Source organism: Herpetosiphon gulosus (assembly GCF_039545135.1).
GTDB classification, from domain to species: Bacteria; Chloroflexota; Chloroflexia; order Chloroflexales; family Herpetosiphonaceae; genus Herpetosiphon; species Herpetosiphon gulosus.
Genome location: NZ_BAABRU010000015.1, coordinates 1 through 115,343 on the forward strand (window position 1 = coordinate 1; position 115,343 = coordinate 115,343).

Here is a 115,343-nt window from a genome sequence, read left to right on the forward strand (position 1 = left end):
TGCTGCGGACGCAGCACCCATCAGTTGGAAAGGTGCGATTTTGGCGATAAAAAATCCGCCGCTGCGATTGAAGCAGGAAAGCGGAGCATTTTCGTCAAATGTGTGATGTTGAGCAAACATCGTGCTGCGAAATGTTTGAGTTCGTTTCGACAGCTCGCGCAGTATAGCAGCATTCACGACCTTTGTCAAATTGCACGAACCTGATCCACGAAGGCCACGTTTTTAGCCACGAATTACACGAATTCTGCTACTGTGCTAAATAGCTGAATCTTGACAACTGGCCGCTGAACCCTGACCGCTGGCCTCTCGCCGTCCTCTGCGCTTCGGCATTAAAACCTAATCGCTTGTCACGATTAGCCACGCCACCATTCAGTTAAATCTTTGGGATGGCTAGGCTCAACTGGTTGGCCTAGTTGCGGGGTCAAAATAGTGATTGAGCTAGTTTGGGCAGCTTTCAGCAAACGCTCAATTGGCTCGTCCCAAGCATGCAGCGAAAGGCAGTATGCGCCCCAATGCACAGGCAACATGGTGCGAGCTTGCAACATTTCGGCGGCTTGTAAAGCCTCTTCGGGTTGCATATGCACGCCCGGCCAAGCAACATCGTATTGAGCCATTTCGAGCGTCGCCAGCTCAAACGGGCCATAACGTTGACCAATATCCTGAAATCCTGCGAACATGCCACTATCGCAGCCCACATAAATCCGTGAATTTTGGCTCATCACTACCCACGAAGCCCAAAGCGTGCTATTGCGCTTAAGGCCACGCCCCGAGAAATGTTGGGCTGGCACGGCGGCAATCGTCAAACCAAATTCGGCCAAATGCAGTTCTTCCCACCAATCGAGTTCGTGGATACGGCTGCTCGTAATGCCCCAGCGTTCGAGATGGTCGCCAACACCCAAGGCGGTAACGAAGGGCATCGACCCACGCGCTAGCCAGCGAATCGTTTGCTTATCGAGATGATCGTAATGGTCGTGCGAAAGTAACACTAAATCGATTGTTGGCAGTTGCTCCAGCGCAATCGGTGCAGTTTGAAAGCGCTGCGGCCCGATGCCCTGCACTGGCGATAAATGCTTAGCCCACACCGGATCTGTCAAGATCGTGATCCCAGCAAACTCGATCAATAAGGTTGAATGGCCAAGCCAAGTAACGCGTAAACCCGAGGCTGGTGGCGTTTGGTGGAAGCTTTGACCAGGCCAGGCACTTGGCAAAGGCTTGCTTGGCCGACGTTGTTCCTTGCCAAACAATTGGCGGCGCAAGGTCGAGACCATTGAATTGGCTTGGAGCATGGCGGTTGGATGCAAATTTTGAAATTGGTTATTGCGATAGTAGGGTGATGCAAGAATGCGTTGTTGGCGGCTGCGCATGGGCGTTCCTCATACAGAGAATTTGTTGCTGAAATCAGCATAGCACGTTGTAGAAACAAGAATTTCGCGGAATGATGAATAAGTTGTGATCAAGCGTTAACGCCCAGCCTTTGGGGTACAATAAAGCTAGATTTGTGTTGTGAGGATGCTTGATTATGCCTATTTTTGAACCCATTGGCCTAGCCTATATTGAGCTAGCGTTTCGAATAAGCCAGCATATTGATGGGTATGTTGATGCCTATTGTGGCCCAAATTATCTGCGTGACCAAGTTTTAGATAGTGCGATTTGGCCAACCAACCAGCTGGTGCAGGCGGCTGAACAATTGCTAGAGCACATTGAAACCAGCGATTTGCCAATTCGTCGCCGCACTTATTTACGCAAACAGGTCACTGGCATGGCGACCACCTGTCGTCAGTTGGCGGGCGAACGTTTTGATTATCGTGAGGAAGTGCGACGCTGCTTTGATATTGAGCCAGCCATGATTGACGAAGCCTTGTTTGATGAGGCAATCGATGAACTCGATAGTTTATTGCCAGGCCAAGGCGATGTGCTTGAACGTACTCAAATCTGGCGACGGCAATTTGAGATCAACGGCGAGCAGGCTCAACCCTTGTTACAATTGATCGAATCGGAATTACGCACCCGCACGTTGGGGTTGTATCCCTTGCCTGCTAGCGAAAAAGTTGATTTCCGCTTGGTCAATAATCAGCCTTGGAGCGGCTATAACTGGTATTATGGCAATTATCATTCAGCCGTTGATATCAATACCGATTTGCCGATTGCCCTCAATAGCCTGACAAACTTAGTTGCTCACGAGGCCTATCCAGGCCATCACACTGAGCATTGCATCAAAGAACGTGATTTATATGCTGGTCGGGGCTGGGCTGAGCATTCGATTTTTTTGCTAAACACGCCTGAGTGTGTGATGGCTGAAGGCATCGCCAATAGTGCGGTGGGTGTCTTGTTCAGCCCTCAAGAGTTGGTCGAGTGGCAAGCCCAAACCCTCTATCCCAAAGTCGGTATCACTGGCAACCCTGCCCAAGAACTGCGAATTAACACGGCTCTCAAGGCTTTGGCGGGTGTGGCAGGCAATGCCGCTTTGCTGTTGCACGCCGAAGGTCGGCCTGCTGACGAGGTTGTTGATTACTTGGTGCGCTATGGGTTGACCAGCGAAGAACGAGCACAACAACGATTGCGCTTTATCAGCTCACCGTTGTGGCGAGCCTATATTTTCAGCTATTTCTATGGCGAACAATTAATTAGCCGTTGGTTTGAGCGCGGCGATAAAATCGAGCGATTTGGCACATTGCTAAGTGAGCAAATTTATCCATCACTGCTTGAGCAATGGGTGATCGAGCAAGCCAATCAATGTTATAAAGGCTAGTTCCAGATTGCTCAATTGTGGTGGGCATCGGCAAGCATGTCCAGGTGGCGGCACGACTGCTAACGGTGGCCGTGCCGCCGACCAACGCCGTCGGCGGCTGTGGGAGACGGCACAATGGTCGGCTAGTCAGGTAGTGTTGGCGATGTGGACGATCCTCGTGAGCACCGCCCATTTGGCGCAGGATAATTGATTTTTTGCCTAACAGCGCTATACTGTTGCTAGCAATTGATTTGATCAATAACGAGGAGCCATAATGCAAGATTTTTGGCAACGAGTGCAAGCCTTGGCTGGCCAAACTTTGGCTACTACAGCCCAACATCGCTTATTTACAATTTTGAGTGTCGATGCCGATGAGCTTTGGTTGGAGCCGCATAGTACGCGCAAAAAACGTTGGTTGCGGCGCAACGATTTTGAGGTCTTGTTGCAAAGTGAGGTTAATCTTAAGCACTTAACGCGGGCCAATATTGCTGAATATATGCCTAATGCGCGTTTCAATACTGCTTATGTCTACACAATTTTGGCCCATTTGGGGATTATTGACGATTAATGGGCATCACGACAAGCTTGTGATGCAAAGGGATGCCCATGCCAAACTCAACTGATGTTACGAGGCATCGCTGCTGCAATAAAAGCGGCCAACGCTAGCGACGCTTGCGACGCTACTATCGAGAACATTGCCAATCCTTCCAATTACAGCTATCGACACGAACGATCTACTAGAACGAATTAATTAGAGCTTTGATAGATTTAGGATTCGCTACTGTCACAGTACAGGTAGCCATAATCTACTGATTTGCGTAAACCATTGCTATCAGTAACCGTAAGCTTAACGAGGAATGATGTATAAGGATCGCAATAACCAACTATTGAGTCCCCTCCCGTTGTATCAATCGAAGCATTACGAACTGACCAGCTATAATTGTAGAGACCGGTTCCACCACTCACATAGGCACTGCAGGAGAATGATCCTTGATTATAATCTATGCCATGGTGTGCACAACCGACGAATACACTCAAGGGCTTGGGTGCGGCGGCGGTGGGAGTCAACGGGGCCAAGGCTAAAGCACAGGTCGCTACCAACAAACCAATTGCCCGGCATGAAGTGTTAAACATTGCCAATCCTTCCAAAATACAGCTATACGTACTAACTATGTACATAGACTTCTATTGTGTTGACTATATTGGCTTTGTCAAAAGATAATCTATTAAATGTATATTAATAAATATTAACTTTATTAACATAAGCGTTAGACTAACAAGCGCTTTAAAGAGCATTTGTAGCTCGAATTGGCAATATTTTGGAGGTTGTTGGGGCAAAAAACTGGGCATCGCGCGGCAGATCGCGAAGAGGAAGGGATGCCCATGACCAATTAGCCGATTTTACGAGGCGACTTTGCGGCAGAGCACCCGCCCAATTTTGCTAATGCTGGCACCGCTGCTATCAGTAACCACAACATTAACCCGAGCAGTTTGATTGATAGCACAGCTCCCGTAAATATAGCTACCCCAGTTGTCCAGAATCGTAGCATTTTGCACCGCCGACCAGTTGTAACTATAATCGCCAGTTCCACCGCTTGCAAAAGCATCGCACGAGAATGAGCCTTGGTTATACCGCATCCCCAGATTTTCGCAAAAAACACTGACCTCCAAGGCGTTAGGCGCTGCTGCTGCTGGAACTAGGGGAGCCAAAGCCAAAGCACAGGTTGCCGCCAACAAACCGAGCATCCGTCGCGAAGCTTTAATCATCGTCGATCCTTTCGATTACAACACTACGCAGCAAATGGCTACGTAGAACACGATTGTGCTTGATTTGACGGTTGGGATCAATAAGAGTTGCATGAAAAATTGCTGCTATCCACATTAAACTGAATTGTGACGGCAACAACCCTAACGCAAGCGCTGGGCTAATAGCCCTTTAACAAGGCCTAAAATCACAAATGAAATCACTAGGAGCAGCATAGCCAAAATTAATGCCACATTTAAATCTTGCTCAAACCCTTGGTAAATTGCCAAGGGCATGGTTTGGGTGCGACCCACGAAATTGCCAGCAAAAATGATCGTGGCTCCAAATTCGCCCAAAGCGCGTGCCCAAGTCATGACTGCGCCGCTTACCACACCCGTCCAAGCCAGCGGAATGCTGATAAACCAAAAGATTTGGCGTGAATTCGCGCCATCAAGCGCCGCTGCATCCTCAAGATCATGATCGATCGTGGCAAAAGCTGCTGCTGCGGCTTTAATGTAAAAGGGCGAGGCTACAAAAACTTGGGCTAAAACTACCGCCGCTGTGGTAAAGGGTAATTCGATCGCGATTAAACGCAGATACTGGCCAAGCAAACCTCGCCGCCCAAACGCCATCAACAGGGCAATCCCCGCGACCGAGGGCGGCAAAATCATCGGCAGATCGATCAAGGTATCGAGCAATGCTTGGCCGCGAAAGCGTGGACGCGCCAAAAGAATTGCCATTGGTGTGCCAAATACAAGCGTAATCAGCATACTACTGCTCGTGGTCAGAATGCTCAGACTGAGCGCTTCGCGCACGGCTGGTTTGGCAAATGTGCTCGCTAACGCTTCAACTGGCACCCGCAAGGCTAAAGCAATTAACGGTATCAATAAAAAGCCGAGCAATGGCAAACTACTCAGCATCAGCCAAAACGAGCGACGAAAACGATTATTTCCCATTCAGCACCCATAAAAATAGGATAGGCTTGAACCTATCCTGATCGGTCTGTGCCAAGTATCAACCTATTTTACTGTGATTTTGACGATGTTTTTGAGCTGGCTGGCAGTTGGGTTGCTCGGAATAATGCTGGTAAAACTGCCATCGGCTTCGACGGCAATAATTGCTCGTGGGTCGGCGGTTAGGTCGGCAATTGCCAGCACGGTTTGGCTGCCATCGCTGCTGAGCAAATTAAAGGTTCGGGCATCGCCTTTAGGTTGAATTTGGATCAACAATTGACCAAAGCCCAAACCTCGATAGCTTTGGCCATTGAATTCAACTTGTTGTTGTTCATAGTTCTTGATCAATTCGTCAGTTAGCGTCAGCGGCGTAGTTAAATTGCCAGAAATTAACAGTTGGTAAGGAGATAAAACTGAAGGATCGGCAACAGTTATAAAGCCATAACGCGTTAAAATCTGTTGGCCTTCGGAAGCCAAAACAAAATCGATGAAGGCTTGGGCAAGTTGCAAATTGGCACTATTTTGGGTGATTGCAATCGGATAAGTGGCGATCGTATTCAGTTGATCGGGAATTGCCAATGTGCCAATGCTGCCATCAGTAACCGAAGCTGCATCGGTAGTATAAACAATGCCTGCATCGGCCTCGCCCAGCGAAACTTTGCTCAAAACAGCTTTAACGTTATTTTCATACGAAACCACATTCGACAAAACTGTTGGGCTATAGCTTGCGCCAAATTCGGGCAAGGCTGAAGCTTTTGCCAAAAAATCTAGGGCATAATTGCCAACTGGAACGCTAGCACTGGCCAACACTAATTTCAGCTTGGGTTTGGCTAAATCTTGCAGGCTTTGAATTTGGGCAGGATTGTCTTGGGGATAAATCACAATTAAGCGGTTACGCGCAAATGGTTGACGCATTGAACCATCAATTGCCCCAGCATCAACGACAATCTGCATCTGCTTGGAATTGGCTGAAGCAAAAACATCAGCAGGTGCGCCTTGAGTGATCTGGGTTGCCAGTTGATCCGAGCCAGCAAAATTGAAGTTAAGCTTGGTATTGTGATGACTGGCTTGAAATGCGTTACCAATGTCAGTGAATGCGCCTGTCAATGAGGCCGCAGCAAATACATTGATCTCGCCATTGAGGGTTGGCGTAGAGTTGGCGGCGCTGGTTGGGTTGGCTGGAGTAGTTGGTACATTAACAGTTGTAGCTCCACAAGCCAATAAACTTAGGCTCAACACAATTAATCCGATTCGGCGAATCTGCTTCATACTGATAATCCTTTATCCACACCAAACACTGTTTGGCTCGTTTTCCAGCGCCTAGCATACCACCTTAATTAAGGGATGAAGGATGAATTATGAGGGATGAAAACCAAAAGACTGAGGGCAAAATCAACGTAGATCAAGTTTTAATGCAGCGGCGCAAAGTGGATTTAGGGGTCAGGGTCTAGCGATCAGGAGTCAGGATTGACGCTTGGGCGAGCTAATTCAAAGCTGACCCCTCGCCCCTGAATCCTGACCCCTAAATCCTACTCACCAAGCCGATGTTGCTGCATAAATTCCCAAGCAGCGTCGGCAGCATAAAAATCGCGATTATGCGGGTTCTGGCGTTCTTTCAAGCGTGATGGCTGGTCGAGGCTGGGCCAACTATGCCCACCGCCATCAATCCGATAGAAGCGAACAAGGTTATCTTGGTAGGTACTGACGGTCACCGTGCTATTATCATCAGGGTTGATATCAGCCAAATGGCTAATGCTCGGTGGGTTGGTAATGCTCAACATATCGAGCCACATTTGGATGGTCGCCTCGGCAGAAAGCACCTGGCCTTGCTGGCTATCGCCTGGAATATCAATTAAACCACCAGCATAGGGCATAATGGGGTCGGCTGTACCTGCCAATAGCATCAACGGGGCGGGCGTGCCAAGTGCTTTACACTGGCTATTTTGGGCCATATACCCCGCACTACCAACCACCGCCGCAATCCGATCGGGCAATTCGAGCGCCAAGCGCAGCGACATCATTGAGCCATTCGAGTGGCCTGTAGCATAGACGCGAGTCTGATCAATAGGATAGCTTTGAGCAAAATGATCAATCAGTTTACTGATAAATTGCCCATCATCGCTGGTTGAAGGGTTATCCCAATCGCTGCGGCAATCATTCCAGCGCCGATTCATGCCATCGGGATAGGCCACGATAAAACCATGTTGGTCGGCGAGAGTGTTCCAGCGTTCTTGAGTCGTTAATGTCATGGCCGAATTGCCAAGCCCACCGCCGCCATGCAACATAAAAACCAATGGCGCTCCAGCAGGATCGAGCTTGGCTGGCAGATAATAGATAAAACTACGGGTTTCGTCAGCGACCAACAATTCAGCTTCGTGTAGCGTGCCTTTGGGCAGGCCAAGGCTATTTGGCTCAACAACTTGGCTGGTTGGGTTCGGTGAAACGGCGGCGGCTTGGCGATTGGCTCGGCTGCAACTAAGTAGGCTAAGAGTTAATCCAAGCAAGCCTAGAAAATACAATAAGCGCTGCATGTGCATTGATGACCTCCTAGTTAAAAGAACGAGCTTGATCGTAGCAAAGGCAGCGCTATTTCAGCATCACCCAATTAGGCGATTGGCGATCATCCTTGGTTGTTAATGCTCTAAAATTTATGCTTGACAAACTTGAAACTCAATATACAATATATCTAGTATAAATTATTGATGAGTGTTATGAGCTATTCACTGGCGTTTTCACAGGCAATTGCCATCAGCCTCTACATCACCTATAAAATCGAGGAACAAGTCTACGATTTTGTGCCAACCCATGAAATCGCCGATTTTTTAGGCATTGCTAAGCCCAGTGTGGTCAAGGTTGTGCAATCGCTGACCAATGCAGGCCTGATTGAAACCCGTGAGGGAGCCAAAGGCGGTGTGCGCTTAACTCGTAACAGTCAAGCAATTAATCTCTTGGATATTTTTAATGCAATCGAGCAAGCTAAACCTTTGTTTCGACTGAATATTCACCCAACCGAGCCAAAAATCGAGGCTCTAGCCGCTCGCCAACGCATGGTCGCTAGCCTGCAACGCGCCGAAACAGCTATGAAACAAGAGTTGCAAGCAGTCACCTTGGCAAATCTTTATAGTGGTTGATTTTTTTAATCTAAACTCTATATTCTTAGTATGTAGTTTATATTATTTTATTGACCTCTTTTTTTATCTAAAACTAAATAAACTATTTATTTAGTTTATCCTGAAAGGAATAATAACAATGAGCAAGCGAGTATTAGTTACTGGAGCGAATGGCCATTTAGGGTCGGTGTTGGCTCAAATGTTAGTTGAACGTGGGGTTGAGGTGCGGGCTAGCGTGCGCAATCGCAGCCAAATCAAGCCGAAGCTGGCCTATGAGCAAGTTTATGCCGATTTGATGGATGTTGATTCGCTGCAACAAGCCTTGGTTGGGATTGATACTCTGTATCAAGTTGCGGCGGTATTCAAGCATTGGTCGCCCAATCCGCAACACGAGATTATTCAACCAAATGTTGAGGGTACACGCAATATTCTGCGGGCAGCGGCGCAGGCTGGAGTCAAACGGGTGGTGTATGTTAGCTCAATCGCGGCAGTTGATAAAAATAATCCTCAGCGCCAAACCCCAGCCGATGAAACAACTTGGAATCAATACACCTATGGCAATCCTTATTATCAATCGAAAATTGCCTCGGAACAATTAGCTTGGAAGTTGACCAAGGAATATGGACTGGAGATGGTAGCGGGCTTGCCAGGCACGATCATCGGCGATCCCAATGGCCGGACTACGCCATCGTTGGGGATTTTGGAGTTGGTGTTGAGCAATAAAATGCCACTGGATATCAATATGGATTTTAATTTTGTTGATGTAGCTGATGTTGCCGAAGGGCTGATTGCCGCTGAACGTCAAGGTCGTGCAGGCGAACGCTATATTTTGGCGAATGATCAATCGTTACCATTACGACGAATCTTTGAAATCGCCCAAGAATTCAACCCCAAAATCAAAGTGCCAATGCGCGTTGCTAAGGGTATTACCAAGGCTGTCGCTGGTATGATGGAGTTGGTAGCGAATGTCACAGGCCGCGAACCAATGATTTTGCGTAGCCAAGTTGGGTTGTATTGTGGCGTAGAACAACGTTTGTCGATTGCCAAAGCCAAACGTGAGTTAGGCTATAATCCGCTACCTGCAGTCGATGCAGTGCGCAAAACCTTTCAGATTCTGGCTCAGCAAGCACCGAAGCAGGTTGCCTTGGGCCAAGCCTAGCCTACAATCAGCGTGATGGCAGTCCAAACAACTGCCACCACGCATCGATATAATTAGCTATCGCGATCAACAATGGTGTTGCGTAAGATGCCGATGCGTTCGATTTCTAGTTCGACCACATCACCGACCTCAAGCCATGGCCCTTCGCCGTGGGTCGTTTCAAGCAAACAGCCAGTGCCAACCGTGCCCGAGCCAATAATTTCACCAGGCAACAAGGTAACATCGCGCGAAGCGTGGGCAATCAATTCGCCGAGCGTATAGTAAATATCGGCAAACGAAGCCCGACCACGCTCTTCACCATTGACCCGCACGACCATTGCCAAATCGTAGCGCCCATCGCCCAGCGCCTTATCCTCAATTTCATCAAGCGTGATCATGGCTGGCCCAAATGAGGTGGCAAAATCTTTACCCTTGGCTGGCCCTAAGCCAACGCTCATCTCGCGAGCTTGAATATCGCGAGCCGACCAATCGTTCATCACCATCAAGCCAGCAATATAATATTCAGCTTCAGCTGGCTCAATATCACGGCATGGTCTGCCGATCACTGCTGCAATTTCTAGTTCGTAATCAAGTTGGCTGGTGCGCGGCATCACCAAATCGCTATCTGGTCCAAGCACCGTGGTAGGGTTACCAAAGTAAAACACTGGCATATCGTACCAAGTGCTGGGTACAGAGCGGCCATGCTGGGCGCGAATTTCACGCACATGCTGCTCGAAGGCGTAAAAATCGCGAATGGTTGGTGGCTGAGGAATTGGCGCTAACAAACGCACGCTATCAGGTGGATAAATCACGGTTTCGCCGCCCAATGAAAGCATGCTATTGATCGCATCGGGATCATCCCACTCGATGCCATCGCCGCCACCACCGAGCAAATCAACCACTGCTGAAACAATCTGGATTGCAGCATCAATCCCATAACCATCGGATTCGTGTTGCAGCATACTCATCAGCGACCAATCATGGGGCAGATCTTCGAAAACTAAGCCTGCTGCTGCTTGCAGATCAATGATACCCATGGGCAACCAAGCCCCAGCCCGTGCCTCGGAACCTTCACCATACCGCCGAAATGAAACAAATTTCATAAATCCTACCTCTATCAAAAAATCAAAGACCCTGATCCATTTCTGTAAAAGCAGGGCTAAGGATGAAAGGTTATACTCGTTAGTTGTTAAATTGAGCTAGCCGCAATAGCCGCTGATAGATCATTCCACAAATCGTCAACATTCTCGATTCCAACGCTCAAACGTAGCAAAGCTGGTGGTAAATGCTCCTGACCAGGAATTGCCGCTCGCCGTTCCATGGTCGATTCTACTGCCCCAAGGCTCGTGGCATGATGAATCAATTTAACTTGCTGACAAACCTGATCAGCAGCCACTGCTCCGCCCAACACATCAAATGAAATAATTGTGCCAAAACCCTTGAGCACCCGTTGAGCGACCGCATGGGTTGGGTGCGATGATAGCCCAGGATAGCGCACACGCATAATCTGCGGATGAGCTTCAAGTCGCTCAGCCAGAAGCATGGCTGTTTGTTGTGCCCGTTGCAAACGTACTGCCAAGGTGCGTACCCCACGTACCGCTAAATAGGTTTCGAGTGTGCCTGGCGTTGCCCCAGTTAACTCACGCGATTTCTTGAGCGCATGCCAAAGCGCTGGATCGTTGGTCGTCGCTACGCCAGCCAACAAATCGGAGTGGCCACCAATAAATTTAGTCGCCGATTGGATCGCGACGGTTGCGCCAAACGCCAGTGGTTGCTGATTTAACGGCGTGGCAAAGGTATTATCAACCCCCACAATCGCGCTCGGTTTACGCGGCGCAGCACAAATCAGCTCAAGATCGGCCACGGTCAGCAGCGGATTCGATGGCGATTCAAGCCAAATGAGGTCGGCATCGGCACAAGCTCGCACCCAAGCTTCAGTATCATCGACCGCTATGCGCTGGACTGACCAACGCCCACGCTGTTCGCCAGCAGCGGCAAGGCCAGCAACGCCTTGATAACAGTCATCGGGCAAGACAACCAGCGAGCCAACCGCCAGTTGATCAAAAACCGCGGCAATTGCGGCCATGCCTGAGGCAAAGGCCAAAGCCTTGCCACCCTCTAAGCCACCAACCACCGCCTCAAGTGCTTCCCAAGTTGGGGTTCCATCATCACGCGAATATTCACGGCCACTGCCAATAATAAAATTCGATGCAGGAACCAAGGGCACATTCAACGGATCGCCTGGCTGCGAACCGCGCCCCGCTGAAACCAACCATGATTCTGGTTTGATGTTGGCTGAATCGTGGCCCATTGTGCAATACCTCTCAAACTACGAAAATCCTGAAGCCCTAGCATGATCATAGCAAATCAGCGCAAGCACTTCAAATTACAAGACTTGACAATCGCTCAATTCATATTACTATTAGATATATAACGTAAGGATATATTATGGAATATGTGATTCTAGGGTTGTTGATGCTCAGGCAGCGCAGCATCTACGAGATCAAGAAAATCCTTGAAGAGACGATCTCGTTGTTCTATAGTGCCAGCTTTGGCAGCATCAACAGCGCAATTGAAAAACTGGTGGCAAAGCAAGCAGTGACGGTGCAGGAGCAAGTCGAAGGTGGGCGATTTAAGAAAATCTACAGCATCACGCCAATCGGCCAAACGCTGTTTGAGCAATGGCTAACGAGTGCAATTCCCCAAGAGAAGGTCAAAGATCCTGCTTTGACTCGTTTGTTCTTTATGGGTTTTCTCAAGCCAAGTGAGCAAATTCGGCTGCTGAGTGAGCATCTTGGAAGCGTGCAAATGGTGCATGCCCAACTCAGCAGCTTGCTGCGTGAGCGTGAGCAAATGAGTGTAGCGACTGAACAACAAGCGCTTGCCGATTTTCAATGGTTAACCTTGGAATATGGCGTAGCCTACTACAGTTTCAATATTAATTGGTATCAACAACTGCTAAGCAAACTTGAGGAATCAGGCAATGAGTAACGAATTAACCGCTAAAACAATTAGTTTACACGATTTTGATTTGCACTACTCCACCGCTGGTAACATAAATAACCCAGCCTTGATCTTAATTCATCCAGCATTTGGCGATCATCAATGCTTTGTCCAGCAGATTGATAGCTTCTCTCAAAAATATTATGTCATCTTAATCGATTTACCTGGCCATGGGCGTTCGCAACCAAACAATACCTTAATTGGTATCGAACACACACCTGAATATTTGGCCGCCATCTTGCAAAACGAAAACCAAGCTCAAGCTCATGTTTTAGGGGTTTCGCTTGGCTCGTTGATCGCCCAAGAATTTGCCTATCGTTATCCGCATTTGGTGGCTAGCGTGACGGTCGTTGGCGGCTATAGTATTTTTGGCGATCAACGGGCAGTGCTGCGGGCACAGCGTAAAGAAATGTTCAAATGGATGTTCATGGTGCTGTTTTCGATTGAGCGTTTTCGGCGTTATGTCGCTCGGATCAGTGTGTTTTATCCGGCTGGCCAAGAATTATTTTATCAGCGGATGCAATATTTTTCGCGCTCATCATTTCGCTTAATGAGCAAATTAAACCAAATTATGCACCCAAACGAAGCAGCATCGAAGCAACAGCTATTGATTTTGGTTGGCGAACACGATCAGCCAATTGCCTTGCAAGCAGCCCGCGAATGGCAACAACAGCAGCCCACTATCGGCTACCATGTGCTGCCAAACGCTGGGCATTGCGCCAATATGGATAATCCAACGCTTTTCAATCAATTGGTACTCGATTTTCTGCTCTAAGCAGTTAATCAGCGCGTCGCCCACGGCAAATAAATCCGAAACTGATGGATTGAGGTCGTCGTGGGCAAGGCAGTCTCAGTTGGTATAGCCGTATTGGTATTCGTTGCAGTCGGTGTAGCGGTCAATGTTGCCGTTGCCGTTGCTGTATTCGTTGCCGTTGGATTTTCCGTCGGCGTTGCTGTATTGGTCGCCGTTGGAATTTCAGTTGGCGTATCTGTTGAGGTCTCGGTTGGCGTATCTGTGGGCATGACCGTGGCCGTATTCGTCGCCGTTTCAGTTGGCATGACTGTATTGGTCGCTGTATTCGTCGCTGTTGGAATGTCGGTCGACGTTGCAGTTACCGTTGGAATATCGGTTGGCGTGGCCGTATTCGTCGCTGTCGCCGTTTCAGTTGCTGTCGCAGTTGGCGTTTCAGTCGGAGTTGCCGTATTTGTCGGCGTTTCGGTTGACGTGGACATATTGGTCGCCGTTGGAATTTCAGTTACTATTTCGGTTGGCGTGGCGGTTGCGGGAATTTGGGGCGCAACCGAGCCTGGATTATAGACCTCGAAAATTCGCGATTGGCTGCTACTGGCTTGGGTTCCGCCAGCAGGAACATAGATGCGCCCACCAACCAAGATTGGGACATGACCTTGACGAGCAGTTGGCATCGGGGCAACGCTGCGCCACGTTTTGGTCAGCGGATTATACACATCAACTCGATTGCTCACACCTGCCTGATCGGCCCCGCCCATCAGATAAAACTCACCTTTATACCAAATTGCTTGGCCCATATCGGCGCGAGCTTGGGGTAATGGCGGAAGCGTTGGGTCGCTGGCGCTGCTCGTCCATGTTTGTGTCAGTGGATCATAGATTTGCAAATCGCTGCTGGCAGCACCAGTAGTACCACTCGCCCGCCCGCCAAACAAATAGAAAAAGCGGCCATCTGTACCACCAGCAGCACCATTGCGGGCCAAAGCCATGCTTGGCAAATTGGCCCAAGTGTTGGTAGTTGGATCATAGGCGGCATGATAATTTGTGGTATTGCCGCTGACAATTCCGCCTGCAACATAGATTTTGCCATCAATTAATGCAGAGCTAGCGGCCATTGTGGCAAATGGCATGGCTGTGCCTTGCGACCAACTATTGCTTGAAGGTTGGTAAATTTGCACTTTGCCTGCGCTTGTGCCAGTCCCGCCAAACAAATAGAGTCGTTGATTCCAGACTTGGGCGCTGTGACTATGGGTTTTATAGGGGCGTTGAGCCAAGCCAGCATTCCACGAATTCGCCCCAAGATCAAAGGCTGCGGTCGCACCATTACTCTCACCAACTAGATACAGTTTATTGCCGATAACCCCGCCAGAGGCCTCGCCCAGCGAGATCGGCAGAGTTCGGGCTAATTCCCAGTGATTTTCAAGCTGGCCGATCCACATTTCGGGATTGGGCACATAGCCGCCAGTCGTTACCAAAATTTTATTGCCATATGCTGTTGCAACCGGAGTTTTGCGCACCCCAGGAATCGAGGTTAATTTCATCCACACATCATCATTGGGGTCATACAGCATCACATCGGCGGAAGCCAAGCCATAATCGCCACCATTAACTGAGCCGCCCACAACCATAATTCGGCCATCAACCTCAAATACCGACGAGGTGATATGCCCCCGGCCTTTGGGCAAATCGGCGACTCGCATCCAAGTATCAGTGTTAGGGTCATAGCGATTTACTTCAACTTGAGCCGCCGTTGATTCGGCAGCTAAATATTGGCCGCCAATCGCATACACATAACCATTCAGCGTCGCCGCCCCAAGGTGGTTACGAGCATTGGGCATGGGTGCAGCAGTCCGCCAAACTTGAGTATCCAAATTCAGCACAAAATGTTTGTTGCTATCCCATTCTTCGAGATGTAAATTACGCCGATGCGCTCCACCAAAAAAGTGAATTTCACGGCCAAGCTTGGTTGCCCCAGCAGCCCCGCGATCTTCGGGCAAATCGGGGCCACGACTCCAAGCATTGGTCAATGTGTTATAGACCCACACATGCTCAGTGCTACCACCAGGTGAATTGCCAATATAGCCACCCAACACATAAATCAAATGGCCATCGGCAACCACGGGAGCATGAGTCATCGCTTCAGGAATATTGGCGCAGATTCGCCATTGATTGGTCGTGATGTTATAGGCAAAAACTGTATCGGTAGCCTCAACTTGGTTGGTATAAAAACCACCAATCACATACAAACTATCGCCAACAATCGCCCCGCCAGCCTCAAATCGCGCCAACGGAATCGGCTGAAACGTATTCCAATTAAACATATTAGTGGTTGTAGTAATAGCAGGAATGGGGGATTGAAGTGGAATTTGGGCTTGGGTTGGTTTCAAGCAGGCTAGAGCGAACAAACTAAGCACGACCAACAACATCGACCAACGAACCGCAGTCAAACGCATACATTCCCTATTGCAAGCAGCAGCTATCGGCAGCAATTACAGCCAATACACAAACTGGATATAGCCAAAACGTCCGGCGCAGGCTATTATACAGACACCGTCAAGAGCAAAAGAGCCAACAATTTTCACATTCATTCACAGTGCTGCAACAACTGTGAAACCTTTGTCGTCCAACCCATGCCAAAACCATAGGAGGAAGTTATGCAACCATATACCGAGCATGATACCGAACGCGCTCGCCAAATTGAGGCCGCTCAAGCCAACTATCCAATCTATCCAACCAATCAACAAACACCAAGCAATAAACTGTTACAACACCTCACTGCCCAGCGTGATTCACGTGGGATCGCCGCGATTGCCCTGATTGTCTTTGGGGTTTTATGGTTTTTAGCTCGGGCAATGGGTGGCGATAGCATTGCCCTTGATTTTGGGATCGATACCGACGCATTTATCCCAAGCATGATTTTATTTACGATCGCCAGCTGTTTCTTCTTCTTTGCCTTCGCTAAGCGGCTGTTTGGGCTATTCATCCCCGCTAGCATCCTAACTGGGCTGGCCGTGGGAATTCCCTTCGCCAACCTGACCAATGGTATGTCAGTGGTTTGGGGCTTGGCCTTGGGCTTTGGGGCAATTGGCTTGCTGGGTAAGCCAATGTTTGGCACGAATGGCTTTTGGGGCTTTATTCCAGCTTCAATTTTGTTTGTGGTCGGAGCGATCATCGGAATCGCGAGCTTGCCAGGTCTGCTAAGTGTTGGTATGGTATGGGTGCCGATAATGCTAATCGGGGCAGGTCTATACCTTGGGTGGGGCCGCAACCGGATCTAGTCAGACTCGGCAGTATTGAACAACCACGGAGCCAATTCCTCGGCTCCGTGGTTTTTTGTGGCCTTAAGCCTGCTATAGTAGCCCACTAACTGGCTTAATGGAGTTCAATCGTATGCAACAATCACCAACCAAGCCCCATTGGCAACCTGATATTTCTAAAACGACGTTCAATGGCTTACGAGCATTGCTGATATCAAGTGCCGCCACGCTTGGATTAATTGCAATCTTTTGGTGGCTGACCAGCTTGATCAACCCTGAAATTAGCCAATTTGATCGGGCTGGCTTGGCTGGTGGTTTTTGGTTACGCACGCAGTTGCCCTATCTCAACCCAATTTTTCAGCTTGCAACATGGATCGGCACACTCTACGGCTTAGCCTTGCAAACATTAATTGTGGGCTATTGGCTGTATCGGCGCAAGCCACCAGCATGGCTCAGTCGCTTGAGCTTAATCGTATTAGCCCTGCTTGGAGCGGCCATTTGGATGACCTTGCTCAAACATGGCTTTGCCCGCCCACGCCCTAGCATCTTCGAGCCAGCCTACCAGCTGAGCACCTACAGTTTCCCCAGTGGTCATGCCATGGCCGCCGCAGCCTGGTATGGCAGTATGACCATAGCCCTTAGTTATGGTCATCCGCAATCACGGCGTTGGGGGATTATTATTGGATTGGCCGCCATGGCAGCGCTAATTGGCACCTCGCGGGTTGTGTTCGCGGTGCATTATCCGACCGATATTAGCGCAGGCTGGATTGGCGGAATCGCTTGGTTGGCCTGTTTGCGGGCAGTTTGGCATGGCATTAGTTGGCAACGCCAGCGCCGCCAAGCGAGTTAGCCTAAAAGCTGTTTCGCCACGATATAGCCAGAACCGCCATTAATCCCATGGCCTGGCCACGTTGCTGCCCCAAGCATAAAAATATTCGGAACCAGCGTTCGATGGCTGGGTTGGGCGGGCAAAGGACTCAACAGATAACTTTGGGCTAAATCGTGCGCCCCGCCGTAGGGATCGCCAGGCCCAAGATTCGGGCTGAATTGGGCTAAACTGGTCGGCGTAATCGTGTGCAAGCCCACAACGCTCGATGGAATATTGGGAATATGCCGTTCAACAATGGCCAAAATCCGTTCAACAAAGCGTTGGGTCAAATCGCCTGTCCACGTCCCATCACCTACTGCGATCTGCCCTGCGGCATCGCCAATCGGGCGGCATGGCACTTCAAGTACTTGCACCCGCATAATTGCTTTGCCTGCTGGTGCCCGGGTTGGGTCGAGGTTGGTTGGACAATCGACAGTAAACGTTGGATTGATTGGCAACAAACCTGCCATTGCTTGGGCCACCGCCAAAGTACATTGATTGAGACCATCGGTTAAATGCGGCTGGCCAATCCGATTAAAACGCGCATCAGGCCAACGCGGCGGTTCGCTGAGCGCCAAATGAATTTGAACACAACCTCGCCCATAGCGAAATTCTTTGGCTTGTTGTAGCACATGTTCCGGCTGCGGCGAATCGTTCAACAACCGCAAATACAATTGATCAGGATTAACCGAGGCGATCACATGTTCGCGCACCTTGAAGGCCTCACCAGTGTTGGTATGCACTTCGCTGGCTTTACCATTACTCAACACAATCCGCGTCGCCGCTGTTTGCGTGCGAATTACCCCACCATGATCGCTGATCAAACTACCCAAAGCGCGGGCTAATTGCTCGCTGCCACCTTCGGGCGTTGCCATGCCCGCGCCCATCGTCGCCAACACAATCAGATAGACCCATAGGCCACTGCCAATTTCGTCGGGAGTGCGGCCAAGATGCATCACCCAGGGCGCAAGCATGGCCTGCATCACTGGCGATTGAAATGGGCTGACCACATTTCGCGCCGTTTCAAACAACAATTTACTAAATGGCGAATAGCCAGTTTCGCTCCGTAGTAAACGTTGAATCATCGTTTGAGCCGTTGGCGATTGCAAATCCATCGAAAACAAGCCAAAAACATCTTCAACATAGGGGTTGAATGAGGCCAACATTTGGCTAAGCACCGCGCCATCGCCCGTGGCTAAACGCTCAGCCTCGGCCAGCGCAGCCTCGAAGGCTTGGGGCAAAATCGCCGTGCGCCCATCACTAAACGAAACCCCAGTTGGAATATCGGTGTTGATATAGCGCAAACCACGCGCCGTCAAATCTGCGCCAAGGTCGGCATAGGCTTGGCTGGTGGTAAAGAGTGGGTGAGCCGAGGAATAGACATCATGTTTGAAGCCAGGTAAGGTCAATTCTTCCGTTCGCACCAAGCCGCCAATCCGATCATTGTTTTCGAGCACCAACACCGATTTGCCTGCCCGCGCCAAGTAGGCTGCCGCGATCAGGGCATTGTGCCCACTGCCAATCACCACAACATCATAGCTGTCCATAACGTTCCTTTCACACCACACATACACGGCAAAAAGGTCTTTGTATATAGCTATTCAAACAGCAGTGTCAAGTAGTCAGCGCAATTTTGTAGCTGTTTTTGTAGCACCTGTGGCATTGCAGTAACAACTCTTAATATGTTTTAATACTCTCACTGGAATAAGTCCAGTCTTTTCACCAAAGGAGCGACAACGATGTTCTCGAATGTACGGTTTTCTTCCCGTGGAGCATCACGCCTAACTTTGTTAGCATGTTTGGTGCTCAGCCCAATGCTGTTTTTGGGCCAGCCTCAAAGCACATTTGCCGCCACTAACCTCGCGCTCGGCAAAACTGCCGTAGCCTCTACCAGCGAAAACGCTGATTTTGGCGCAGCACTCGCGCTTGACGGTAATGTTAATACGCGTTGGAGCAGCACGTTTGCCGATGGTCAATGGCTGCGCGTCGATCTTGGCAGCGTCCAAAGTTTCAATAATGTGGTGCTGCGCTGGGAAGCAGCCTACGCCAGCAGCTATCGGATTCAAACCTCAAACGATGCCAACACTTGGACGACCATCCAAACCATCAGCAATAGCGATGGCAATGTTGACGATTTGAGCATCAGTGGCACGGGCCGCTATGTTCGCGTTGAAAGCATCACGCGTGCCACAGCCTATGGCATCTCATTGTTTGAATTTGAAGTCTATGGCAATGCTGGCAGCAGCAATATTGCCCTGAACAAAACGACTAGCGCCTCAAGCAGCGAAAATGCCGCAACCGCCGCCAATTTTGCGATTGACGGCAACGTTAATACTCGTTGGAGTAGCACATTTGCTGATGGTCAATGGATTCGGGTTGATTTTGGCAGTATGCAAAGTTTCAATCGCGTGGTCTTACGCTGGGAAGCAGCTTACGCCAGCAGCTATCGGGTGCAAACCTCGAACGATGCCAACACATGGACAACCATCCAAACCATTACCAATAGTGATGGCAACGTTGATGATTTGAGTATCAGCGGCACTGGCCGCTATGTGCGAATCGAAGGGATTACTCGCGCCACCCAATATGGCATTTCGCTATTCGAGTTGGAAGTTTACAGCGGCGGCATCCAACCAACTGCCCAACCAACTGCCCAACCAACTGCCCAACCAACTGCCCAACCAACGGCACAGCCAACTGCCCAACCAACCAACATTCCAGGCAACTGCACCACCTCAACCAATATTGCATTGAATAAACCAGCCTACGCTTGGTTCTATGAATCGAAAACCTCAACCCCAGCCCAAGCCGTTGATGGCAACACCACAACCACCCGCTGGAGCCATCTCTGGTATCCAAGCGGCCCAGCCAATGCATGGTTGTATGTTGATTTAGGCTCAACTAATGCCACAATCAACCGCGTGCGCATCTTGTGGGAATCAGCCTACGCCGCCGATTACCAAATTCAAGTCTCGAATGATCGCAGCAACTGGTCGAATATTCGCAGCGTGGTTGGTAATACCCAAACCACCAACGACTACAATCTCACTCCAGTCACAGGCCGCTACTTGCGGATCAACATGACCAAAAAGGGTACCGAGTATGGCTACTCAATTTGGGAACTCGAAGTCTATGGTTGTAACGCAGGCAATCCCAGCTACGATCCTGCACCAACCCCATTAACTGGCAGCTTCAGCCGTGTTTGGGTCGAAAACTTCGATGGCAACAGCCTTAATCTAAACAACTGGGCCTATGACAACGACGTGCATGTCAACGGCGAGCAGCAACAATACACCAGCAACAACGTTGCCGTCAGCGGCGGCACATTGAAAATCACCGCCCGCAAAGAAACCGCCAACGGCTATCCTTTCACCTCAGGCCGGATTTTCGGCTTAGGCCGCCAAAGCTTCTTATATGGCAAGATGGTTGCTCGTATGAAGATGCCGGTTGGCGAAGGCTACTGGCCAGCCTTCTGGATGATGGGTGCAAATATCAATGAAGTTGGTTGGCCTGGCAACGGCGAGCTGGATATTATGGAAAATATCGGCTATGGCAACTGGACTTCGGGCGCACTGCATGGCCCAGGCTACTGGGGAGCAGGCTCGGCAGGCGGCTTAGTCAACTTGCCAGCAGGCCAAACCACTAGCGATTGGCATACCTACGCCGTCGAATGGGACCCAACCTACATTAAATGGTTCGTCGATGATCGCGAAATTCTGAGCTTCACTCGTGCTCAAATCATCGCCGATTATGGCCAATGGACTTACAACAATCCCAAGTTCTTCATCTTGAATTTGGCCTTGGGCGGCGAATATCCCGCTGGCTACAACGGCTGTACTGGCAATCCATTGCCAGCAGGCTGTGCCTACTTTGGCATCAAACAATCAACTGTCGATAGCATCGTGGCGGGCAATGGTCTGCTCGAAGTTGATTACGTTGAAGTATGGCAAAAACCAGGTGCAACAACCCAAGGTGCTCAATATTTGCCTTTGGCGCAACAAGAAAACTAAGTTTAGGTTAAAAAATCAATCAGCAGCCCGACGGATGCTTCAGCGGATTCGTCGGGTTATAGTTTAAGTGGAAAATGTTATGCAAGGAGCAAATTCATGCCCACAGTGATCAACCTCATCGAGAAATTTGGCCATTTCAACGATTATTGGAACCCACGAGTTATCGGCGAACTCAATGGTCAGCAGGTCAAATTGGCCAAGTTACAAGGAGCCTTCGAGTGGCATCATCACGAACATGAGGATGAATTATTTTTCGTGGTGCAAGGCCGTTTGCGCATGCAGTTGCGCGATGGCGACCAAGTGCTCAACCCTGGCGAAATACTGATTGTGCCACGTGGCGTGGAGCATTGCCCAGTTGCCCAAACCGAGGAAGTTTGGTTGATGATGTTCGAGCCAGCCACCACCCTCAACACTGGCAACCTACAAAATAAGCGCACTCGCACTGAGCTAGAACAAATTTAACAGGATCAGCCTCTCAGCGTTCACGACTGAGAGGCTGATCAAATTGATTAAATCGAGCCGCTCACATAGGCTTGGCCAATCGTGAAGGTCATCAGCACAAACAAAAATGAGCCAACTGTGACTACCGCTGCAAAACGAGTTTTAATCTGAGGCCGCGCAATTGGAATCCAGTAGAACAACGAGCAAAAGAAGAGTGGAGCCAGCCCACCCACATAATGGATATACAACTGGACAACGCCCAAGCCCTGATCAAGCAGCTTGATCCCCAACAAGGCTTGGATCATAATCACCAGTTGCATGCTAATAATCGCCAAATTGGCCCAACGATTAAGCTGTTTTCCCTTCCAAGCCAACCAACAGACATAGCCCATCGTCAAAATACTGACCGTTACCACCAGCATCCCCATGTTCAGGTGGACAGTCGGCGAAAGGAACAAGCGATCGATCACGAAGACCTCCTAAATAGATTCTGAGAACCATTCTCACCGCAACCCGAACTGTATCATAAAAAGCCAGCTTAATAAAAAATGCCCTGTTCGTTGAATGAACAGGGCATTCGCAATTTAGAGGATTTATTCGCCTTTCATTGTCATTGGCAAATAAATCAGATTCGGAGTTGGTTGCGGTATATTGGTCGCGGTTGCCGTCGGAACTGGTGTATTCGTTGCCGTTGCAATCGCGGTTGCGGTCGCCGTCGCAATTGCGGTCGCCGTCACCGTTGGCACTGGTGTATTCGTCATCGTTGCAATCGCGGTTGCGGTCGCCGTCGCAATTGCGGTCGCCGTTGCCGTTGGCACATCCGTTGCCGTTGCCGTTGCCGTCGGCACATTGGTCGCGGTCGCCGTCGGCACATCCGTCGCGGTCGCCGTCGGCACATCAGTGGCCGTTGCTGTTGGCACGTCAGTCGCTGTTGCTGTTGGCACGTCAGTCGCTGTTGCTGTTGGCACGTCAGTCGCCGTTGCTGTTGGCACATCGGTTGCCGTTGCTGTTGGCACGTCAGTCGCGGTCGCTGTTGGCACATCGGTTGCCGTTGCTGTTGGCACGTCAGTCGCTGTTGCCGTCGGCACATCCGTCGCCGTTGCTGTTGGCACATCCGTTGCCGTTGCTGTTGGTACGTCAGTCGCCGTTGCCGTTGGCACATCCGTCGCCGTTGCCGTTGGCACATCCGTCGCCGTTGCGGTCGGGACATCAGTCGCGGTCGCCGTTGGCTCTGGCGTATTCGTCATGGTTGGTTCTGGCGTATTGGTTGCCGCAGGGGCATCAAACACAATCGGGCTAGTACCGTTAGCAAACTCGGTTGCGTTATCGTAGCTATCACCATCAGGGTTGCCACTAGCACCATCATCACCAACGCTACTCAATGGATCTAAGCCATAATTTACTTCCCAACCATCGGGCAAGCTATCGTTATCACTATCGCTATCATTTGGATTGGTGTTGTTGGCAAATTCGCCAGCATTGCTCAAACCATCGTTATCGGGATCGCCAGCGGCCCCATCATCACCAACTGAGCTTAATGGATCAAGACTGTTGGCTACTTCCCAACCATCAGGCAAACCATCGTTATCACTATCACTGTCATTTGGATCAGTGCCAGCAGCAGCTTCTTGACCATCATTCAAACCATCATTATCACTGTCGGCATCTTGGGGATCAGTGTTGTTGGCAAATTCAGCAGCGTTGGTCGCGTCATCACTATCGGGATCGCCAGCGGCTCCATCATCACCAACTGAGCTTAATGGATCAAGGCTGTTCGCTACTTCCCAGCCATCGGGCAAACCATCGTTATCACTGTCACTGTCGTTTGGATCAGTGCCAGCAGCAGCTTCTTGACCATCGTTCAAACCGTCGTTATCGCTGTCAGCATCCTGCGGATTCGTACCATTTTGAAATTCTTGTAAGTTGGTCGAGCCATCACTATCAGGATCACCAGCGGCTCCATTGCCTTCGGTCGTGCTGCTTGGATTCAGATTATTGCTGATTTCCCAACCATCAGGTAAGCCATCTCCATCAGTATCAGCGTTATTGGGGTTGGTTCCCAAACCAGCCTCTTGACCATCACTCAGGCCATCGTTATCGCTGTCAGCATCGTTGGGATTCGTGCCATTTTGAAATTCTTGCAAGTTGGTCGAGCCATCACTATCAGGATCGCCAGCGGCTCCATCATCACCAACACTGCTCAATGGATCGAGGCTATTAGTCACTTCCCAGCCATCGGGCAGGCCATCGTCATCACTATCACTATCGTTTGGATTCGTGCCAGCGCTAATTTCAGCACCATCATTCAAGCCATCGTTATCGCTGTCAGCATCTTGGGGATCGGTATTGTTGGCATATTCAGCGCTATTATCCAAACCATCATTATCTGGGTCACCAGCAGCATCGTTTGGATTCAGTGGATCAAGCCCGTTGCTCACTTCCCAACCATCAGGCAAACCATCATTATCGCTATCGCTAGCGTTAGGATTCGTACCAGCCAAAGCCTCAGCACCATCATTCAAGCCGTCATTATCGCTGTCAGCATCTTGGGGATCGGTATTGTTAGCAAATTCAGCGGCGTTGTTTGAGCCATCGTTATCAGGATCGCCTGCTGCGCCATCAGCACCAGTGGCATCTAACGGATCAAGGCCATTTGCCACTTCCCATGCATCTGGTAAACCATCATTATCACTGTCGCTAGCGTTTGGATTCGTACCCAAGGCAGCTTCTTGACCATCATTCAAGCCATCGTTATCACTGTCAGCATCATTGGGATTAGTGTTGTTAGCAAATTCAGCAGCGTTGTTTGAACCATCGTTATCAGGATCGCCATTGGCTCCATCATCACCAACACTGCTCAATGGGTCGAGGCTGTTGACTACTTCCCAGCCATCGGGCAAGCCATCGTTATCGCTATCACTGTCGTTTGGATCAGTCCCAGCAGCGGCTTCAGCACCATCATTCAAGCCGTCATTATCGCTGTCGGCATCATTTGGATCGGTGTTGTTAGCAAATTCAGCGGCGTTGTTTGAACCATCGTTATCAGGGTCGCCCGCCGCACCATTGTTACCAGCATTGCTCAATGGGTCGAGGCTGTTGACTACTTCCCAGCCATCGGGCAAGCCATCGTTATCGCTATCACTGTCGTTTGGATCAGTCCCAGCAGCGGCTTCAGCACCATCATTCAAGCCATCGTTATCGCTATCAGCATCCTGAGGATCGGTGTTGTTAGCAAATTCAGCGGCGTTGTTTGAACCATCGTTATCAGGGTCGCCCGCCGCACCATTGTTACCAGCATTGCTCAATGGATCAAGACTGTTGGCAACTTCCCAACCATCAGGCAAGCCATCGTTATCACTATCTGCATCATTCGGATTCGTGCCAGCAGCAGCTTCAGCGCCATCGTTCAAACCGTCGTTATCACTATCTGCATCATGGGGGTTGGTGCTATTTTGATATTCTTGCAAGTTGGTCGAGCCATCGCTATCGGGGTCACCTGCAGCACCCTGGTTGCCAGTAGCATTCAATGGATTGAGACTATTCGAGACTTCCCAGCCATCGGGCAAACCATCGCCATCGCTATCAGCATTATTTGGGTTCGTACCCAAAGCTGCTTCAACACCATCATTCAAACCATCATTATCGCTATCAGCATCGTTTGGATGTGTGCCAGCGGCAAATTCAGCAGCATTATTTGAACCATCGTTATCGGGGTCGCCTGCTGCACCATTATTACCAGTGGCATCCAATGGATTCAGGCCATGATTGACTTCCCAGCCATCGGGTAACCCATCATTATCACTATCATTATCCAATGGATTCGTACCAGCACTATCTTCGGCACCATCATTCAAACCATCGTTATCGCTATCTGGATCATTGGGATCGGTGCCATTTTGATATTCATCCAAATTGCTGGAGCCATCATTATCGGGATCGCCAGCCGCACCATTACCACCAGTACCATTGTTTGGATTTAGGCCATTATCAACTTCCCAACCATCGGGCAAGCCATCATCATCGCTATCACTATCATTGGGGTTGGTGCCATTGGTGATTTCTTCACCATCGGTCAAACCATCATCATCGCTATCTGGATCGAGGGGGTTAGTGCCGTTGTTGATTTCATCGACATCATTCACCCCATCATTATCACTATCAGGGCGAAATGCTGTTGCTGCAACTGCATCAATTTGATATGCAGTCAATAGCGAAACAAAACGTACGTACCGATAGGGAGTAGGACTTTGTGGGTAATCAACTGTGGTCGTATAGATAGTACCAAGTGATAAACCAATAATGTCTAATGATGATGAGGCAATTACTTGGCGACTACTATCCAGAAACTGAACGGTCGCTGCCAACTGCACGCCAATCCCACCATAGTGCACCACTAGATCGCCAGTACCTTCTTCGTTAGCACCCATATCAAGGGTCAGGTTTTGGCCGAGCAAACCAATGACTGTTGCAGTATTGGTATCTGGTGCACCAACAGCATTGGCAGCATTAACTATTAGACCACTAGTACTTGAATCAACCGCATTAGCATAGGGAGTCTCTCCAGCAGCGGCGACAGAGCGTACCATACCAAGGTGAAGAACCACGATTAAGGCGAGTAAAAGTCGCCCATAATTACGCCGAGACCGATCGAAATTCATACGATTGCTCCTCTGAAATGGCTACATGTCGCGTTCAATGATGGTGAAGTAATGAGTGAAGTTGGTCTACCAGCCGCATCACAGTGGTTAATCGCTGCATTTGATAGTGATCAATCGCGCCGATTAGGTGATGGAGCCTAAGCGCTGGCTCACTCAAACTTCAAAGCTACGAATATCAATCACATAGACCACAAGACACTACATCAAATCATGGATGTATACATATCAATCACAAGCTTGTTACCGATCAACGTTGATCGCCAATTGGCTGAAAATGCAGCTATATCCTATACCATGCCTATTCAATTTCTGGTAATCTTTAGTCCTATCTCATCCAATAACCATGGTAATAGAGGGGATGGGCTAGTCCCACAAATTACTTGGGAATACTCCCCCAAAGTGGGATATTCTAGCCCTAAGTGGCTAGTTGATTTTGCTGATTAAATTTGACTAAACTAGGGCTTCACAAATCAAAAATATTAAGGTATTTTTATAACTGAACTGATATGGGATGGACTTTCTTAGGGATCGGTCTCAATCAAGATCGGTTTAATCAGTTCTGCTATCATTTCAAATACGAGGGAGTATGTATGTCGCAGAAACAACGTTCGTTTCGCACACGCCTAGCCATGATCGGCGGATTGGTAGCGCTACTCATAGCTGGGCAACCCGCTATTACTAAGCCAACCGCTGCCGCCGCCATTTGCGAGGTCACTTACACAATCTCGAATCAGTGGGATACTGGCTTTACTGCCAATATTAGTGTTAAGAATCTTGGAATCGGTCTCAATAATTGGCAAGTTGGCTGGACATTCGCGGGTAATCAGGCAATTACTAATCTTTGGAATGGGGTGCTTACCCAAACTGGTGCTCAGGTCAGCGTCGCCAATCCAGCATGGGCCGCCAGTTTACCCAGCAATGGTACTGCAAGCTTTGGTTTCCAGGCTTCGTATACCGGTAGTAATGCGATTCCAAGTGCGTTTACCTTGAATGGCGTTAATTGCAACGGCGATCAGCCAAGCCCAATACCTACCAACACAACTATTCCTAGCATCCCACCAGCAACCAACACACCAATCGTTCCAACTAATACGCCAATTGCTACCACAACTGGAACGCCTCGCCCAACCAATACGCCAACCAGCATCGTTCCAACGGTCACCAGTACACCCCGACCAACCAATACCCCGATTCCAACCACGGTCAATCCAACGGCTACGAGTACTCCAACTGGCAATAACAATAATGATGATTGGCTGCACACCAATGGCAATCAAATTGTTGATAGCGCAGGCCGCCCAGTTTGGTTAACCGGAGTCAATTGGTTTGGCTTCAATGCGACTGAACGAGTGTTTCATGGCTTGTGGTCGGCCAATTTGACCAGCATGATGCAAAGCATTTCGCAACGTGGTTTGAATATTATTCGCGTACCAATCTCAACTGAGTTGATTTTGGAGTGGAAGGCAGGGGTTTTCAAAACACCAAATGTCAATACTTACGCCAATCCTGAATTAGAAGGCTTAACCTCGTTGCAAATATTCGATCGCTTTGTTGTGCTTTCAAAGCAATTTGGCATCAAGGTGATGATCGATGTGCATAGCGCTGAAGCCGATAATTCGGGACATTATGCTCCACTATGGTACAAAGGCTCGATCACCAGCGAGCAGTTTTATCAGGCTTGGGAGTGGATTACTGATCGTTACAAAAATGACGATACGGTGATCGCAATGGATATTAAGAACGAGCCACACGGCACAGCGCACGATAATCAAGCCAGTGGGCAATTTGCTAAATGGGATAACTCGACCGATATAAACAACTGGAAATATGTTTGTGAGACCGCCAGCAAACGGATTTTGGCGATTAACCCTAATGTCTTGGTGCTATGCGAGGGTAACGAGGTTTATCCAAAAGCAGGTGCAAGCTACACATCGAGCAACAAAAATGATTACTATTTTACCTGGTGGGGCGGAAATTTACGTGGGGTGCGCGATTATCCGGTCAATCTTGGCAACAACCAAGATCAATTGGTCTACTCACCACACGATTACGGCCCATTGGTCTTTAATCAATCATGGTTCTACCCTGGTTTTAACAAAGAAACGCTTTACAATGACGTTTGGTATCCTAACTGGTTCTTTATCCATGAAGAAAATATTGCGCCGTTGTTTATCGGCGAATGGGGTGGCTTTTTAGATGGTGGCGCAAACGAACAATGGATGAAAGCACTGCGTGATTTTATTAAGGAACATTATTTGCACCATACCTTCTGGGTGCTCAACCCCAATTCGGGCGATACTGGCGGCTTGCTCGGTTACGATTGGGCCACCTGGGATGAGGCCAAATATGCCTTGCTCAAGCCAACATTATGGGCCGATCGCAATGGTAAATTTGTCAGCCTCGATCATCAAATTCCGCTCGGTGGCACAGCAACTGGCACAACTATCACCCAATATTATCAGCAGGGCAACCCAGCCCCAAGCAATCCATAATTGATCGATTAGCAACAAAACAAAAGCCTTGACAGTACAAATTGTCAAGGCTTTTCGATTTATGTCAATAAAAATCTAACGACAGCCACAGCTACTGGATTGACTTACACCACAGCAATTGGTTTTTTCATCGGCTGAACAGCAAGTTGCTTGTTCTTCAGCTGAGCAGCAGTCATTGTTCGATTTGGTGGTTTCGGTTGAGGACATAATCGTTCTCCTTAACATAAATTCAGTTGAAGCAGCATTCAAACGCTTCTATGATTAAAGACGGCCAATTTACCAAAGGACGCAGTTTATTCGAGTTGAATTGACTGATGATGTGGGCGACAACCCAAAACATGGTCAGCAGGATCGCGCTCCACGGCACAACATTGATCAAACAACACGCGCAATTTTTGGCGTGCCCGTTGAACTCGCGATTTTGTGCCCGAAAACGATAAGCCCAACTCGTTACTCAAGGCTTGTTGGCTAATACCCTCAAATGCCGTGCGTTGCAAAACCCAACGATCTTGGCTGGGCAAACGATCCAACATTTGCTGCACACAACGATCAAAGCCCGCTAAAATTGGCGGTTGTTGGTTGTTTTCAGCTTCCAACATTGCATCAAGGGAGCTAGTTTCGCGCCGCGCACGATAATGATCGATCAATTTGTGGCGGGCAATTTGCCAAAGCCAAGCCTCGCTGCGCTCAGAATCCTGCAATTGCGTAGATTTGAGATAGGCACTGAGGAAAATATCTTGCAGCAGATCTTCCACCGCCGTATGATCGGCCAAACGAGCTTGCAAAAATCGCCGCAGCGGTTGTGCTAGCTTTTGCCAAAGGTTGGTCAGATCAAACTGGCTCATCGGCTCACCGCCCAACGACAACACGCTGCTGGTTGCTGGATTCGAGCTTGAATCTGGCGCACTACTCGCGCAGCATCTGGCCCAACTCCACGCAAACTAGCTGAAGCAAAATTATATTGTTGCTCCAAACCAACGTAATACAAACCTTCAACTGTGGTGCTCACGCCTGCCCGGTGCAAGGGCAAGCCAGTCTGATCAAGTGCATTGATGCCTCGCAAATAGCTCAAATGCGGTCGATAGCCAGTTGCAAACAACACTATGTCAACTAATTCATGGTATCCATCCGCCCAAACTAGGCCTGTTTCAGTAAAACGCTCGAACATGGCGCGACGTTGGGGTTGGTTTTGATTGATTTTTCTGCTGTACAGACCAGTATCGAGAACAATTCCCTGAGTGCGTTGCTGAATCCAACGCCCCACCCGAGTATTGAGCGCCAAGCGATCAAAGCCCGTCAACCACCACCACCAATGCAGATCGCGACCAGCAATTCGTTGGGCTTGAAAGCGAATCGGTTGGCGGGTGGCAAGGGTTACATTGGCAACTTGAGCTAGCTCAATCGCAATTTGAATCGCCGAATTGCCCGCGCCAACCACCACAACTCGTTTGCCCACAAAATCTGCTGGATTGCGATAGCTAGCACTATGCAAAATCTGGCCTTGAAATGCAGCTTGATTGGGCAATTCGGGGATAAATGGTCGCGCAAAAGCTCCGGTTGCGGCAATAATTTGGCTGGCCTGAAATACTTGCCCTGTACTACTTGTCAGGCGAAAGCCAGCTTGCTGACGTTCGATTTTGCTAATTGCGGTATTGGTTTGAACTGGCAAATTAAAATGTTCAGCATAGCGTTGCAAATAGGCCACAACAGCATCGCGCTGAGGGTAACTATCAGCGGGCGCAGGAAAAGCCATGCCAGGCAAACTTGAAAATCTCGCTGGCGAAAATAAGCGCAAGCTATCGTAATAGGCGGGCCACGAGCCACCAACACTTGCCTGCGCCTCGATAATTTGAAATGGAATTTTAGCTTGTTGCAGCCAATAGCCAGCCGCCAAACCAGCCTGGCCAGCCCCAATCACGATCGTTTGATTAGCCATTACTTGCACCTCGAATCAGATAAATCGCCGCTGCACTGATCAAACACATCAGTAATAACAAGCCAAACAGCGGTTGATAGCTATGCAACAATCCCACCAACAAGCTGGCCAACACCGGAGCCAAAGCCCGAGCGGTTGTGGTCAATAACGCCAACGCCCCGCTGATACTGGCATATTGGGCAGTGCCAAAAACATCGGCAACCAAGGCCGCCCGTGTCGGGGTCAACGCGCCTGACCCCGCCCCAAACAAGCAGGCAAATAGCAGCAGTCCTGTCATATTTGGCACAAACAGGAAGATTGCAAAAGCGAGGCTTTGCAGCAAACACAACATCCATGCCAATTGCACCTGAGGCAAATGCCGCCCAACACTGCCAATCACAATTCGGCTGGGAATTTGCGAACCACCCAGCAACGCCACGGCCAAGGCTTGAATCTCAGGAGCATAGCCTTGGGTTTGAATCGCTGAAATCAAATGCACGCCTAAGGTGAATGTTGCCATCGTGGTCAGACCAAAGGCTAATGCCAACCACCAAAATGCGCCTGCTCGCACTGCTGTGCCCAACGACATCGAAGGCCGAATCGTTGAATTTGGGGTAACTGTTGCAACTGCCAGCGACCCGCCATCAGGCAATAAACCCAAATCGGCGGGCTTACCACGCAACACCAAGCCATGCAACGGAATCGTTAGCACTGCCAAAATTGCGGCCAGCCATAGCAAAACTTCACGCCAATTCAGCGTGCCTAGCAACCGCGTGATCAAGGGCACATACACGACGCTGGCCAAGCCACCCCCAACCGTCAAAATTGTCAGGGCATGTTGGCGTTTTTGCTGAAACCAAGTTGCCACCACCGCAAAAGCTGGCTCATACAAAATTGCCGCCATCGCCAATCCCAAGCCCGCCCAGATCAGATACCAAGCCAAGAGCGATTGAACATTGGCCCAAGCCACCACCAAAATCGCCGCCCAACATGAGCCAAACGTCATCAAACCGCGTGCGCCATGTTGATCAAGCCAGCGGCCAACGGGTAAAGCCATGATTCCCGAAATAAACAAGGCCAGCGAAAATCCACCGGTAAAATGGGCTTGCGACCAACCCAACTCACGCTGCATCGGGGTCAAAAGCACGCTAAATGCGTAGTAAATTACGCCCCACGAAGTCATCTCGGTAAATCCCAGCGTGCCGACAATCCACCAGCCATAAAACGGGCTTCGCCGCATACCCAAATCCTTCAGCATTGCAAAAACGATGTTAAACGGTCACGGTCATGCTACAACTGCAAAAGAATCTCGCTACGGGTTGGAGTTGTGCCACAACAAGCCTCACCGCCAAACTGGGTTTTGCAGACCCCAGTTTCTGGTAGCACCAACCGCACTTCACGCGCCGCTTGCCAATCGCCAACTAGTGCTGCCACGACCGAGCGTACTTGCTCGTAGCCTGTGCGCATAAGAAAGGTCGGGGCACGCCCATAGCTTTTCATGCCCACAATATAGAAATTTGGCTCGGGCTGCTGCAATTCTTCAGCACCATGTGGGCGCACCGTGCCACAACTATGCTCATTTGGATCAATCAAGGCAGCCAAAACGCGCGGGCTTTCGACCGCCGTATCGAGATCTAACCGAATTTCGCTGAGTATGCTTAAATCTGGGCGAAAACCTGTGGTTGCAATCACTTGATCAAAGCCTGTTAATTGTTGCTGGCCAGCATGCAAATCGAGTTTGCCATTGATTTGAGTAATGCGATCGATGCGAAAGCCTGTAACCAGATTAAAGCGCCCACTTGCCACTAATTGCTCAACCCGACCACCCAAAAGCCCTCGTTGCACCAATTGATCGTTAGCTCCGCCGCCATATAACGCTGCATCGACCTGTCCACGTCGCATAATCCAAGTAACGATGGTTTCAGGAGCTTGCTCGGCCAATTCGGCTAAATCAAGCAAGGCATTAAAGGCTGAATGGCCGCTACCGACGACCGCCACCGAGCGATTGGCATAGCGAGCGCGATCGTTGCCCAACACAGCGGGAATGCCATAGTAAATTTGACCGCTGGCTGCCGTTTCGCCCAAAGCTGACACGCCTGCCGCACCCAATGGATTGGGGCTACGATAGGTTCCCGAAGCATCAATCACCGCTTTGGCATAGACTTGATGGGTTGTACCAGCAGTTTCAATCGTCAGCACAAATGGCGTGGTTGCACGGCCAGCATTCTTTAATTTATCCAAGCCCAAACGGGTAACTGCCACGACTTTGCTGTTGAGCTTTAAATGGGGCTGTATTTGGGGCAATTGTGCTAAAGGCTGCAAATAATCGCGTACCAATTCTGCGCCAGTTGGAAATTCGGCTAAATGAGGAGCTTGCCAGCCTGCACCAACCAAAAGCTGCTCCGCCAAAGGATCGATATTAAATTCCCAAGCCGAAAATAAGCGCACATGGCCCCAGCGTTGCACCGAATCGGCGACCCGTGCGCCAGCTTCGAAAATGATCGGAGTTTCGTTACGCGCCAACAAATGGGCTGCCGCTGCCAAACCAACCGGCCCCGAGCCGATCACCGCCACTGGTAATTGCGCAAAATCCATTCAAAGCCTCCTATAAACAATATATTGAAAATTTTCAATATAAAATGTGAAAGAAAATCCATCAGGCCGATGGATAGATTGAAAATTTTCGATTGAACGTGGCTAAAAATACGCTAGCCCTGTGGTGACTAACGTGCACGAATTGATTGTTGCAGAGCATAACATAGAGATTGAAAAAAATCAATATAAAAATTGAGCCAATTTCGATCAAAGTTGTAATTGCCACATCGCAAAGCGTTGGCTATACTAACAGCACCACCATTTTAAGGAGAGAATCGATGAACATCTATTTGTCAATGAACTCAATCCCAGAGCTACGCGGCTATCCCAAGGCTCAACAACGTATCTTATGGCGACGGGCGCTCAAAGAAAATGCGAAAAACAAATTAGTTTGGCTAGGATACGGTTTGTTATTTCTGACCATCTTCGGCGCGAGTATGCTAATTCCATCGGCTGCAAGTATGTTGGTTGGAATCCTCATCGGTGGAACAGTAGGCGGGATTGCTGGATTGATCAGCAGTCAATTAATTATCGCGGCGATTCGCCCAACTTTAGCTAAATATCGCCATGAGTTAGAGCAAACTTCGTAATTCTCCCAATCCGCCGTAGCATTACCAAGATACCGATATAGGCGATCACCAAACGAACGGGTGATCGGCATCACCTTCCACTTGCCTCCCACAGCCGCTATAATGAGCTACGCTGTGTTTAGCGGAAAAGGATGGATTATGCAAACCAAACGTTCGTTGATCGCCATCGGGTTAGCACTCGCTATCGCCTTGCTGAGTGTGTTTGCGGCCAGTAGCCTCACACCATCCAGCGCGGCCTCATCATCAGATGGGTTGTGGCAAGATGTTGCTGAACAACGGATTCAGCCAAAAGGCCAGCGCGAGATTGTGCCGTTGGTCTATCGCACGGTCAGCCTTGATCTAGCAGGCTTGAGCCAGCGCCTTGATCAAGCGCCCTTGGAAAGCGCGGTGGGCGTGCAACAATCAGCATTTTTACTGAGCTTACCGCTGCCAAGTGGCCAATTTCGCCAATTTCGGGTGGTCGAATCGCCAATTATGGAGCCTGCGCTGGCAGCAAAGTTCCCTGAATTGCGCACCTACTTAGCCCAAGGCTACGACGACCCCGAAATGGTCGCGCGGCTTGATCTTACGCCAAGCGGCTTTCATGGCTTGATTTTGGCTCCAGAAGGACGCTATTTTATCGACCCCTACAGCCGCAACGATACGGGCAATTATATTGTGTATGATAGCCGTAATTTTGTGGCCGACCCCGCCAAACTCGCCAGCAAAGGCAAGATTGATTATGTTGGTGAAACTCCAATCACCAATCCATTCCCTGAGCGTTATAGCATTGGCGAAACCTTGCGCACCTATCGCCTCGCAATGGCTGCCACCGGCGAATACACCAGTTTTCATGGTGGCACGGTCAATGGAGCAATGGCGGCAATCGTCACCAGCGTCAACCGCGTTAACACCGTTTACGAACGCGATATCTCGGTACGCATGGTGTTGGTTGCCAACAATAACTTAATTGTCTATACCAATGGCGGCACCGACCCCTACACCAACGACGATGGTTTTGAGATGTTGGGTGAAAATCAATCCAACCTCACCAGCGTGATTGGCAGTGCCAATTATGATATTGGTCACGTTTTCAGCACTGGTGGCGGTGGGGTTGCGGCACTTGGCTCAGTTTGTGTCGCTAGTGTCAAAGCCGAAGGTGTGACTGGTTCACCAGCTCCAGTTGGCGATCCTTTTGACATTGATTATGTCGCCCACGAAATTGGCCACCAATTTGCAGGTAATCACACCTTCAACGGCACTACTCAAGCCTGTGGTGGCGGCAATCGCGAAGGCCCAGCGGCCTACGAACCAGGCAGTGGCTCAACGATTATGGCCTATGCAGGGATTTGTGGCTCGGAAAATCTGCAACCCAACAGCGATCCCTATTTCCATGTGAAGAGCTTGGAAGAAATGAGCGCCTTTATCACAACTGGTGCTGGCGCGAGCTGTGGCACCACGGCGGCCACTGGCAATACGCCACCAACCGCCAATGCTGGCGCAGATTACACAATTCCTGCCAATACGCCATTTGAATTAACTGGCAGCGGCAACGATGTGAACGGTGATAGCCTGACCTACAACTGGGAGCAATACGATTTAGGCTCAGCCTCGCCACCCAATACCGATAACGGCAATCGCCCAATTTTCCGTAGTTTCGATTCAACCACTTCGACCAGTCGCAGCTTCCCACGTTTGGTCAATATTTTGAACAACTCGACGACAATTGGCGAATCGATGGCGACAAGCAATCGCACCATGAATTTCCGCCTGACCGTGCGTGATAACCGGGCTGGTGGTGGTGGCTATGGTTTGGATACAGCGCGAGTTACGACCGTCAATACTGCTGGTCCCTTCCAAGTAACTGCACCCAATACCGCCGTAACGTGGGCAGGCTTCAGCAGCCAAAGCGTTACTTGGAGTGTAGCGAATACGAACGCTACCCCCATTAACTGTAGCAATGTGAATATTTTGTTCTCAAGCAATGGTGGTACGAGCTTTAGCCCAGTGCTGAGCAATACGCCTAATGATGGCAGCGAAAGCATCACCGTACCAAACGTTGCCACCACGACTGGTCGGATCAAAGTGCAATGTGCGGGGAATGTCTTCTTTGATATTGGCAACGCCAACTTCACGGTAACCGCCAGCAACGCAACGGTCACGCCAACCAGCGATGCCACGGCAACTCCAACGCTTACACCAACGGCAACCGCAACGGTTACCCCAAGCGTAACAGTTACTCCAAGTGCATCAATGGTCTACTTGCCAATGGCAATGAAGTAACCCTAAAAATCCGAACACGGCCTACCTGAAAGTTCAAGTAGGCCGTGTCCTCCACACAGAGATATAGAACGTTGAGCTAGCTAAACCGCCATTTAGGCCTGATTAACCACCGAGACATCAAGCAATTTCTCAGAAACTTTGTCAATCAATTGATCAATAAAAAAGGGCTTGGCAATCAATTCAGTTGCTCCAGCCTCACGCGCTTCACGTTGCAATTTTACGCTATCGTAAGCAGTAATCATCAGCATGGGTTGGGTTGCGCCTTGCGAACGCAGCGCTCGGATCAGATCCAAACCAGACATTTCACGCATATGATGATCAGTCAAAAGAATATCGCACGGCTCGTGCAGCCATATATTCAAGGCTTCTTCACCATGATAGGCCCGGATTACCTCAACATCAGGGATACTTCGCAGACCAATCATTAGGGTCATAGCAATCGCTGTATCATCTTCGGCAATTAAAATGCGTTTGGTCACGGTCGGCCTCCTACTGTTCTGCTAGCATCCCCACACACACTGATACAAGTACTTTGGTATCATATAGGTACTATTGTATAGTGCGGCAGGTACTGGCACAACACCCATATAGGTGAATAAATTGTGATCCTATGTCTAGTGAATGCCGTGGTCGATCACCCCCGCGAGTGATCGACCACAGCTACAGGTTGTGCCAAGATTGAATAAAGCAAGATTCGGGCCAGCTAGCGTCGCCAGCGCGGGCGCAAGATTTGTTGCAAAATCGAGCGCCAACCACGGCTGATCGAGCGCGGCCAAAGCGTGCGGCTGACCATAGCCCGATCATTTTCAATTTCCTCAGGGTTGAGCCGTACTTGGCTACCATATTGCTCAGCACTATAGGCATCGGCCAAACGACGCAAGGTTCGGCGTTGACCAGGCATTTCTTTGGCTAAATCGCTGGCAAACTCTTGGGGCGTGCGCTCAGGCCGTTGCTCCAAGCCAGCCCAACGTGCCAATAAGCCAATAAAACCATAGGCCCGCGCCGCAGGTCGCAAACCACGAAATTCACGTTGAAACAGTAGCCATAGCAATAGAATAATTAAGCCAATCACTGCACAAATAATTGCCAGCCAACGCCAGAATGGGCTGCGCTCGATAACCTGCGCCGCTACATCTTCAGCCGGCAAAGCTTGGGGTTCAACCGTAGGAATTGGCGTGGTTTGGAAGTTTTCACGCAAATCTTGCAATGCATCAAAATTGGTGGTTGGTGGCTCAACAATCCCAGCATTTGGCCCAATATCATCGGGATTTTCGCTGTTATCTTCAGCTTGGGGTGGCCCATCAGGCCGAATTGGTACAGTGACATAGCCCGCTGGCGTTGGCTCGAAACGAATCCAGCCATAGCCCATAAAATAGACTTCGGGCCAGCTATGGGCAATCGTATCACGCACAATATAAACTTGGCGATCAGCATCATAATCGCCTGTGGCATAACCTTGTACCCAACGCGCCGGAATGCCTTGCGATCGCAACATCAACACCATCGAGCCAGCAAAATAATCGCAATAGCCACGCCGCAGGTTGAACAAGAAATTCTCGATCGGATCAGAATCACCTGGCGGCGCAGGAATTTGATCATCATAGGGAAATTCGCGTAAATAGCGTTCGATTGCGACCGCTTTATCATAAGCCGTTTCGGCTCCTGCCGCAGTCGTCAACTGGCGTGATAGCCCACCAATATTGCGCATCGATTGCGTATCGGGCAACTGAACATAGCGCTGCAACCAGGCCGGATAATCGCTTGATGCCCCACGCAAACTTTGCTTATCCACATTGCTGATCAGCGAAACCACGCTGTATTCAAAACCTTGGTTGGCTGGGCCTTGATTGAAGTAGATCGCACTATCGGCAAAGTTGGGCAAAGTATTTTCGGTATCCGAAACGATAAATGAGTGCTGCACCAGCACTGGCACACTCCAAGTCAGCGGCGAGGTTGCGGCGGGCAACTGCTGATCGCCACGGGTTTGCATCAATTTGATCGTTTGGGTAAATGGCACGCGGCCAGTTGTATCAAGCTGGGTTAGGGTATCTTCGGGGTTGATCGGAGTCAAGGCTTCACGGCGAGTTGGTGTTCGGCGCACCTGCCAAGCTAACTCACCAGTGGTGTTTTGCCAACCTTTGCCTGTGTATAAATCCCAAGCATTCGAGCGCCAATATTCGGCTGAAGGTGCTTTGACTTCGAGTACGACTTCGTTGGTGGCCGAGCGTGCCCCACCAAGTTGCACCGTATTGTTGGAAAAACTAGCGCCACTGCCATTGGGCACGACGACATTGCCCACACCTTGCGGCCCACGATCGGCCCGTTCTGCACCATTATCGGGCAAGAAGAAATCGATCGGACGGCTCAGATTTTCGCCAAAAATCCGCAACTGGGCATTAGTAATATTGGCTGGCATCAATGCCGCCATAAACACCAAACTAAAACAGGCCAAAATGCCCGCCCACAAATAACGCAACGAAAGCCATTCTTGTTGCTCAAGCAAGCCAGCATCCCAACCATTTTGGCGTTGCGCATAGGTCTGCGTGACCAAAAAGAGCAGGGCAATCAGCAAAAAGAGCCAGAACGAAGCAATTGGCTTGGGAATTGCATAGGTCAAATTGGCCATCAACAGGCTACCATTCAGCAGCACCAAACGCCAATTCCAGTTCCAACGAAACAACAGCCAAATTGTGCTATAGGCAAAAATCCAAGCTAGCAGCAAGCCTGCCAACGAAAAGAGATAATAATCTTCAATTTGCTCACCAGTTTTAACCGCTCGAATTGCTGCAATCCCCCGAATCAGCATATCCGTCCAGCGATCAACTTGGCTATCGAGCCGTTCATCAAGCGGTAAAAAGCGAATTGACCATGCCAAACCCATGAAGAAACTTAGCACATGGGCAAAGAACGAGGGCAAAGCTTGCCACCGTGCAAACAAGGCTGCTACGATCAAGCCACCAAGCGCTACGATCCGCATGCGTTCAAACCCTTCGACCCATTCCGATTCGACCACATTGGTCACCACCAACAAGGCCATCAGGCTGGCAAGCGTCCAGGTTAATAACCCATAGCCTGGTTGAACAAAAGCGCGAATTCGTTGCAACATCGGGGATTCCTCAATCTAGCAGGCAGGCTACTTATATTTTAAAATGGCTCTGGGTACTGCTGGGTTAGCAGTTGATGAGCATTGGCTTAGGCGATCAACCGCTTAAACAGGCGTTCAGCATTGGTGGTGGTAATCGTCGCAACTTCATTAAGGCTCAAATCGCGCAAACGGGCAATTGCTTCGGCCACATAAGCCACATAGCTTGGCTCGTTACGTTTGCCACGATATGGGTGCGGCGTAAGATATGGTGCATCAGTTTCAATTAATATGCGATCAAGCGGCGCACGCTGAACCACATCGTGCAACTCCACAGCTTTTTTGAAGGTCACTGGCCCAGAGAACGAAAGATAAAACCCAACATCCAAACAAGCCTCGGCGTAGGCCCAATCGCCACTAAACGAGTGCATCACCCCAGCTTGGCCTCGAGCCGACGCATCCAAAATGCGCAGCGTATCGGCGACAGCATCGCGGCTGTGGATGACCACCGGAAAATCCAGTTCGCGGGCCATCGCTAGTTGTTGGCGAAACAGTTGCTCTTGAATATCGTGGGGCGCACGATCATGATAATAATCAAGCCCAATTTCGCCCAAGGCGACCACCCGTGGCTCAGCCAGCAACTGGCGAATTTGCGCTAATTCAGCATCGCCAGTATTCAAAGCATAATGCGGCTGAATGCCCACGCTGGCCCACACCATGGGTTGGCTTTGGGCTAAGGCAACGCTGGCACGCGATGAAGCCAAATCGTAGCCAATATTGATCATACGAGTTACGCCAGCGGCTTGGGCACGCTCAAACACTGCCGCTCGGTCATCATTAAATTGATCGCTATGAACATGAGTGTGGGTATCAATTAACATGGATCTTCCTACGGTGCTAAGGCTCTCTCATAATTGAGTTGTGGCACGCTCAACAATCGGTTAATTTTCCGTGATCACCACCCCTCCGCCCCGCCTCAAGGCGGGGAAGGCAGGGTGTTTTCATCCCCCTGCACCCCCTAAAGGACAATTTGGGGGATACATCGATTGTGAATTCATCCAAAATGTGGTTACTGAGTATGGACAAAAGATCCTGCTCATCCACACATTTGGGTGTAACACAGCCAAACACGATTATACCCAAACATCGCACACAATAGCAAAATTCTGTTACCATAGAACCACGATTAAGTTATGGAGGATGATTCCTATGGCAGTACGTTCGGCTGAAGCAACATGGACTGGCTCTTTACGCGAAGGCGCAGGCTCGGTCAAAACTGGCAGTGGCGCAGTGGAAGGCAGCTACTCATTTCCTTCACGCTTTGAAGATGGCACTGGCACCAACCCCGAAGAATTGATTGCAGCCGCTCACGCTGGTTGTTTTTCAATGGCATTAACCGCCGATCTCGGTCGCGGTGGCTTCGAGCCAAAGAGCGTTCACACGGTTGCCAAGGTTCATATCGAACGCGGCGATGCAGGTTTTAGCATCACCAAAATCGAATTGCACACCGAAGCCGATGTGCCAAACATCGATGCTGCGGCATTTGCTGAATTTGCTGAAAAGGCCAAAGTAAATTGCCCAATCTCAAAGGCCTTGGCAGCAGTTCCAACCATTGAATTACATGCAACCTTGAAATAACAGCAAGCAACTTGGTTTAGGTTGAATCCCCTTGATCAGCAATTGCTCAAGGGGTTGCTATTTTAAATTCTTCAGATTTCACCCTTGCCGAACCCTAGCCCTTGTGAAATTTGGTGCAACATTGCAGCATTGTTAAAACCTCGCTATAATCATGACGCAGTATGTCATAAACTAATGATATACTTCAAATCAAGCAAACAAAACCCTCTTTATTCAATTCATTCATCTGCGTCAATTGCAAAGGAGCACCTTCGATGGCAGACCTCAGCACAATAACTGTTAGTGATTACATTGCGACCGCCCTGCCGGAACAATTGGCAAGCCAAAGTGGTGGCTTGGAAGATGCGACCTATGCAATTCAGTATTTAGTTGATGGGACGGCCTACGCGGTGAGCTATAGCGCTGGTCGCGGTGAAGTAGTCAATGGCACGGTTGAAAATCCATTATTAACTGTGATCCTCGACGAGCCAACTTGGCGCGGCGTGATTACCGAAGAAACCGCCTCGGCAGATGCTTTGGTTAGCCCAGCCAAAATGAGCGCTAGCCGCATGGAAAAACTGCAAAATCTCAAGGGCAAATTCAACCTTGAATTGACCAAAGCCGATGGCAGCATCGCCTATTCAACCACCACCTTCAACAGCGTTGATACCCCTGAAGTCACCCTCATGATGAAGGCCGAAGATTACGCCAAAATCCTCAAGGGCGAACTCAATAGCCAAATGGCCTTTATGACTGGCAAACTCAAATTCAAAGGCGACATGAATTTCCTCATGAAGCTCGGCACACTCATGTAATTGATGAAGGATGAAGGATGAAGGATGAAGGATGACATTAACTGATGTTTCATCCCTCATCCCTCATCCTTCGGACTTCTTTTGAGGGAGCAACGATGATTTCCTTCTCTCCATCTGAAGAACAAGCCCTGATTGTTGATACGCTTAAACGTTTTGCCAAGGATCGTCTGCGCTCGATTTTTCGCGAGGCCGACGAAAATGGTGAATTGCCCGCCGATATTCTGAGCAAAGGCTGGGAATTAGGCTTGGTCGGTTCGTCGATTCCTGAGCAATACGGCGGTTTTGGTGAATTTTCTGCGGTAACCGGTGCTTTGGCACTCGAAGAGTTGGCATGGGGCGATTTGGCTAGTGCTTTGGCTTTGAGCGCTCCTGCTAGCTTTGCCTTTGCGATTTTGGCGGCTGGCACTGAAGCCCAACGCGAAGCCTTATTGCCTCAATTTAGCGAAGAAAGCTTCGTTAATGCCACCTCAGCCTTGATCGAACCCCGCTTGCAATTCAACCCGCGCAAATTGCAAACCACAGCCACCAGCGATGGCAATGGCTATGTGTTGAATGGGGTCAAAAGCTATGTACCACTGGCCAACAGCGCCGAACATTTCTTGATCTACGCTGCGGAAAATGGCCAAACCCAAGCCTTTATTGTGCCCGCTAAAACCGTTGGCCTGAGCGTTGGCGAACGTGAAAAATTGATGGGTGTACGGGCACTCGAAGTTGCTCGTATCACTCTCGATAACGTGAAGGTTGCCGCCGATGCCAAACTTGGTGGTGAGGCAGGCATCGATTTCGGGCGTTTGTATGCACGATCGCAAGTAGCCTTAGCCGCTTTGGCGATTGGGGTTGCCCGTGGAGCCTACGAATACGCCCTCGATTACGCTCGCAATCGCCAAACGTTTGGCGAAGCAATCGGCCAACGCCAATCAATCGCTTTTATGTTGGCCGAAATGCTGGTCGAAATTGATGGCGCTCGCTTGATGGTTTGGGAAGCCGCTTGGAAGCTCGATAATAACCAAGAAGTCACCCGCGATGCGCTCATGGCCAAACACAACGCCGACAAAACGGTCTTGATGGTTTGCGACCGCGCCTTGCAAATTCTTGGTGGTCACGGCTATATCCGCGAGTTTCCAGTCGAATTATGGCTGCGCAACGCTCGCGGCTTCAGCACCTTCGACGGCTTGGCAATGGTCTAAGTAAAGGCAGAAATTAAAAGTCAAAAGTCAAAATTTTAAACCAAAACTAAAAGTTGGAAAGCCAAATATACTATTCGCAAACTAGAGTATTTTGATTTTCGCCTTCTATCTTTTGCCTTTTGACTTTTGCCCTTTGATTTGATACATGGGGGTTCTCATGGCGATTGATTTTAAATTATCCGAAAGCATTGATACCCAACGCCAAATGGCGCAGATGGTTGCTGAACAAATGATGCGGCCTGTTTCACGCCATTTCGATGAGCACGAACACGATATTCCATGGGATTATATCAATGCAATGTGGCCAATTATGCGCCAAAATCCAATGTTTGGTGCTGTCGATAAACCCGAAACTGCAACCGACCCCAACAAACCCAAAAAGCCCAAAACTGGCAATGTGCGCATGGTGCACTTGATCGAGGCGCTTTCGTGGGGCGATGCAGGCATGTATCTGACCACGCCAGGCGGCGCGTTGGGCGGGGCTGCGGTTGCCGCTGCTGGCACGAGCGACCAAAAAAATCGCTTCTTGGCTCGCTTTGGCGATAGCGAAACTCCAGTTTGGGGTTCGATGGCGATGACCGAACCACAAGCTGGCTCGGATACTTCGGCGATTCGTACCACCGCTGTGCGTGATGGCGATTCGTGGATCTTAAACGGCGAAAAGATCTATTGTACTGGTGGACGTTTGTCGCTCGAAGAATCGCAAGGTTTAGTGGTGGTTTGGGCCACTGTCGATCCCAAGCTTGGCCGCGCTGGCATGAAGGCCTTTGTGGTCGAAGCTGGCACGCCAGGCATGCAAGTGACCAAACTTGAGCACAAAATGGGGATTCGCGCCAGCGATACCGCCGCAGTTGTATTCACCGATTGCCGTATTCCATTTGATAACGTGCTAGGCAACCCCGAAATTCCGAAGGCCGAGGCAACTGCTGCCAGTGCTGACGCACCCAAGGGCTTCAAGGGTGCCATGAAAACCTTTGATGCAACCCGCCCAGCCGTGGCTGCTTCAGCCTTGGGAATTGCCCGCGCCGCCTTGGAATTGTTGCGCGAACAACTTAGCATTGCTGGCATCCCAATCCGCGACGATGTGCCAGTTAATGAGATGAGCGCAATCGAACGTGATGTATTGGAATTAGAAGCCCAACACAAAGCTGCGTGGTTGCTCACGCTCAAAGCCGCATGGATGATGGATTCAGGCGAAGCCAACACGGTCGAAGCCTCAGCCTGCAAAGTCAAAGCTGGCGAAGCCGCGACGGTCATCACTCAAAAAGCGGTCGAACTCTTGGGGCCATTAGGCTATACTCGCGAACTTTTAGCTGAAAAGTGGATGCGCGATGCCAAGATCAACGACATTTTTGAAGGCACTGGCCAAATCAACCGCTTGATCATCGCTCGGCGGATTTTGGGCTTCTCGTCACGCGAATTAAAATAGGCTTTACTATTGAGCACGTGCTGGTTTGCCAGTACGTGCTTTTTTGATTTTTAGCCAAGAGGTCGTTCATGCAAGCCCCTGAGAGTGTTATCAATCATTCCAAACTTCAAGCAACGTTTGGTCAAGCCAGCTTCGAACAATTAGTCCAAGCCACCTATCAGGGCGATCCATTGGCCGATGCGGTGATTGCTGAGTTTGCTCAATTTGGGCGGCCTGCCCGCCAAGCGCTGCAAACTGGCTTGGTTGAAGGGTTAGCTCAGCTTGAGGGTGATTTTCCGGCAATTCGCGCCTTTGTTGCTGCCGCCGAAAGCTTGCCCGCTTGGGTTGAGCTTGCGCGGCTTGAGCGCGGCGCACAAGCCTATTGCTCAATCGGCATGCTTTGGCTGACCTTGGCGCTCGGTCCAGGTTCGTTGGTGCATACCTACAGCGCTCCAACCATCGCCGATCTTTTGGTACAAACTGGCGATCTTGAGCATATGGCAACCAAGCGCATCATCGAAACGGGCACATGGGGCATGGCGATCGCTATTCCGCAGCAGCTCCAACGCGGCGGCTTGGGCTATGTGCATAGTTTACAGGTACGCTTGTTACACGCCCAAATTCGCAACGCTATGCTCAAACGCGGTTGGACTCAAACTAAAACTGGCTTGCCAATTAATCAGCTTGAAATGGTACGCACTTGGCTGGATTTTACCTATGTGCCATTTACTGCACTGGCTCGCTTTGGTATCGATTTCACAGCCGCTGAATTGAGCGATTTGTATCATCTTTGGCGCTATATTGGCTATTTACTAGGAATCGACCCCAGTATTTATCACCATGTGGTTGATCAAGCCTCGGCGGCCCGCTTGTTGGAATGGGTTGATGGCAGCATGCAGCCGCCCAATGCCAACTCACGCCGCTTGACCGCAGCCATGATCCAAGCCGTCAGTGAATTGGTGCAACCATTGATCAAGCGCTCGTTCAAATTTTCGTTTGCCTTGGTAACCGCGCTGACCCATCATTTTCATGGTCGCCAACTTTCGCAGCAACTAGGTATCAAACGATCATGGATTAGCTTGCTGGTTCCGTTGGTCGTTTTGGCAAATCGTTGGCAACGTTGTAAATTGCGCCGCAACCCGACCGCTTGGCAAGCCCAAATTCAAGCTACTGCCGCCGATTTTCGTGAACGTGTGGTCAATGCCAATCCAACCGCCTATCAACCCAAAAAAGATGGCTAAAATCGAACAGCTTACATGTCACATTGCAAGCTACTCAATCGTCATAGCTTCAGAATGTTTTTTACAAACTGGAGTTAACGATGCATACGCAAAAACCTGTGGTAGTGATTGGCGGTGGTTTGGCAGGCCTGACGGCGGCAAATTATCTGGCGCGGGCTGGCAAGCAGGTAATCTTGTTGGAGCGGGCTAAGCACTTAGGCGGTCGTGCTCGAACCAATCGCGAACATGGCTTTGAGATCAATTTTGGCCCACATGCTTTATATTTGAAGGGTGCTGGAGCACGAGTACTGCGCGAATTGAATCTGTTGCCAGCTGGCTCGAAGCCGATTGCACCCGATGTATTATGGGCTGAACAACGGCTTTATCCAACTAAATCGATTAAAGCGGCACTGACCACCCCCTTGCTTAATCGGCGGGCCAAATGGCAATTTTTGCGCAGCTTTGCCAAAATTCCGTTTATCAACCCAGCCAATTATGCCGATCGTAGCTTTGCCCAATGGATCGAGCAGCAAGCCGATGAGCCACACGTCCGCCAATTGTTGGCAATGTTTGGGCGTTTGACCACCTATGGCGCAGCCAACGACTTGCAAAGCGCCGCCGCCACCCTTGAGAATATCAAAACTGGCTTGGCCGGAGTGTTGTATGTTGATCATGGCTGGCAAGTGATCGTTGAGTCGTTGATCAACAAAGCGCGTCAAGCAGGGGTTGAATTATGCACCAGCCAACGGGTTCAGGCAATCCAGCCAAGCCATGCTGGGGTGACGATTCAACTAGCTGATGGCACAACTATGCAAGCCGAAGCCGTGGTTTTAGCAGTTACGCCGCAGGCAGCCAATGAATTAATTGGCACAAGCCAGCACTTTCAGCGCCATTACCAACGATTGTTGCCAATTACTGCCGCTTGTTGGGATGTTGGCTTACGGCACTTGCCCCAACCAGAGCGGCGCTTCTTGCTGGGCGTTGATCAACCATACTATGCGGTTGCTCACTCTAGCTATGCCAAACTTGCAACTCAAGGCCAAGCATTAATTCATGTCATGAAATATCTCGACCCGCGCCAAACCTATGATCCCAAACAAACCCGTGCCGAATTAGAACAATTGCTGGATCATTACCAAGCTGGCTGGCGTGATCAACTGGTTACTAGCCAATTTTTGCCGTCGATCACTGTTAGTTATGATACACCCCAAGTTCAATTTGGCGGTTTGGTTGGACGCACACCCGTGGTTTTAGATGATTGCCCGAAGGTTTATTTGGCGGGCGATTGGGTTGGAGCCGAGGGCCAATTGGCCGATGCCAGTTTTGCTAGTGGCTACACCGCAGCCAAACAGCTGCTGCAACCAGCACCCCAAAGCCAGATGCGCAGCGTAGGAGCCTTGGCATGAACCAGGTTGAGCTATTCGAAAGCTATCGCGGCTATTTATTTGGTATTGCCTATCGCATGCTTGGCAGCGTGATGGATGCCGAAGATTGTTTGCAAGAGACCTTTTTGCGCTGGCAAAACCATGCCGAGCAGGTTGAAAACCCACGGGCTTGGCTGGCAACCGTGGCAACGCGTTGGTGCCTTGATCAGCTTAATACGGCGCGACATCAACGTGAGCAATACATCGGCGAATGGCTGCCAGAGCCATTAATTATCGCCGCACCTAACAGCAACGTTGAACAACTCGAATCATTATCAACTGCATTTTTAGTGCTGCTCGAACGCCTTTCGCCGGCTGAACGTGCAGTTTTTTTACTGCACAAAGTTTTTGGCTACGAATATAGCGAAATTGCCGAGATTGTGGGCAAAACCCCAGCCGCCTGCCGTCAACTTGGTCATCGGGCCGCCGAACATGTGGCCCAAGCACGTCCACGCTTCAAGGTTGAGCCAAGCATACAACAACGGCTGAGCGAACAATTTTTACAAAGTTGTGCAACTGGCAATTTAAATGGCTTGATGAGCCTGCTTACCGAGGATGTGGTGTTGCGCAGTGATGGCGGCGGCGTGGTGCAAGCAGCACGGAACCCAATTTATGGGCCAGCCGCAGTTGGCCGTTTCTTGCTGGGTGTATTGCCCAAATTGCCAGCCAATAGTGTGTTTGAACCACGCTTGATCAATGGACAAGCTGGGTTTGTGGCGCTGGTTGATGGGCAGGCTAGTGGCACATTGATTTTAGATATGCTCGATCAACAGATTGCTGGGATTTATATTATGCTCAACCCGCAAAAATTGCAGCATCTGACTCAATCGTTGGGCTAATCTGAGCACTGACGACAGCAGTCACAATTTGTTGAATCGCCATGCTTAGCCTATACTGAATCAAGGGATCGATTTGGAGCACATCTCGTTGTGCTCCTCAGTGTGAGGTCTATCAGATGACGGTTGATGCTGCCTTGGCATGGGTCAACGATCGCCACGACGATCTGTTGGCTCGATTTAGTGAACTGCTGCGCATTCCTTCAGTGAGTACCGACCCCGCCTATGCTGCCGATGTCCAACGCTGTGCTGATTGGTTGGTTGGTGATCTCCAACGAATTGGGTTCGCCAATTGCCAAGCGATCACTACCAGCGGCCATCCTGTCGTCTATGGCGAGTGGCTCAAGGCTGGCGCGGCAGCCCCAACGATCTTGGTATATGCCCATTATGATGTTCAGCCAGTCGAGCCGCTAGAATTGTGGGAAACCCCGCCGTTCGAGCCAGTGCTGCGCGATGGCAAATTGTATGCCCGTGGCTCGATTGACGATAAATGTGGCGCATTTGCCAATTTGATCGCCTTTGAAGCGCTGCTGGCAACTACTGGCACACTTCCGGTCAATATTAAAGTAATCTTCGAGGGCGAAGAAGAAACTGGCTCGCCTGCGATGGAGCCATTTGTGCGCGATTATAAAGATTTGCTCGCCGCAGATTTGATGTTAATTTGTGATGGTGGCTCGCTGCCCGACCAACCGCTCATGTTCTATACTGCGCGAGGAATCATCGGAGCCGAAGTTAAAGTAACTGGGCCAAGCCATGATCTACATTCAGGCTTAACCGGTGGGGCAGTTCAAAACCCCATTCATGTGGTTGGTAACATTATCGCCGCGCTGCACGACCAAACCGGACGCATCCAAATTCCTGGCTTTTACGCCGATGTGCAAATACCTTCGGCCAAAGAGCAAGCACTCATGGATGCGCAAGAACCAGATTTTTTCGAGATGTTGAAAAACGAAAGTGGCCGCGAGACATTTTGGGCTGATCAGCTTGGTTCGCTGGTTACTCGTACCACCGCCTTGCCAACCTGCGATGTCAATGGCATTTGGGGTGGCTACCAAGGTGCAGGCAGCAAAACAATTATTCCGGCTGAAGCAGGCTTCAAAGTCACAATGCGCTTGGTAGCCAACCAAGATCCTCATGGTATTCTCGAAGCATTTTGCCAGTTTGTCCAAAGCTTCGCCAGCCCTACCGCCGATGTGAGCGTCACCAAAGGCCCAACCAGTTATCCAGTCAATTTGCTCTACGATGGGCCAGTCATCGAAGCTCTGCAAGCCGCCTTTGAAGCGACTTGGGGCAAACCCGCCATGCTCTATCGTCAAGGTGGTTCCGTGCCAATTATGGGCATGTTTCAGCGCGAATTGGGCATTGCCTTGGCAACCTTGGGCTTTGGCACAGGTGATAACGGCCATGCACCCAACGAATATCTGTTCGTTGATGCCTTCTTCCGTGGCGTTGCCACCGCCATCCATTTCTACACCCGGATGGGGCAGCAATAAGCTAGACAAGCGCAGAGGGAACGTAATCCCTCTGCGCCACTACCTATAGCGATTAACTTCTTAGTTATGTAAGGTTAAAACTGCAAATGGCTCGCCAAATGGCTGTTCAGTTGTTTCAACAAAACCACATGCCTGATACAAACGCTGTGCAACCTCATTCTCAGCTTCATAACTAACCCCAATCGACCTGCCACCAGCCGCCCGAATCGCTAAGATCACCTGATCAATCGCTTGCCGCCCATAGCCACGCCCTTGGAATCGGACATCCACTAACAGGCGGAGAATCCCCCAACCATATTCGGGATCATGACCATACATCACAAACCCAACCATCATATCATCAGCATATATGCCTTGGGTGATCCAGTGAGGCTCAAACATAGATTGGACAAGCGAGGCTGCTGTATTGGCAACAAATCGCGTTTGATGGGGAGCGACGGTTAATGCTAAACAGGCACGCGCATTGGCAAGCGTAATCAGCTGAAGTTGAATCGTACTATCAGGATAAATCCGTGGTGAAATTGATAATCCAACCGTTGGCTCCTCGGCTACATCGGTCGGGATCAGCAACCATCCAAGGGCAACTAAAAACGCCTGGACAACAAGATTCGATGGATAAGCAGCGTAGAGATAGTCCACCGATGGATAGCATTCAAGCTCTGCTACCAATGAAGCAATTGCAGCCCGTCCATAGCCACGCCGGACATAACGCGAATCAATCATGAGATCATACAACCACCAGCGGCCATCATCGATCGAGCAGCCTGAAACAAGCAGGCCAACACTATTGCCAGTTTCATGATCGACAATGGCGCGGATCTGAGTATTCGGAATAATCGCGGCACGTGCATAGGCCATTGTTAAAGCAGATGGATCATCATAAGAAGCATTTGAGCTAAGCGATTGAGCCATGGCCAAGGTCAATGGTTGTAGCACCACATCCATACAATACTCCTTCCAAGGTTAATCCCAAGCAACAACAAAAGGGACGGCATCAATAGACCTTGAAGGTCTACTAGATGGCCGTCCCCAATGATGGTGGTCGGAATTCAATTAATACGAATATATATTCGCCTAACGATCCTACATCAACATGCGGAGCATTGTCAATACGTCTGAAAAGACTAGGATGAACGGTGTAAACATAGGTTTGCCAGCCACATTCACCAGTTTCTCGATCAGAATAAGACATATTTGGATTCATTGGTGACCATTGAGCATAGCACCTCTCATCGTAAACTAATCCAGCAATTGTGGTCGCGAGTTTAACTAGGAGCGCTGTTTATGCTGATTCGTCAAGGCGTTACGATTCATAATCCGCTAACCCAATCGCAAACTGTTGTACTCGAAAGTGATCAAGAAACCCAGGGGATGGGTTGGCTGCTTGAGGTAACCTGCCAACCCAACACCAAACCTGATATCGCTGAACATCGCCATTTAACCTGGACAGAGACCTTCGAAATTATGAGCGGCATCGCTCACTACAGCCTCGATGGCAAACAACAAATGCTCAAAGCAGGCGAGTCATTCCAAGTTAAGCCAAACCAAGCCCATATTCACCCATGGAATGCTGGCGATCAGCCGATGGTTTATCGCCAACGCAATCTGTTTGATCAAGCCAACCCCGCCGCCGTCCAAGATGTATTAGGGGTATTCGCTACTGTCGCCGATTTAGCTCGCCAAGGCAAGGTCAATGCCGAAGGATTACCCAAAAATCCCTTGCAACTCGCCGCTACTGCTCGAACTTTAGGTCGTTATGGCGGCTATGATACTCGCATGCCGATTGCGGTGCAGAAAGTATTGTCTGCAACACTTGGTCGGCTAGCCGAATTGCTAGGGTATCGCGGGGTCTACCCTGCTTAAATCTCGTGGCGATGGAGCAAGTGTGTGACTGCATTGCTAGGCTTTTAATTTTGAGGAAGGTTGTTTATGCGCTTTTCGTGGCGAATGCTGGGGACGATTGTCGGCTGGCTAATCTTTGGGGCTTGGGTTGGATTTGGCTATAGCATCGTTCAACAAAATGGCCAGCGCGGAATCCAAACCGTCGATTTTCAAAGCTATGCTTTGGCTGCTGAACAGATGCAACAACAGGTTAGCCCCTATCCTGCAATTGCTGAGGCTCAGGCAATGTGGCGCAGCGTGCATCAGTGGGAGCAGCGCATGCTCAACGCGCCTGATCTCGCCGCCAAGCTTGCCGTCAAAGCCGAATATGATCAAGTTGGGCAAATCGTTGGGCCATATTTGTACCCGCCGACGTTGGCCGCTATCGTAACCAGTTTACAGATTAGCAGCCTCGGGATGGCGGCAATTCTGAGCATTGCAACGCTCATATTTGTGGCATTTTGGCTCTATCTAACCAAACAAAGCAGTGGTTGGACGATTTGGGTTATGTTGAGCATGGAATGTTTGATCGGCATTGTAGCGGGCAATATTGAGTTTCTGCTCTTACTTGGGAGTTTGGTTGGCGGTTATTGGGCGCTCTATCACTCGCGCATAGCCACCGCACTGATTATTGCATTAATGCTGTTGATCAAACCATTTTATGGAATGTTTTTTGGAGCGCTAGCGCTGCTGGCCTATTGTAGCCTTGCCGATCAGACCGCTCGTCACGCCTTGCTCAAACGGATTGCGAGTATCGCTGGTTTAGCTTTAGGGTTGATTGGGCTTGAAATTTGGCGCTGGGATCGGGCGCTACGCGACGAAACCTTCAGCTATTTAACCCATACCTTAGAATATCAATGGTTTAACTTTCCAGCAGCTGAGCAAAGCCCAATGAGCATGTGGAACCGCACACCTTTACAAGGCTTGATCAACCTTGGCATCAACGCCAATAGTGCTCAAATCTTGGCAATTGGCTTATGGTTAGTAGTTTTGGGGCTGATCGGTTGGTTGGTTTGGCACAAAAATCTTGGTTTTCCGATGCTCTATGGCTTAAGCTTGCTCTTGTTGTATTGGGGGCGACCTGTGGGTTGGTCGTTCTCGTTTATCGAATTAATTGTGCTCAGTTTGGCTTGGCATTGGCTCAAACTATGGGGCAAAATTGGCCTCAGTACAGCAATGCTAGGCCTGATTGGCTCACGTTGGGTTGCCCTCATCCTGACAGCTCAAGCCCAAGGGATGCCACTCAATACACTGCAAACCACGACCTTCGCTTGGGAATCATGGTTGGTGCTGCCATGTTGTCTGGCCTGTTTGGGCTACGCCATTCGTCAACAATCGCAGCATAATGTTTCGATAGCCATAAACCAACAGCCTAGCGCACACTCTGCGCCACTGGGTTAAAATCCGATCACTGATCCCTAGTCCCTGACCTCTGACCATCAATTTTGACTATTGACAGTGAGCATTAGCTCTATGATGATATGGAAATCTCAAAGACTATTTCCATAGCGATTTGTTGGCGTTGTTTTAAGGGAATGTGTGATTATGCATATACCAATCCTTTCGCGTATCAGCACAAAAATCACCTTCGCCAGTGCATTACTACTATTTGCAACAATTTTGCTAGTGGTGGTTGGGCTATTACGTGGGTTTGCCCAAACCCGCACCGATGTAACCACCGCCAGTCAACATGGCTTGCAAAATCAAGGTCAGGTGGCTTTGTTTGATCTCACCCAAGTTGAGGCCAAGCTGCTTAATGCTAACCTTGAGCAAGTCGCCAGCACTACTCGCCATCTGGTAAGCTTGTTTAATAGCCTCGATCAAATTCCGAGTCTGAGCTTAACTGACCCATTGAGTCAACTTACGACTGGCACTACCAACAATCGTTTTGATGCCAACCCCAACCGCAAGAGCGATTTAGTGATTTTTGCCAATACTCCCGATACTGCGTTATTGCGCCAAAACCTACGCGATTCGCAAATTCTTGATGCAATTTTCCCTGGGGTTTTGGCCAATTTGGGCGATGCCCTAGCAATTTATTATGTTAGCAACGAAGGCCTGACCCGCTATTATCCAGTTTCGAATTTGCAAGATATTGTGCCACCTGATTTCGATGTGCCCAACGAAAATTTTTATACGATTGTAGCTCCAACTCGTAACCCTGAACGCCAAACGGTTTGGACAGATATTTACTCGGATGAATTGGGCAAAGGCTTATTAACAACCGTTAGCTCGCCAATTTACCAAGGTGATCAATTTCGTGGCTTTATCGGCATTGACATTACACTCAATGAATTTTTGAAACAACTTGAAACGATTAAACCCACCCCAAGTAGCTATGCTTTTGTGCTCGATCAACAGGGCGATGTGATTGCCGCGCCCCAAATTGCGCTCCAAACATTTTTGAATATTCCTAGCTCGCAAACCCTTAGCCCAAGCCAAACCCTCGAACTCCAGATGAACCCTACCACTGCACCAGCATTAGCCAGTGTGCTTGAACGGATGCAGAATAACCAAAGCGGCATTCAAACGCTCCAAGCGAACAACCAAGATTTAGTGGTAGCCAATGCTGCGCTGACCTCGATCAATTGGCATATTGTGGTGATTGCGCCTAAAACCGAGATCACCAGCGAAGCTCAAGCAGTTACCGCCACAATCGAAACCAGCTCAGGCCGGATTGTGGGCAAACTACTGTGGTTTTTAGCAGCATTAACAATTATCACCCTGCTAGCGACTTGGTTGATCAGCAATCGGCTGAGTCGGCCAATCGTGGCGCTAGTGCAAAATACCCAAGCCTTAGCCGAATCGAATCAGTTTGTGCAGTTGCCCGAGCAAAGCAACGATGAGCTAGGATTTTTGGCTCGCGCCTTCAATCAAATGGCCAGCAAAGTTCAGTCAGCTCAACAAAGTCTCCAACAAGTCAATCAAAATCTTGAGCAAACTGTGCAGCAACGTACCCACGAGCTAGAACAAGAGCGCGAATCGCTGCAACAAACCCTTGATCAACTTAAACATGCCAATAGCACAGTGGCCAAACTGACCGCACCAATTATTCCGGTGGCGCAAGGCGTGGTGGTTGTGCCAATTACAGGCAGCCTGAATACCGAGCGAATCGAGCAATTGCAACAAGCTATGTTACGCACTGCCGAGCGCCTACGAATTCATACCGTAATTTTGGATGTGACGGGCCTTGAGGTGTTGGAAGATTCAGCGACCTTTGTGCGCAGTCTTGATGCCTTACGCTTGCTTGGTTCAAAAGCAATGCTGGTTGGGGTAAGTGCTGATTTTGCCCAAGATTTGATTCAGAGCGGCATCAACCTTGATTCAGTTACAACCATGGCCAATCTGCAAGCAGCCGTCCGCGCAACATTAAATCAAGCCTAGAACCAGTGAACTTCATAAGAAAACCCCCGATCCACCCAAATGGATCGGGGGTTTTGGTTGGATGCTGGTCTAGCGGTCAGGAATGACATCTAAGAAGAGGGTTGAATAGGCCCGACCCAATTCAATTGGCTCTTTGAGTGCGCCCTGAGTTTGTAACATTTGGTGGGTAAACGACCAAAGATCGGGTCGCATATCGCCAATTTTGGTATTCGCAGGCTTAATCAACTTCAGCATTTCGGTTAAGCGGCGTAGTTGGGCATCACGATTGAGCTTAACATCGTAGGTCACCACATAATCAACCGCTTGGCTTGGGTTAGCAATGACATCATTCCAACCTTTGAAGGTAGCCTTGAGAAACCGAGTGACCAAATCGGGATTTTCAGTTGCCATTTTTTCGGTAGTAATCAGAACCAATTCATAGCTATTGATGCCGTAATCACTCATCAACATAATCGAAGGTGGATAGCCTCGCTCACTTAGTTCAATTGCTTCGTTGATATTCCAGGCCACCAACGCATCAATCTCGCCATCAATCAACTGATCGATGCCTGAATCAAAGCGGGGTAAAGGCTTGGCGCTCTCCAAATCAATGCCTTGGGCGGTCAACAAGGTATTGTAAAGCTGGGTTGCCCCGCCTTCCGAGACCAGCACTTTCTTGCCAACCAAATCTTGGGGCGTACGAATATTAGCGCCAGGCAGCGAAAGAATCGCCAATGGGCTATTTTGGGTTAGCACGGCAATTCCAACCACGGGCTTACCATTGGCGCGAGCTTGAATCACACTATCGGCACTGGCCACCCCAAAATCAGCAGCTCCGCTGCTGACTTTTTCAGTACCATCGATATAGCCGTTGGCATCAAAACCGCCTGCAATCAACTCAACATTCAAGTTCTGCTCACCAAAGCGGCCATTCTTTTCAGCAGCAAAAAAGCCCGACGACGAATAATCAAAAACCCAGTTCAACTGAAGCTTGACCGAATCCTTGGGTGCAGGTGTGGGGGTTGCTTGGCTCGTGCTACAAGCAGCAAGTAGCACCAGCATGAGCACACTGAGATAGCTTAACCGGCGCATCCTAACTCCTCGGCGAGACAGAAGCTTAACCATGGGCAACCTCCATGAACAAAAAAGCACTAAGCAGAATATAATCTAGATACGGGCTGTGTAAATGTCATTATTAGCTCGACCAAAGTCCTTGTCAAGGTCTATAAGTCCTAGCCAAGCGCTAGGCGTATAAAACACCAAAGGTTTAATTTCATACCAAAAGGATGTTTATCATGATCGAGCAACACAAACAATTATCGGCAATTGTGGTTCATCAAATCTATAACCAAGCCCAATTTGAGCAGATCGAGCTGATTTTTCACCCGCAATACGTGCAAAAACCGCTGGGCTATAATGGATTTAAAGGTGTTGAACGGCATGTCAACGAAGTACACAGCGTATTTAGCGGTTTAAACCTAAGCTTAATTGACCAAATTGCTGAGGCTGACGGCGTAGTTAATTTGGTGCTCTTTAATGGTACTCATACAGGTCAGCTCTGGGAATTTGCCCCAACCCAGCGCCAAGCCAGCGTTATGTTAATCTTGATTCATCGTTTTGTAGAAGGCAAAATTGTTGAAGCTATCTTCAACCTTGATCAGCTAGGCCTACTCCAACAACTTAAATTATTGCCAACCCCAATCTGGGCCAAACCCAACTAAGTGTCAGATTTTCAAGCTTGCTGGCCCTCTCTACTACACCATATAATTAAGCTATATAGCTAGTTTGTGTTGAGTAGAAAGGATTTCCATGGCACACGCTCAAACAATTTTGGTAACTGGGAGCAGCAGCGGCTTAGGTCGGGCAATCGTCGAAACTTTGGCCCAGCATGGCCACACCGTATTCGCCTCAATGCGCGGGATTGCTGGCAAAAATGCCCAAGCTGCCCAAGAATTACGCGATTTTGCTAGCCAGCATGGATTAAACATCGAACCAATCGAGCTTGATGTAGTCAATCAAGCCTCAGTGGATCAGGCAATTGCCACAATTCAAGCCAAAGCAGGCCGCCTCGATTGTTTGATCAACAACGCTGGTGCTGGATTGGCGGGATTAACCGAGGCCTGTAGCATCGAGCAAGTTCAGCAATTGTTTGATATCAATGTGTTTGGAGCGTTGCGGGTTACCAAAGCTGTTTTGCCATTAATGCGTCAACAGCAAGCAGGCCTGCTGATCACCATCTCCAGTACCAGTACTCAAATTGTTGTGCCATTTTTGGCCGCCTATGGAGCCAGCAAAGCCGCCGAAGAAATTATGGCCCAAAGTATGCATTACGAATTGACCTCGCTAGGCATTGATAGCGTAATTTTACAGTTAGGTGGCTATGCTACCAAATTTGGTACTAATATTCAGGTTGCTGCCGACCAAAGCCTGAATGCCGCCTATGGTTTGGCTGGACAATTTGCTCAAGGCATCAGCTCAGGGATTGTGGCTGGGTTAGAGTATGCTGATAATCCAGTTGATGTGGGCAATAAAATCAATGAAATTTTGGCCTTGCCCAGCGAGCAACGCCCACGCAAATATAGCATGGGCGGTGGTTCGCAAGGCCTGAATGAACTCAACCAACAGCTTGAGCCATTGCAAGCAGGCCTGATCGGCTTGATGCAGATGGAGCCATTGTTGTTGCGTAGCCAAACTGCTAGCTAGTCTACTCGTTGAGAGTCGAGAGAGGCTACAATTCAAGGAATCAGCCCATGCCTACAATCCAAATGGCCGAACCAACACTGGCCCTCGCCGAACAACTGGCGCAACGCTTTCATTGCACGCCCAACGAAGTATTGCGGCGTGGGCTGATTTTGCTCGAATTTTTACTTGCGCAACAAACCCAAGGCCACCAAATTAGCATCGCCGATCAGCAAACAATTCGGTGTTTGGTGCTGACCCATTATTCTGATGGCTATATTAATGTTCATGATGATCGGATTGTGTTCTAAGCTTATTTTCAATCCTCAATCTCAGAGAGATGCAACTCAATTCGGCGATCAGGTAAGAGCCAAATAATTGCTACTGCCACATAGAAAAAGCCCGCTAAGGCTGGATGAATAAAGGCACAGCCAATTGCTAAAATATAGAGCAAGGGCGAGAGTTTGCCTTTAAGATCACGCCCGATCAATTTTGCCAGTGAAGAATTTGCGCCTTGGCTGCGAATAATCGTGCGTTGCAAAATCCAATACGCCAGCGCCGCCCCCAACATCACAATCCCATAGGCGGCGGTAGGAATAGCCGCAAAGTGGTTTTCACCCATCCAGCCAGTGGTGAATGGCACCAACGAGAGCCAAAACAACAAGTGTAAATTAGCCCATAGCATTGCCCCATTGGCCTGTTTAGTCACATGCAGCATATGATGATGATTGTTCCAATAGATCCCAATATAGACAAAACTCAAAATGTACGATAGCAACACTGGCACTAACGGTTGTATATCAGCCCAAGTATCGCCATGAGGAATCTTCAACTCCAATACCATAATCGTCAAAATAATTGCGAGTACACCATCACTAAACGCCTCTAACCGCTGTGTTTTCATCACCACTCCTGAATCTTGCTGGAATTACAGCTATTTGACAATTTTTGTCATATTGTGTCAACCCCCAATCGACTAGGCTTACCACTATACAAGTTGACAGCGGTTACGGAGGAACATCATGCGTTTGAAGAAATGGTCGTTGATTGCAATCGTGCTGGTTGGTTTATTGCTTGTTCAGCCTATTACCCCAAGCAGAGCCAGCCCGCAAGCTTTGGATATTGCTACCAGAGGATCGATTAGTTGTGCCACGCCTACGACTGATCGAATCGATTGCTTTGTGGTTGGCGATGATAAACAAGTTTGGCAACATTCATGGCAAAGTAGCCTTGGTTGGGGCAATTGGGTTGGTTTAGGCTTTCCCGATTTCACAATCGATACAGGTGGTGGGGTTTCGGCGGTTGCCCGTGATAACACAACGATTGATATTTTTGTGAGTGGCAAGGATGGTAATTTTTTCAATCTGTACCAACGCACCTGGAATGGCACAACTTGGAGTGATTGGATCAGCTTAGGCGGGCCAAGTTCGTGGGATATTTACGAATTGAGCTGTACCTCGGCCTCGGCCAACAACATTAGCTGTTTTGTTCGCGCTAGCGATAACCACCTTTGGCAAAAAACTTGGAGTGGCAGTGGTTGGTCAACGTGGAGCGATCTTGGAGCCTTCACCAATGGGCATCCATTTAAAGGCCTAGCTTCAAGTAATTACAACGCTGATAGTATTCTGCTGTTTGCTATCGGCAACGATGGTCATGCCTATCGTCGCTATTACGAAAGTGGTGTTTGGAGTGCATGGGTCGATGATGGCGTGCCAAGTGGCAGCCCATTCGAACAAGTGAATTGTCATGACCAAGCTGGCAGCAAAATAACCTGTGCGTTTACCGATACCATGGGGGACGTTTGGTATCGAACCTGGGAATCAGGCTGGAGCACATTTATGCCGCTAGCAACCCCACCCTCAAGTGGTAAGGGGGTTGCAGTAGCCCATTATTCAAGCTTGGGAACGGTAATCATCACGAATGCGCTCGATGGTAGGCTTTATCGAACATTCCTGACCGACTCAACGAGCGTTTGGTCAAGTTGGATCGACAATGGTCGCCCACAAGACATCCAAATCTTCCTGCCAATGGCAATAAAACCCAACTAGGCTTTGAGTAAGGCAAAATGGCGCATATCAGCAACCTGTTGCTTGTTGCGTTTGAATAATTCTTGATTGTAGCCGACAATCAAGGCCAGAGCGCTAGCTTCATATTCGCTGTAGTCTGCATCAAAATACATTGCAGCCGCCAGCATGAGGCTAGCGCGATCGGTATATTGATGGCCGATCAATTGGCGTTTCGCCGTAGCCAACGAAATTTCCGTAACTGGTAGGCCCGTCCCATAAATCAAGCCAATCAAGGCTCCCACAATCCGTTGACAGGCAATCAGATCAGCGGGCTGGGTTTTAGGCAATGGCGCATTAATCACACATTCAACCAATTTTGGATAATCGCGCAACCATTGTTGGCATGATTGGGCTGCGAGGATAATGCGTTGCTTGGGGGTACAACGGCGGGCATCAAGGTCAAGGTGGGCATGTTCAATAACTCGGGCGGTAGCGCGTTCGAAAACAACCATACCCAAATTTGCGGCTGAAATATCAAGTGCAAGAATCATCGTTCTACTCCCTTATGTTGTGTCATGGTTGAGGAGGTCGCGTGAATAGCCATGAACATGCGGCAATGGACATGGCTCTAGCCTCAGAATCTCAGTACCACCTATTCGCTAAACGGTTAATCCTTGGATGCTAACCCATAGGGGTGATATTTGATCCAGAATTGCCCCAAGTACTAGACCTATTTAGGTTACTGATACGACCTATTGTCTTAGGTCAGCCTTACCAAAAGGATTACTACCAAACCGCTGATTAAAGATTCAAGCCCTCAACCTTGGGGGTAGGACAATTGAGGAAGCAATAATGCCAAAAACGACTAAAACCACAAACGGCTCGCAAAATGGAGCCGCTTGTGGGAGAGAAGAGAGAGGAGAAGGTTTGACATGAATATAGCAAAACTAGTTTAATTTGTCAAGTAGCAATTAAATATTGCTTAGCGCCGCTGCAATAGATGTTTACAAAAAAAAGCTTAGCAAACTACTAACTCGTAGTACACTATTTAGGTGCTTGTTTATCGGCACACCACGATCTGCAATCAATCACCGAGAGGAATATCTATGGCTGCATCCGAGGCAGATAGCTTGCCGAAAGCTCGCCCATCACAACGGCTCAATCGACGCAAAATTGCCAGCATCATTATGGCTTGGATGGCACTGTGCTGGCTAATTATTGGCAGTGTGTTTTACAGTGTCGTACCTGGTGGCTGGCTGAGCATCCTTGGCTTGACGCTCTTGAGTTACATTCCCTTGCTCTTTGTGGCACGTTCGTTTGGCGGGCCAGTTGCGCCATCGGCGCATCTACGCTTATGGGGCTTTCGACCATTTTGGTATAGCCAATTGCTATTGCCATTGATGGCAATCGGTGGCTTGGTTGGTTTGATTATCGGCTTGCCCTTCCATAGCAGTGGCTTGCTGGGGCGTGGCTTGGCTGGTGGCATTGGTTTGCTCTATTTAACAGGCATTGGTTTGGCCTATTTTGGCTCACGCCGCCTAGCCGTGCGCGAATTGACCGCCAATTTGCCCCAATTGCCCAACGAATTAGCTGGCTTGAAAATTGTGCAAATCTCAGATACTCACGTCGGACCACATACTTCACGCCGCCACTTGCGTAACGTGGTCGCCGCAATCGAAGCCGCCAAGCCTGACCTGATTGTAATGACTGGCGATCAAGTTGATGATTATGTTGATGACGTTGAACCATTTGCCGCAGCCTTTGGCCAACTCTCCGCCCCTCTAGGCGTTGTCGCCATCGCTGGCAATCACGATGTCTATGCTGGTTGGGATGGAGTGCGATCTGGCTTAGAAGCTATGGGCATCAAAGTTTTGGTCAATCAAGCGACAGCTTTTAACTATCGTGGCGTGCGTTGGTGGCTAGCAGGCACTGGCGATCCCGCTGGAACCTATGTGGCCCAAGGTCGCGAAGTCGTGGCCCCCGATATCCCGAAAACCTTAGCTGATGTTCCAGCCAACGAGTTTCATGTGGTTTTAGCTCATAACCCAGCGCTCTGGCCAGCCTTGGCCCAACGTAATGTGCCACTGACCCTGAGCGGCCATACCCACTACGGCCAATTTGCCATCCCCAAACTTGGCTGGAGCATGGCCTCGGCCTTTTTGGAGCATGCCATGGGTCACTATCAGCTTGAGCAATCGCTACTCTACATCAATCCAGGTACAAATTACTGGGGCATTCCCTTCCGGCTTGGCACGAAGCCCGAAGTCACCGTGATTACTTTGCAACCCAGCCAAACTGCCTCAATCGTTGGGTAAACTTAAACGAGCTTAAACAAAAAGACACTCGGCAAAACCGAGTGTCTTGGTGACGCATACGGGATTCGAACCCGTGATCTTCACCTTGAAAGGGTGACGTCCTAGGCCGCTAGACGAATGCGCCGTGCAACGTTGTGTATTATATCCAGCAGCCAGTTTTTGTCAAATCGTTAGCTTGCGGCAATTTCCAGCGTTTCGGCGCTGGCTTGATTTTGGTTGCCACCGACCGCTGCGCTTGGGCTAATTTGCCAGTGATAATCAGCATCCAGCACGGCGGTAATGGTATCGTAGCCTGATGGAAAAACCAGCTGTTGAGGCTTGGTCGTTGTGTTGATAATGATGTCGTTCTCAACCACTGTATAGCCAAACACGATCCAATAATCAATCTTTGGGGTAAACGTTGCGGTCACGTTTGGTTCGGAAGCAACTACAAAAACTGGGCTACCAGCAAAACTCACGCCTATTTGCACCGCATTTGATCCGACCGTGCTATCTTGCACAATCACCAACGAGCCTGCTATCTCAGCTTTAGTTTGGTCTTTGAAGGTATAGGCATCGTCGATTTGGGTCAGGGTCACTTGGTTGTTTTGGCTCTCATCGGCAGGCCACAGCTGAATCAAGTTAGTCGTGATGCCAATGTTATCAACTGGAGCCACATTTTGGACCCAAGTAAATCCATAGGCCTGATCGTTCCAACTAAAGCTTGCTTGGGTTGTAGGATGAACTGGCTGGTTGATAAAGCGATAGGCCGCCAAATCACCAAGATCAGGACTTTGGGTATAGACCATCATCGAGCCAAAAGTCGGCGATTCGTTGACCATCACTAACGTCAATTGCTTGCTGCTCATTGTTCCTCCTAATTGCAAACTGTCAACACCCTAGCAATAAAGGTCAAGCCAAGCTAGTTTGTTGACAGTCGGGCAACCAAGAACAACTTGTTACAATTCGACAATCGATAGTCGGTCGAGCGCAAACATGCGTTGAGCATTGCGCAAGTAGCAGTAGGCATGCAAAATGTGGCGTTTACCCTCGACTGTCAAGCCCATCGGCAGCACACGTCGCTCAACCGGATCGCCGCCAGCAGTGCGATAGGAGATCATCAACGCTTGGCGGCTGGTCATTGCCGTCGAAATTTCTTGAATCAAGGGGCTTTCTTCGTCGCCAGGCAACAAGCCGCGCTGCGCTCGCAGCAAATCGGCCAAGGTATGCACACCTTTGCGATACAAAATATCCAGCAAATGCTCAAAAACTGGTCGCAAAGCCACAACATCGCTCATGGCACGATGCGAGGGCGCTTTTTCGCCTAAATTGGTTGCTAGCGAGGTCAAATTGTAGCGGCGGGCAGTGATGTAGCGCCGCGCCAACGCCAACGTATCAATAACTGGTGTTTCAAGTGGCGATACATTAATCCGACCTAATTCGCTGGTCAAAAACCCAATATCAAAATAGGCGTTATGAGCAACTAAAACCGCTTCGTGAAATAATTTATTGACTTTGGGCCAAACTTCGCCAAAAGATGGTGCATTGGCAACCATTTCGGCACTAATACCGTTTACCGCAAACGCAGCGGGATCAATTTCGCGTTGTGGATTTACCAAAAACTCACAGCGATCAATAATCTCGCGACCTTGAATGCGCATTGCCGCCATTTCACAAATGCGATGCCCAATTTGAACATCTAAGCCAGTGCTTTCCATATCGAACAACACAAACGGAATGGTGTGCAACGGACGATCAAGGAGAGTATACATGCGTGCTTCATTTCTAGTTCCCAGCGTGGGAAACATTTAACAACATCGCTCGACAATACCTGCAAAGAGTTTGCAAGGTTTATCGTTACTGATTGTCAGTCTAACACGCCTATGTGTCAATATTTGTCATTGTTAATAGCTGTTTTAGCTATCGTTGTCACTAATATCGGCAACGAGGGCTTTGGCCGCTTGTTGTAAATGGCTTGGGGCTACCAACATTTGTAAGCCACGTTGACCAGCACTCAAGCTAATGCGTGAATGCTGAAAGGCACTAAAATCGAGTACAACTGGCATTGCGCGGCGCGTACCTAAGGGCGAAACCCCACCTTTGAGATAGCCAGTCAAGCGGGTTAATTCCTCGATTGGAGCCATCTCAACCCGTTTATCGCCAAGTGCATCGGCCAATTTCTTGAGGCTTAGGCGATGATCACTTGGCACAACCGCCAAAACATAGCCTTTTTTCTCGCCTTTGGTCAATAACGTTTTAAACAACATATTGAGCGGTAGATTGAGCTTTTCGGCGGCTTCCTCGGCAGTAAATTCAGTTGCCTCAAAACTCAACAATTCAAAATCGCTAGTCACGCGACACATCACGTCAGTCGCTCGCGTTCGAGTTCCCATGATTGGCCTCCATTTGGGTTGATTTAGAGCATTATAGCGCTTGATTAGGTAGATTAAACCCGCCTAAAGATGCATGCCCTGCGGAAAATTAGCGTTATAATCAGCATTGAAATAGTAGCTCAATTGGAAGAGTGACGGACTTCTAATTCGAAGATGTGGGTTCGAGGCCCACCTATTTCAAACCAAACCATAAACCGTCGCTTAATGAAAAGCATTCCCATGCGACGGGAAAGATAGCGGTGCAAACCCGCCCGGTTTGTGGCTTTGGGATCATTGCAGAATGTGAAATAGTAGCTCAATTGGAAGAGTACTGACCTCCAACTTCGGGGATGTGGGTTCGAACCCCACCTATTTCACCCAAGCTAGCGCTGTCGCTTAATGAAAAGCATCACCCTGTCACGGTGGGGATGATAGTGCAAGCCTATCCAGTACCTAGCTTGGCTAAATGTTAGCTTGTTTACCCACGAAAGGAGTCCATGTATACAATTCTCAGCCGAACAGATCGAGCTTTGTCTGACGATTTTGCAACAGATTGCTGATGATCCTACCCAAATCGATCAGCATGATCGCTTTAAATCCTTAGTTGCCAAAATTTATAAACAAGGCCGCAAAGCCAAATCCGATCGCAAACGCCAACAAATCGTCGCCCACGATCAACAGTTGAGAGAACAAAGCCTTCTACTGCAACAGAAACGTGGCCAAAATTCGCCGCCGTTACTGCCAAGTACTCCAACCAGCGAACTGCAACAAGCCAATCATTGTTACATTTGCAAACAATCGTATACCAGCTTACACTTTTTTTACCATGCCTTGTGCCCTGCTTGTGCTGAGCTAAATTATCGTAAACGCCAGCAACGCGCCGAATTGAGTGGGCGAGTGGCGGTGGTGACTGGTGGCCGGATTAAAATTGGCTATCAATTGGTGTTACGTTTATTACGCGATCGAGCACGGGTGATTGTTACCACACGCTTTGCTCACGATTGTGCTAAACGCCTCAAAGCTGAGCTAGATAGCCACGAATGGCTTGATCGCGTGCAAATTTATGGCTTAGATTTGCGCATGCTGCCAGCAGTCGAGCAATTTATTGCCCATTTGCATGCCACTGAACCAAGCATCGACATCTTGATTAACAATGCTGCTCAAACAATTAAACGGCCTTACGAATTTTATCGGCCATTAGTTGAAGCCGAATATCAAGCCAGCAATGACGATCAAGCCTTGTTGGTACATGATCAACAACAACATTTGGATTGGCTCAAGCATGGATCAAATTACGCCTTGCTGGGCGCAGGCCAGCATGTGATCGACCATACTCACCATGATTATGATGGTTTGCCATTGGATTATCGCGAGCACAATAGTTGGTCGTTGCTGCTTGATCAAATTGATACCCGTGAGTTGCTTGAGGTTCAGTTAATCAATGCGGTTGCGCCATTTATGCTCAATAGCCAGCTAAAACCCTTGTTGCTACGTTCGTCATTCGCACGGCGCTTTATCATTAATGTTTCAGCAATGGAAGGCCAATTTCAGCGAGCGAGCAAAACTGCACGGCATCCGCATACCAACATGGCCAAAGCGGCGCTGAATATGCTGACCCGTACATCAGCCCAAGATTACGCTCAAACTGACATTTTTATGAATAGCGTTGATACGGGCTGGATTACCGATGAGAATCCTTATGCCAAGCAGCAGATGTTACAACAAACCCAAGGGTTTTATCCGCCACTCGATGCCATTGATGGTATGGCGCGGATCTATGATCCAATTGTCCAGGGGATTAACCACGCTGACGAGCCATTGTTTGGCCATTTTTTGAAAGATTACGCACCATATCCATGGTAAGGGAGAGCCACAATGAGCGAGCCAATGCTGTGCCCAATTCAACAGCCACTTCAGCGGCTTGATAGTCAGGCCGTTCTACAACCATTGCTTGACTATTTAAGCAACAATCAGCCAGTAACCAGCGCTACGACCTTTCCGCGTGGCACAGTGCTGCCCGATGGCCGCCTAGATTTATGTAAACAACAACTTGGGATTGAGGGCTGCCAACTGGTAGCCCAAGCCCTTGCTCAAAATACCACCATCAATAGCTTGTTACTGGGCACAAATGGCATCGGCAATGCTGGAGCCAAGGCCGTTGCTGAGTTGATTGAGCAAACCCCAGAACTGAAAATTGTCTATCTTGGCTGCAATGCAATTGAGGCCAGCGGCGTTGAAGCATTAAGCCAAAGCCTACGCAATAATCGCCATGTGCATGGTCTCTGGCTCAAGCGTAACCCGCTGGGCCTGGCAGGCGCACAAGCGATCGCCAACCTGCTTGAGCACAACCAGCATCTACGCACGCTCGATCTGGTCAATACCGATTTGGGCATGGATGGATTTGGATTGATTATGCAGGCCTTGATTCGCACCAACCGCAGCCTAGAACGAATTTATCTCAGCGGCAATCAACTTGAGCCAGAAGCCGCCGAACTGCTTGTCGAGTTGCTTCGGCATAATCCCAAGCTGAGCGAATTGTATTTGAGCGTCAATCAACTTGGTAATCGCGGGGCACAAACTTTGGCCGAAGGATTAGCCGCCAATCAAACTTTGCGCGTTTTGGAGCTTTCCAGCAACGGGATTGGCCTTGAAGGTGGCGCAACTTTACTTGAAGTGGCCTTTGCCCATCCACGGCTTGAGCAATTTAAGCTGGGCTATGCTCCTTCAACCAAGGTCTTGGGAGCGCAAGCCAACCAACTTGGTGATCGCGGCGCACAACTAATTAGCCAACTTTTACCTAGCAATACCAGCATGCGCCAACTTAATCTGACCCGCAATGGGATTAGCAAGGTTGGACAGACCAGCCTTGCCCAAGGCTTGGAGTATAATTATCGTTTAGTTGATTTGGCGATTAATCACTTGCAAGAACCGTTGATTTCACACTATTTAGAGCGCAACCGCCAGCAATCCGGCCAGTCAATTCAGCAGCACGCCGATATTGCGCGAATCAAAAGTGTGTATCGCACAACGATCAAATAATCGCGAATATATTCGATTGAGGAGAAACCATGTTCAGATCAAAATCACCACTCAAGCCATCCAAACAAGGCATCAATGCAATGTTACTGATAGGTGGGCTTGGCGCAAGTTTCCTCTTGATCACCACCTTAATTATTGCGCTTTCAACCAAAGAGCTTGATGCTTTTCTATTTTGGTTCAACCTAACAGGCTTTTTGCTGTTGGTAGGAGTAATTCGGATTGTCATGCGGCGACCTGGCATGTACGAATTGCCGCCACCACCAGACATGCCAGCCAATTTCGATCCTAGTCAAGGTTATTACGTTCCACCTGCTTATGTCAATCATTCGCCTGGGCCGTTTGTTTATGGCGCAGATGCAAAGCTAAAGCCTCGCTGGCGCGAGCCAAAGCCATAAAATGATCCACGAAGGAACGCGAAAGGAGTAAAGATGGAACATATAAGGCCTATATGTCAAAAACTGCTTACTAAATTTAGACACAATTTATATTCTAAAAATTATATGACAAGGAGGTCAACATATGTCAAATATTGATATTTATCTACAATATGGAATAAGTAGTGATATAGCCGAAGATTTACTTTCAAAAAAATTACGTATATCAACTATTAGAAAAACTAGTATTAAAAAATTAATCACTAATTTTAATATTAGCGAAAACATCGCTAGATTTATAAAAATTGCTGTAGTAAGAAAAAAGATAGATGAAAATACAATATATCAATTATTAAATAGAAACTCATATATATGTTGTTGCTGTCAAGGATATAAAAATAAAAACTATATTATACATCATATTATAGAGTATTCAAAATCTCAAGATAATACATATGATAATCTTGCAGTACTTTGTCCTTCATGTCATGATATCGCTCATTCAACCCATCAATATAGTCTAACTATGAAATTAACCTCAGATCAAATCAGAAAAAGTAAATATGAATGGGAATTAGCTGTTGAGAAAAACAAAGTTGATAAGTCCTCGATGAATCTCGATATTTATGACGCTGATTACATTAACATTAAAAGAATTGACGAATTAGCATATAAACTATTCAATCAAACAAATAATATTCAAATAAGTAAATATTTAATTGATGACAAAATTATTAATGAAAATGGAGAATATATATATAAAAATAGAGAAATAACAATTAATCATATAGAATCCGGGGATTTAATTAATCATTATTCAAATATATTTAAACATATTATATCTTATTTTTCGCCCAGTATCGTAAATCTTGACGATATAATAAACAAAGAAATATATAATAAAACTAACTATATGTGCTATTATGTCGGAGGTTTATATGGCAGATCATTAGAAGGTAATTGCACATTATTACATTTTTCTAGAAGAAAATATGTATTTAATTGGATATTAGATAATAACTATATAATTTCTAATACATCTGCTATGAGAATGAAACAAAGATCGATATATATCGTATATGGAATAATACGAAGTGTTGATTATGATGAAGAAAAAGAGCAACATATAGTAGATTTACGTCCTTATTTTATAGGGATGCCAACAGCAACTATCAATAGGACTCCAAAAATTCGCTATATACATAACTTTATAGAAAAGGATGATGATAGATGATAACGAAGATTTATAAATCCTCATTATCATCTATCATCATCCTTTTATTTATATCAATTAGGTGGGTCGCCGATTGGTGGCTGGGGCTGGCTCGGCGGGTCGCCAATTGGTGGCGGGTCATCGGTCGTTGGATCTGGCGGCGGATCGCCGATTGGCTTTGGTTCTGGCGCTGGTGGCTCTATTGGCGTTGGCTGCTCAGTCGGGTCGCTCATATTCACATCCTCAATAGCGCTAGGCTTTGCCTTTACGCAAGGTTTGAATAAATTGGATAATCGCAACTAGCGTACCAACAATACTCATCACTACCCCTAAAACCACGCCCAAGGCTGTGCCGCCGACGGCATAGCTGGCTTTTTGCTGCGCCGTAGCCAAGGCTGGCGGCAAGGCTGTGGTTGGTAAATCGGGCGGGGTTGGCAAGGCCACCGCAGGCGCTTGCTTAGCGCGTTTGGTGCTATTCCAATCGGTATAAACCCGACAAAACTCGGCTCCGAAAAAGATAATCTGGCTGGCATAATAGATCCAAGCCAAAAGCGCGATAAAGGCGGCCACGGTGGTTGAAGCGGTATATTTATTGCCGCCAAGGAACAGCGAAAGCACAATTTTGCCAATTTCCCACAGTGCAGCGGTCAGAATCGCCCCAGGCAAGACATCGCGCCAGCGCATTTTGGGCTTGGGCATGGCAAAAAATAATAAAAAGAACACCAATACATTAATTGCAAAGGCCGTGGCAAAGGTGAAAATTTGCCAGCCAACCCCAACTCCAGGCAAATCGAAGCTTTTAGAGAGATTTTCCAAGGCTTGCAAAACTGAGGAAAGAATCAACGAGCTAATCAGCAATAAGCCAATCACCAATACCAAAGCAAAAGCCTTGCCGCGCTCGATCAAGGTACTTTTGACGGTGTGCAAAAAATTGCCTTGTTGCGGTTGAATATCCCAAATCACATCAAAGGCTTTATCAATTTGCACGAAAATCCCGCTGGCGGCAAAAAAGGTGGTGGCCAAGGCAATCGGGGCATTGGTGCCAGCTTGTTGGCTGAGGCTTTTCAGAATTTCGGTGAGGGCTGTACGAATCGCTGAATCATCAACTCCAACTTGCGGGCTGGTTTGAAAGACTTGCATCAACGAGTTAACCAAGGTTTCTTCAGCATTGGTGTTGGTATCGCCTTGTAAACGCAGCCAAAAACCCAAAATCGAAAGCAACAGCAAAATCAACGGGAAGATTGAAAATACCGCATAATAGGCCAACGATGCGGCCATGCGCGAACAATCATCGACTGTCCAGGCTTTAAAGGTGCGTTGAGTCAACGGCCAAGCGGTTTTGGTTACCCATTCTTTCATGAATTGCGCCTCATCTTGCTCTAGGCGATTGCCCGAACGAACTACGATTACTCACGATTGAGCATCCCTGCACTGCCCAACGCGGCTTGGGTCTGATCCATTAGTGCCTCAATTTGGCGAATATACGATTGATGTTGGGCGGTCGCAGCGACTTCTGCGGTTACTTCATCACGCTCAATTGTGGCTAGCCGTTCGCGGAGGGCATGCAGCTGGTTGCGATAATTATCTGCCAATTGCTCCTCAGGTGATTTGCTAAACCACAGTTCGCGGCCCAAAATTTGAATGGTGGCTGCTAAGGGTGGGGCAATCAACATGCCCAAAATCCCAAAGGCTTGGGCCATCACCATTAATATGAGCACCACTAAAACTGGACTGACCCGATTAGCCCCATACAAGCGTGGCTCGACCCAAATTTGCAAAAAGGCAAATACGGCGATTGTGGATAACCCTGCTAATAGCGCCACAGGGATGTTGACCAACAAACCTACGGCTACCGCTGGAATCAAGGCCAACAATACCCCAACCCACGGCACAAGCCAAGCAATGGCAATCCATAAGGCCAAAAGCGTTGGGTAGGGCAAGCCAATCAATTCAAAAATAATCCCCAAACTTATGCCCGCCAACGAGCTTTGGGCCACTTCGCTGCGAATATAGGCCCCAACTTCTAGCTCAACCGCCCGCCAAATCGTGCGAGCGCGTTGGCGATGTTTGGCACTGATCAACGAAAGCCATAAACGCTCAAAGCGATTTTGATCAACCGCCCAATAGGTGCTCAGCGAGAGCAAAATCACTAACTGCGCTAGAAAATCGAATACGCCGCTGCTAAACCCCACAATGCTATCAACAACCGCTGTACCATCAGCGCCTGCAATATAATCGAGCAACGCTTGGCGTGAAGGCAATTCACCAGCAATCGTTTGTTGCCATTCTTGGCCTTGGGGCCATGTCAGGGTAACCCGAGTATAAAAATTCAATAATTGGTCGCCTGCTCGCTGTAATTCGCTCAGCAAGCCACGGCTGATCACTGCAAACAAGCCGCCAAAAAACACAAAGCTAGCAAAATAAACCAAGCCATAGGCCGCCCCACGACTCATTCCCCGATCGATCAAGCGTCGAGCAAAGGGCCGCACGGCTGAGGCAATCACCAGCGACACCAAAAACAGCAACACCGCAGCGCTGAACATCCACATTAATACCACAAGCGCAATCGTAAACAGGATGGTTGCGGTAACTCGGGCAAGCTGTTTCATGCCGCTACTTCCTCGCTGCTATTGATCGCTGCCAACATGCCATCCAAATCGACGACCACATGCTCAAGCTGATCGTCAAACACAATACTTGCTTCATCTTCGGTTTCATCGGCACGATTATGGCGTTGTAAGGCTTGGAGCAATTGCTGAGATTCATAATGCAGCACGCCAAAGCGATCGCGGCGGGTCACATTGGTGCTGGTTTCAGCTTGATTAAACACTAGGCGGCTGAAGATAATTTGCACAATTGCCGCCAATGGCACAGCCAAAATCCCCCCAGCTAAGCCCAAGGTCGCACTAAACGCCGCAAATGCCACCAGCGTGAGCACTGCATTCACCCCAACCGTCCGATCCATCACCTTGGGCACTAAGAATGTGCCTTCAATTTGTTGAATCACTATAGTTGCCACAATCACCCAAATAAAGGCCGTCGTATCACCTTGCGCCAGTGTAATCAGCAAGGGTGGCACGGCCCCAAGCACTGGCCCAAGAATCGGGATGGTTTCGAGCAGGCCAGCCAAAATGCCCAGTACAATCGCATAATCGATGCCAATCAGCAAGTAGGCGGCAGTTGAAAGTGCCCCAATCGAGAGATCAAGGATGATTTGGCCGCGAATAAATGCGCCCATTTTGGCCTGAATTTCAGCAATTAGCAAACGCCAATTCTCACGCTTTTCTGCTCCAACTAGTTGGAGCAAGGTTCTCAGCACTCGATCGCCATCAAGTGTCCAATAAAAACCGAGCAGCAAGGTGGCAATCAACACAAATAAACTGATACCAGCATTTTCTAAAACCGTGACGAGTTGGCTCACCGCCACATCGGTTTGTTGCTGATTGGTTTCATTGGGAGCAACGCCAGAGAGCGAAATCGGTGCATCGACTGGTAGTCGCGCCGCTAAATTGCGAATAAAACTACTGCGCGATGAGATCAAAAATTGGCGGGCATCGTGATAATACTCAGGAATTTTAGCGGTAATTGCCGTAATTTGCTCGGTAATCAGCGGAGCCATCAATACCACAATGCCCACCAGCAGCGCCAATAACAGTAGGTAGGCAATAATCACCCCCAATTGGGGCGAGATTTTGAGCCGTTGCAACAACTGCACCAATGGGCGAATTGCGGTGCTCAGCACAAACGCGATAAATGCTACAACAAACACACTATAAAAATTAACAATCACAAAAGCAAGGCCGATGATCGCGAGGACGACTAAAGTGGCGGTCATGACACGACGAGTTGTCCAACGAGCAAGAGTCAACGAAAGCTCGTCCATGGCGACTCCCATACACAAATATGCTTGGCGGGATTGATACAGGCGTGATTAAGCAACAACTATACCAAAAACATCGCCTGTAGCAAACTAAAAATTAAGCCAATCCTTAACCGATTCTTGCCAGATTTTCAGCAGAATGTGCTATGCTAGGGGGAATAATTCCGAATTTCACCACCATAGCGGTGTTGTTTATTATTCAAAGAAGGAGTGTGCTGCATGAGCCAACCGCAAGCTGCTGCACGAATTTTGGTTGTTGAAGATGAAAAAGAAATTGCTGGCTATTTGCGGCGTGGTTTGGCCTTCGAAGGTTTTACAGTTGAGGTTGCCCACGATGGGCCAACTGGGATTGCCGCTGCCCGTGAGCGACCCGCCGATCTGGTGATTCTCGATATTATGTTGCCGGGCATGGATGGCTTTGAGGTTTGTCGGCGGCTGCGAGCTGGCAGCGATGTGCCAATTATTATGTTGACGGCCAAAGAAACGGTGCCCGATCGGGTGATGGGCTTGGAAAGCGGCGCAGATGATTATCTAATCAAACCATTTGCCTTTGAAGAATTGCTGGCGCGGATTCGCGCCTTGCTGCGTCGCCATGTAGCCCGAACCGAAGGCCCAGTTGTGCTACAAGTCAATGGCTTGGAGATGAACACGGCTTCGCGCGAGGTCACGATTGCTGGCCGTGCTGTCCAACTAACTGCCAAAGAATACGAATTGCTCGAATTATTTATGCGCCATCCAGGCCAAGTGCTGACCCGTGATGTGATTTATGATCGGGTTTGGGGCTATGATTTCGGTGGCGAATCAAATATCATTGAGGTCTATGTGCGCTATCTGCGCCAAAAACTCGAAGAATCGGGCGAAGGCCGTATGCTCCACACCGTGCGCGGAGCTGGCTACATTTTACGTGAACAACCCTACGGTGAACGATGACCCTACGCTATCGGTTAACCTTCATTTCAGTTGCCTTTATGACCCTTGGATTATTAATTCTGGGGTTAACGCTCTATTCGGCGGAACGGGCGATTTTGCTCAACGGTGTGCGCGATGATTTGGTGCGGGCTACCAACCAAATTCAGAGCCAATATGCCGAGGCCAAAAAACCACTTGAGCGCTATTTTAGCGGCACAAGCGTTTCGTTGTTGCCAGTGCCCAACGAAGATTTTGAAGGTTCGCCGATTTCGGTGGCGGTGTATTATCCCAATGGTGTACGTTTGGCTTCAACGCCTTCGTTTATGGGCGAAGGCCCGACCCTCGATAGCACCGAGTTAGCCTCGGCACTAGAGAAAAATTCAGTTATTAGCACCAAACCCTCATCATATGGCCGCACGATGCAGGTGGTGTCGCCTTTGACTTTTGATCACACAGTGGTTGGGGTCTTGGTGGCCAGCCAATCGTTGCGCACGGTTGATCGGGCCTTGGATACGTTGTCGTTAGTGTTTTTGATTGCTGGCTCGCTCACGGTGGTGCTGATGTTTTTGGGCATTAGCCAAATCACTAAGCGCGGTTTACGCCCAATTGATATGATCGCCAACACCGCTGAGCAAATTGTCCGGGCCGAAGATTTGAGCCGTCGCATCGCCGTGGCCAACCCCCACGATGAGCTTGGGCGGCTAGCCACGATCACCAACGATTTGTTGGCGCGGATGGAAGGCTTGTTCAACACGCAAAAACGCTTGACCGCCGATGTTTCGCACGAATTGCGCACCCCCCTAGCGGCAATGCGCGGTAACCTTGAGGTGCTACGACGTGGAGCCATGCGCAACCCCGAATTGCTCAACGAATCGCTGAGCGACTTAGAACGTGAAGTTGCAAGGCTCAATCGTTTAGTCAACGACCTGCTGTTTTTGGCCCAAACCGAGGCTGGCGTGCAAATGCGCAGCGAACCAGTTGAGCTTGATACCTTGATTTTGGAAGTGTTCCGCGAATTGCGTCCACTGGCCGAGCATGTCAAACTGCAAATCGGCAGCGAAGATCAAGCAACCGTGATCGGTGATCGCGATCGGCTCAAGCAGGCAATGCTCAATTTGGCCTATAACGCGATTCAGCATACGCCTGAAGGCGGCGCAGTAACCCTCAGTTTGGAGCGCGTTGGGCGCGAAGTGGCTTTACGGGTGCAAGATACTGGCGAGGGTATTCCACCCGATATTCTGCCCAATATTTTCCAACGTTTCTATCGCGCCGACAAATCGCGGGTGCGCAAAGGCGGCGGGGCTGGCATTGGCCTCGCGATCGTTAAATGGATTACTGATGCCCATCGCGGCACAATCGAAGTGCGTTCGAATGTTGGCGAAGGCAGCCTTTTCACCTTGTGGTTACCACTCGCGCCCGCCACCGACCGCTTGATTACTGGGCAATTGCGTGAATCGCCCTCGCAACCATTGCCAATTGTTAAGTAAGGCTTTGGGCTATTGGCTATAAGGTTCCAACCCATCTCCCGATAGCCAATAACCCAAAGCCTATAGGCTCTACTCGGTTGGTAATTCGAGCTTTTTGAATAGCACGTTTGGCGCGGCCAACTCGCGGCCTGCTGGCAGATCGCTCCATTCCCAGCGGCCAATCCAGGTGCTTGGTTCGCAGGTTAGCACTTCGTGGCTATGTTGGTTTTCTTGGCGTTCTTCAAACAGCAATGGTCCGGCCAAATAGCCTTCGTTGCCCAAAAGCTCATGCAATTTTTGGCTGGTGAAGGGCAAAAATGGCGTGAACAAGGTGCGTAAATTGTTAATCGCTTGCAAGGCAACATACAAAATTGTACCACCGCGTTCACGATCAATTTTGAGCACTTTCCATGGTTCTTGGCTAGCCAAATATTCGTTGACCGACCGCGCCGCTGCCATGGTCGCGATCAAGGCGGCTTTGAAATGGGCTTGCTCTAATTCTTTGCCTACCGTTTCAAAAGCTGCCCGAACGGTTGCCAAGGCGGCTTCATCTTCGGCGGTCAGGACTTGCGGTGTGGGCACATGGCCAAAATTTTTGTGGGTAATTGAAAGCACCCGATTGACCAAATTGCCCCAAGTTGCCACCAATTCTTCGTTATTGCGCCGAATAAATTCACCCAACGACCACTCGGTATCCGAGGTTTCAGGGCCAGCAATCACCAAGAAATAGCGCAACGGATCAGGATCATACTGGGCCAAAAATTCACCCACAAATGGGATGCTATTGCCTTCGGCGCGTGATGATGAGATTTTCTCGCCGCCTGCCAAGGTCAAAAATTCGCTGCTAACAACTTCATAGGGCAATTCGAGTTCGCCATGGCCAATCAGCATGGCCGGCCAGATCACGCTATGAAACACAATATTATCTTTGCCCATGAAATAGTAGTGACGAGCTTCGGAGTTGAGCCACCAATCGCGCCAAGCCTCAGGCCGCCCCACCTTGATCGACCATTCAACTGCCGCCGAAAGATAGCCAATCACCGCATCAAACCAGACGTAAATCCGCTTGCTATCGAATTCTTCGCCTTCAACCGGAATTGGCACGCCCCACGTCAGGTCGCGGGTGATCGCGCGGGCTGGCACTTCTTCCAGCAAGCCCAACGAAAAGCGTTTAACATTTGGCCGCCAATGATTCTGGCTTTCGATCCATTCGCGCAAGCGTTCAACAAAGGCTGGCAAATTTAAGAAAAAGTGGGTCGTTGGCTTAAACACAGGTGTTGCGCCGCTCAGCGTCGAACGTGGCTCGATCAAATCAACTGGATCAAGCTGCTTACCACAGTTATCGCACTGATCACCACGGGCTTTGGTATAGCCACAGTGTGGGCAAGTGCCTTCAACGTAGCGATCGGGCAAAAAGCGTTTGTCGGCTTCGCTGTAGGTTCCAATCATTTCTTGGGAAAAAATATAGCCTTTTTCTTGCAAGCGAGTGAAAAACGCTTGGGTTATTTGGTAATGGTTTTCGGTTGAGGTGCGAGTAAACAAATCATACGACAAGCCCAAATCACGCAAATTGTTGCGAATTTCGGCGTTGTAGAAATCGGTTACTTCGCGTGGCGTTTTGCCCTCACGATCAGCTCGCACAGTGATCGGCGTACCATGATCGTCAGTGCCGCTGACCATCAGCACATTGTTTCCAACCAAGCGTTGATAGCGAGCAAATACATCGCTCGGCACGCCAAAACCTGCAACATGGCCAAGGTGCCGAGCGCCTGAAGCATAGGGCCAGGCAACCGCCACTAAAATATTTTTTGACATACACACATCCTTAACAACAACAATTGAGGGCAACAAAAAAACCGAGCGCAAGTCGCCCGGTTGTACGAATCAACGAGGTGGGCGCATCTTCTAGTTGGCGGGGATACCCGCCATGAAGCCGCCAGCGGTAAGGCGAATCCCTGCCCATAGCCAAAAATCGGCTGCTGCTTGCGCCGCTTCGGGGGAAGTTTTGGCTGTGGTTTGCTGGGTTTGCATTGGGTTTCCTCGCCTAGATAGGCCCATTGTACCACACTGGTTGGTTGCTCGTATAGGCCTAAAGCTGTAAGCGTTGGGGGACAGAACATAGAGCATAGAGCATAGTTAACCATGAAGGTTGGTTTTCGGCCACAGATTTATTTGATTATGTTTCAATGCTCTTAGGCTAACCCCTGAACCCTACGCTCTATGTTCTATGCTCTACTTAGACAACATCTCTTTGGCAGCGCGACGGCCAATTTCCACCGCGAAATTCGTGCCGCGATCCCATGGGTAGACTTGGCTCATACTCGCCCACCATAAATCTTCGAGCGGCGTTTTCAAAGCTGGAATCGATTGGCTATGGTTGACTGGCACAATTGGCTGAGCATAGGCTTCGCGATGCAACCAAACCCCTTCGACCCAATCCGGCTTGAATTGAGGATTGACCTTGATCAATGAAGGAATAAAGCGTTCGAGCAATTCTTCTTTGCTCAATTGAAAATACTCGTGCGATGGCTCCAGATAATCGCCAAGATAGACCAAATGCTGGCCGCCATAATGACGACGATCGATCATCTGGGTATGCTCAACCAAGGCCAAAAAGGGAAAATGCTTTTTGTCCATGTTCATCCAATACATACCGTTAGTCAGCGATTGTTTGAGTGCTACCGTCAACACCACCGCTCCAATCGATTTTAGTTGATCAAGCTTAGCGGTGTAGCTAGTGGGCAGATCGGGAGTCATGCGTTTGAGCAAACCAGGCGAAGTAGTCGAAAGCACTTGATCATAGATCGCTTGATCGTTGCTGATCACCAGCCAGCCTTGTTCAATTTTGCGTAGTTCTTGAACAGGGCTATTCAAGCGAATTGTGCCGCCCTTTTGACGCACCGCCTCGGCCATACGTTCGCCCAAGGCTTGAAAGCCGCCGCGAAAATAGCCGAGTTTGAAGGTACGCGAGGCGATCCGTGCCCAAAACCAGGCTGCATTAACTTCGGGTGTGTATGGCCCAAACTTGCCTTCAAGCACAGGTTTCCACATGGCTTCGTAGGCGGGCTTGCCCATGAGCTTTTGAATGTAGCGCTCGGCGGTGGTTTGTTCGAGGTGTTGCCAGCGATCAATAATCGCCAAAAATTTAAGCCAAGCCCCGCCAGTAGCATTACGCAAACGGTTGAATACTGAGAGGTGGGGATAGGTCAAGAGCGGAATGATCCCACCAATTTCAATCGAGCCACGCTGAGCATCCCATTGACCTGAAACTGGACTGTTGAAAAAGAGCAAATCATCGGCGCGAATTTCTTTAATAAAATCTAGCAGCGCCTTATCCGAGCCAAAAATATGATGATAGAACTTTTCCAGCGACCAATCCCAGCCTTCAGCCTGAAAGCCCGCAGCTAAGCCACCAACTTGGGGTGCAGCCTCATATACGGTGACCTTGTGACCAGCACAAGCCAAATCATAGGCGGCGCTTAATCCGGCGAAGCCTGCCCCAATTACTGCAATTGTTTTCAACGGAGTACCTCAACTTCAGCATGCGGCAGATTCGCCGACTCGCCTAATTCATCTCGCAAAGCGGCCTCACGCTGTTGAATGCGATTTTCGGCAGCGTGACTTTCGTTGACAGCTTGATCAAATTCGTTCCAAGCCACCCGCTCACGCCACATATACCAAAAACCAAGCACGGTAATTGGAATCCACAGGGCCAGGTGCAGCACCAAGGTATAGCCTGTGGCGATACTTTCGGCCACATTGAACGATTTCAGAACGCTAATTCCAGCGGCATCAAAAGTTCCAGCGCCACCAGGGGCAGCCGGAATGATCAAGGCCAAGTTGGCGACGGCAGTCATCAACATCAGCACATCAAACGAGACATGAAAATCGAAGGCCTGCATAATAAACCAATATTTAGTGGTTTCAGTCAGCCAGATCGCGGTTGAAGTGACGAAAATCATTAGCATCTCGCGCGGGGAGCGTAACGAGTGCAAGCCCAACATAATTTTATCAAACAAGCCATGGGCTTTGCTATGAAAGCGTTGGGGCACGATGCTGCGCAAGGCCCACGAATACAACTGCTCGGTGCGGCGTTGGTTCGTGGCAATCATCAAGAAAACCACCAGCGCAACCCCAAACAGTATCGATGAAATAATCACCAAGTTATTCCAGAGGGTTGGTAAATCGATAAAAGGCAAGGTAACAAACACAAATAAGAGCATCACCAAGCCATCAAACAAGCGTTCGAGGATGACGGTCGTGAGCGATGCGCCCATGCCGATGCCTTCTTTGCGCTTGAGCACATACGAACGAATCACTTCTCCGGCACGGGCGGGGTAGACATTATTGCCCATGTAGCCAATCACGACCACTGGGAACAAGCGGCGGATCGAAACCGCTTTGATGTGACGGAGCATATAGTGCCAACGCCACGTTCTGGCCCAAACAGCCCCGAAGTAGACCACAACCCCAGGAATAATCCACCAATAATTGGCGGTGCTTAGCGCATCCCAGAAGCCAGCCCAATCGAGGCCATTAAACGACCACCACAAAAAGAATGCACTAATCGCGATTCCAAACCATAATTTTGGTCGTCGCACAGCGTCCTCCACCATGCTAGTAGCCATTGCTACCAGCCGTACTTCAATGTCAATGCTGCGATGTGTGCCGCGCTGTGTGATATAGCATCACACCACACACCCAACTTAAGATCATAGCCGATCGGCGACAAGACTGCAAATAGCCCAATAGGTTGAGTTTTGCCACTCACTAGCACTATTTTGGCTAGGTCTGATTGTCATTAATTAATCGCAGCCAATTGCCAAACTGGATTAATTAAATGACACTGGTTGTCACACCAAAACCATATACTCAGGCCAGCAAACGCAATAAAAGCCCATTTCGTTAACAAATAGGCCTTGATTATAACGAACGTTTGTGCTAAAATATTCGTTACTGGGTTATCGACAACGTACCATAGAAAGCGAGTACATCCATGTATCGCAAAATGATTGTATATGATCGAAAGACTGGCGATTTTGCTATGTATCTTGATGGGGAATTAGTCGGTTATGCTCCAACCTACCTCGAAGCTGAAACGCGGCTCAATCAATTAGTCTATCAACTGCTCACCAAAACTGGCGCAGCCTAAAATACAACAACCCACGGTATTTGCCGTGGGTTGTCGGTTTAAGTTTAGAATGAAACTTGAATTAAGGTTGGTTTGAGTCGATTGGTGGGGTAATCAACTCCTTCATGGGCGACACCAGCATAAAATGTCATGCGATCTTCGCGCTGTTTGATTTGCACGCGCCCAATAATTGTAGCTTCTTCGCCTGGATACAGGTAATCAAATTTGTTAGGGTCGTACCATTGCTCGGGGCTGCGCGGCGAGATTGCCCAACGGAAGGGGTAGCGAAAACCTGAACCGCCATTGCCATCCCAATCGATTGCCACCCGCCACAAGCCACCACCAAGGTTAGCATATTGTTCGTTTTCAATCGACGAATAGCTTTGGTTGGTGCTGTAGGTGTAGCCTGAAGCCGGGCCAAAGGTGCGCAAAGCCACATCGCTATTATTTTTAACCTTGAACGTGACGGTGATCAGATCATTTAATAAGATCTGCTCGGGGCCAATTTCAACGCTGAGCACATCGAGCGCCCCGATCCCAGCACTGCTAAGGGTTACATCACCACGCTTGGTCACGCGGTTGCCACGACCATCATCAGCTCGCAATTCATATTGATAGATGCCAGCCGCTAAAATACCGCCAACTACAGGCCGCCCCGACCAAGCCTCGCTATGTTCGCCCAAGCCTTGTAACTCACGATTGAGAATTGGATAGCGCGTCGCATTACTTGGGTCAATCACATCCAATGAGACGGTTGCGGTAATTGGCAAACGATACGAGAAGGTTGTAAAATCTTCGACTGCATCATCATTTGGCGAAAATGGATTGGGCGTAACCCGCAGATCATACACATCAAAGCTATCGCTTGGCGCTTGATCGATTTGCAAATTCAGCCGTTGAGCCGCAGCATTTTCGGCTTCAACTACCACCGTGTAACTACCACTGGGCAATAAACGATTCGTATCTGCATCAACTGGCACACTGCCATCGAACAGCACTTGATACGAATCCTTGGATGGCTCGCGGGTAACTGCTTGACGCAACGCATAACGCTCGCCAGCACTGGTTTCGAGCCAAATCGAAACCTTGGTTGGTTGCCCAACTAGATAGCTGATTGTGGTGGTGCGCGGACCAGTATTCAAGTTGATAATTGACTCGCTGAGCGTCACTTCGCCAAGCGTTGCGCCTGAGCCACAGCCAATTAAGAGTACCAAGCCAAATCCTAAACCGAATAAATAATTAAGCTTCTTTCGCAAGATTGGTTGCCTCCGACTCGATCAGGCCATAACGATGGGCGAAGATGCTCATTGCCACAATCCCCAACAACACGCCAAACCACAAGGTGCAAAAGCGAATCACAATCGTGGCGGCGGTTGCAGCGCCCTCGCCTAATTTGACCAAGGTGGTAATCAATAAGGTGCTGGAAACTTCTGAAGCTCCCAAACCACCTGGTAAGAATGATACCAGACCAAATAGCGTCGAGGCGGCAAAAATAAAGGTCGATTGTAACAAAAGTGATCCAGATGCTTCGGCTCCAAAGCCACGTAGCACATAATACATGGCCACACATTCGCCAGCCCACGACACCACCGAAATAATCGTCGAGACCACCAATAAACGTCCGCTGAGCAATTCGGCGCTGCTTTCATAAAAGCTATGCAATGGTTTGGCAAAACGAGCCAAGCGCCCACGTTCCAACCAAGCAATAAAACCGAGGGCAATTCGGCGATTTTGGAACAACGCCAAACCAAGCACACTCAAAATCACCAGCACCACAAATACTGGGCGAGCTGGCGGATACAACGCTAAGCCTGTGGCCATCAGCAACAGCATCGCCAAGCCATCGGTCAAGCGTTCGGCCAGCACAATTGGCGCTGAGCGGCTGATTGGCGTGCCATTCAAGCGTTTAAGCAAGCCCGATTTAAGTACCTCGCCAACTTTGCCGGGCGTGACCGCCATCACCATACCAGCGGTAAACAGCAAAGCACTTTGGCCATAACTTACATTCGTGCCTTGACCTAGCTTGCGCAGATAGTAATCCCACTTGAGCCAGCGCAACACATAATTGAAAATCGTAAAGCCCAGCACTGCTGGTAGCATCAGCCAATTAAAGGTACTGAGGCTATCACCAACTTTGCCAATATCGCTAAACAGGGCTAGGCCAAGCATCACAATCACGCCCAGCACCACTGAAATAACCACTTTTGAACGTAATGATTTATCCACACAAGCTCCTTAGGCCAGGTATTGTTCGGGTTTTTGATCACAACGTCTGATTATACTCCATCCCTCATGGCCTTGATTTGGAACCAGCTTGTTACCAGCATGGAACCTTTTTCGGAACCTCGGCTACCTATACTAGCAATTGTTAAGTATTCTTATCAAGAAAGTCATCAAAGAGGTGTGTGGTGGTTGATGTGGTTACTTTAGCGGGAAGTCCAGCGCCCCGCTCAACAGCAGCAGCACTTTTGGAGCATTCCAAAACAATTTTAGAGCGCCATGCACTGGTAGTTAAATCGATGAGTGTGCGTGATATTCCACCCGAGGAATTAATCGGCCAAGCCCAATTTAGCCCAGCAGTGCGCCATTATAGCCAACTGATTCGCCAAGCAGGGGCATTAATTGTGGCAACGCCAGTTTACAAGGATACTTATGCTGAATTATTACGGGCCTGGCTTAATTTACTTCCAGCAGGAATTCTACGGAATACGCTGGTATTGCCAATAATCACTGGTTCATCGGCGCGAACCGAAGCCCAAATCTATACTGACTTGGCAGCGCGCTTTCGCCAACTTGGAGCTAAGCATATTATTCCAAGCCTGTTTGCGGCTGAGCAGCAAATTCAGCTGATCGGATCAAAATTACCACCACGGATTCATCGCAGTTTAGAAGAACGCTTGGGGCTAGCACTTGATGATATCGCCCAGCAATTAGGGGTTTTGCCATTGGTAGCAGTGGCCTAAGGAGCAGATCATGGCACGCCGTTTTTCAATTGGTTGGCACCGTTTGGCCTTGGCTTTAATCGTAGGGCTTTTGGCAAGCTGTGGCTCCACCAGCAATGATGCTGCTTCAGATGGACAAACGAGCACCCGCAGCCTACGGATCGGCTATCAAAAAGGTGGCTCGTTGCCAATTCTCAAGGGCAACGGCACTCTTGAGAATCGGCTCAGGGATGTCAAGGTCGAATGGATTGAGTTTGCCGCTGGGCCGCCATTGCTCGAAGCGCTGAATACAGGCAGCATCGATCTTGGTTCGACTGGCCAAACCCCGCCGATTTTTGCCCAAGCTGCTGGTACGCCATTGGTTTATGTCGCTTCGGTCGCGGCTTCGCCAACTGGTCAAGCCTTACTTGTGCCTAAAGATTCACCAATTCAAAGTGTCAGCGAACTCAAGGGCAAAAAAGTTGCCTTCGCCAAAGGTTCGAGCGCCCATTATTTTGCGATTGATGTTTTACGCGAAGCAGGCTTGCAATACAGCGAGATTGAGCCAGCATTTCTAACTCCGCCCGATGCGCGGCCTGCCTTCGATGGTGGCAGCGTCGATGCTTGGATTATTTGGGAACCCTATTTGACGATTGCGCTCAAGGCAACCGATGCGCGAGTTTTGCACGATGGATCGAGCCTTGCGCCCAGCCATAGCTATTACTTAGCAGCCAAAAGCTTTGCCGAGCAACATCCCGATCTGGTCAGCGCAACCTTAGAAGAAATTCAAAAAGTTGAGCAATGGTCGCAGCAAGAACCCCAAGCAGTTGCCAAGATTCTGGCCCCAGTGATTGGGGTAGATGCGGCAATCTTAGAAGAAGTGGCCAAAAAACAGGCCTTTGGGCTTAGCCCAATCAATGACACAATTGTCAATGAGCAGCAACAAATTGCCGATACCTTTTTTGAATTAGGCTTAATTCCCAAAAAGGTCAGCATTCGCGAAGCAATTTGGACGTGGCAACCAGCCCAAGCCAGCGCTCAGTAGCGTCGATCTGTATAATCATCAGTGATGATTTCCTGCTGTCGTTGGTGTTCGCTGGGGTGGTGTGACCCAACGACAGCGCTCATTGATAAAGGAGCTTGGCTCGATGGAAATCCTATGGTTTATTCCAACCCACGGCGATGGGCGCTATCTTGCCTCGACCGTGGCCAGCCGCTCGACAACGTTTCCCTATTTGCGCCAAATTGCCCAGGCAGTCGATGAATTGGGCTTTACGGGGGCATTGCTACCAACTGGCCATTATTGCGAAGATGCGTGGGTCTTGGCCTCGGCACTATCAGCAGTCACGCGCCAGATGAAATTTTTGGTGGCAATTCGCCCAGGCCTCATGCTACCTGGCCCCGCTGTACGCATGGCTTCAACCTTCGATCGCATCTCAAACGGACGCTTGTTGATCAATGTGGTTGCTGGTGGTGATAGCGCCGAAGTTGCCAGCGATGGCTTGCATCTTGACCATGATCAACGTTATGCCCTGACCGACGAATTTTTGGAAGTTTGGCGGCGTGTGTTGGCTGGCGAACATGTAACCCTCGAAGGCCAACATATTCATGTGACCGATGGCAAATTACTGTTACCGCCAGTTCAACAACCGCATCCGCCGCTCTATTTTGGTGGCTCCTCGCCAGCAGCGCTCGAAGTTGCCGCCAAACATGTGGATGTCTACCTGACTTGGGGCGAGCCGCCAGCCCAAGTTGCCGAGAAAATTGCCCAAGTTCGGGCTTTGGCTGCCAAGCATGGCCGCACGCTGCGTTTCGGCATGCGCATGCATGTGATCGTGCGCGAAACCAACCAAGCCGCTTGGGATGCCGCCAACGATCTGATTCGTTATGTTGATGATGCGGCAATTGCCAATGCTCAAGCCGCCTTTGCCAAGATGGACTCAGTTGGTCAAAAGCGCATGCAAGCCTTGCATAATGGCAATCGCAACCAACTTGAAGTTAGTCCGAATTTGTGGGCGGGCGTTGGCTTAGTGCGCGGTGGTGCAGGCACAGCCCTCGTCGGCGATGCTGGAACTGTCGCTGAACGCATGCTCGAATACAACGAACTAGGCATCGATACCTTTGTGCTTTCAGGCTATCCCCATTTGGAAGAAGCCTATCGCGTGGCTGAATTGTTGTTCCCACGCTTGCCCTTGGGCAGCAAACCAACTCCGCCAGCCAACCAAACTGGGATCTTTGGCGAACTGTTGCAGTTGCATGAGTTTTCGCGGCGCGAGCCAGCCCCAACTGGGCAGTAGTTGTAGGGATCAGGGGCTATTGATCCACGAAGGACACGAAGAACACGAATGGCAATTCAATCATCAATCTGTGGAATTCGTGCTCTTCGTGGCTAAAAAACTTTATGCTGATCCCTAGACCCTGACCCCTAAAATAAGGAGCCTTAGCAATGGCATTGGCGATTGAACAACCAACAACCACGCCGCGCTCAGCCAAACGGCTGCAATTACGCCAATTAGGCCAACGCTGGCTCCCATGGCTGGTGCCAATTGTGCTAATTGGAGTCTGGCAACTTGCAGCAACGATTGGCTGGTTGAGTGCTCGCGTCTTGCCAGCACCCAGCACAATTCTGCAAACAACCTGGGAGCTTTTGCTGCACCAGAATTTGCTTGGCGATATTGCAGTTAGCACCCGTCGGGCGCTGTTTGGTTTAGCAATTGGCGGCAGCCTTGGCTTTATCTTTGGCCTGCTGAATGGCACATTTCCAACTAGTGAGCGCCTGTTTGATAGCACCTTTCAAATGATTCGCAATATTCCCCATTTGGCGTTGCTGCCATTGGTGATTTTATGGTTTGGCATTGGCGAAACATCACGCCTATTTTTGGTAGCTTTTGGCGTGTTCTTCCCGCTGTATCTGAATACCTATCACGGTGTCCGCAGCATTGATCCCAATCTGCGCGAGATGGGCATTGTTTATGGGTTATCAAAATGGGGCTTGTTTCGCCATATTATTTTTCCTGGAGCCTTACCCTCAATTTTGGTTGGCCTACGCTTTGCCTTGGGGGTAATGTGGTTGACCTTAATCGTCGCCGAGAGTTTGGCATCGAACGCTGGTATTGGCCATTTGACCATGAATGCCCGCGAATTTATGCAAACTGATGTGTTGGTAATGGGCATCGTAATTTATGCTCTGCTCGGCAAATTGGCCGATACAATCGCTCGTTTGATTGAACGCCGCAGCCTTCGTTGGCGCGTTGGCGCATAAACAACAAATCTCGTAGGAGTGTGTGTGATGAGTATCCGTGGAGTTGAATTAGGTTTACGTGGCTTGGGCAAGGCAATTGCCAATCGGACAATTTTGCACGACATCAACCTTGAGATTAAACCTGGCGAATTTATCGCGATCATCGGCAAAAGTGGCTGTGGCAAAACAACCTTGTTGCGCTTGATTGCAGGCCTAACCGAGCCAACCATCGGCCAAGTAGCACTCGATAATAGCCCATTGGCAGGCTTGAATCCTGCCGCCCGCGTGATGTTTCAAGATGCGCGTTTATTGCCTTGGAAGCGAGTTTGGGAGAATGTTGCCCTCGGTTTGCCCAACCTTAATCCTGAACATGCCCTACAAGCCTTGCATCAAGTTGGCCTTGCTGATCGCGCCTATGATTGGCCATTGGGTTTATCAGGTGGCGAACGTCAACGCTTAGCGCTAGCCCGTGCGATCGCCAATATGCCAAGTTTATTGCTGCTTGATGAACCATTTGGTGCACTTGATGCCCTGACACGAATCGAAATGCAGCAATTGGTTGAGCAACTTTGGCGAGCACAGGGCTTCACCGCTATTCTGGTTACCCACGATGTTGAAGAAGCGATCGCCTTGGCGGATCGGGTGTTATTGATTCAGAATCAGCATATTGCGCTCAATTTACCGATTCACCTACCACGCAGCCGCCAACGTGGTAGTGCCGAATTCGCTGCAATCAAAGAGCAATTGCTCGGCGCGATTTTTGGGGCAGGCTATCCATTGACCAGTCGCGTGGTTGGGGCATAAAAGAGCAAATAATATAGAACATAGGATTCAGGGGCTAGGGGTCAGGGCTTAGGGTTGAGTTCTGATAGCCATCAATACTTTTCGCCTAAACTCAATATCTAGCTCCTGAATCCTAAGCCCTGACCCCAACTCTATGCCTCTGCGTTCAATCCCGCTCCCCGAACTCTTTGCTCTCTGTTCTATGTTCTTTGCTCTCTGTTCTATGGTATGCTATAAACTCTGAACGAACGCTTATCTATAGCCTATCGCCCATAGCCTATAGCCTATAATCATGCTACCAATTGCCGATTTTGATTATCACTTGCCACCTGAACGCATCGCCCAAACGCCAGTTGAGCCACGCGACCATTCACGCCTATTGGTGCTCAACCGCGCTACGGGCCAGCTTGAGCATCGCCATTTTTATGAAATTGGGCGCTATTTGCGGCCTGGAGATCTGTTGGTTGCCAACGATAGTCGCGTTTTGCCCGCCCGTTTGTATGGACAAAAAGCCAGCGGTGGCAAAACCGAGCTACTGCTGCTCAAACAACGCGATGCCCAACGCTGGGAAGCATTGATCAAAGGTAAGGTTGCAGTTGGCACAAATTTAATTATCACTGGCCATAACGGGGCACAAATCCAAGCGTCCGTTGAGGAGTTGTTGGAGAGCGGCAGTCGAATTGTTTGCTTTGAGCAACCAATTAATGATCGATTGCCCGAACTTGGCTCAATGCCCACCCCGCCGTATATAACTGCCCCACTGACTGATCCTGAGCGTTATCAAACGGTTTATAGCGCTCAAGCAGGCTCAGCCGCCGCCCCAACCGCTGGCTTACACTGGACACCAGAATTAATCGAGCAAGTTAAGGCTCTTGGTGTTGGTTGGGCCAACGTTACCTTGCACGTTGGGCTAGATACGTTTCGGCCTGTGCAAACTGAAAACGCGCTGGAGCATCAAATCCATAGCGAATGGTATGAGCTTTCAGTCGAAACCGCCCAAGCAATTAACGCAACTCGCGCCGCTGGTGGGCGAATCATCACGGTTGGCACAACCAGCACCCGCGTGCTGGAAACCGTGGCTCAAGCCCAAGGCCTAAGCTTGACCGACGGTGAAATTCAGGCGGCGGCGGGCTGGAGTAGTATTTATATCTACCCACCCTATGAATATCGCGTGGTCAATAGCTTGATCACCAATTTTCACTTGCCTAAATCGACCTTGTTGCTCTTGGTAAGTGCTTTGGCGGGGCATGATTTGATTATGCAAGCCTATGCCGAGGCCGTCGAACGCCAGTATCGATTCTTCTCGTTTGGCGATGCCATGCTGATTATCTAATTGTTGATCCACGAAGAGCACGAAGTTACACGAAGTTTTTGATGGGTAGTTTCGTGCCCTTTGTGAATTGTGATTAGCCCTTTTGCTGAGCTTGATAGGCTTGCCACAAGGCTTGAGGATCTTCGGCATAGAGCATGATATGGCCACACTCACCGCAAATCGCACAGGTTACCCACGTATCAACCCCGCCCTTGGCAAAAACCGCCTTAGGATTGGTATAGACTGTCACCATCAAACGTTCATAGCGTTTTTCCATCTCGTGAATGGTTGCAGTCGGAATAATTTTGTCGGATCGACACATCGCACACTGAACAGGCAACATCTAAGCCTTCCCTTCTAAATGTGCAGCTATGCTTCATGGTTAAAACCTTCAGCCTGCTACATCAACGATTGAATACTGGTTGCATCAAATCAAGCTCCGGCATGCTGATCGGCACGCTCACTTGCAGCGTATTCAAATCCAAGATCCGCAGGGCAGTATGATATGTGTTCAAATCGTAGGTGGTGAAGGCAATTCGCTGATCAAGCCATTGCGGGTTGAAGGCATTATCTTGCAATAAGGTTGGTTCACTGCCATCACGCTTGATTGTATAGATCGTATTACTCGCGATATCTCCGCCAACCATGGAACTAGCAAAAAATACATAGGCTAATTGCTGGCTATCAGGCGACCAAATTGGACTTTGGGCACGTCCACGAGCTTTGGTTAATTGCTGTAAGCCTTGAGCATCAGGCTGAATCAAATACAATTCACGGCCCGCTGATTCTTCATCACTAAACCCACGCGATGAACTAAATGCGATCAAACTGCCATCAGGCGACCATCGTGGCATCCAATCTTGGGCTGGATCGTTGGTCAGTTGCAACACGTTACTACCATCACGATTGATGCGATAAATTTCATCATTGCCCGAACGATTGGATTGAAAGACCAATTGTTGTCCATCAGGTGACCAACTTGGGTGTTGATCGTCGCCAGCCTCAGTGGTTACTTGAACCAAATTACTGCCATCTGCAGCACTGATATAAATGTTGAAGCCATCGCTATCTTGCACCGCAAAGGCCAACTCATTACCATCAGGCGACCAAGTTGGGTCAAGCGCCATCGGAAAATCAGGATTGAGCACTTGGGCAGGGCTGCCGTCAAGCGCCGCCAGCATAATTGTCACAGCGTTGGGCTGATTGGCAACAAATGCCAAGCGTTGCGGTACATCGCCCACGGTTGGCGTTGCAATAGCTACAATTGTAGGGGTTGAAGGCACACTAGTTGGTTGGCTAGTTGGTTCGACAGTTGTGCTCATACAGCCAGTTAAACAACCAAACAAGCCAAGTAATGTTAAGCTACGCACAAGGTTCATAGGTTCCTCACACAGATTTCGATCATTTGGAAAAGGTGTTTTATGCGAATTTCAGTTACACAACCCGATCAACTTGACTTGATCTTTGATGGGCAGTCATTTAGCTATCCCGCTGATCTCAATCCGGTGCAATTGCAGGCAGCTGCTTTGGTTGGCTGCACCGCTGCAGTGATGGAGCGCTACGCTCAAACTGCCGAGCTTGATTTAAAAGGCACAACGTTGGTCATTCGCTGGAGCTTTGGCAGCGAGCCACGCCGCATCGATCGCTACGAAATTGAAGTTACGCTCCCAGCCACAATCTCCCAAACCCGCCAAGCTGCTGTTTTACGCGCCGCTCAGCATTGTACGGTGCATGCAACCTTGGAGCACCCGCCATTAATTACGATTCGCCAAGTTTGAGATCCACGAAGGACGAAACCACGAAGGACGCGAAGAGCAAGAAGTTTTTTAGCCACGAATTGCACGAATTCCACGAATAATCTTCTAATTCTCAGTCCTTATTTTATGCTCTATGCTCTATGTTCGTCCTTACCGATCCCCAACAGACAAAAAATAGGCTTGCTCAAGCATAATACTTGAGCAAGCCCACAGTTTCAAGGATTTAGCGCTGAAATCGAACTGAGCTTATTTTAGTTCGAAAATCACTTGAACTTCAATGACTTGGCTTTGTTGGCCAGGTTGGATTGGTGCACCAGCCCCAACAGCCATATCGCGTGATTCGTAGGCGACTGGATAGGTTACAGGGGTTGACGTTTCGCTGATAACCAAGACTTCGCCAACTTGAGCGTTGCTCACGGCGGCGTATTGTTCAGCCCGCAGTTGAGCATCTTTGATTGCAGCTTGGCGAGCGGCTTCCAATGATTTAGCTGGGTCAGCGACATCAAAGCTCAAGCCTGAAATGTTATTTGCACCAACTTCGACCACTTTATCCAACAAGCCGCCAGCATCGCTAACCGAAACTTTGACGCGCACGTTGTTGTTGACATCGTAGCCCTTCAAAACTGGGGTGTTGCCCGAATAGTCGTAGCTTGGCGAGATATTAAGGTTGGTGGTTTGAATATCGGCCTCGGCGATGCCAGCGGCTTTCAATTGCTCGATCAGGGCATTCATTTTGGTGTTGTTTTCGCTCAAAGCGCTTTTAGCATCTGCTGCGTTGGTATTGACCCCAATCGTCACATAGGCAATATCGGGAGTTACTTTGACTTCACCGCGACCAGTAACTGAAATTCGTTTGCGGCTCTCGGTATCGGTTTGGGCGGCACTACCACGGGGTAAAATCACCAACGAGGCAATTCCAAACCCAACAATCAACAACAGTGCCAACGACCAACCAATAATTGAGTTACGAGCATTCATTATCCATTCCTCATACTAATAAGCAATTAAGTGAACTCTACAAGCAGTGCTCAGCTCCATCCGGCTTGGGTGATGCGCTGCTTATTTGGTTTCTGTATACTCAACGCTCCAGGCTTGCAATTTGTTCCCGCAAGCTTTTGATATAATTGTTTAGTGCTTCAGCAGCCACTTGCCAGCAACTTTAGGCGCGTAATTGGCTAGAATTTCGAAGGAGTTAACCATGATCGATTTGCGCAGCGATACCGTCACGAAGCCAAGTTTGGCCATGCGTGAGGCCATGCATCACGCCGAGGTTGGCGACGATGTGTTTGGCGATGATCCAACGGTCAATCAATTACAACGCTATGCCGCCGATCTGGTTGGCAAAGAGGCGGCGATTTTTGTGCCAAGCGGCACGATGGGCAATTTGGCGGCAATTTTGGCCCATGCTGGGCGTGGTCAAGAGCTGTTGCTTGGCGATGAATCACATATTTATCATTATGAGGCGGGTGGCGCTTCAGCCTTGGGTGGCTTGGTGTTTCATCCCATCCCAACCAATACCCAAGGCGAGCTTGATTTAGCGGCTTTGAATGCGGCAGTACGCCCAGCCTACGATGCCCATGCCGCTCAGGCAGGTTTGGTATGTCTGGAAAACAGCCATAATCGCTGTGGTGGCACGGTGCTTTCATTGGAATATTTGGCGCAGGTGCAGCAATGGGCCAGCAGCCAAAATTTACCAGTGCATATGGATGGGGCACGAGTGTTCAATGCAGCGGTGGCGCTGGGTGTACCAGCTAGCACCGTTACTAAGCATGTCGATAGCGTGCAATTTTGCTTATCCAAAGGCTTGGGTGCACCAATTGGCTCGATTGTGGCAGGCTCAGGCGAGTTTATCAAAAAAGTGCATCGCTGGCGCAAAATGCTTGGCGGCGGCATGCGCCAAGTTGGGGTAGTAGCAGCGGCGGGCTTGATTGCGCTCAACGAAGGCCGCGAACGCTTGATCGATGACCATGTAAATGCCAAAATGCTGGCCGAAGCACTCAGCCAATTACCCCAAATCGAGCTTGATTTGGCTTCGGTGCAAACCAATATTATCGTTTTTGGCTTGCGCGATAGCACGTTTAGCCCTGAACAATTGGTTGAACGTTTGCGCCAAGCAGGGGTTTTGATCGTGCCATTCAAAGGCCGTTTACGGGCTGTAACCCATGTTGATGTTAATCGTGAGCAATGCGCCGAGGCCGCCAACATCATCGCCAAGGTGCTGCAAAGCGCTTAATCCCGTTACAAATTTTGCACTTTCGCGCCCTGCGGCTCGTGTATCCTATAGACATCAATAATCGCATCTAGACAAGGATTTTGGGCTATGACTGAAATAGCTAACAAGCTTGCCATTGTTCGTGCAGCAATTGCACGCTATAAATATGGCGCTGTGCGTTTGCGCGGTGTCGATTGGTTTGCATGGGTCACAGCGGGCTTAGATAATGTGGTGATTTTAACGACTGAAACTGGGATTGCCGAGGTGGTAATTACCGCCGATCAAGCGTTTATCGTAACTGATTCAGTCGAAGTTGATCGTCTATGCGACCAAGGCATTCCCGCCGAATATCAGCTTTGGGCAACCAGTTGGTCTACGCCTTACTTACTCAATCAGGCAGTGCGCGAGTGGAGCAACGCCACCTTGGTAGCCTCGGATCGGCCAGCCCAAGGCGAGGTTGGCCTACCACCCGAATTAGTTGCGGCTAAATTGCGCTTAGGGCCCGAAGAAATTGCCCGCTATCAGGCGCTTGGCCGCACGACTGCCCAAATTATGACTAAGGTGCTGAGTGCTACGAAACCTGAGTGGACAGAATTTCAATTGGCGGGAGCCGCCGCCGCCGAGCTTTGGAGCCATGGCATTCATCCAGCTTTGACCTTGGTTGGCGGCGAACGCCGATTGCCGTTGTATGGTCACTTGCCAGCCACTCACGAGCCAATCGGCCAACGCACGATGTTGGTGGTTTGTGCTCGTCAAGGTGGTTTGTATGCCAACGTCAGCCGCTATATTCATTTTCGGCCTGAAACTGCCGCCGAACGCGCCAGTTACGAGCAAGTGATTGCAATCGAAGCCGAGATGATCGCCACAGCCCAAATTGGCAGTACGGTTGGCGCAGTCTACGATGCAACTGTGGAGGCTTATACCAAACGTGGTGTCGTCGAGCAGATGCAGCGGTTGCATCAAGGTGGCACAACTGGTTATCGTTCACGCGAAGTTGTGGCGCGGCCAGGCGAACCAACAATCATCGAAGCCAACACAGCAATGGCGTGGAATCCCAGTTTAGCTGGCGTAAAAATTGAAGATACAATTATTCGCAGCGCTGCTGGAGTTGAAGTTCTTTCGGTTGATCCTGCGTGGCCAAGTGTGGAATATGCAGGTTTACGCCGAGCATTACCATTAGTCATCTAGGAGCAAAGCCCAATGAATCTCAGTGATACTCCTCATCGCCGTTACAACCCGCTGACCGATGAATGGGTCTTGGTTTCGCCGCATCGCACGGCCCGCCCATGGCAAGGCCAAGTCGAAAAAACCATTCCCGATCAGCGCCCAGCCTTTGATCCACAATGCTACCTTTGCCCTGAAGTAACTCGCGCCAATGGCGAGATCAATCCAGCCTATGCTAGTACCTTTGTGTTTCCCAACGATTTTGCCGCATTGCTGCCCGATAGCCCGAGTGCTGCGCTTGATGATGGCCTATTTCAAGCCCATAGCGAACGTGGTATCTGTCGGGTGATTTGTTTCTCGCCACGCCACGATTTGACCTTGGCCGAAATGAGTATCCCCGATATTCGTTTGGTCGTCGATTTGTGGGCCAGCCAATTTAGCGAACTAGCCGCGATCGATTGGATCAAGCATGTCGAGATTTTTGAAAATCGCGGGGCCGCGATGGGGGCGAGCAATCCCCACCCACATGGCCAAATTTGGGCCAATGAGAGCATCCCAACCCTTGTCGCCACTGAACAGCGCAGCCAAAAAGCCTACTTTGCCCAACACCAACGCCCCTTGCTGATCGATTATGTCGAACAAGAATTAGTGCGGGGTGAACGAGTAGTTTATGCCAACGATTATTGGGCAGCGGTCGTGCCATTTTGGGCAGTTTGGCCGTATGAAACCATGCTCTTGCCACGTCGCGCGGTGAGCACCTTGGCCGAATTAAGCGAAGCCGAACGCGATGGCCTCGCCGATTTACTCAGCCATACCCTGATTCGCTACGATAATTTATTCCAAACTTCATTTCCTTATACCTTTGGTTGGCACAACGCCCCATGTGATGGCGAACAATACCCTCATCACGTTGTGCATGCCCATATTTACCCGCCATTGTTGCGCTCGGCCACGGTGCGCAAATTTATGGTTGGCTACGAAATGTTGGCGCAACCGCAACGCGACTTAACCGCCGAAACTGCCGCTCAGCGGCTACGCGATTTGCCCAGCCTGCATTGGACTAAGCTCTAGCTAAATGTTCCCTCACCCCCTAGCCCCCTCCTTTCAAGGGTAGGTTGGTCACCAGCATTGCGGATCACCACCCTTCCGTCCCGCCTCAAGGCGGGAAACGTCGGGGGCTTTAATCCCCCGACACCCCCTCAAGGACAGTTGGTGGTGAACAGGAATCCACCGATGAACCACGGGATTGGTGGTTCACAACGGAAAACGATTAAAAACCTACCCTTGTAAGCTAGCCCCCTCTCTCGCACGCGCGGAGAGGGGGAAACACCACGAAAAAAGCCCCTCTCCGCGCTCGGCGGGAGAGGGGTTGGGGTGAGGGAATACAACCAAACCTTTATTGCAAGGCGGGGTCAGGGGTAAGGGAACTTCCTAGATTGTAATCCAACCACCATCGTTTTCATCGGAGCGATGAGCAGCATCAAGCAAACTTTGGGTCAGCAAGCCATCGCTAAACGTTGCGGCTTGCTCCAATGCATCAAGCTGACCACGGCTGTAGGCCTTCAAGGCATGGCCAAGATAGACCGTTCCCACTGGGAAGTTACCGCTGATTTCGCTGGGAATCGCTACCGTATGAGCGGGTGTGCGCTCTTGCCACTCGCCATCGCGCTCGGCGTGCCACAAACGTGCGCCTTCAATTTTGATCGCGCCATGCTCACCATGAATGATCATGCGATCATTTTCGTTGAGCGCTGCCACGCCGCTGATCATAATTGAAGCAAAACCACCATTAGCCAAACGCACTTGAGCCGTAGCAAAATCGTCGCTAGTGACTGGCAAGAGTTGATCGTCAAGTGGGCGCTCAGCCACAAAGGTGTGCAAGCTCGCACGAATTGAGCTGAAATCGCCACAGAGCCAACGCAACATATCAATTTGGTGTGAGCCAATTGCTCCCCAAGCACCGCCAGCTTGCTCTTTATCGCTCCACCAATTCCAAGGGCGTTGCGGATCAGCGCGCGAAGAGAAAATCACGCTGCTGTTGACATGGCGAATCTGGCCGATCGCATTATCATTAATTAACGCTCGGGCCATTTGAAAAATTGGTAAAAAGCGCAATTCATGATCGATCAAACTTAATTGCTCAGGATGGGCTTGGGCGGCTTCGAGCATGGTTTGGGCTTCGAGCACATTCAACGCCGTCGGTTTTTCACACAACACATGCTTGCCAGCCTCTAAGGCCGCTACGCTCATTTCGCAATGTGTCCCTGGTGGGGTCACAATCGAAATCAAATCGGCATCGCTGCTGAGCAAATCGCGCCAATGCTCGAAGGCTTCAACATTCAAAGAGGCAGCTTCACGCTGAGTTTTTTCATAATTTTGGGCGGCGATCCCCACGATTTTCAGCCCAGCCGAACGAAAGGCTGGCACCTGAACGCGAGCACCCCAACCGGTTCCAATAATTGCAATCTTCATCGACATAAACCTCCCTTGGAGCGCAATGCAATCCTAATGTGCGGCGAGTTGGGCAAGGCTTTGCTCGATCTCCTGCCGTGGCAAGCCCAATTGCTCAAGGCTTGCATCGCTGCGAGTGAGCAATTGATGATACCACGCCTGAGCATCGCTGCATGCGGCTTCAGCAAATTCGGTCGCCTCAAGCCACTGCCAGAGATGATCCTCGGCATTAGGATAATCGCCCACTGCTGCATAGACGCGCCAAGCATCGTCGAGAGTTGCAGGCTCTAGCTCGTAATTGCTCAATTCGTACAGCCCAGCCTTAGCCGCCTCGCGCACTTCGGGCGGAATTTGCTGATTTGAACGCACCAAGGCTCCATACAGCATCAAGGCTCGATCAAAGCGACGATAGGCTTCGTCGATCATGCCTTGTTCTTGGAAACACTGGCCTTCAGCAACATGCAAGGCTGCCAGCACCGCACACCGATCAAGATCAATTGTGCCCTCGAATTGAACTAACTTGAGCAAATCTTCATCGGGCAACAAATCAACAAAGTGGCTATGGGTATCGAATAAATCGCGATAGGCCGTGTTGATTGCCGCTTGAGCCTCTTCGACCGAACCAGCCTCGCGCAAATGCACAATCTTGCGCCAAACAAGGCCAAATTGCTCGATCAAGCGTAAAATGTAATCTCGCATAGCTCCTCAAAAAAGAGCGCAGCCTGTGGTTGCCCATACACTGCGCCAACAACTTAGCCTAATTGGTTGATCAACTGGTTGGGATCGTTGGTTGGCAATTTGCAAGCCCGCCGCACACAGACATAGGCCGTGGCTTGCTGGTTGAGCAATGGTCGTTCAGCCAACAACGGAATCAACTGCTGAGCCGCTTGATCATCTGGCCGACAGGCAGCCACGACTTTGTTGGGTTGATAGTTGCGATAGGTCGCTTGCAACAACGCTTTGAACGCAGGATCAGCGGGATCGCCAATTAGAGCAACTTCGCGTGGTTCAGCAAGCGCAAAATCGGCGGCAGCCAACAAACGCCCAAACGCCCCAGGCAGTTGCAACAATGCACCACTCAAATTCGCCAGCACGGTTTCGGCGTATTGGCGATATTCGTAGCGATCAAGCAGGGTGGCCAAACGCAGCAACACATCAACCGCCACCGAATTTCCGGCAGGCGTAGCATTGTCGTAAAGGTCGCGAGGTCGCGTGATCAACTGCTCATGATCGCTGGCCGTGTCGAAAAAGCTGCGCTGTTGTGCATCCCAGAAGCGCTCAGTCATGCTTTCGGCCAATTCAATCGCCACTTGCAGCCAGCGCAGATCAAAGGTTGCCTCGTACAAGGCCAGCATGCCATCGGCAACACAGGCATAATCTTCGAGGTAGCCCTTGAATTTAGCCTGACCATCTTTGTATGAACGATACAGTTGGCCATTTTGATAGAGCTTGCTGGTAATAAATTCAGCGTTGCGAATCGCCGCAGCGCGATAATCGGCATTATCGAGCACATTGGCGGCAAAGGCCAAACTGCGCAGCATCATGCCATTCCACGAAGCCAAAATCTTTTCATCGCGGCCTGGGCGAATGCGCGTATTGCGCTGAGCCAAGAGCGTGGCACGAATTGCGGCGATGCGCTGGGCCAAATCTGCCTCGCTAATGCTCAACTCTTTGGCAACCACGCTAGGATCTTGGGGCACATACAAAATTGTATGACCCTCAAAATTGCCTTCGGGCTGAATATTCCAATACAACTGAGCGAGAGCTGCATCCTCAGGGCTGAGCAATTGCTGAATTTCAGCTACGCTCCAAACATAAAATTTGCCCTCTTCGCCTTCGCTATCAGCATCTTCCGCAGCATAAAAACCGCCATCAGGGCTAGTCATATCGCGCAAAATGTAGTTGATGCTTTCTTCAGCAATTCGCCGATAAAACGGCTCATGGGTGGCTTGGTAGGTTTCGAGATAGAGCTGGCTGAGCAAGGCATTATCGTAGAGCATTTTCTCGAAGTGCGGCACGAGCCACTGAGCGTCGACCGAATAGCGGGCAAAGCCACCGCCAAGCTGATCGTACATGCCGCCGTTGGCCATTGCTTGCAAGGTTTGGGTCACTTGATTGAGCGCATCTTGATCGTCGCTGCGCAGCCAAGTTCGCAGTACCATGCCAAAAATCAAGGCTTGCGGGAATTTCGGCGCACCGCCGTAGCCACCAAAACGCGAATCGAATTGGCTCATTTGGCGTTGAGCCGCCACATTCAATTGGCTTTTGCTCAATTTCACTTGCTCAAGATCGAAGCTCAAAATATCTTCTAAATGCTCACGCATCTGCTCGGCGCTTTGAAACACCTCTTCGCGACGGTCGCGATAGGCTTCGGCCACGCCATGTAGCACCTGTTGAAACGAAGGCATATTGTGGCGCGGCTCTGGGGGAAAGTAGGTTCCACCATAAAACGGTGCACCATCAGGGGTTAAAAAGACCGTCATTGGCCAGCCGCCGTGGCGGGTCATCGCTTGCACAGCGGCCATATACAACGAATCAATATCAGGCCGTTCTTCGCGATCAACCTTGATATTGATAAATAATTCGTTCATGACGGCAGCAGTCGCTGGATCTTCAAACGATTCATGGGCCATAACGTGACACCAATGGCAAGCGCTATAGCCAACACTTAATAAAATTGGTTTATCATCTTGTTTGGCACGTTGCAAGGCCTCTTCACCCCAAGCATACCAATCGACAGGGTTTTCGGCGTGTTGCAACAAGTAAGGGCTAGTTTCATGAATTAAACGATTTGCCATAGCGGCTCCTTAACTAATCTACCAGTAGTATATAGCAGGTCGTGGTGCGAGGAGATTAATGGAATACTAACTTTTTGCGCTCCTTCACCCCCTAGCTCCTACTTAATGAAGATAGATTTTAAGAAATTAAGACCATACCCTCACCCCCGCCCCCTCTCCCACTGCGGCGGGCGAGGGGAGTTCCAAGTTTCATGATCGAGGGATTCCCCCTCGCTCGCTTGGCGGGAGAGGGGGCTAGGGGGTGAGGGTTTAGTCTAATAGATTTATGATAGTTGATGGAGCACTATATATGGACGAAAACGCCTTACCCGACCCAATGTTGCTAACGTGGATGGGCAGTTATACTCATGCCGATTTGCAGCATGTGACCCGTGCCACTCAATTGCTGCATCATTTAGCCCCATTTCGCGATTTGAGCGAGGCAGCAGTGATTGGGCGCTGGTTCACATGGCTCTTGATGCTGGAACATCACACATTAACCTATCTCGATTTGAATATTGAGCAAGCCCAGCGCTATTGGCGTGGATTACGGGCGGTCGCCGAAAATCGTTCTGCCGCCACATCGCCACTGGGCCAAGCCTTGGGCGATTTTGTGGGCAATTTGCCACGCCTACCTGCCTTCAGTAGCAGCGATTTAATGCTCGTCAGTTTGGCAATTGGCCATACGCTCGATGGTTTGGCATGGCGTTATAGTTGGCAACGCCAAAATAGCGAGCCAGCCGCCAGCTCGTTGTTAGATGCGATGGGGCGTTCGAGTGGCATGTATACTGCGTTGACCTTGCTCAGTGGCTTGCGCGGTTGGCGTTTATCTGAGGTATTGCTGCAGCATCCGGCGCGGCGTTGTATTAAAGTGGTCGAGGCGGTTGCAGGCACGTTGCGCCTCCAACCAACCTCGGCCTTACCCGATAATTTGTGGCAAGCACTGGAGCAAGCCTTCAATCCGCTTGAAACGCGCTGGGCCGATTATCGTCAAACCAGCGGTCTACTATTGCAGCGCTACCAAACATGGCTCGCCAGCGAACAACCTATTGCCGACGCAAACGCTGAGTGAGCGACTGATAAAAATGGGCTTGGGGATAAACATGGGCAAAACGGCAAATCTCTTGAGCACGCGTGACCTCAATCAGATCATCAGGCTCAATTGGAAACGACCACTGCCCATCAAGGCTAATAATTGTCGGATGATGGCGGGCCAGCGTCCAACTAATTTTGGTATCTGGCGGTAGCACGAGGGCTGGCAAACTGGTTAAGTGGCCAGCCACCGTCACCAACAATAACGAATCGGAGCGCGGGTCGAGCACTGGGCCGCCTGCCGCCAAGGCATAGGCAGTTGAGCCAGTTGCGGTTGAAACCAAAACCCCATCAGCCCGATAGCTCGTCAGTGGCATATCATCGATGGCAACCGAAACATGGACTACTCGTGCGACATCACGCCGCGACAGCAACACCTCGTTCAAAGCCAGATCATTAAAAATCTCTTGGCCTTGGCGTAGAACTCGTGCTCGGACCAACGTGCGCTGATCGTACCAACCACCGCTGTTAAGCAACACCTCTAAGCCTTCATAGACCGATTCTTCAGTAACTTCGGCCATAAAACTCAGGTGGCCCATCGCCACCCCCAAAATCGGCATATTATGGGTGATGCCAATTCGGGCGGCGCGGAGTACCGTGCCATCGCCACCAAGCGCCAACATCAATTGGCATGGCGCGACCAGATCTGGCTCATCGCGGGCACTTTGCGATGTGCCTAGCCACACACTTAACCCTCGTTCGCCCAACCAAGCCGCAATTCGTTCCCCTGCTTGGGCTGTTGCAGGCGCAAGCGGATTATACAAAACGCCAATTGTGTGCATAGCGCCTCCTGTGGTGGCCATTCTGCGCTGCATCATAACACACTCACCGAGCGCTGTCCTACGCTGCTAGCTATTTAGCTTGATGGCTGATTACCCATTCAACTGCTCCAATCACCAACTCTGGTTGGTCGAGATGGATGTAATGTCCACTAGTTTCAGCTATCTGATGTTGGCTGTTGCTCGAAAGCTGAGCTAATTCCTGCTGCAAGCTATCCCACGTCTGTTCAAATTCCGCTGGCATGGTGTTATCAGCAATCCCACGGGTTAACACCACCAACGGAAGATCCTTAAGTGATTGCGGAGCTTGAGCTTGATTCAGATCTTTGGTTATCGCTGCTAAGGCCGCATCCATCGCGCTACAGGTGCTGGTTTGGTATAGGCTAGCAGCAATCGAGGCTTGGGCTGGTTGCGGCAATTTGGCATAGGTCGTTTGTGATTGCTCAAACAGCTTTGTCAGCCGAATAATCCCAAATGGAGCCAACGCATCACAGGCTTGCATCGACTGACGCATAACTGCAAATGGGTCTTCATCAAGCTGTGATTGACGTTGGCGTTGTTGTTCATGCGATGAATCGACCAGCACCAATCCAACAACTTGTTCAGGGTAGCGCTGGGCATATTCGCGCACATACACCCCCCCAGCCGAATGGCCAACCAATACATATGGTGCTGGTACGTTGGCGTGATTCAGCAGTTCATGCAAAGTTTCGGCAATCGAAGCCCGATCAGCCTTGTCGGCCACAGCTGCGCTCCAGCCCATGCCAACCCGATCGTAGGCACACACTCGATATTGTTCAGCTAAGGCTGGTTGGACTAAGCCCCAAACATCAGCACCATCGCCTAAGCCAGATTCAAGCACGATCGTTGGGCTGCCACTGCCCATACAAATTAGCCGCATCGCATGGCCATTGACCATAATTTGCTGCTCAGCTGGCAAAAATCGTTGGCGATCACGCTGGCTGGCCCAGCGCTGAAACGCCCAGCCGCCGATCAACAAGCCAATCATCAACAGACCAATCCAACCGAGCCAGCGCCCAATGCGTCGCAAGAGCGAACGTTTTTGTGGTTTTATCTTCATGATTATTCCTTGGCTAACGATAGAGGTCAACTATAGCCAAGAAATACCCAAACCACAGGGTTAATCAGGGTGAAATCGACTCAGCAATTAGAGCTATAGCCGCATCGATCTTCAGGCCGCTGAGTATCTATAATTCGATCGCATAACCCCAAAAAGCCCTTCATAAATGAATGAAGGGCTCAACGATAAAAGTTTATGAGATTCTACGATAGGTGGTTCCCCCCTCGCCGCGCGTGCGGGAGAGGGGGCTAGGGGGTGAGGGCATGCTAATCGACAGTCAATTCCATTCCATCATTGTTAAACCCTACCCTTGAAAGGTTAGACAGTGAGCCGAACTAACTACCTAATTCATCGTCATCGTCGCCATCGTCGCTATCGACATCATCGAGGCTCATTTCGTCGAGATCTTCTTCCTCTTCCTCGCCCATTTCATCAACTTCATCATCGTCATCGCCATCGAAATCGTAGCGCAACGAATAATCGCGAACGTATGGCCGGAAGGCTCCCATATCGCCGCTGAGCTTGCCAGGGAACGAAATTTTGGTGCGTTGTGATGGGTGTTGGAAGGTTTCGCGAATCACAATCCGCACTTGACCATTTTCGATATGCGCGATGGCTGCGGCATATTTGTTGCCACCATCGATCAATTCAGCTAAGCGTTGAGCAAGTTTTGGCTCAATCCGCCCAATTAAAATCCCATCGCTGGTGTAGGCATTCAACAAGCGGCCTTCGTGGCGCAACTCAACGATCTCGCCGCTACCTAATTGACTTACCAAACCTGGATTAGCGAGATTCGTCAGCGTGGTAATGCCGGTTTTGCCAGTTTCGCTGACAAACAAGCGCAAATCGACCAATTCGCGGCTGCGTTGATTGGTTTTGCCTTCGCTGCTCAATAATGGAGTCAGCTTATCGATATTGCGACGGGCAATAATATTGCTTGGGGCAAGTTTTAAGGTCTTTTGATAGGTTTCAAGCGCTTCAGCATAACGATTTACTTCTTGCAAAGCCTTGCCTAAACGATTATAGGTTTCAGGATCTTCAGCAAGTTCAATAGCTTTACGATTCAATTCAATTGCCGATTCCCACTGATTATTAGCAGCTTCACTAATCGCTTGATCGATTAAACGATTACGAATGCGCATCTTATCATCTTGCTTGGACACTGAGTTCCTCCAGGCTTTAATCACACAGAACGGACGCAGTTCACACCGCATCCGCTCAAACCAATCCTAAAAACCATCGATTTACTAAACGTCGAACTTCAAGGCCACAATCAGGCCGATAAATCCAATAAAGTTATTGATCGAGTGCGCCAAAACTGCACTCCATAGATTGTTGGTGTAGTGGTAAACCAAGGCCAAAATCGCCCCACCAAGAAAAATCGGAATCAAGAGGGCAATATAACCAGTCGTAACTCCAAAGGCATGCGGCAGGGCAAATAGAATGCCACTGAGCACAACCCCCCAGGTAACCCCAAGTTTTTGGCGGATCGCCCGAAAAGCGTAGCCGCGAAAAAAGACTTCCTCTAAAAATGGCCCAATAATCACTACAAACAAACCAAATAAGCCAATTTGTAGATTACTAGCCTCTTTAAAAGGGCCGATCAACTGTGCTTGTTGATCAGGGCTGCTATCTAAAGCTTTGCTAATCACCCCTGAAATAAAGTTGGTCACTAAGAAACTGATGCCTGCAATAAAGCCAAACCCTAAAGCAACCCCCAGTTTTTTGCGATTCAGGCCAAACCATGCTAGGGGCAACTTGCGCAAAATATTGACCCGCAAGATGCTGGCTAAAGTAAAACCTAAGCCCAAGGTTGGAGCATTGAGCAAAATAAAGGTTGGGTCATTCAATAAGCCTTGGATTTGCTCCAAATCGCTTAATCCATTGGCCAGCATGTAAGCAACCATGATGATCACTTGCAACAGGACTGCCAGCAAAAAACCAAAAATCAAATCTGGCAATACCCAGTAGGCCATTGGCGTGCGACTGTTGCCTTCCTCTGAGCCTGGAACTGCCGCACCAGTTGACGGCACCTGATAGCCATAATCTGCTGGATACCAACCAGGTTGAGCCATGGGTTGTTGCGGCTGCATAGGCGGAGCAACTGGCGGTTGCGGTACGCCACCAAGCGCCTTCAACACAGCATCGTTGCGTTCACGTTGGGGATCATCGTTGCCATAACTCATTTATGCACCTATTGCTAGCGTTTCGCCGATCAGATCGCCACCCAACCACCATGGGCGAGTTTCAGTGACGTGAATGTTGACCACTTTGCCATACCAATCGCCTGCGGCCTCAAAAAAGACCAATTTGTTGTTGCGATCGCGGCCACGCCATTTGCCTTTGGTGAATTCCTCAACCAAAACTTCAACCTCGTGCCCCAAGCATGCTTCGTTGCGCTCGGTGGCAATCCGTTCTTGCAAGCGTTCAAGCGCAATTCGGCGATATTGCTTTTCGCCATGTTCAACTGCTAAGGCTGGGTCAAGCTCCATATCAGCAGCTTTGGTGCCTGGGCGCGAGGAGTAAGCGGCAATATGCACTTTATCAAACCGAATGTTTTCAACCATCTCCAAGGTGCGCTCAAACATTTCACGAGTTTCGCCCGGATGCCCAACAATAATATCGGTTGATAATGATACGTTTGGGATAATCTCGCGAATTCGTTCGATCAATTTGGTATATTTAGCCACGGTATAGCCGCGCTTCATCACTTTGAGCAATTGATCGTCGCCTGCCTGAATTGGCAAGTTAATATCAGGCATGATTTTGGGCAAGCGGGCAATCGTATGCAACAATTTTTCGCTCATAAAGGCTGGATGCGAGGTCAAAAAGCGTAAGCGAACTAAACCTGGGGTTTCATGCAAATATTCTAACAAATCGGCAAGGTCAGGTCGCCCAGGCAAATCGTGGCCGTATGAATCGACAATTTGGCCCAGCAAGGTAATTTCTTTAGCACCACGGGCACAAATTCGCCGCACTTCTTCAGCAATTTCTTCCATTGGGCGCGAACGCTCTTTACCACGGCGCAATGGAATTACACAATAAGCACACGACATATTACAGCCATAATTAATTGGCACATGCACATTGACTGGCGGCACTTGCCAATCAGCCACGGGCAAGGCTGGTTCGTCAAGCTGGTAAATTGGGTTAGGCGCTAAGGCCAAGACCTCATCAACTGCCGATGGCGAAACAAAATGGTCAACCATTGGCAACTTTTTCTTAAAGATCGATTGATTGTTTGGGCCGACCATACAGCCCCACAGCACAATTTTGGTATCGGGCCGCTCTCGTTTGATCCGTTGAATATCGGTAATTTTGCCGATAATCTTTTCTTCAGCATTGGCCCGCACTGAGCACGAATTTAATACAATAAAATCGGCATCTTCAGCTTGCTCAGCAGGAGTATAACCTACCCCTTGCAGCGCCGATTCAAGTCGCTCTGAATCAGAGACGTTCATTTGGCAGCCAACTGTCCATACAAAATAGCGATTTCGTTCCATAACCCTACAACCTTTATGTCGTTAATAGCAAAAGTCGCAGCATTATAGCCTATCAAGCAGGCCATCGCAACCGTCGCAAGCGTGAGATCAAGCCAACCGCACCAACTATTGGCGTGTTTGTATTGTGCCACGATTTTGCAACCAGACACCAAATTAAGATATTAACGAATGCTCAGAATTCCAATCCGATACGAACCATCATCTAACTGGCCTTCTATTGCCAATTGCAAGGGCTGCACATAGTGATTGATCGCCGGAGCAATGAGTCGCAATTCATATTCCCCCACTGGCAGATCGAAGTGTTCAAATTGTTGGCGATGCTCGTAGGCTTGGGTTGGCAGTATTTGGCGTAAATCAAGGCTTGATTCTGCTTGCCAAACCACAGCCTGAGTAGCATCGCGCAATTGCCAAATCAACGGCCAGCGCTCATAAATCGGAGCAACACCAGCATTTTGCCAAGTACTTTCGATCTGGAGTTGCTGGTTATCGATGGCAAGTTTGATCGTGGTTGGGGCATAGCGATAGCCCGCTAATTTGCCCGCCATAATAAAATTCTGCGTATCAGCATTCGTCCACTTGCTGGTTTGCTCAGGACAATTAACTGGATCACGCCAGAAATCCCATGGGCTTTCACGATAGGGCTGGGCAAAATTGCCGTTGCTCACATACGAAATATGATACGAAATGACTTGGGTTTGGGCCGCCAAAAACTGGCCGCTATAATCGCGTTCGCCATATTCGCCAATCATCTCGCTAAAAATCGGTGCTACTTTCCAACGCTCAGCCACCAAGGGGCCAATTGCTTGGCCATCAACCATAATATCACTTTGAATTAATTGATCGATATTGGCCATTTGCTCAGGCATGCCCAAGGCATCGCGGGTGATGCTCCAATAGGGTTGCTTAGTCATGGCGTAGTAAAAGACAGGATTATTGCTCAACGGAATCGAAAGCAGAAAATGCGGGCCGAGGTGGGTATGCCAAGCATCAACCAGCCAGCGTGCTGTGCTTTCGCTGGCCCACATCACATGGTTTTTATCGGCATTCCATGGCAAATAGCCTTCACCATAACGGCCATAACTGCGCATCTGCACGCCCAAAATCCGCTGATCGCCCGCAAATTCCGCCACAAAGGCAGCCAGCAAAGCTTCAAGTCGGGCTTGCACAAACGGATGATTATAATTGGGATACCAATCGCCTTCAAAGCTTGCGCCAAATTCAGGCTGTTGCAAGTAATTTGGTAAAAACGGGCCATTATTGCTAGGCCCAGCACTTGCCCCCAAACCCAACCAAACCCGCTGGCCCTTCTGCTCAGCTGTATCAAGCAATTCATGAATTTCGCGCCAATCGTAGTCATTTTCGCTTGGCTCAAGTTCGGCCCATGTCCAGCGATCATAGCGTTCGCGATTCGAAATCAATTCGCTAGGACAGATCATGGTTTGGCCGCGCCATTGATACAAGCCTCTGCCAGGATTAGCCACCTCAGCCTGTTCCAACGCGATAACCGTCGGGGTGAATGTTTGCCAAACAAGCCTATTTTGGGGCCGCAAAAGATACCATGTCAAGCCAAATCCTGCTACAATCAATAGCACAAACAACACTCTAAACCATCGCATTGCCCAATCCTTTGTACCGATCGCGGTTGTCCCATCGTCGAAGCTGATCGATCACACTACCATTGTTATGAAGGGTTTCCATGCCAACCATTCTTGCTGTTGATGACGATACCACGGTTTGCGCCTTGATTCGCCATTTCTTGGGCGCTGATTATACAATTTTAACTGCCTCAAGCGTCAGCCAAGCGCTGCTGTTGCTTGAAACAAGCATTCCCGACCTATTATTAATTGATGAATTGCTGCCAGATATGCGTGGCCATGAGTTTTGCCAGAGCCTTGAGCATAACCCGCGCCTGCGCCAAATTCCGCGCATTATGATGTCGGCCTCGACTCATTACATCGTGGCAGGCACGCCCAATGTGCTGATGTATATTCGCAAGCCTTTTCGCCGTGAACAATTGTTGATGGCAGTTAGCGATGTACTTGGGGAGTGAAGAAGAACATAGAGCAAAGAACATAGTTGAAGTAGGGTACAGGTTTTAGGGGCTAGGGATCAGAAAATTATTTGTGAAATTCGTGGAATTCGTGGCTAAAAATCTTCGCGACCTTCGTGTTCTTCGCGGTTTCAAACCGTCGCGAATCATTATAAAAAATGCTGTGTTAGATCGACGATTAATCTAACACAGCAGCATGCGAATCGGCTTACTTAACGCGATATGGCTCGAAGCGATGGGCAAATTGGCGGGGCACTGCACCACGCAAGGTTGTGCCTTCAGCGCCAAATTCTTCGCTTTCAATCATCCCACGTTCGTGCCAAAGCGCCACTAGCTCGTTGGCTCGATAGGGAATCATTACCTCGAATTTAACCATGCGCTCCATCAACATCTGTTCAATCGCCGTTTGCAAGCGATCAATTCCAATGTTTTGTTGGGCCGAAATCGCCACCCAGCGATCGATCGGCAAGCCCAATTCAGTGATCATGCGCACAATTTCGGCATCGCTGGGACTATCAATCTTGTCGATTTTGTTGAACACGGTCAGAATTGGTTTATCCTGAACTTTGAGTTCGCTGAGCGTATCGATCACAGTTTTGAATTGTTCTTCGACATTGGGATGAGTCAGATCCAACACGTGCAACAAGACATCGGCTTCGGCAATTTCTTCTAGGGTTGCGCGAAAAGCAGCGACCAAGGCGGTTGGCAAGCGTTGAATAAACCCGACCGTATCGGTCATCAAAACTGCACGGCCACCAGGCAAAGCCACTTTGCGCGTGGTTGGGTCAAGTGTGGCAAACAACATATCGGCGGCCAGTACATCGGCTTGAGCCAAACGATTGAGCAAGGTTGATTTGCCAGCGTTGGTGTAGCCAACCACCGAAATAATTGGCAAGCCCGATTCTTGGCGGTTTTGGCGATACAACTCGCGATGACGATGCACATCAGCCAATTGTTCTTTCAACAAGGCGATGCGTTTGCCAATAATCCGTTGGTCACTTTCAAGCTGGGTTTCACCAGGCCCGCGCAAACCAACCCCGACCCCCGAGCCGCCACCACCACCGCCAGATTGACGCTCAAGGTGAGTCCAAGCGCGACGCAAACGGGGCAGCAAATAATCGTATTGCGCCAACTCCACCTGTAAGCTACCTTCGCGAGTGCGGGCATGTTGGGCGAAAATATCCAAAATCAAAGTGGTGCGATCGATCACTTTAACTTTAATTGCTTCTTCGAGGTTGCGGGCTTGCGAAGGCGAAAGCTCTTCATCGAAAATCACCACATCATAGGGTGTTTCCGAACGCAAATCGGCGACTTCGCGCACTTTACCTGGCCCGATATAGGTTTTGGGATTGGGATGATCGAGCTTTTGCGAAACCGTGCCAACCACCTCAAGGCCAGCAGTATCAGCCAATAAAGCCAATTCATCAAGTGAATCGTCGATGTGCCAAGCTTCGCGATTATTATAAATATCGCCCCCGACTAATAGGGCGCGTTCCTTGGGTTTGGCGGTGACATGCATCCGTTCACGGACAGAATTACTCATAGATCTCCTTAAATTTCGTGACCACAGCGTAAATTGCGACAAAACAACAACTCTGATCTTTTACCATAACTTTATCATTTGGGTTCCGCCTTTCACCAAGGAATCGCTGTGGTTGCTCTTTGCTCATACTTTAGCATAGGTTGGGCCATGGCTCATCCCTCGCACGACTGATTTTGCTATGCGATAATGGCTCCAATTGTGTGACGCAAGGAGGCGTAGCGATGACTGAACAAATCCATTATCGAACCTGCCCGCTGTGTGAGGCGATGTGTGGCTTGGCAATTACGGTTGCCGACAATGCAGTCAGGCAAATTCGTGGCGATCAGGCTGATCCGTTTAGCCGTGGACATATTTGCCCCAAAGGCAGTGCACTTGGCGATATTCACCATGATCCCGATCGGTTACGTCAGCCGCTTCAACGCCGAGCTGATGGCTGGCATCAAATTGATTGGGATGAGGCGTTTGATTATGCCGCTACCCAATTAAAACAACTTCAGGCTCGCTACGGCCCCGATGCAATCGCCATTTATCAGGGCAATCCTTCAGTTCATAATCTGGGTACGGCCTTGGGTGCTGGGGCATTTGTCCGCAGTTTGCGCACCAAAAACCGTTTCTCGGCTAGCTCAGTCGATCAATTGCCCCATCAGTTGGTGGTTTATCACATGTATGGGCATCAATTAATGTTGCCTGTGCCGGACTTGGATCGAACTCAATTTTTGTTGATTTTCGGCGCAAATCCGGCAGTCTCGAATGGCAGCATTATGAGCGTCCCCGATATCAAACGCCGTTTGAAAGCAATTCAGCAGCGCGGCGGCCAGATTGTGGTGTTTGACCCACGCCAAACCGAAACGGCCCAATTAGCTGACCAACATTATTTTATTCAACCTGGCAGCGATGGTTTGGTATTGGCAGCGCTGATTCATACTATGCTCAAAGAAGGTTGGGCTAAGCCTGATCGGCTGGCTGGCTTTACCAAGGGGCTTGATCAGCTTGAATTCCTGTTCGAACGATTTAGCCCAACGGTAGTCGCCGAGGCAACAGGAGTAGCAGCGGATACGATTTTGCAACTAGCTCATGATTTTGCCCATGCTAGCAGCGCTGTTTGCTATGGCCGGATTGGGGTTTCAATTCAGCAGTTTGGCACGCTCAGCCAGTGGCTCATTCAAGTTCTCAATATCATTACTGGCAACTTGGATCGTGAGGGCGGTTCAATGTTTACCACGCCAGCCTTCGATACCTTGCCACTTGGCAGTAAAGGCAATGTTGGGCGTTGGCATACCCGCGTGCGCCAGTTGCCCGAATTCGCTGGGGAACTGCCCTCAGCCGCTTTGGCCGAAGAAATCTTGACCCCAGGCGAAGGCCAAATTCGGGGGTTAATCACCTCGGCGGGCAATCCAGTGCTTTCTACTCCCAATGGGCAACAACTTGATCAGGCCTTGGCTGGACTTGATTTTATGCTCTCGATTGATTTTTATGTAAATGAAACGACGCGCCATGCTCATTTGATTTTGCCACCGAGCTCGCCCTTGGAGCATGATCATTATGATGTGCTGTTTCACAATTTGGCAATTCGTAATACCGCCAAATATAGCCCGGCGCTATTTGAGATCGATCAGTATGCTCGCCACGATTGGCAAATTTTCGGCGAATTAACCCAGCGCATGAGCGAAAAAGAGGATCGAATTTTTCCACCAAAAGCCATGCTTGAGCGTGGGTTACGATCAGGGCCATATGCTATCCAGCTCAGCGAATTAGCCCAACAACCGCATGGCATCGATCTTGGACCATTGCAACCACGCCTGCCTGAGCGGCTTTTTACCGAAGATAAACAAATTCAGCTTGTACCACCAGCAATTGCCAGCGATTTGGATCGGCTAGCCGGATTGTTGCAACAAGTGCCAACCAAACAACTGCGCTTGATTAGTCGCCGACAACTGCGCAGCAACAATTCATGGATGCACAACAGCCAACGCTTGGTCAAGGGCGATGATCGTTGTACCTTGCAAATCCACCCATCCGATGCAGCCCAACGCCAGCTAACCCATGGTCAACACGTCAAACTCAGCTCGCGAGTAGGCACGATTGAGGTTGCACTTGAAGTCAGCGAGTTAATGATGCCGGGCGTGGTTAGTTTGCCGCATGGCTGGGGGCATCGCTATCCTGATACCAAAATCCAGATCGCCCAAGCCCACGCTGGCAGCAGTATCAATGATTTAACCGACGATCAGGCGATCGATCCATTAAGTGGCAATGCCGCTTTGAACGGAATTGTGGTAGAAGTTGAAGCTATAGGGTAGGGGTCAGGGGCTAGGTTACCGAAACCGCAAAGAACACGAAGCGACGAGGGACTGGATGTCAGAGTTCAGGGGCTAGGTGTAATGGTTTATAGCATTAAACTCATCATTAATGCCCTCACCCCCTAGCCCCCTCTCCCGCCGAGCGAGGCGAGGGGGAACGACTGTATTATAAAGGGTGGAACACCCCTCGCCTGCCGCAGTGGGAGAGGGGCTGGGGGTGAGGGCAGGTTACAATTAGTTGTTAAGCTAATGAACCATTCCATATAGCCTGTAGCCATTCACCCTCTGCGCCTCTGCGTTAAACGCTGATCCCCAGTCCCTGACCCCTAAGCTCAACTATGCCCTATGTTCTATGTTCTTTGCTCTATATTCGTTCATCCCTCGACGGTGGTTGGGCGTAATTGTGGTTGCAGCATATCGCGGGCTTGTTGCAAGCGTTTATAGACATTGGCTAGCGAAATGCCTTGATGCTGAGCAATCGCATCGCAAGACATATCATTGTAGAGCCATAACGAAAACGTGCTATTCAAACGTGGCGATAGCGCTTGCAAAGCTTGATTGATCGTTTCATAGACTTCGCGCTTCAACAAAGCTGTTTCGGGCGAGGGTGTTGCGCTATGTGGCATGTTGTCATCATTGCCCAGTAGGCTATCGAGCGGTTGCAGGCGCTTGAGTTCGCGTTGTTGTTGGCGATGAATATCGATGCAAATGTTGTAGGCCATGCGCATGAGCCAGGCCTTGGCGTTGGTAATTTTATAGGCATGGCGCGGCAATGATTCCCATGCTTTGAGCACCAAACGGCTTAATGCCTCATCGGCATCGTGGGTGTTGCCATGCATCCAAACCAAACATTGCTGTGACAGTTCAGTGTGGTACAAACTATACAACTCCCAAATGGCTGCATGTTCGCCTCGGCAAATTTGTTCGACGAGTTGTAATGCCACTGTTTCGCTGTGATGGTTTTGATTCCGAACTTCGCTGTTCATAGCTCATCCTTCATTCACTATCTATTGAATATCCGCTACAAGGTCTGCTACAATTCACAGCATAGCGGCCCAGCGTTTCAAAATCGTTTTATTGGAGATGTAGCTCCGTGAATGTCACGCATCAGCCTGATGATTCGGCTCAATCGGTGCCAAGTTTACGGATTCACGTTTTTGGTGGCTTGCGGATCTTTATCGACAATCAACGCATTAGTGATCTAGCAACTCGCAAAGTGGAAGCACTGCTGATCTACCTTGTAGTCAATCCTTACCCCCACGAACGTGAGGTTTTGGCACAATTGTTATGGAATGATTTATCGGCGGAACGCACGGCGGGCAACTTACGCCTTACTCTCAATCAATTACGTAAAGTTATGGACCCGTTTATCGAGGTCACACGCCATACGATCGGGTTGCATCCCCAAGCCCGTTATTGGCTCGACCTCCAACATTGCACCCAAATTTTTGAGAACCCAGCTAGCCCAACCAATGAATTAGCCAGCGCCATCGAGCATTATCAAGGCGATTTTCTCAATGGGTTTTATCTCCGCGATGCCGATGGCTTCAGCACGTGGCAACTTCAACAGGTCGAATATTGGCGACAACAAGCGCTGGTAGCGATTCGCCGCCTAATCGAACGCTATACGGTGGTGAGCAACTACAACGAAGCGATTCGCTGGCTTCAGCGCTTGGTTACCCTCGATGAATGTGATGAACTGGCCCATCGCCAGTTGATGTTGCTATTAATGCGCACAGGTCAACGTCACACTGCCCTGCGCCAATATCGGTTGCTTGAGCAAGTGTTAGAGCGTGAGTATGGATTAAAACCCGAGCCAGCCAGCGAGGCCTTGCAACGCCAAATTTTGGCAACACCCGCCCAACGTCCGCAGCGCCTGATTCGGCCAACCCCAATGCTCTATGGTCGCCAAGCCGAGCTCGAACGCATGACCCATTGGCTGGCAGCTGAACGCAACCAATTGCTGACGATTATGGGTGCTGGCGGGAGCGGCAAAACTCAATTGGCCCTGACCTTTGGCTGGAAGGTGGTTAACGAATATTTGGGGGCTTCGAGTAACGGGGTTTTTTATATTTCCTTGGTCAGCGCCGATCAACAGCCGCAGCTCTTAGATGCTGAACCTGTTTTGTTGGCGATCGTCCAAGCCTTGACCCTGCCGCCACCTCGCACCAACGACATTGTTGAACATCTGATTCTCCAGTTGCAACAGCATGAATTGATCATCATTATTGATAATGGCGAATTGTTGGCGACCAGTGCTCGCTTAGCATTAAGCAGTCTGATTCAACATATTCCGCAATTGCGCTTAATTATTGGCTCGCGCGAGCGCATGCGCCTGCAAAACGAATATGTATTGGAATTAGCAGGCTTGGCCTATCCCCAAATTAATGATGATTCAGGCTATTCGCCGTTGTTGGCTGAGCAACTTCAACATTTTGCAGCAGTCGATTTATTTGTGCATTGTTTGCAGCGTCAAGGCAAATCGGGCGATTTGGCTGATTATGGCCATGCTGATCGTCAAGCGATTGGCCAAATTTGTCAGATGGTCCATGGTTTACCGTTGGCAATTGAATTGATTGCGCCATGGATGACCATTCGCAGCGGCAATGAAATTGTCGCAGCACTTAGCCACGATATGCAGCTGTTTCATAGTGATGTGGTCGATATTCCAACCCGCCATCGCAGCATTCAGGCTGCCTTTGATTATTCGTGGCAATTGCTCGATCCACATGAACAGGCTTGTTTAGCTCGCTTGGCGGTATTTCCGAGTAGCTTTAATGCTGAAACCGCCACAATCATTGCCGAGGTTGATTTGAACGTGTTGGCCAATTTACGGGCCAAATCGTTGCTTACGCTTGAAATTTTACAACAACAAACCCGCTATGCCTTGCACCCATTGCTGCATCAATTTGCCCAAACCAAGCTCCAAACCTTGGCCGCCGATCAACAAACGCTGTATCAACGCCATGCCCGCTATTTCGGCCAATTTAGCCGCCAACAAGAGCAATTAATTCATGGCAACGCCAGCCAACAAGGCTTAATGTTCTTAGAACAAGAGCTTGATAATATTCGAGGTGGTTGGCTCTGGGCAGTTCAAGCTCAACAAATTCATATTTTAGGCGATTATTGTATTGCTTTACACGATTTCTTTGCGATTCGCAACCGTGAGATCGAAGGTCAACAGCTTTTTGCTCCAGCCGCAGCGTTATTAAACACAATTGAGCATCAGGATGTTGAGGCTGAGATCGTTTTAATTGTAGTGCGAATTGTTTCGTGCTATGCTGAGTTTCATTATATTTTGGGCGAATTAGCACTTTCTGAGGCATTATTGCAGCAATGTATCGATGTCTTGTATCGAATGCAATTGCAGAATGTGGCTGAATTGCTGTTTATTTATAAGCAACTCGGGGTAATTACCCAACGCCGAGGCGAATATACCCGCGCCCTCGATTTGTTACAACGCTGTTTAGTTCAAGCTGAAAGCGTCAATGATCCAATTAAAGTCAGTGATACATGGTTATCAATTGGCGCGGTGTTGTTGGCGCAAGGCAATTGGCAAGCTGCCGAACAAGCTTTTCAGACCTGTAGCACTCACTATCAAGCTCAAAAACATCTGTGGGGGTTATGCCATAGCCAGCGCTTTTTGGGGGTGGTAGCACTGGCACAAGCTCATTATGATCTAGCGCAACATCATTTTGAGGCCAGCCTTGATTTGGCCTACCAACTCAAAACACCGCTCGGCGAGGCATTAATTCGTGATCAAATGGGCATGTTGGCGCTACGCCGCGAAGATTTTGCCCAAAGTGCGGGCTATTTGCACAAAGCCTTTGCCATTTTTCAAGAATTAGGGGTTGAGGCCATGATTGGGCGAGCAGCGATTCACCTAGCCCAGCTCGAATTGGCCCAACGTAATTTTCAATATGTGCAGCCATGGTTGGCGCGGGCGATTATGGTAGCCCAGCAACGCCAAGAAATCCCGTTATTACTCGAATGTTATGCGACGGTTTTGCAATTTTGGGCGGCGGTTTGTGATGGCGAGCCAAGCCATTGGTTTAAACTATGGCATAGCCTGAGCCAGCATCCAGCCTGTAGTGCCGAAACCAAAAGCTTGCTAAATCGTTTACAGTTACACCAACATTTCACAGGCCAAATCAGGCCAACGGTTGAGATTGAACTGTC

General features: G+C 49.5%; 102 protein-coding genes and 3 tRNA genes (1 of these 105 running past the window's edge). 53 read left to right on the plus strand and 52 right to left on the minus strand.

The window, feature by feature from the left end; genetic code table 11:
• Together ABEB26_RS19080 and ABEB26_RS19085 are read right to left on the minus strand one after the other, a co-directional pair.
• The coding region (locus tag ABEB26_RS19080) for a hypothetical protein (RefSeq protein WP_345723637.1) at positions 1-189 on the minus strand (189 nt) is incomplete at its 3' end.
• 164 nt (positions 190-353) lie between these two features.
• A complete protein-coding gene (locus ABEB26_RS19085) occupies positions 354-1,364 on the minus strand; it encodes an MBL fold metallo-hydrolase (protein WP_345723638.1) in 1,011 nt (336 codons plus the stop codon).
• 155 nt (positions 1,365-1,519) lie between these two features.
• On the opposite strand from ABEB26_RS19085, the gene ABEB26_RS19090 reads away from it, so the two are divergent.
• The 3 genes from ABEB26_RS19090 (at position 1,520) to ABEB26_RS19100 (ending at position 3,296) form a co-directional block, all read left to right on the plus strand.
• Entirely contained in the window at positions 1,520-2,749 is a 1,230-nt protein-coding gene (locus ABEB26_RS19090) for a DUF885 domain-containing protein (protein WP_345723639.1), read from the plus strand.
• A gap of 7 nt (positions 2,750-2,756) precedes the next feature.
• A complete protein-coding gene (locus ABEB26_RS19095) occupies positions 2,757-2,939 on the plus strand; it encodes a hypothetical protein (protein ID WP_345723640.1) in 183 nt (60 codons plus the stop codon).
• A gap of 63 nt (positions 2,940-3,002) precedes the next feature.
• A complete protein-coding gene (locus ABEB26_RS19100; protein ID WP_345723641.1) occupies positions 3,003-3,296 on the plus strand; it encodes a hypothetical protein in 294 nt (97 codons plus the stop codon).
• Between the two features lie 833 nt (positions 3,297-4,129).
• On the opposite strand, the gene ABEB26_RS19105 is transcribed toward ABEB26_RS19100, so the two are convergent.
• The 4 genes from ABEB26_RS19105 to ABEB26_RS19120 all read right to left on the minus strand — a co-directional run bounded on the left by ABEB26_RS19105 (position 4,130) and on the right by ABEB26_RS19120 (position 7,962).
• Positions 4,130-4,495 carry a hypothetical protein gene (locus ABEB26_RS19105; RefSeq protein WP_345723642.1) on the minus strand — a complete coding sequence of 122 codons (366 nt, stop codon included), beginning with the start codon at positions 4,493-4,495 and terminating at the stop codon, positions 4,130-4,132.
• Between the two features lie 141 nt (positions 4,496-4,636).
• Positions 4,637-5,428, minus strand: coding sequence for an ABC transporter permease (locus tag ABEB26_RS19110; protein ID WP_345723643.1), 792 nt, complete (start codon positions 5,426-5,428; stop codon positions 4,637-4,639).
• A 63-nt stretch (positions 5,429-5,491) separates the two neighbouring features.
• Positions 5,492-6,694: a molybdate ABC transporter substrate-binding protein gene (gene modA / locus ABEB26_RS19115; protein ID WP_345723644.1), complete on the minus strand. Its 1,203-nt coding sequence runs from the start codon at positions 6,692-6,694 to the stop codon at positions 5,492-5,494.
• A gap of 260 nt (positions 6,695-6,954) precedes the next feature.
• Entirely contained in the window at positions 6,955-7,962 is a 1,008-nt protein-coding gene (locus ABEB26_RS19120) for a CE1 family esterase (RefSeq protein WP_345723645.1), read from the minus strand.
• A gap of 174 nt (positions 7,963-8,136) precedes the next feature.
• Between ABEB26_RS19120 and ABEB26_RS19125 the strand changes: the two genes are divergently transcribed.
• Positions 8,137-8,556, plus strand: a complete 420-nt coding sequence (locus ABEB26_RS19125; RefSeq protein WP_345723646.1) for an RrF2 family transcriptional regulator — start codon at positions 8,137-8,139, stop codon at positions 8,554-8,556.
• Positions 8,557-8,674: 118 nt separating this feature from the next.
• The gene (locus tag ABEB26_RS19130; RefSeq protein ID WP_345723647.1) at positions 8,675-9,694 is read left to right on the plus strand and encodes an NAD-dependent epimerase/dehydratase family protein; all 1,020 of its coding nucleotides are present in this window, start codon (positions 8,675-8,677) and stop codon (positions 9,692-9,694) included.
• Between the two features lie 53 nt (positions 9,695-9,747).
• Here ABEB26_RS19130 and ABEB26_RS19135 read toward each other — a convergent pair whose 3' ends face one another.
• Together ABEB26_RS19135 and ABEB26_RS19140 are read right to left on the minus strand one after the other, a co-directional pair.
• Entirely contained in the window at positions 9,748-10,776 is a 1,029-nt protein-coding gene (locus ABEB26_RS19135) for a fumarylacetoacetate hydrolase family protein (protein ID WP_345723648.1), read from the minus strand.
• 86 nt (positions 10,777-10,862) lie between these two features.
• The gene (locus tag ABEB26_RS19140; RefSeq protein WP_345723649.1) at positions 10,863-11,984 is read right to left on the minus strand and encodes a trans-sulfuration enzyme family protein; all 1,122 of its coding nucleotides are present in this window, start codon (positions 11,982-11,984) and stop codon (positions 10,863-10,865) included.
• A gap of 137 nt (positions 11,985-12,121) precedes the next feature.
• On the opposite strand from ABEB26_RS19140, the gene ABEB26_RS19145 reads away from it, so the two are divergent.
• Positions 12,122-12,664 (plus strand): PadR family transcriptional regulator, encoded by a 543-nt coding sequence (locus ABEB26_RS19145; protein ID WP_345723650.1) that lies wholly within the window; start codon positions 12,122-12,124, stop codon positions 12,662-12,664.
• On the plus strand, positions 12,657-13,451 hold the full coding sequence (locus ABEB26_RS19150; RefSeq protein ID WP_345723651.1) for an alpha/beta fold hydrolase: 795 nt from the start codon (positions 12,657-12,659) through the stop codon (positions 13,449-13,451). Before ABEB26_RS19145 ends, ABEB26_RS19150 begins: the two co-directional genes overlap by 8 nt.
• Before the next feature lie 8 nt (positions 13,452-13,459).
• On the opposite strand, the gene ABEB26_RS19155 is transcribed toward ABEB26_RS19150, so the two are convergent.
• Complete coding sequence (locus tag ABEB26_RS19155; protein WP_345723652.1) at positions 13,460-15,877, minus strand: Kelch repeat-containing protein; 2,418 nt, start codon at positions 15,875-15,877, stop codon at positions 13,460-13,462.
• A gap of 201 nt (positions 15,878-16,078) precedes the next feature.
• Here ABEB26_RS19155 and ABEB26_RS19160 point away from each other — a divergent pair, with 201 nt between their 5' ends.
• Together ABEB26_RS19160 and ABEB26_RS19165 are read left to right on the plus strand one after the other, a co-directional pair.
• Positions 16,079-16,702: a hypothetical protein gene (locus tag ABEB26_RS19160; RefSeq protein WP_345723653.1), complete on the plus strand. Its 624-nt coding sequence runs from the start codon at positions 16,079-16,081 to the stop codon at positions 16,700-16,702.
• A gap of 112 nt (positions 16,703-16,814) precedes the next feature.
• Entirely contained in the window at positions 16,815-17,531 is a 717-nt protein-coding gene (locus ABEB26_RS19165; protein ID WP_345723654.1) for a phosphatase PAP2 family protein, read from the plus strand.
• On the opposite strand, the gene ABEB26_RS19170 is transcribed toward ABEB26_RS19165, so the two are convergent.
• A complete protein-coding gene (locus tag ABEB26_RS19170) occupies positions 17,528-19,096 on the minus strand; it encodes a phytoene desaturase family protein (protein ID WP_345723655.1) in 1,569 nt (522 codons plus the stop codon). The two genes, ABEB26_RS19165 and ABEB26_RS19170, sit on opposite strands and share 4 nt — an antisense overlap.
• Positions 19,097-19,288: 192 nt before the next feature.
• Between ABEB26_RS19170 and ABEB26_RS19175 the strand changes: the two genes are divergently transcribed.
• Together ABEB26_RS19175 and ABEB26_RS19180 are read left to right on the plus strand one after the other, a co-directional pair.
• Positions 19,289-21,559 (plus strand): discoidin domain-containing protein, encoded by a 2,271-nt coding sequence (locus ABEB26_RS19175; protein ID WP_345723656.1) that lies wholly within the window; start codon positions 19,289-19,291, stop codon positions 21,557-21,559.
• Positions 21,560-21,655: 96 nt separating this feature from the next.
• Positions 21,656-22,021: a cupin domain-containing protein gene (locus ABEB26_RS19180; protein WP_345723657.1), complete on the plus strand. Its 366-nt coding sequence runs from the start codon at positions 21,656-21,658 to the stop codon at positions 22,019-22,021.
• Positions 22,022-22,068: 47 nt separating this feature from the next.
• Here the strand turns inward: ABEB26_RS19180 and ABEB26_RS19185 are convergent, their stop codons facing one another.
• Together ABEB26_RS19185 and ABEB26_RS19190 are read right to left on the minus strand one after the other, a co-directional pair.
• Positions 22,069-22,470 carry a hypothetical protein gene (locus ABEB26_RS19185; protein ID WP_345723658.1) on the minus strand — a complete coding sequence of 134 codons (402 nt, stop codon included), beginning with the start codon at positions 22,468-22,470 and terminating at the stop codon, positions 22,069-22,071.
• 123 nt (positions 22,471-22,593) lie between these two features.
• Positions 22,594-26,658 carry a hypothetical protein gene (locus ABEB26_RS19190; protein ID WP_345723659.1) on the minus strand — a complete coding sequence of 1,355 codons (4,065 nt, stop codon included), beginning with the start codon at positions 26,656-26,658 and terminating at the stop codon, positions 22,594-22,596.
• Positions 26,659-27,248: 590 nt separating this feature from the next.
• Here ABEB26_RS19190 and ABEB26_RS19195 point away from each other — a divergent pair.
• Entirely contained in the window at positions 27,249-29,150 is a 1,902-nt protein-coding gene (locus tag ABEB26_RS19195; protein WP_345723660.1) for a cellulase family glycosylhydrolase, read from the plus strand.
• 75 nt (positions 29,151-29,225) lie between these two features.
• Here the strand turns inward: ABEB26_RS19195 and ABEB26_RS19200 are convergent, their stop codons facing one another.
• The 5 genes from ABEB26_RS19200 to ABEB26_RS19220 form a co-directional block, all read right to left on the minus strand.
• A complete protein-coding gene (locus ABEB26_RS19200; protein WP_345723662.1) occupies positions 29,226-29,357 on the minus strand; it encodes a hypothetical protein in 132 nt (43 codons plus the stop codon).
• Positions 29,358-29,443: 86 nt separating this feature from the next.
• On the minus strand, positions 29,444-29,995 hold the full coding sequence (locus tag ABEB26_RS19205; protein WP_345723663.1) for a sigma-70 family RNA polymerase sigma factor: 552 nt from the start codon (positions 29,993-29,995) through the stop codon (positions 29,444-29,446).
• Complete coding sequence (locus ABEB26_RS19210; RefSeq protein WP_345723664.1) at positions 29,992-31,086, minus strand: flavin-containing monooxygenase; 1,095 nt, start codon at positions 31,084-31,086, stop codon at positions 29,992-29,994. The genes ABEB26_RS19205 and ABEB26_RS19210 overlap by 4 nt, the downstream gene beginning before the upstream one ends.
• Positions 31,079-32,305 carry an MFS transporter gene (locus ABEB26_RS19215; protein WP_345723665.1) on the minus strand — a complete coding sequence of 409 codons (1,227 nt, stop codon included), beginning with the start codon at positions 32,303-32,305 and terminating at the stop codon, positions 31,079-31,081. Before ABEB26_RS19215 ends, ABEB26_RS19210 begins: the two co-directional genes overlap by 8 nt.
• Positions 32,306-32,355: 50 nt before the next feature.
• Positions 32,356-33,660: an NAD(P)-binding domain-containing protein gene (locus tag ABEB26_RS19220; protein ID WP_345723666.1), complete on the minus strand. Its 1,305-nt coding sequence runs from the start codon at positions 33,658-33,660 to the stop codon at positions 32,356-32,358.
• Positions 33,661-33,938: 278 nt separating this feature from the next.
• Between ABEB26_RS19220 and ABEB26_RS19225 the strand changes: the two genes are divergently transcribed.
• Together ABEB26_RS19225 and ABEB26_RS19230 are read left to right on the plus strand one after the other, a co-directional pair.
• Entirely contained in the window at positions 33,939-34,250 is a 312-nt protein-coding gene (locus ABEB26_RS19225; RefSeq protein ID WP_345723667.1) for a hypothetical protein, read from the plus strand.
• A 138-nt stretch (positions 34,251-34,388) separates the two neighbouring features.
• Complete coding sequence (locus ABEB26_RS19230) at positions 34,389-36,512, plus strand: reprolysin-like metallopeptidase (RefSeq protein WP_345723669.1); 2,124 nt, start codon at positions 34,389-34,391, stop codon at positions 36,510-36,512.
• 92 nt (positions 36,513-36,604) lie between these two features.
• Here the strand turns inward: ABEB26_RS19230 and ABEB26_RS19235 are convergent, their stop codons facing one another.
• From ABEB26_RS19235 to ABEB26_RS19245, 3 genes are all read right to left on the minus strand, one after another.
• Positions 36,605-36,991: a response regulator gene (locus ABEB26_RS19235; protein ID WP_345723670.1), complete on the minus strand. Its 387-nt coding sequence runs from the start codon at positions 36,989-36,991 to the stop codon at positions 36,605-36,607.
• A gap of 224 nt (positions 36,992-37,215) precedes the next feature.
• Complete coding sequence (locus ABEB26_RS19240; protein WP_345723671.1) at positions 37,216-39,618, minus strand: transglutaminase TgpA family protein; 2,403 nt, start codon at positions 39,616-39,618, stop codon at positions 37,216-37,218.
• An 86-nt stretch (positions 39,619-39,704) separates the two neighbouring features.
• Entirely contained in the window at positions 39,705-40,475 is a 771-nt protein-coding gene (locus ABEB26_RS19245) for a TatD family hydrolase (RefSeq protein WP_345723672.1), read from the minus strand.
• A gap of 328 nt (positions 40,476-40,803) precedes the next feature.
• Between ABEB26_RS19245 and ABEB26_RS19250 the strand changes: the two genes are divergently transcribed.
• The 8 genes from ABEB26_RS19250 (at position 40,804) to ABEB26_RS19285 (ending at position 49,594) form a co-directional block, all read left to right on the plus strand.
• Positions 40,804-41,232, plus strand: coding sequence for an OsmC family peroxiredoxin (locus ABEB26_RS19250; protein ID WP_012188517.1), 429 nt, complete (start codon positions 40,804-40,806; stop codon positions 41,230-41,232).
• Positions 41,233-41,486: 254 nt separating this feature from the next.
• The gene (locus tag ABEB26_RS19255) at positions 41,487-42,026 is read left to right on the plus strand and encodes an SCP2 sterol-binding domain-containing protein (RefSeq protein WP_345723673.1); all 540 of its coding nucleotides are present in this window, start codon (positions 41,487-41,489) and stop codon (positions 42,024-42,026) included.
• A 95-nt stretch (positions 42,027-42,121) separates the two neighbouring features.
• Positions 42,122-43,213 (plus strand): acyl-CoA dehydrogenase family protein, encoded by a 1,092-nt coding sequence (locus ABEB26_RS19260; RefSeq protein WP_345723674.1) that lies wholly within the window; start codon positions 42,122-42,124, stop codon positions 43,211-43,213.
• A gap of 157 nt (positions 43,214-43,370) precedes the next feature.
• Positions 43,371-44,642 carry an acyl-CoA dehydrogenase family protein gene (locus ABEB26_RS19265; protein WP_345723675.1) on the plus strand — a complete coding sequence of 424 codons (1,272 nt, stop codon included), beginning with the start codon at positions 43,371-43,373 and terminating at the stop codon, positions 44,640-44,642.
• Positions 44,643-44,710: 68 nt separating this feature from the next.
• Positions 44,711-45,862, plus strand: a complete 1,152-nt coding sequence (locus ABEB26_RS19270; protein ID WP_345723676.1) for an oxygenase MpaB family protein — start codon at positions 44,711-44,713, stop codon at positions 45,860-45,862.
• A gap of 80 nt (positions 45,863-45,942) precedes the next feature.
• Positions 45,943-47,247 (plus strand): phytoene desaturase family protein, encoded by a 1,305-nt coding sequence (locus ABEB26_RS19275; RefSeq protein WP_345723677.1) that lies wholly within the window; start codon positions 45,943-45,945, stop codon positions 47,245-47,247.
• A complete protein-coding gene (locus ABEB26_RS19280; RefSeq protein ID WP_345723678.1) occupies positions 47,244-48,104 on the plus strand; it encodes an RNA polymerase sigma-70 factor in 861 nt (286 codons plus the stop codon). The genes ABEB26_RS19275 and ABEB26_RS19280 overlap by 4 nt, the downstream gene beginning before the upstream one ends.
• A 116-nt stretch (positions 48,105-48,220) precedes the next feature.
• Positions 48,221-49,594: a dipeptidase gene (locus tag ABEB26_RS19285; RefSeq protein WP_345723679.1), complete on the plus strand. Its 1,374-nt coding sequence runs from the start codon at positions 48,221-48,223 to the stop codon at positions 49,592-49,594.
• A gap of 60 nt (positions 49,595-49,654) precedes the next feature.
• On the opposite strand, the gene ABEB26_RS19290 is transcribed toward ABEB26_RS19285, so the two are convergent.
• The gene (locus ABEB26_RS19290; protein WP_345723680.1) at positions 49,655-50,539 is read right to left on the minus strand and encodes a GNAT family N-acetyltransferase; all 885 of its coding nucleotides are present in this window, start codon (positions 50,537-50,539) and stop codon (positions 49,655-49,657) included.
• Between the two features lie 339 nt (positions 50,540-50,878).
• Between ABEB26_RS19290 and ABEB26_RS19295 the strand changes: the two genes are divergently transcribed.
• The 3 genes from ABEB26_RS19295 to ABEB26_RS19305 all read left to right on the plus strand — a co-directional run bounded on the left by ABEB26_RS19295 (position 50,879) and on the right by ABEB26_RS19305 (position 54,859).
• Entirely contained in the window at positions 50,879-51,457 is a 579-nt protein-coding gene (locus ABEB26_RS19295) for a cupin domain-containing protein (RefSeq protein WP_345723681.1), read from the plus strand.
• Positions 51,458-51,523: 66 nt separating this feature from the next.
• Complete coding sequence (locus tag ABEB26_RS19300; RefSeq protein ID WP_345723682.1) at positions 51,524-52,876, plus strand: hypothetical protein; 1,353 nt, start codon at positions 51,524-51,526, stop codon at positions 52,874-52,876.
• Between the two features lie 144 nt (positions 52,877-53,020).
• Positions 53,021-54,859, plus strand: a complete 1,839-nt coding sequence (locus ABEB26_RS19305) for a cache domain-containing protein (protein WP_345723683.1) — start codon at positions 53,021-53,023, stop codon at positions 54,857-54,859.
• A 69-nt stretch (positions 54,860-54,928) separates the two neighbouring features.
• Here ABEB26_RS19305 and ABEB26_RS19310 read toward each other — a convergent pair whose 3' ends face one another.
• Entirely contained in the window at positions 54,929-55,930 is a 1,002-nt protein-coding gene (locus tag ABEB26_RS19310) for an ABC transporter substrate-binding protein (protein ID WP_345723684.1), read from the minus strand.
• Positions 55,931-56,133: 203 nt separating this feature from the next.
• On the opposite strand from ABEB26_RS19310, the gene ABEB26_RS19315 reads away from it, so the two are divergent.
• The 3 genes from ABEB26_RS19315 (at position 56,134) to ABEB26_RS19325 (ending at position 57,828) form a co-directional block, all read left to right on the plus strand.
• On the plus strand, positions 56,134-56,559 hold the full coding sequence (locus tag ABEB26_RS19315; protein WP_345723685.1) for an ester cyclase: 426 nt from the start codon (positions 56,134-56,136) through the stop codon (positions 56,557-56,559).
• A gap of 88 nt (positions 56,560-56,647) precedes the next feature.
• A complete protein-coding gene (locus ABEB26_RS19320; protein ID WP_345723686.1) occupies positions 56,648-57,541 on the plus strand; it encodes an SDR family oxidoreductase in 894 nt (297 codons plus the stop codon).
• Positions 57,542-57,588: 47 nt separating this feature from the next.
• Positions 57,589-57,828 carry a hypothetical protein gene (locus tag ABEB26_RS19325; protein WP_345723687.1) on the plus strand — a complete coding sequence of 80 codons (240 nt, stop codon included), beginning with the start codon at positions 57,589-57,591 and terminating at the stop codon, positions 57,826-57,828.
• A gap of 8 nt (positions 57,829-57,836) precedes the next feature.
• On the opposite strand, the gene ABEB26_RS19330 is transcribed toward ABEB26_RS19325, so the two are convergent.
• Positions 57,837-58,421, minus strand: a complete 585-nt coding sequence (locus ABEB26_RS19330) for a TMEM175 family protein (protein ID WP_345723689.1) — start codon at positions 58,419-58,421, stop codon at positions 57,837-57,839.
• A 118-nt stretch (positions 58,422-58,539) separates the two neighbouring features.
• On the opposite strand from ABEB26_RS19330, the gene ABEB26_RS19335 reads away from it, so the two are divergent.
• The gene (locus ABEB26_RS19335; RefSeq protein ID WP_345723690.1) at positions 58,540-59,565 is read left to right on the plus strand and encodes a DUF8189 domain-containing protein; all 1,026 of its coding nucleotides are present in this window, start codon (positions 58,540-58,542) and stop codon (positions 59,563-59,565) included.
• Here the strand turns inward: ABEB26_RS19335 and ABEB26_RS19340 are convergent.
• Positions 59,562-60,074: a hypothetical protein gene (locus ABEB26_RS19340; protein WP_345723691.1), complete on the minus strand. Its 513-nt coding sequence runs from the start codon at positions 60,072-60,074 to the stop codon at positions 59,562-59,564. The genes ABEB26_RS19335 and ABEB26_RS19340 overlap by 4 nt on opposite strands.
• A gap of 555 nt (positions 60,075-60,629) precedes the next feature.
• Here ABEB26_RS19340 and ABEB26_RS19345 point away from each other — a divergent pair.
• Entirely contained in the window at positions 60,630-61,838 is a 1,209-nt protein-coding gene (locus ABEB26_RS19345; RefSeq protein WP_345723692.1) for a metallophosphoesterase, read from the plus strand.
• A 47-nt stretch (positions 61,839-61,885) separates the two neighbouring features.
• Here the strand turns inward: ABEB26_RS19345 and ABEB26_RS19350 are convergent.
• The 4 genes from ABEB26_RS19350 to ABEB26_RS19365 all read right to left on the minus strand — a co-directional run bounded on the left by ABEB26_RS19350 (position 61,886) and on the right by ABEB26_RS19365 (position 64,210).
• Positions 61,886-61,962, minus strand: a tRNA-Glu gene (locus ABEB26_RS19350).
• Between the two features lie 46 nt (positions 61,963-62,008).
• On the minus strand, positions 62,009-62,686 hold the full coding sequence (locus tag ABEB26_RS19355) for a hypothetical protein (protein ID WP_345723693.1): 678 nt from the start codon (positions 62,684-62,686) through the stop codon (positions 62,009-62,011).
• A gap of 90 nt (positions 62,687-62,776) precedes the next feature.
• Positions 62,777-63,589, minus strand: coding sequence for an exonuclease domain-containing protein (locus ABEB26_RS19360; RefSeq protein ID WP_345723694.1), 813 nt, complete (start codon positions 63,587-63,589; stop codon positions 62,777-62,779).
• A 144-nt stretch (positions 63,590-63,733) separates the two neighbouring features.
• Entirely contained in the window at positions 63,734-64,210 is a 477-nt protein-coding gene (locus ABEB26_RS19365; RefSeq protein WP_345723696.1) for an aminoacyl-tRNA deacylase, read from the minus strand.
• 108 nt (positions 64,211-64,318) lie between these two features.
• Between ABEB26_RS19365 and ABEB26_RS19370 the strand changes: the two genes are divergently transcribed.
• The 6 genes from ABEB26_RS19370 to ABEB26_RS19395 all read left to right on the plus strand — a co-directional run bounded on the left by ABEB26_RS19370 (position 64,319) and on the right by ABEB26_RS19395 (position 68,836).
• Positions 64,319-64,390: transfer RNA gene (locus ABEB26_RS19370), tRNA-Arg, on the plus strand.
• A 104-nt stretch (positions 64,391-64,494) separates the two neighbouring features.
• Positions 64,495-64,566, plus strand: a tRNA-Trp gene (locus tag ABEB26_RS19375).
• A gap of 166 nt (positions 64,567-64,732) precedes the next feature.
• A complete protein-coding gene (locus ABEB26_RS19380) occupies positions 64,733-66,052 on the plus strand; it encodes an SDR family NAD(P)-dependent oxidoreductase (RefSeq protein ID WP_345723697.1) in 1,320 nt (439 codons plus the stop codon).
• A 12-nt stretch (positions 66,053-66,064) separates the two neighbouring features.
• Positions 66,065-67,228: a leucine-rich repeat domain-containing protein gene (locus ABEB26_RS19385; protein WP_345723698.1), complete on the plus strand. Its 1,164-nt coding sequence runs from the start codon at positions 66,065-66,067 to the stop codon at positions 67,226-67,228.
• Positions 67,229-67,257: 29 nt separating this feature from the next.
• Positions 67,258-67,623, plus strand: coding sequence for a hypothetical protein (locus ABEB26_RS19390; RefSeq protein WP_345723699.1), 366 nt, complete (start codon positions 67,258-67,260; stop codon positions 67,621-67,623).
• 124 nt (positions 67,624-67,747) lie between these two features.
• Positions 67,748-68,836, plus strand: coding sequence for an HNH endonuclease (locus ABEB26_RS19395; RefSeq protein WP_345723700.1), 1,089 nt, complete (start codon positions 67,748-67,750; stop codon positions 68,834-68,836).
• 53 nt (positions 68,837-68,889) lie between these two features.
• On the opposite strand, the gene ABEB26_RS19400 is transcribed toward ABEB26_RS19395, so the two are convergent.
• Genes ABEB26_RS19400 through ABEB26_RS19415 form a run of 4 tightly spaced genes read right to left on the minus strand, consistent with a single transcriptional unit; the run spans position 68,890 to position 72,698 of the window.
• On the minus strand, positions 68,890-69,048 hold the full coding sequence (locus ABEB26_RS19400) for a hypothetical protein (protein ID WP_345723701.1): 159 nt from the start codon (positions 69,046-69,048) through the stop codon (positions 68,890-68,892).
• 19 nt (positions 69,049-69,067) lie between these two features.
• Positions 69,068-70,174 (minus strand): YihY/virulence factor BrkB family protein, encoded by a 1,107-nt coding sequence (locus ABEB26_RS19405; protein WP_345723702.1) that lies wholly within the window; start codon positions 70,172-70,174, stop codon positions 69,068-69,070.
• Positions 70,175-70,221: 47 nt separating this feature from the next.
• Positions 70,222-71,424 (minus strand): AI-2E family transporter, encoded by a 1,203-nt coding sequence (locus ABEB26_RS19410; protein WP_345723703.1) that lies wholly within the window; start codon positions 71,422-71,424, stop codon positions 70,222-70,224.
• On the minus strand, positions 71,421-72,698 hold the full coding sequence (locus ABEB26_RS19415; protein ID WP_345723704.1) for an AI-2E family transporter: 1,278 nt from the start codon (positions 72,696-72,698) through the stop codon (positions 71,421-71,423). Before ABEB26_RS19415 ends, ABEB26_RS19410 begins: the two co-directional genes overlap by 4 nt.
• Before the next feature lie 216 nt (positions 72,699-72,914).
• Here ABEB26_RS19415 and ABEB26_RS19420 point away from each other — a divergent pair, with 216 nt between their 5' ends.
• Positions 72,915-73,625: a response regulator transcription factor gene (locus tag ABEB26_RS19420; RefSeq protein ID WP_012190338.1), complete on the plus strand. Its 711-nt coding sequence runs from the start codon at positions 72,915-72,917 to the stop codon at positions 73,623-73,625.
• Positions 73,622-75,091 carry a sensor histidine kinase gene (locus ABEB26_RS19425; RefSeq protein WP_345723705.1) on the plus strand — a complete coding sequence of 490 codons (1,470 nt, stop codon included), beginning with the start codon at positions 73,622-73,624 and terminating at the stop codon, positions 75,089-75,091. The genes ABEB26_RS19420 and ABEB26_RS19425 overlap by 4 nt, the downstream gene beginning before the upstream one ends.
• Before the next feature lie 69 nt (positions 75,092-75,160).
• Here ABEB26_RS19425 and metG read toward each other — a convergent pair whose 3' ends face one another.
• The 4 genes from metG to ABEB26_RS19445 form a co-directional block, all read right to left on the minus strand.
• Positions 75,161-76,885 carry a methionine--tRNA ligase gene (gene metG, locus ABEB26_RS19430; RefSeq protein ID WP_345723706.1) on the minus strand — a complete coding sequence of 575 codons (1,725 nt, stop codon included), beginning with the start codon at positions 76,883-76,885 and terminating at the stop codon, positions 75,161-75,163.
• Positions 76,886-76,975: 90 nt separating this feature from the next.
• On the minus strand, positions 76,976-77,101 hold the full coding sequence (locus tag ABEB26_RS19435; protein ID WP_345723707.1) for a hypothetical protein: 126 nt from the start codon (positions 77,099-77,101) through the stop codon (positions 76,976-76,978).
• 201 nt (positions 77,102-77,302) lie between these two features.
• On the minus strand, positions 77,303-78,592 hold the full coding sequence (locus ABEB26_RS19440; RefSeq protein ID WP_345723708.1) for an NAD(P)/FAD-dependent oxidoreductase: 1,290 nt from the start codon (positions 78,590-78,592) through the stop codon (positions 77,303-77,305).
• A complete protein-coding gene (locus tag ABEB26_RS19445; RefSeq protein ID WP_345723709.1) occupies positions 78,589-79,671 on the minus strand; it encodes a lysylphosphatidylglycerol synthase transmembrane domain-containing protein in 1,083 nt (360 codons plus the stop codon). Before ABEB26_RS19445 ends, ABEB26_RS19440 begins: the two co-directional genes overlap by 4 nt.
• Before the next feature lie 395 nt (positions 79,672-80,066).
• Here ABEB26_RS19445 and ABEB26_RS19450 point away from each other — a divergent pair, with 395 nt between their 5' ends.
• Entirely contained in the window at positions 80,067-80,222 is a 156-nt protein-coding gene (locus ABEB26_RS19450; RefSeq protein WP_164689389.1) for a hypothetical protein, read from the plus strand.
• 44 nt (positions 80,223-80,266) lie between these two features.
• Here ABEB26_RS19450 and ABEB26_RS19455 read toward each other — a convergent pair whose 3' ends face one another.
• Positions 80,267-81,415 (minus strand): hypothetical protein, encoded by a 1,149-nt coding sequence (locus ABEB26_RS19455; RefSeq protein ID WP_345723710.1) that lies wholly within the window; start codon positions 81,413-81,415, stop codon positions 80,267-80,269.
• 25 nt (positions 81,416-81,440) lie between these two features.
• Positions 81,441-82,427: a lysylphosphatidylglycerol synthase transmembrane domain-containing protein gene (locus ABEB26_RS19460; RefSeq protein WP_345723711.1), complete on the minus strand. Its 987-nt coding sequence runs from the start codon at positions 82,425-82,427 to the stop codon at positions 81,441-81,443.
• 182 nt (positions 82,428-82,609) lie between these two features.
• On the opposite strand from ABEB26_RS19460, the gene ABEB26_RS19465 reads away from it, so the two are divergent.
• From ABEB26_RS19465 to queA, 6 genes are all read left to right on the plus strand, one after another.
• On the plus strand, positions 82,610-83,164 hold the full coding sequence (locus tag ABEB26_RS19465) for an NAD(P)H-dependent oxidoreductase (RefSeq protein WP_345723712.1): 555 nt from the start codon (positions 82,610-82,612) through the stop codon (positions 83,162-83,164).
• 10 nt (positions 83,165-83,174) lie between these two features.
• The gene (locus ABEB26_RS19470; protein ID WP_345723713.1) at positions 83,175-84,167 is read left to right on the plus strand and encodes a sulfonate ABC transporter substrate-binding protein; all 993 of its coding nucleotides are present in this window, start codon (positions 83,175-83,177) and stop codon (positions 84,165-84,167) included.
• A 103-nt stretch (positions 84,168-84,270) separates the two neighbouring features.
• Positions 84,271-85,419, plus strand: a complete 1,149-nt coding sequence (gene ssuD, locus ABEB26_RS19475) for an FMNH2-dependent alkanesulfonate monooxygenase (RefSeq protein WP_345723714.1) — start codon at positions 84,271-84,273, stop codon at positions 85,417-85,419.
• Between the two features lie 149 nt (positions 85,420-85,568).
• On the plus strand, positions 85,569-86,384 hold the full coding sequence (locus ABEB26_RS19480) for an ABC transporter permease subunit (protein WP_345723715.1): 816 nt from the start codon (positions 85,569-85,571) through the stop codon (positions 86,382-86,384).
• 27 nt (positions 86,385-86,411) lie between these two features.
• On the plus strand, positions 86,412-87,167 hold the full coding sequence (locus ABEB26_RS19485; RefSeq protein WP_345723716.1) for an ABC transporter ATP-binding protein: 756 nt from the start codon (positions 86,412-86,414) through the stop codon (positions 87,165-87,167).
• A 271-nt stretch (positions 87,168-87,438) separates the two neighbouring features.
• On the plus strand, positions 87,439-88,479 hold the full coding sequence (queA, locus tag ABEB26_RS19490) for a tRNA preQ1(34) S-adenosylmethionine ribosyltransferase-isomerase QueA (RefSeq protein WP_345723717.1): 1,041 nt from the start codon (positions 87,439-87,441) through the stop codon (positions 88,477-88,479).
• A 73-nt stretch (positions 88,480-88,552) separates the two neighbouring features.
• Here queA and ABEB26_RS19495 read toward each other — a convergent pair whose 3' ends face one another.
• A complete protein-coding gene (locus tag ABEB26_RS19495) occupies positions 88,553-88,801 on the minus strand; it encodes a hypothetical protein (RefSeq protein WP_345723718.1) in 249 nt (82 codons plus the stop codon).
• 61 nt (positions 88,802-88,862) lie between these two features.
• Positions 88,863-89,837 carry a TolB family protein gene (locus ABEB26_RS19500; protein ID WP_345723719.1) on the minus strand — a complete coding sequence of 325 codons (975 nt, stop codon included), beginning with the start codon at positions 89,835-89,837 and terminating at the stop codon, positions 88,863-88,865.
• 42 nt (positions 89,838-89,879) lie between these two features.
• Here ABEB26_RS19500 and ABEB26_RS19505 point away from each other — a divergent pair, with 42 nt between their 5' ends.
• Complete coding sequence (locus tag ABEB26_RS19505; RefSeq protein ID WP_345723720.1) at positions 89,880-90,236, plus strand: OsmC family protein; 357 nt, start codon at positions 89,880-89,882, stop codon at positions 90,234-90,236.
• Positions 90,237-90,461: 225 nt separating this feature from the next.
• Here ABEB26_RS19505 and ABEB26_RS19510 read toward each other — a convergent pair whose 3' ends face one another.
• Positions 90,462-91,193: an SIMPL domain-containing protein gene (locus ABEB26_RS19510; RefSeq protein ID WP_345723721.1), complete on the minus strand. Its 732-nt coding sequence runs from the start codon at positions 91,191-91,193 to the stop codon at positions 90,462-90,464.
• Positions 91,194-91,413: 220 nt separating this feature from the next.
• Between ABEB26_RS19510 and ltaE the strand changes: the two genes are divergently transcribed.
• The 3 genes from ltaE (at position 91,414) to ABEB26_RS19525 (ending at position 94,662) form a co-directional block, all read left to right on the plus strand.
• Positions 91,414-92,448 carry a low-specificity L-threonine aldolase gene (gene ltaE, locus ABEB26_RS19515; protein WP_345723723.1) on the plus strand — a complete coding sequence of 345 codons (1,035 nt, stop codon included), beginning with the start codon at positions 91,414-91,416 and terminating at the stop codon, positions 92,446-92,448.
• An 87-nt stretch (positions 92,449-92,535) separates the two neighbouring features.
• Positions 92,536-93,615: a M24 family metallopeptidase gene (locus ABEB26_RS19520; protein WP_345723724.1), complete on the plus strand. Its 1,080-nt coding sequence runs from the start codon at positions 92,536-92,538 to the stop codon at positions 93,613-93,615.
• A 12-nt stretch (positions 93,616-93,627) separates the two neighbouring features.
• Positions 93,628-94,662 (plus strand): UDP-glucose--hexose-1-phosphate uridylyltransferase, encoded by a 1,035-nt coding sequence (locus ABEB26_RS19525; protein ID WP_345723725.1) that lies wholly within the window; start codon positions 93,628-93,630, stop codon positions 94,660-94,662.
• A 360-nt stretch (positions 94,663-95,022) separates the two neighbouring features.
• On the opposite strand, the gene ABEB26_RS19530 is transcribed toward ABEB26_RS19525, so the two are convergent.
• The 3 genes from ABEB26_RS19530 to ABEB26_RS19540 are packed head-to-tail and all read right to left on the minus strand — an operon-like array spanning position 95,023 to position 98,840.
• Positions 95,023-96,069, minus strand: a complete 1,047-nt coding sequence (locus ABEB26_RS19530) for a Gfo/Idh/MocA family protein (RefSeq protein ID WP_345723726.1) — start codon at positions 96,067-96,069, stop codon at positions 95,023-95,025.
• A 27-nt stretch (positions 96,070-96,096) separates the two neighbouring features.
• Positions 96,097-96,741, minus strand: a complete 645-nt coding sequence (locus ABEB26_RS19535; RefSeq protein WP_345723727.1) for a DUF6483 family protein — start codon at positions 96,739-96,741, stop codon at positions 96,097-96,099.
• Between the two features lie 53 nt (positions 96,742-96,794).
• Entirely contained in the window at positions 96,795-98,840 is a 2,046-nt protein-coding gene (locus tag ABEB26_RS19540; RefSeq protein ID WP_345723728.1) for a thioredoxin domain-containing protein, read from the minus strand.
• A 289-nt stretch (positions 98,841-99,129) separates the two neighbouring features.
• Between ABEB26_RS19540 and ABEB26_RS19545 the strand changes: the two genes are divergently transcribed.
• Positions 99,130-99,891, plus strand: coding sequence for a hypothetical protein (locus ABEB26_RS19545; RefSeq protein ID WP_345723729.1), 762 nt, complete (start codon positions 99,130-99,132; stop codon positions 99,889-99,891).
• On the opposite strand, the gene ABEB26_RS19550 is transcribed toward ABEB26_RS19545, so the two are convergent.
• The 6 genes from ABEB26_RS19550 to ABEB26_RS19575 form a co-directional block, all read right to left on the minus strand.
• The gene (locus tag ABEB26_RS19550; RefSeq protein WP_345723730.1) at positions 99,866-100,693 is read right to left on the minus strand and encodes an NAD(+)/NADH kinase; all 828 of its coding nucleotides are present in this window, start codon (positions 100,691-100,693) and stop codon (positions 99,866-99,868) included. The two genes, ABEB26_RS19545 and ABEB26_RS19550, sit on opposite strands and share 26 nt — an antisense overlap.
• A gap of 70 nt (positions 100,694-100,763) precedes the next feature.
• Positions 100,764-101,771, minus strand: a complete 1,008-nt coding sequence (locus ABEB26_RS19555) for an alpha/beta fold hydrolase (RefSeq protein WP_345723731.1) — start codon at positions 101,769-101,771, stop codon at positions 100,764-100,766.
• A gap of 335 nt (positions 101,772-102,106) precedes the next feature.
• Positions 102,107-102,934 carry a tetratricopeptide repeat protein gene (locus ABEB26_RS19560; RefSeq protein ID WP_345723733.1) on the minus strand — a complete coding sequence of 276 codons (828 nt, stop codon included), beginning with the start codon at positions 102,932-102,934 and terminating at the stop codon, positions 102,107-102,109.
• Between the two features lie 84 nt (positions 102,935-103,018).
• Positions 103,019-103,957, minus strand: a complete 939-nt coding sequence (locus ABEB26_RS19565; RefSeq protein ID WP_345723734.1) for a CPBP family intramembrane glutamic endopeptidase — start codon at positions 103,955-103,957, stop codon at positions 103,019-103,021.
• On the minus strand, positions 103,958-105,274 hold the full coding sequence (miaB, locus tag ABEB26_RS19570) for a tRNA (N6-isopentenyl adenosine(37)-C2)-methylthiotransferase MiaB (protein ID WP_345723735.1): 1,317 nt from the start codon (positions 105,272-105,274) through the stop codon (positions 103,958-103,960).
• Positions 105,275-105,435: 161 nt separating this feature from the next.
• The gene (locus ABEB26_RS19575; protein ID WP_345723736.1) at positions 105,436-106,890 is read right to left on the minus strand and encodes a DUF4832 domain-containing protein; all 1,455 of its coding nucleotides are present in this window, start codon (positions 106,888-106,890) and stop codon (positions 105,436-105,438) included.
• Between the two features lie 80 nt (positions 106,891-106,970).
• On the opposite strand from ABEB26_RS19575, the gene ABEB26_RS19580 reads away from it, so the two are divergent.
• Positions 106,971-107,324 (plus strand): response regulator, encoded by a 354-nt coding sequence (locus ABEB26_RS19580; protein WP_345723738.1) that lies wholly within the window; start codon positions 106,971-106,973, stop codon positions 107,322-107,324.
• A gap of 208 nt (positions 107,325-107,532) precedes the next feature.
• Here ABEB26_RS19580 and hflX read toward each other — a convergent pair whose 3' ends face one another.
• Positions 107,533-108,867: a GTPase HflX gene (gene hflX / locus ABEB26_RS19585; RefSeq protein WP_345723739.1), complete on the minus strand. Its 1,335-nt coding sequence runs from the start codon at positions 108,865-108,867 to the stop codon at positions 107,533-107,535.
• Between the two features lie 221 nt (positions 108,868-109,088).
• Between hflX and ABEB26_RS19590 the strand changes: the two genes are divergently transcribed.
• Complete coding sequence (locus ABEB26_RS19590; protein ID WP_345723740.1) at positions 109,089-111,164, plus strand: molybdopterin oxidoreductase family protein; 2,076 nt, start codon at positions 109,089-109,091, stop codon at positions 111,162-111,164.
• Positions 111,165-111,538: 374 nt separating this feature from the next.
• On the opposite strand, the gene ABEB26_RS19595 is transcribed toward ABEB26_RS19590, so the two are convergent.
• Complete coding sequence (locus ABEB26_RS19595; RefSeq protein ID WP_345723741.1) at positions 111,539-112,150, minus strand: RNA polymerase sigma factor; 612 nt, start codon at positions 112,148-112,150, stop codon at positions 111,539-111,541.
• A gap of 107 nt (positions 112,151-112,257) precedes the next feature.
• Here ABEB26_RS19595 and ABEB26_RS19600 point away from each other — a divergent pair, with 107 nt between their 5' ends.
• A protein-coding gene (locus ABEB26_RS19600) for an ATP-binding protein (protein WP_345723742.1) crosses the window boundary here: on the plus strand, positions 112,258-115,343 show its 5' portion. The gene runs 70 nt beyond the window's last position; 3,086 of the gene's 3,156 nt are visible here — the first part of the coding sequence; the start codon lies at positions 112,258-112,260; its stop codon lies beyond the right edge, outside the window.

Coding starts and splice junctions, on each gene's coding strand:
- ABEB26_RS19085 (WP_345723638.1), bottom strand. CDS start 1,364: ATGCGCAGCCGCCAACAACGCATTCTTGCATCACCCTACTATCGCAAT.
- ABEB26_RS19090 (WP_345723639.1), top strand. CDS start 1,520: ATGCCTATTTTTGAACCCATTGGCCTAGCCTATATTGAGCTAGCGTTT.
- ABEB26_RS19100 (WP_345723641.1), top strand. CDS start 3,003: ATGCAAGATTTTTGGCAACGAGTGCAAGCCTTGGCTGGCCAAACTTTG.
- ABEB26_RS19105 (WP_345723642.1), bottom strand. CDS start 4,495: ATGATTAAAGCTTCGCGACGGATGCTCGGTTTGTTGGCGGCAACCTGT.
- ABEB26_RS19110 (WP_345723643.1), bottom strand. CDS start 5,428: ATGGGAAATAATCGTTTTCGTCGCTCGTTTTGGCTGATGCTGAGTAGT.
- modA (WP_345723644.1), bottom strand. CDS start 6,694: ATGAAGCAGATTCGCCGAATCGGATTAATTGTGTTGAGCCTAAGTTTA.
- ABEB26_RS19120 (WP_345723645.1), bottom strand. CDS start 7,962: ATGCACATGCAGCGCTTATTGTATTTTCTAGGCTTGCTTGGATTAACT.
- ABEB26_RS19125 (WP_345723646.1), top strand. CDS start 8,137: ATGAGCTATTCACTGGCGTTTTCACAGGCAATTGCCATCAGCCTCTAC.
- ABEB26_RS19130 (WP_345723647.1), top strand. CDS start 8,675: ATGAGCAAGCGAGTATTAGTTACTGGAGCGAATGGCCATTTAGGGTCG.
- ABEB26_RS19135 (WP_345723648.1), bottom strand. CDS start 10,776: ATGAAATTTGTTTCATTTCGGCGGTATGGTGAAGGTTCCGAGGCACGG.
- ABEB26_RS19140 (WP_345723649.1), bottom strand. CDS start 11,984: ATGGGCCACGATTCAGCCAACATCAAACCAGAATCATGGTTGGTTTCA.
- ABEB26_RS19145 (WP_345723650.1), top strand. CDS start 12,122: ATGGAATATGTGATTCTAGGGTTGTTGATGCTCAGGCAGCGCAGCATC.
- ABEB26_RS19150 (WP_345723651.1), top strand. CDS start 12,657: ATGAGTAACGAATTAACCGCTAAAACAATTAGTTTACACGATTTTGAT.
- ABEB26_RS19155 (WP_345723652.1), bottom strand. CDS start 15,877: ATGCGTTTGACTGCGGTTCGTTGGTCGATGTTGTTGGTCGTGCTTAGT.
- ABEB26_RS19160 (WP_345723653.1), top strand. CDS start 16,079: ATGCAACCATATACCGAGCATGATACCGAACGCGCTCGCCAAATTGAG.
- ABEB26_RS19165 (WP_345723654.1), top strand. CDS start 16,815: ATGCAACAATCACCAACCAAGCCCCATTGGCAACCTGATATTTCTAAA.
- ABEB26_RS19170 (WP_345723655.1), bottom strand. CDS start 19,096: ATGGACAGCTATGATGTTGTGGTGATTGGCAGTGGGCACAATGCCCTG.
- ABEB26_RS19175 (WP_345723656.1), top strand. CDS start 19,289: ATGTTCTCGAATGTACGGTTTTCTTCCCGTGGAGCATCACGCCTAACT.
- ABEB26_RS19180 (WP_345723657.1), top strand. CDS start 21,656: ATGCCCACAGTGATCAACCTCATCGAGAAATTTGGCCATTTCAACGAT.
- ABEB26_RS19190 (WP_345723659.1), bottom strand. CDS start 26,658: ATGAATTTCGATCGGTCTCGGCGTAATTATGGGCGACTTTTACTCGCC.
- ABEB26_RS19195 (WP_345723660.1), top strand. CDS start 27,249: ATGTCGCAGAAACAACGTTCGTTTCGCACACGCCTAGCCATGATCGGC.
- ABEB26_RS19200 (WP_345723662.1), bottom strand. CDS start 29,357: ATGTCCTCAACCGAAACCACCAAATCGAACAATGACTGCTGCTCAGCT.
- ABEB26_RS19205 (WP_345723663.1), bottom strand. CDS start 29,995: ATGAGCCAGTTTGATCTGACCAACCTTTGGCAAAAGCTAGCACAACCG.
- ABEB26_RS19210 (WP_345723664.1), bottom strand. CDS start 31,086: ATGGCTAATCAAACGATCGTGATTGGGGCTGGCCAGGCTGGTTTGGCG.
- ABEB26_RS19215 (WP_345723665.1), bottom strand. CDS start 32,305: ATGCGGCGAAGCCCGTTTTATGGCTGGTGGATTGTCGGCACGCTGGGA.
- ABEB26_RS19220 (WP_345723666.1), bottom strand. CDS start 33,660: ATGGATTTTGCGCAATTACCAGTGGCGGTGATCGGCTCGGGGCCGGTT.
- ABEB26_RS19225 (WP_345723667.1), top strand. CDS start 33,939: ATGAACATCTATTTGTCAATGAACTCAATCCCAGAGCTACGCGGCTAT.
- ABEB26_RS19230 (WP_345723669.1), top strand. CDS start 34,389: ATGCAAACCAAACGTTCGTTGATCGCCATCGGGTTAGCACTCGCTATC.
- ABEB26_RS19240 (WP_345723671.1), bottom strand. CDS start 39,618: ATGTTGCAACGAATTCGCGCTTTTGTTCAACCAGGCTATGGGTTATTA.
- ABEB26_RS19245 (WP_345723672.1), bottom strand. CDS start 40,475: ATGTTAATTGATACCCACACTCATGTTCATAGCGATCAATTTAATGAT.
- ABEB26_RS19250 (WP_012188517.1), top strand. CDS start 40,804: ATGGCAGTACGTTCGGCTGAAGCAACATGGACTGGCTCTTTACGCGAA.
- ABEB26_RS19255 (WP_345723673.1), top strand. CDS start 41,487: ATGGCAGACCTCAGCACAATAACTGTTAGTGATTACATTGCGACCGCC.
- ABEB26_RS19260 (WP_345723674.1), top strand. CDS start 42,122: ATGATTTCCTTCTCTCCATCTGAAGAACAAGCCCTGATTGTTGATACG.
- ABEB26_RS19265 (WP_345723675.1), top strand. CDS start 43,371: ATGGCGATTGATTTTAAATTATCCGAAAGCATTGATACCCAACGCCAA.
- ABEB26_RS19270 (WP_345723676.1), top strand. CDS start 44,711: ATGCAAGCCCCTGAGAGTGTTATCAATCATTCCAAACTTCAAGCAACG.
- ABEB26_RS19275 (WP_345723677.1), top strand. CDS start 45,943: ATGCATACGCAAAAACCTGTGGTAGTGATTGGCGGTGGTTTGGCAGGC.
- ABEB26_RS19280 (WP_345723678.1), top strand. CDS start 47,244: ATGAACCAGGTTGAGCTATTCGAAAGCTATCGCGGCTATTTATTTGGT.
- ABEB26_RS19285 (WP_345723679.1), top strand. CDS start 48,221: ATGACGGTTGATGCTGCCTTGGCATGGGTCAACGATCGCCACGACGAT.
- ABEB26_RS19290 (WP_345723680.1), bottom strand. CDS start 50,539: ATGGATGTGGTGCTACAACCATTGACCTTGGCCATGGCTCAATCGCTT.
- ABEB26_RS19295 (WP_345723681.1), top strand. CDS start 50,879: ATGCTGATTCGTCAAGGCGTTACGATTCATAATCCGCTAACCCAATCG.
- ABEB26_RS19300 (WP_345723682.1), top strand. CDS start 51,524: ATGCGCTTTTCGTGGCGAATGCTGGGGACGATTGTCGGCTGGCTAATC.
- ABEB26_RS19305 (WP_345723683.1), top strand. CDS start 53,021: ATGCATATACCAATCCTTTCGCGTATCAGCACAAAAATCACCTTCGCC.
- ABEB26_RS19310 (WP_345723684.1), bottom strand. CDS start 55,930: ATGCGCCGGTTAAGCTATCTCAGTGTGCTCATGCTGGTGCTACTTGCT.
- ABEB26_RS19315 (WP_345723685.1), top strand. CDS start 56,134: ATGATCGAGCAACACAAACAATTATCGGCAATTGTGGTTCATCAAATC.
- ABEB26_RS19320 (WP_345723686.1), top strand. CDS start 56,648: ATGGCACACGCTCAAACAATTTTGGTAACTGGGAGCAGCAGCGGCTTA.
- ABEB26_RS19325 (WP_345723687.1), top strand. CDS start 57,589: ATGCCTACAATCCAAATGGCCGAACCAACACTGGCCCTCGCCGAACAA.
- ABEB26_RS19330 (WP_345723689.1), bottom strand. CDS start 58,421: ATGAAAACACAGCGGTTAGAGGCGTTTAGTGATGGTGTACTCGCAATT.
- ABEB26_RS19335 (WP_345723690.1), top strand. CDS start 58,540: ATGCGTTTGAAGAAATGGTCGTTGATTGCAATCGTGCTGGTTGGTTTA.
- ABEB26_RS19340 (WP_345723691.1), bottom strand. CDS start 60,074: ATGATTCTTGCACTTGATATTTCAGCCGCAAATTTGGGTATGGTTGTT.
- ABEB26_RS19345 (WP_345723692.1), top strand. CDS start 60,630: ATGGCTGCATCCGAGGCAGATAGCTTGCCGAAAGCTCGCCCATCACAA.
- ABEB26_RS19355 (WP_345723693.1), bottom strand. CDS start 62,686: ATGAGCAGCAAGCAATTGACGTTAGTGATGGTCAACGAATCGCCGACT.
- ABEB26_RS19360 (WP_345723694.1), bottom strand. CDS start 63,589: ATGTATACTCTCCTTGATCGTCCGTTGCACACCATTCCGTTTGTGTTG.
- ABEB26_RS19365 (WP_345723696.1), bottom strand. CDS start 64,210: ATGGGAACTCGAACGCGAGCGACTGACGTGATGTGTCGCGTGACTAGC.
- ABEB26_RS19385 (WP_345723698.1), top strand. CDS start 66,065: ATGAGCGAGCCAATGCTGTGCCCAATTCAACAGCCACTTCAGCGGCTT.
- ABEB26_RS19390 (WP_345723699.1), top strand. CDS start 67,258: ATGTTCAGATCAAAATCACCACTCAAGCCATCCAAACAAGGCATCAAT.
- ABEB26_RS19395 (WP_345723700.1), top strand. CDS start 67,748: ATGTCAAATATTGATATTTATCTACAATATGGAATAAGTAGTGATATA.
- ABEB26_RS19400 (WP_345723701.1), bottom strand. CDS start 69,048: ATGAGCGACCCGACTGAGCAGCCAACGCCAATAGAGCCACCAGCGCCA.
- ABEB26_RS19405 (WP_345723702.1), bottom strand. CDS start 70,174: ATGAAAGAATGGGTAACCAAAACCGCTTGGCCGTTGACTCAACGCACC.
- ABEB26_RS19410 (WP_345723703.1), bottom strand. CDS start 71,424: ATGAAACAGCTTGCCCGAGTTACCGCAACCATCCTGTTTACGATTGCG.
- ABEB26_RS19415 (WP_345723704.1), bottom strand. CDS start 72,698: ATGGACGAGCTTTCGTTGACTCTTGCTCGTTGGACAACTCGTCGTGTC.
- ABEB26_RS19420 (WP_012190338.1), top strand. CDS start 72,915: ATGAGCCAACCGCAAGCTGCTGCACGAATTTTGGTTGTTGAAGATGAA.
- ABEB26_RS19425 (WP_345723705.1), top strand. CDS start 73,622: ATGACCCTACGCTATCGGTTAACCTTCATTTCAGTTGCCTTTATGACC.
- metG (WP_345723706.1), bottom strand. CDS start 76,885: ATGTCAAAAAATATTTTAGTGGCGGTTGCCTGGCCCTATGCTTCAGGC.
- ABEB26_RS19435 (WP_345723707.1), bottom strand. CDS start 77,101: ATGCAAACCCAGCAAACCACAGCCAAAACTTCCCCCGAAGCGGCGCAA.
- ABEB26_RS19450 (WP_164689389.1), top strand. CDS start 80,067: ATGTATCGCAAAATGATTGTATATGATCGAAAGACTGGCGATTTTGCT.
- ABEB26_RS19470 (WP_345723713.1), top strand. CDS start 83,175: ATGGCACGCCGTTTTTCAATTGGTTGGCACCGTTTGGCCTTGGCTTTA.
- ssuD (WP_345723714.1), top strand. CDS start 84,271: ATGGAAATCCTATGGTTTATTCCAACCCACGGCGATGGGCGCTATCTT.
- ABEB26_RS19480 (WP_345723715.1), top strand. CDS start 85,569: ATGGCATTGGCGATTGAACAACCAACAACCACGCCGCGCTCAGCCAAA.
- ABEB26_RS19485 (WP_345723716.1), top strand. CDS start 86,412: ATGAGTATCCGTGGAGTTGAATTAGGTTTACGTGGCTTGGGCAAGGCA.
- queA (WP_345723717.1), top strand. CDS start 87,439: ATGCTACCAATTGCCGATTTTGATTATCACTTGCCACCTGAACGCATC.
- ABEB26_RS19495 (WP_345723718.1), bottom strand. CDS start 88,801: ATGTTGCCTGTTCAGTGTGCGATGTGTCGATCCGACAAAATTATTCCG.
- ABEB26_RS19500 (WP_345723719.1), bottom strand. CDS start 89,837: ATGAACCTTGTGCGTAGCTTAACATTACTTGGCTTGTTTGGTTGTTTA.
- ABEB26_RS19505 (WP_345723720.1), top strand. CDS start 89,880: ATGCGAATTTCAGTTACACAACCCGATCAACTTGACTTGATCTTTGAT.
- ABEB26_RS19510 (WP_345723721.1), bottom strand. CDS start 91,193: ATGAATGCTCGTAACTCAATTATTGGTTGGTCGTTGGCACTGTTGTTG.
- ltaE (WP_345723723.1), top strand. CDS start 91,414: ATGATCGATTTGCGCAGCGATACCGTCACGAAGCCAAGTTTGGCCATG.
- ABEB26_RS19520 (WP_345723724.1), top strand. CDS start 92,536: ATGACTGAAATAGCTAACAAGCTTGCCATTGTTCGTGCAGCAATTGCA.
- ABEB26_RS19525 (WP_345723725.1), top strand. CDS start 93,628: ATGAATCTCAGTGATACTCCTCATCGCCGTTACAACCCGCTGACCGAT.
- ABEB26_RS19530 (WP_345723726.1), bottom strand. CDS start 96,069: ATGTCGATGAAGATTGCAATTATTGGAACCGGTTGGGGTGCTCGCGTT.
- ABEB26_RS19535 (WP_345723727.1), bottom strand. CDS start 96,741: ATGCGAGATTACATTTTACGCTTGATCGAGCAATTTGGCCTTGTTTGG.
- ABEB26_RS19540 (WP_345723728.1), bottom strand. CDS start 98,840: ATGGCAAATCGTTTAATTCATGAAACTAGCCCTTACTTGTTGCAACAC.
- ABEB26_RS19545 (WP_345723729.1), top strand. CDS start 99,130: ATGGACGAAAACGCCTTACCCGACCCAATGTTGCTAACGTGGATGGGC.
- ABEB26_RS19550 (WP_345723730.1), bottom strand. CDS start 100,693: ATGCACACAATTGGCGTTTTGTATAATCCGCTTGCGCCTGCAACAGCC.
- ABEB26_RS19555 (WP_345723731.1), bottom strand. CDS start 101,771: ATGAAGATAAAACCACAAAAACGTTCGCTCTTGCGACGCATTGGGCGC.
- ABEB26_RS19565 (WP_345723734.1), bottom strand. CDS start 103,957: ATGAGTTATGGCAACGATGATCCCCAACGTGAACGCAACGATGCTGTG.
- miaB (WP_345723735.1), bottom strand. CDS start 105,274: ATGGAACGAAATCGCTATTTTGTATGGACAGTTGGCTGCCAAATGAAC.
- ABEB26_RS19575 (WP_345723736.1), bottom strand. CDS start 106,890: ATGCGATGGTTTAGAGTGTTGTTTGTGCTATTGATTGTAGCAGGATTT.
- ABEB26_RS19580 (WP_345723738.1), top strand. CDS start 106,971: ATGCCAACCATTCTTGCTGTTGATGACGATACCACGGTTTGCGCCTTG.
- hflX (WP_345723739.1), bottom strand. CDS start 108,867: ATGAGTAATTCTGTCCGTGAACGGATGCATGTCACCGCCAAACCCAAG.
- ABEB26_RS19590 (WP_345723740.1), top strand. CDS start 109,089: ATGACTGAACAAATCCATTATCGAACCTGCCCGCTGTGTGAGGCGATG.
- ABEB26_RS19595 (WP_345723741.1), bottom strand. CDS start 112,150: ATGAACAGCGAAGTTCGGAATCAAAACCATCACAGCGAAACAGTGGCA.